This is a genomic window from Streptomyces sp. NPDC050610, assembly GCF_040654875.1.
In the GTDB taxonomy this organism is placed as follows: domain Bacteria; phylum Actinomycetota; class Actinomycetes; order Streptomycetales; family Streptomycetaceae; genus Streptomyces.
The window spans coordinates 1-113,056 of the sequence record NZ_JBFAIV010000025.1 but is presented as its reverse complement, the minus strand read 5'-3'; the positions used below and the strand labels follow the sequence as shown (position 1 = coordinate 113,056).

General features: G+C 72.3%; 104 protein-coding genes and 4 pseudogenes. 47 read left to right on the top strand and 61 right to left on the bottom strand.

The features are described 5' to 3' along the window. Positions 1–227: 227 nt before the first annotated feature. A complete protein-coding gene (locus tag AB0I22_RS27650) occupies positions 228–2,525 on the top strand; it encodes an NACHT domain-containing protein (RefSeq protein WP_363133627.1) in 2,298 nt (765 codons plus the stop codon). Between the two features lie 32 nt (positions 2,526–2,557). Then, entirely contained in the window at positions 2,558–2,899 is a 342-nt protein-coding gene (locus AB0I22_RS27645; protein ID WP_363133626.1) for a hypothetical protein, read from the top strand. Positions 2,900–2,979: 80 nt separating this feature from the next. Here AB0I22_RS27645 and AB0I22_RS27640 read toward each other — a convergent pair whose 3' ends face one another. Then, entirely contained in the window at positions 2,980–4,227 is a 1,248-nt protein-coding gene (locus AB0I22_RS27640) for an MFS transporter (RefSeq protein ID WP_363133625.1), read from the bottom strand. 169 nt (positions 4,228–4,396) lie between these two features. On the opposite strand from AB0I22_RS27640, the pseudogene AB0I22_RS27635 reads away from it, so the two are divergent. Next, a pseudogene (locus AB0I22_RS27635) lies at positions 4,397–4,588 on the top strand (transposase); the annotation flags it as partial. A gap of 42 nt (positions 4,589–4,630) precedes the next feature. On the opposite strand, the gene AB0I22_RS27630 reads toward AB0I22_RS27635, so the two are convergent. Next, on the bottom strand, positions 4,631–5,617 hold the full coding sequence (locus AB0I22_RS27630) for a helix-turn-helix domain-containing protein (protein ID WP_363133624.1): 987 nt from the start codon (positions 5,615–5,617) through the stop codon (positions 4,631–4,633). Between the two features lie 108 nt (positions 5,618–5,725). Here AB0I22_RS27630 and AB0I22_RS27625 point away from each other — a divergent pair, with 108 nt between their 5' ends. The 3 genes and pseudogenes from AB0I22_RS27625 to AB0I22_RS27615 all read left to right on the top strand — a co-directional run bounded on the left by AB0I22_RS27625 (position 5,726) and on the right by AB0I22_RS27615 (position 8,796). After that, entirely contained in the window at positions 5,726–6,664 is a 939-nt protein-coding gene (locus AB0I22_RS27625) for an alpha/beta hydrolase (RefSeq protein WP_363133623.1), read from the top strand. Positions 6,665–6,850: 186 nt separating this feature from the next. After that, a pseudogene (locus tag AB0I22_RS27620) lies at positions 6,851–7,785 on the top strand (IS5 family transposase). 30 nt (positions 7,786–7,815) lie between these two features. Further along, positions 7,816–8,796, top strand: coding sequence for a transposase (locus AB0I22_RS27615; protein WP_363133622.1), 981 nt, complete (start codon positions 7,816–7,818; stop codon positions 8,794–8,796). A 280-nt stretch (positions 8,797–9,076) separates the two neighbouring features. On the opposite strand, the gene AB0I22_RS27610 is transcribed toward AB0I22_RS27615, so the two are convergent. Continuing rightward, positions 9,077–9,745, bottom strand: coding sequence for a class I SAM-dependent methyltransferase (locus tag AB0I22_RS27610; RefSeq protein ID WP_363133621.1), 669 nt, complete (start codon positions 9,743–9,745; stop codon positions 9,077–9,079). 1,715 nt (positions 9,746–11,460) lie between these two features. Here AB0I22_RS27610 and AB0I22_RS27605 point away from each other — a divergent pair. From AB0I22_RS27605 to AB0I22_RS27570, 8 genes are all read left to right on the top strand, one after another. After that, positions 11,461–11,706: a helix-turn-helix domain-containing protein gene (locus AB0I22_RS27605; RefSeq protein ID WP_363133620.1), complete on the top strand. Its 246-nt coding sequence runs from the start codon at positions 11,461–11,463 to the stop codon at positions 11,704–11,706. 295 nt (positions 11,707–12,001) lie between these two features. Next, complete coding sequence (locus AB0I22_RS27600) at positions 12,002–12,601, top strand: hypothetical protein (RefSeq protein ID WP_363133619.1); 600 nt, start codon at positions 12,002–12,004, stop codon at positions 12,599–12,601. Between the two features lie 104 nt (positions 12,602–12,705). Further along, positions 12,706–13,065: a hypothetical protein gene (locus AB0I22_RS27595; protein WP_363133618.1), complete on the top strand. Its 360-nt coding sequence runs from the start codon at positions 12,706–12,708 to the stop codon at positions 13,063–13,065. A gap of 78 nt (positions 13,066–13,143) precedes the next feature. Further along, on the top strand, positions 13,144–13,968 hold the full coding sequence (locus AB0I22_RS27590; RefSeq protein ID WP_363133617.1) for a HipA family kinase: 825 nt from the start codon (positions 13,144–13,146) through the stop codon (positions 13,966–13,968). Next, positions 13,965–14,360: a DUF3037 domain-containing protein gene (locus tag AB0I22_RS27585; RefSeq protein WP_363133616.1), complete on the top strand. Its 396-nt coding sequence runs from the start codon at positions 13,965–13,967 to the stop codon at positions 14,358–14,360. Before AB0I22_RS27590 ends, AB0I22_RS27585 begins: the two co-directional genes overlap by 4 nt. A gap of 124 nt (positions 14,361–14,484) precedes the next feature. Next, positions 14,485–15,246 carry a 3-oxoacyl-ACP reductase FabG gene (gene fabG / locus AB0I22_RS27580; RefSeq protein ID WP_363133615.1) on the top strand — a complete coding sequence of 254 codons (762 nt, stop codon included), beginning with the start codon at positions 14,485–14,487 and terminating at the stop codon, positions 15,244–15,246. Between the two features lie 46 nt (positions 15,247–15,292). After that, the gene (locus AB0I22_RS27575; protein WP_363133614.1) at positions 15,293–16,078 is read left to right on the top strand and encodes an SDR family oxidoreductase; all 786 of its coding nucleotides are present in this window, start codon (positions 15,293–15,295) and stop codon (positions 16,076–16,078) included. A 133-nt stretch (positions 16,079–16,211) separates the two neighbouring features. Next, positions 16,212–16,883: a uracil-DNA glycosylase gene (locus AB0I22_RS27570; protein ID WP_363133651.1), complete on the top strand. Its 672-nt coding sequence runs from the start codon at positions 16,212–16,214 to the stop codon at positions 16,881–16,883. A 23-nt stretch (positions 16,884–16,906) separates the two neighbouring features. Here AB0I22_RS27570 and AB0I22_RS27565 read toward each other — a convergent pair whose 3' ends face one another. Continuing rightward, positions 16,907–17,314: a DUF3224 domain-containing protein gene (locus AB0I22_RS27565; protein ID WP_363133613.1), complete on the bottom strand. Its 408-nt coding sequence runs from the start codon at positions 17,312–17,314 to the stop codon at positions 16,907–16,909. A gap of 113 nt (positions 17,315–17,427) precedes the next feature. On the opposite strand from AB0I22_RS27565, the gene AB0I22_RS27560 reads away from it, so the two are divergent. After that, the gene (locus AB0I22_RS27560; RefSeq protein WP_363133612.1) at positions 17,428–18,399 is read left to right on the top strand and encodes a WYL domain-containing protein; all 972 of its coding nucleotides are present in this window, start codon (positions 17,428–17,430) and stop codon (positions 18,397–18,399) included. Positions 18,400–18,487: 88 nt separating this feature from the next. On the opposite strand, the gene AB0I22_RS27555 is transcribed toward AB0I22_RS27560, so the two are convergent. Together AB0I22_RS27555 and AB0I22_RS27550 are read right to left on the bottom strand one after the other, a co-directional pair. Beyond that, on the bottom strand, positions 18,488–19,891 hold the full coding sequence (locus tag AB0I22_RS27555) for a pyridoxal-dependent decarboxylase (protein ID WP_363133611.1): 1,404 nt from the start codon (positions 19,889–19,891) through the stop codon (positions 18,488–18,490). A gap of 119 nt (positions 19,892–20,010) precedes the next feature. Continuing rightward, complete coding sequence (locus AB0I22_RS27550) at positions 20,011–20,523, bottom strand: DinB family protein (protein ID WP_363133610.1); 513 nt, start codon at positions 20,521–20,523, stop codon at positions 20,011–20,013. 204 nt (positions 20,524–20,727) lie between these two features. On the opposite strand from AB0I22_RS27550, the gene AB0I22_RS27545 reads away from it, so the two are divergent. Continuing rightward, positions 20,728–21,633: a Gfo/Idh/MocA family oxidoreductase gene (locus AB0I22_RS27545; RefSeq protein WP_363133609.1), complete on the top strand. Its 906-nt coding sequence runs from the start codon at positions 20,728–20,730 to the stop codon at positions 21,631–21,633. On the opposite strand, the gene lnt is transcribed toward AB0I22_RS27545, so the two are convergent. Continuing rightward, entirely contained in the window at positions 21,605–23,143 is a 1,539-nt protein-coding gene (lnt, locus tag AB0I22_RS27540; RefSeq protein ID WP_363133608.1) for an apolipoprotein N-acyltransferase, read from the bottom strand. The two genes, AB0I22_RS27545 and lnt, sit on opposite strands and share 29 nt — an antisense overlap. 114 nt (positions 23,144–23,257) lie before the next feature. On the opposite strand from lnt, the gene AB0I22_RS27535 reads away from it, so the two are divergent. The 3 genes from AB0I22_RS27535 to AB0I22_RS27525 all read left to right on the top strand — a co-directional run bounded on the left by AB0I22_RS27535 (position 23,258) and on the right by AB0I22_RS27525 (position 26,228). After that, positions 23,258–23,482 carry a DUF6126 family protein gene (locus AB0I22_RS27535; RefSeq protein WP_363133607.1) on the top strand — a complete coding sequence of 75 codons (225 nt, stop codon included), beginning with the start codon at positions 23,258–23,260 and terminating at the stop codon, positions 23,480–23,482. Between the two features lie 450 nt (positions 23,483–23,932). Beyond that, entirely contained in the window at positions 23,933–24,844 is a 912-nt protein-coding gene (locus AB0I22_RS27530; protein ID WP_363133606.1) for a methyltransferase domain-containing protein, read from the top strand. 181 nt (positions 24,845–25,025) lie between these two features. Beyond that, positions 25,026–26,228, top strand: coding sequence for a hypothetical protein (locus AB0I22_RS27525; RefSeq protein ID WP_363133605.1), 1,203 nt, complete (start codon positions 25,026–25,028; stop codon positions 26,226–26,228). On the opposite strand, the gene AB0I22_RS27520 is transcribed toward AB0I22_RS27525, so the two are convergent. Genes AB0I22_RS27520 through AB0I22_RS27500 form a run of 5 tightly spaced genes read right to left on the bottom strand, consistent with a single transcriptional unit; the run spans position 26,132 to position 30,430 of the window. Then, a complete protein-coding gene (locus AB0I22_RS27520; protein ID WP_363133604.1) occupies positions 26,132–27,574 on the bottom strand; it encodes a cytochrome P450 in 1,443 nt (480 codons plus the stop codon). The genes AB0I22_RS27525 and AB0I22_RS27520 overlap by 97 nt on opposite strands. Next, a complete protein-coding gene (locus AB0I22_RS27515; RefSeq protein ID WP_363133603.1) occupies positions 27,571–28,194 on the bottom strand; it encodes an ATP/GTP-binding protein in 624 nt (207 codons plus the stop codon). Before AB0I22_RS27515 ends, AB0I22_RS27520 begins: the two co-directional genes overlap by 4 nt. Beyond that, positions 28,175–28,537: a DUF742 domain-containing protein gene (locus AB0I22_RS27510; protein ID WP_363133602.1), complete on the bottom strand. Its 363-nt coding sequence runs from the start codon at positions 28,535–28,537 to the stop codon at positions 28,175–28,177. The genes AB0I22_RS27515 and AB0I22_RS27510 overlap by 20 nt, the downstream gene beginning before the upstream one ends. Then, on the bottom strand, positions 28,534–28,941 hold the full coding sequence (locus AB0I22_RS27505; RefSeq protein WP_363133601.1) for a roadblock/LC7 domain-containing protein: 408 nt from the start codon (positions 28,939–28,941) through the stop codon (positions 28,534–28,536). The genes AB0I22_RS27510 and AB0I22_RS27505 overlap by 4 nt, the downstream gene beginning before the upstream one ends. 4 nt (positions 28,942–28,945) lie before the next feature. Continuing rightward, positions 28,946–30,430, bottom strand: coding sequence for an ATP-binding protein (locus AB0I22_RS27500; RefSeq protein WP_363133600.1), 1,485 nt, complete (start codon positions 30,428–30,430; stop codon positions 28,946–28,948). Between the two features lie 406 nt (positions 30,431–30,836). On the opposite strand from AB0I22_RS27500, the gene AB0I22_RS27495 reads away from it, so the two are divergent. Next, on the top strand, positions 30,837–33,521 hold the full coding sequence (locus AB0I22_RS27495; RefSeq protein ID WP_363133599.1) for an AAA family ATPase: 2,685 nt from the start codon (positions 30,837–30,839) through the stop codon (positions 33,519–33,521). Positions 33,522–33,679: 158 nt separating this feature from the next. Here the strand turns inward: AB0I22_RS27495 and AB0I22_RS27490 are convergent, their stop codons facing one another. Further along, on the bottom strand, positions 33,680–36,049 hold the full coding sequence (locus AB0I22_RS27490) for a phosphoketolase family protein (RefSeq protein ID WP_363133598.1): 2,370 nt from the start codon (positions 36,047–36,049) through the stop codon (positions 33,680–33,682). Between the two features lie 91 nt (positions 36,050–36,140). Beyond that, positions 36,141–37,169 (bottom strand): Ku protein, encoded by a 1,029-nt coding sequence (locus AB0I22_RS27485; protein ID WP_363133597.1) that lies wholly within the window; start codon positions 37,167–37,169, stop codon positions 36,141–36,143. A 41-nt stretch (positions 37,170–37,210) separates the two neighbouring features. Here AB0I22_RS27485 and ligD point away from each other — a divergent pair, with 41 nt between their 5' ends. Next, positions 37,211–38,113 carry a non-homologous end-joining DNA ligase gene (gene ligD / locus AB0I22_RS27480; RefSeq protein WP_363133596.1) on the top strand — a complete coding sequence of 301 codons (903 nt, stop codon included), beginning with the start codon at positions 37,211–37,213 and terminating at the stop codon, positions 38,111–38,113. 118 nt (positions 38,114–38,231) lie between these two features. After that, the gene (locus tag AB0I22_RS27475) at positions 38,232–39,206 is read left to right on the top strand and encodes an ATP-dependent DNA ligase (RefSeq protein WP_363133650.1); all 975 of its coding nucleotides are present in this window, start codon (positions 38,232–38,234) and stop codon (positions 39,204–39,206) included. Positions 39,207–39,308: 102 nt separating this feature from the next. On the opposite strand, the gene AB0I22_RS27470 is transcribed toward AB0I22_RS27475, so the two are convergent. The 4 genes from AB0I22_RS27470 to AB0I22_RS27455 all read right to left on the bottom strand — a co-directional run bounded on the left by AB0I22_RS27470 (position 39,309) and on the right by AB0I22_RS27455 (position 42,565). Beyond that, entirely contained in the window at positions 39,309–40,076 is a 768-nt protein-coding gene (locus AB0I22_RS27470) for a nucleotidyltransferase domain-containing protein (RefSeq protein ID WP_363133595.1), read from the bottom strand. Between the two features lie 97 nt (positions 40,077–40,173). Continuing rightward, positions 40,174–41,028, bottom strand: a complete 855-nt coding sequence (locus AB0I22_RS27465) for a maleylpyruvate isomerase family mycothiol-dependent enzyme (protein WP_363133594.1) — start codon at positions 41,026–41,028, stop codon at positions 40,174–40,176. Positions 41,029–41,147: 119 nt separating this feature from the next. Then, positions 41,148–42,170: a PHP domain-containing protein gene (locus AB0I22_RS27460; protein ID WP_363133593.1), complete on the bottom strand. Its 1,023-nt coding sequence runs from the start codon at positions 42,168–42,170 to the stop codon at positions 41,148–41,150. Between the two features lie 140 nt (positions 42,171–42,310). Beyond that, positions 42,311–42,565: a DUF2277 domain-containing protein gene (locus AB0I22_RS27455; protein WP_363133592.1), complete on the bottom strand. Its 255-nt coding sequence runs from the start codon at positions 42,563–42,565 to the stop codon at positions 42,311–42,313. 204 nt (positions 42,566–42,769) lie between these two features. On the opposite strand from AB0I22_RS27455, the gene AB0I22_RS27450 reads away from it, so the two are divergent. Next, positions 42,770–43,333, top strand: coding sequence for a hypothetical protein (locus tag AB0I22_RS27450; RefSeq protein WP_363133591.1), 564 nt, complete (start codon positions 42,770–42,772; stop codon positions 43,331–43,333). Positions 43,334–43,383: 50 nt separating this feature from the next. Here the strand turns inward: AB0I22_RS27450 and AB0I22_RS27445 are convergent, their stop codons facing one another. After that, positions 43,384–43,713: a hypothetical protein gene (locus AB0I22_RS27445; protein ID WP_363133590.1), complete on the bottom strand. Its 330-nt coding sequence runs from the start codon at positions 43,711–43,713 to the stop codon at positions 43,384–43,386. Between the two features lie 612 nt (positions 43,714–44,325). Here AB0I22_RS27445 and AB0I22_RS27440 point away from each other — a divergent pair. After that, on the top strand, positions 44,326–44,910 hold the full coding sequence (locus tag AB0I22_RS27440) for an RNA polymerase sigma factor (RefSeq protein ID WP_363133589.1): 585 nt from the start codon (positions 44,326–44,328) through the stop codon (positions 44,908–44,910). Between the two features lie 36 nt (positions 44,911–44,946). On the opposite strand, the gene AB0I22_RS27435 is transcribed toward AB0I22_RS27440, so the two are convergent. Together AB0I22_RS27435 and AB0I22_RS27430 are read right to left on the bottom strand one after the other, a co-directional pair. Beyond that, positions 44,947–46,782, bottom strand: a complete 1,836-nt coding sequence (locus AB0I22_RS27435) for an ABC transporter ATP-binding protein (RefSeq protein WP_363133588.1) — start codon at positions 46,780–46,782, stop codon at positions 44,947–44,949. Then, positions 46,779–48,650, bottom strand: a complete 1,872-nt coding sequence (locus AB0I22_RS27430; RefSeq protein WP_363133587.1) for an ABC transporter ATP-binding protein — start codon at positions 48,648–48,650, stop codon at positions 46,779–46,781. Before AB0I22_RS27430 ends, AB0I22_RS27435 begins: the two co-directional genes overlap by 4 nt. A gap of 291 nt (positions 48,651–48,941) precedes the next feature. On the opposite strand from AB0I22_RS27430, the gene AB0I22_RS27425 reads away from it, so the two are divergent. Further along, positions 48,942–49,547, top strand: a complete 606-nt coding sequence (locus AB0I22_RS27425) for a GH25 family lysozyme (protein WP_363133586.1) — start codon at positions 48,942–48,944, stop codon at positions 49,545–49,547. 206 nt (positions 49,548–49,753) lie between these two features. Here AB0I22_RS27425 and AB0I22_RS27420 read toward each other — a convergent pair whose 3' ends face one another. The 6 genes and pseudogenes from AB0I22_RS27420 to AB0I22_RS27395 all read right to left on the bottom strand — a co-directional run. Then, positions 49,754–50,626, bottom strand: coding sequence for an undecaprenyl-diphosphate phosphatase (locus tag AB0I22_RS27420; RefSeq protein WP_363133648.1), 873 nt, complete (start codon positions 50,624–50,626; stop codon positions 49,754–49,756). 404 nt (positions 50,627–51,030) lie between these two features. Continuing rightward, the gene (locus AB0I22_RS27415; protein WP_363133585.1) at positions 51,031–51,675 is read right to left on the bottom strand and encodes a TetR/AcrR family transcriptional regulator C-terminal ligand-binding domain-containing protein; all 645 of its coding nucleotides are present in this window, start codon (positions 51,673–51,675) and stop codon (positions 51,031–51,033) included. Positions 51,676–51,888: 213 nt separating this feature from the next. Continuing rightward, on the bottom strand, positions 51,889–52,851 hold the full coding sequence (locus AB0I22_RS27410) for a GNAT family N-acetyltransferase (protein WP_363133584.1): 963 nt from the start codon (positions 52,849–52,851) through the stop codon (positions 51,889–51,891). Between the two features lie 226 nt (positions 52,852–53,077). Continuing rightward, entirely contained in the window at positions 53,078–53,530 is a 453-nt protein-coding gene (locus AB0I22_RS27405) for a MarR family winged helix-turn-helix transcriptional regulator (protein ID WP_363133583.1), read from the bottom strand. A 269-nt stretch (positions 53,531–53,799) separates the two neighbouring features. Beyond that, entirely contained in the window at positions 53,800–54,528 is a 729-nt protein-coding gene (locus AB0I22_RS27400; RefSeq protein ID WP_363133582.1) for a TVP38/TMEM64 family protein, read from the bottom strand. A gap of 112 nt (positions 54,529–54,640) precedes the next feature. After that, a pseudogene (locus tag AB0I22_RS27395) lies at positions 54,641–54,784 on the bottom strand (IMP dehydrogenase); the annotation flags it as partial. A gap of 362 nt (positions 54,785–55,146) precedes the next feature. Between AB0I22_RS27395 and AB0I22_RS27390 the strand changes: the two are divergent. From AB0I22_RS27390 to AB0I22_RS27365, 6 genes are all read left to right on the top strand, one after another. Continuing rightward, on the top strand, positions 55,147–55,665 hold the full coding sequence (locus AB0I22_RS27390) for a DUF3515 domain-containing protein (protein WP_363133581.1): 519 nt from the start codon (positions 55,147–55,149) through the stop codon (positions 55,663–55,665). Positions 55,666–55,891: 226 nt separating this feature from the next. Next, complete coding sequence (locus AB0I22_RS27385; protein WP_363133580.1) at positions 55,892–56,257, top strand: hypothetical protein; 366 nt, start codon at positions 55,892–55,894, stop codon at positions 56,255–56,257. After that, positions 56,244–59,165 (top strand): protein kinase, encoded by a 2,922-nt coding sequence (locus tag AB0I22_RS27380; protein WP_363133579.1) that lies wholly within the window; start codon positions 56,244–56,246, stop codon positions 59,163–59,165. The genes AB0I22_RS27385 and AB0I22_RS27380 overlap by 14 nt, the downstream gene beginning before the upstream one ends. A 295-nt stretch (positions 59,166–59,460) precedes the next feature. Further along, positions 59,461–60,642, top strand: coding sequence for an elongation factor Tu (gene tuf, locus AB0I22_RS27375; RefSeq protein ID WP_363133578.1), 1,182 nt, complete (start codon positions 59,461–59,463; stop codon positions 60,640–60,642). A 232-nt stretch (positions 60,643–60,874) separates the two neighbouring features. Then, positions 60,875–61,717 carry a patatin-like phospholipase family protein gene (locus tag AB0I22_RS27370; protein ID WP_363133577.1) on the top strand — a complete coding sequence of 281 codons (843 nt, stop codon included), beginning with the start codon at positions 60,875–60,877 and terminating at the stop codon, positions 61,715–61,717. Positions 61,718–61,780: 63 nt separating this feature from the next. Further along, entirely contained in the window at positions 61,781–62,626 is an 846-nt protein-coding gene (locus tag AB0I22_RS27365) for a fused MFS/spermidine synthase (RefSeq protein ID WP_363133576.1), read from the top strand. A 117-nt stretch (positions 62,627–62,743) separates the two neighbouring features. Here the strand turns inward: AB0I22_RS27365 and AB0I22_RS27360 are convergent, their stop codons facing one another. Together AB0I22_RS27360 and AB0I22_RS27355 are read right to left on the bottom strand one after the other, a co-directional pair. Then, on the bottom strand, positions 62,744–64,066 hold the full coding sequence (locus tag AB0I22_RS27360; protein ID WP_363133575.1) for an MFS transporter: 1,323 nt from the start codon (positions 64,064–64,066) through the stop codon (positions 62,744–62,746). Positions 64,067–64,286: 220 nt separating this feature from the next. After that, complete coding sequence (locus AB0I22_RS27355) at positions 64,287–65,300, bottom strand: hypothetical protein (protein ID WP_363133574.1); 1,014 nt, start codon at positions 65,298–65,300, stop codon at positions 64,287–64,289. Positions 65,301–65,383: 83 nt separating this feature from the next. On the opposite strand from AB0I22_RS27355, the gene AB0I22_RS27350 reads away from it, so the two are divergent. From AB0I22_RS27350 to AB0I22_RS27325, 6 genes are all read left to right on the top strand, one after another. Further along, positions 65,384–65,836, top strand: a complete 453-nt coding sequence (locus tag AB0I22_RS27350) for a DUF4442 domain-containing protein (RefSeq protein ID WP_363133573.1) — start codon at positions 65,384–65,386, stop codon at positions 65,834–65,836. A 144-nt stretch (positions 65,837–65,980) separates the two neighbouring features. Then, complete coding sequence (locus tag AB0I22_RS27345; protein WP_363133572.1) at positions 65,981–66,664, top strand: DedA family protein; 684 nt, start codon at positions 65,981–65,983, stop codon at positions 66,662–66,664. 114 nt (positions 66,665–66,778) lie between these two features. Further along, positions 66,779–67,309 (top strand): gamma carbonic anhydrase family protein, encoded by a 531-nt coding sequence (locus tag AB0I22_RS27340; protein WP_363133571.1) that lies wholly within the window; start codon positions 66,779–66,781, stop codon positions 67,307–67,309. A 310-nt stretch (positions 67,310–67,619) separates the two neighbouring features. Further along, a complete protein-coding gene (locus AB0I22_RS27335; RefSeq protein WP_363133570.1) occupies positions 67,620–68,408 on the top strand; it encodes a GntR family transcriptional regulator in 789 nt (262 codons plus the stop codon). An 83-nt stretch (positions 68,409–68,491) separates the two neighbouring features. Continuing rightward, the gene (locus AB0I22_RS27330) at positions 68,492–69,259 is read left to right on the top strand and encodes a sulfite exporter TauE/SafE family protein (protein WP_363133569.1); all 768 of its coding nucleotides are present in this window, start codon (positions 68,492–68,494) and stop codon (positions 69,257–69,259) included. A 79-nt stretch (positions 69,260–69,338) separates the two neighbouring features. Then, complete coding sequence (locus tag AB0I22_RS27325) at positions 69,339–70,130, top strand: acyltransferase (protein ID WP_363133568.1); 792 nt, start codon at positions 69,339–69,341, stop codon at positions 70,128–70,130. A gap of 133 nt (positions 70,131–70,263) precedes the next feature. On the opposite strand, the gene AB0I22_RS27320 is transcribed toward AB0I22_RS27325, so the two are convergent. Next, positions 70,264–71,130: a DMT family transporter gene (locus AB0I22_RS27320; RefSeq protein ID WP_363133567.1), complete on the bottom strand. Its 867-nt coding sequence runs from the start codon at positions 71,128–71,130 to the stop codon at positions 70,264–70,266. 93 nt (positions 71,131–71,223) lie between these two features. On the opposite strand from AB0I22_RS27320, the gene AB0I22_RS27315 reads away from it, so the two are divergent. Then, positions 71,224–71,796 (top strand): XRE family transcriptional regulator, encoded by a 573-nt coding sequence (locus AB0I22_RS27315; RefSeq protein ID WP_363133566.1) that lies wholly within the window; start codon positions 71,224–71,226, stop codon positions 71,794–71,796. Between the two features lie 53 nt (positions 71,797–71,849). Then, on the top strand, positions 71,850–72,404 hold the full coding sequence (locus AB0I22_RS27310) for a YbaK/EbsC family protein (RefSeq protein WP_363133565.1): 555 nt from the start codon (positions 71,850–71,852) through the stop codon (positions 72,402–72,404). A 46-nt stretch (positions 72,405–72,450) separates the two neighbouring features. Here AB0I22_RS27310 and AB0I22_RS27305 read toward each other — a convergent pair whose 3' ends face one another. Both AB0I22_RS27305 and AB0I22_RS27300 read right to left on the bottom strand, forming a co-directional pair. Then, complete coding sequence (locus AB0I22_RS27305; protein WP_363133564.1) at positions 72,451–72,939, bottom strand: GNAT family N-acetyltransferase; 489 nt, start codon at positions 72,937–72,939, stop codon at positions 72,451–72,453. A 97-nt stretch (positions 72,940–73,036) separates the two neighbouring features. Further along, a complete protein-coding gene (locus AB0I22_RS27300) occupies positions 73,037–73,444 on the bottom strand; it encodes a CoA-binding protein (protein ID WP_363133647.1) in 408 nt (135 codons plus the stop codon). A gap of 114 nt (positions 73,445–73,558) precedes the next feature. Here AB0I22_RS27300 and AB0I22_RS27295 point away from each other — a divergent pair, with 114 nt between their 5' ends. Then, positions 73,559–74,185, top strand: a complete 627-nt coding sequence (locus AB0I22_RS27295; protein ID WP_363133563.1) for a YigZ family protein — start codon at positions 73,559–73,561, stop codon at positions 74,183–74,185. Positions 74,186–74,210: 25 nt separating this feature from the next. Here AB0I22_RS27295 and AB0I22_RS27290 read toward each other — a convergent pair whose 3' ends face one another. Further along, positions 74,211–75,134, bottom strand: coding sequence for a phosphatidylinositol-specific phospholipase C (locus tag AB0I22_RS27290; protein ID WP_363133562.1), 924 nt, complete (start codon positions 75,132–75,134; stop codon positions 74,211–74,213). Positions 75,135–75,411: 277 nt separating this feature from the next. Between AB0I22_RS27290 and AB0I22_RS27285 the strand changes: the two genes are divergently transcribed. Beyond that, positions 75,412–75,795 carry a S4 domain-containing protein gene (locus AB0I22_RS27285; protein WP_363133561.1) on the top strand — a complete coding sequence of 128 codons (384 nt, stop codon included), beginning with the start codon at positions 75,412–75,414 and terminating at the stop codon, positions 75,793–75,795. 202 nt (positions 75,796–75,997) lie between these two features. Here AB0I22_RS27285 and AB0I22_RS27280 read toward each other — a convergent pair whose 3' ends face one another. After that, on the bottom strand, positions 75,998–76,702 hold the full coding sequence (locus AB0I22_RS27280; protein WP_363133560.1) for a PepSY domain-containing protein: 705 nt from the start codon (positions 76,700–76,702) through the stop codon (positions 75,998–76,000). Between the two features lie 288 nt (positions 76,703–76,990). On the opposite strand from AB0I22_RS27280, the gene AB0I22_RS27275 reads away from it, so the two are divergent. Together AB0I22_RS27275 and AB0I22_RS27270 are read left to right on the top strand one after the other, a co-directional pair. Further along, complete coding sequence (locus AB0I22_RS27275) at positions 76,991–78,178, top strand: exonuclease SbcCD subunit D (protein WP_363133559.1); 1,188 nt, start codon at positions 76,991–76,993, stop codon at positions 78,176–78,178. Beyond that, on the top strand, positions 78,175–81,192 hold the full coding sequence (locus AB0I22_RS27270) for an SMC family ATPase (protein ID WP_363133558.1): 3,018 nt from the start codon (positions 78,175–78,177) through the stop codon (positions 81,190–81,192). The genes AB0I22_RS27275 and AB0I22_RS27270 overlap by 4 nt, the downstream gene beginning before the upstream one ends. 165 nt (positions 81,193–81,357) lie before the next feature. On the opposite strand, the gene AB0I22_RS27265 is transcribed toward AB0I22_RS27270, so the two are convergent. The 4 genes from AB0I22_RS27265 to AB0I22_RS27250 all read right to left on the bottom strand — a co-directional run bounded on the left by AB0I22_RS27265 (position 81,358) and on the right by AB0I22_RS27250 (position 87,329). Further along, complete coding sequence (locus AB0I22_RS27265) at positions 81,358–83,040, bottom strand: DUF885 domain-containing protein (RefSeq protein WP_363133557.1); 1,683 nt, start codon at positions 83,038–83,040, stop codon at positions 81,358–81,360. 189 nt (positions 83,041–83,229) lie between these two features. Continuing rightward, complete coding sequence (locus AB0I22_RS27260) at positions 83,230–84,672, bottom strand: GNAT family N-acetyltransferase (protein ID WP_363133556.1); 1,443 nt, start codon at positions 84,670–84,672, stop codon at positions 83,230–83,232. Between the two features lie 182 nt (positions 84,673–84,854). Then, entirely contained in the window at positions 84,855–86,231 is a 1,377-nt protein-coding gene (locus tag AB0I22_RS27255; protein WP_363133555.1) for an NAD(P)/FAD-dependent oxidoreductase, read from the bottom strand. A 165-nt stretch (positions 86,232–86,396) separates the two neighbouring features. Beyond that, positions 86,397–87,329 carry an alpha/beta fold hydrolase gene (locus tag AB0I22_RS27250; protein ID WP_363133554.1) on the bottom strand — a complete coding sequence of 311 codons (933 nt, stop codon included), beginning with the start codon at positions 87,327–87,329 and terminating at the stop codon, positions 86,397–86,399. A gap of 219 nt (positions 87,330–87,548) precedes the next feature. On the opposite strand from AB0I22_RS27250, the gene AB0I22_RS27245 reads away from it, so the two are divergent. Continuing rightward, a complete protein-coding gene (locus AB0I22_RS27245; protein WP_363133646.1) occupies positions 87,549–88,415 on the top strand; it encodes an RNA polymerase sigma-70 factor in 867 nt (288 codons plus the stop codon). 9 nt (positions 88,416–88,424) lie between these two features. On the opposite strand, the gene AB0I22_RS27240 is transcribed toward AB0I22_RS27245, so the two are convergent. From AB0I22_RS27240 to AB0I22_RS27225, 4 genes are all read right to left on the bottom strand, one after another. After that, complete coding sequence (locus tag AB0I22_RS27240) at positions 88,425–88,988, bottom strand: ribonuclease domain-containing protein (protein ID WP_363133553.1); 564 nt, start codon at positions 88,986–88,988, stop codon at positions 88,425–88,427. 41 nt (positions 88,989–89,029) lie between these two features. Continuing rightward, positions 89,030–89,569: a hypothetical protein gene (locus AB0I22_RS27235; RefSeq protein ID WP_363133552.1), complete on the bottom strand. Its 540-nt coding sequence runs from the start codon at positions 89,567–89,569 to the stop codon at positions 89,030–89,032. A gap of 44 nt (positions 89,570–89,613) precedes the next feature. Continuing rightward, positions 89,614–89,925, bottom strand: a complete 312-nt coding sequence (locus AB0I22_RS27230) for a hypothetical protein (protein WP_363133551.1) — start codon at positions 89,923–89,925, stop codon at positions 89,614–89,616. Between the two features lie 230 nt (positions 89,926–90,155). After that, entirely contained in the window at positions 90,156–90,902 is a 747-nt protein-coding gene (locus tag AB0I22_RS27225; protein WP_363133550.1) for an SDR family oxidoreductase, read from the bottom strand. A 264-nt stretch (positions 90,903–91,166) separates the two neighbouring features. Between AB0I22_RS27225 and AB0I22_RS27220 the strand changes: the two genes are divergently transcribed. Then, positions 91,167–91,907 (top strand): GntR family transcriptional regulator, encoded by a 741-nt coding sequence (locus tag AB0I22_RS27220; protein ID WP_363133549.1) that lies wholly within the window; start codon positions 91,167–91,169, stop codon positions 91,905–91,907. A gap of 213 nt (positions 91,908–92,120) precedes the next feature. On the opposite strand, the gene AB0I22_RS27215 is transcribed toward AB0I22_RS27220, so the two are convergent. The 3 genes and pseudogenes from AB0I22_RS27215 to AB0I22_RS27205 all read right to left on the bottom strand — a co-directional run. Further along, complete coding sequence (locus AB0I22_RS27215) at positions 92,121–93,278, bottom strand: ROK family transcriptional regulator (RefSeq protein ID WP_363133548.1); 1,158 nt, start codon at positions 93,276–93,278, stop codon at positions 92,121–92,123. A gap of 112 nt (positions 93,279–93,390) precedes the next feature. Next, positions 93,391–94,041, bottom strand: a complete 651-nt coding sequence (locus AB0I22_RS27210; protein WP_363133547.1) for a response regulator transcription factor — start codon at positions 94,039–94,041, stop codon at positions 93,391–93,393. Positions 94,042–94,176: 135 nt separating this feature from the next. Then, a pseudogene (locus tag AB0I22_RS27205) lies at positions 94,177–94,833 on the bottom strand (histidine kinase); the annotation flags it as partial. A 63-nt stretch (positions 94,834–94,896) separates the two neighbouring features. Between AB0I22_RS27205 and AB0I22_RS27200 the strand changes: the two are divergent. Further along, entirely contained in the window at positions 94,897–95,064 is a 168-nt protein-coding gene (locus AB0I22_RS27200; RefSeq protein WP_363133546.1) for a hypothetical protein, read from the top strand. 230 nt (positions 95,065–95,294) lie between these two features. Here the strand turns inward: AB0I22_RS27200 and AB0I22_RS27195 are convergent, their stop codons facing one another. The 16 genes from AB0I22_RS27195 to bioB all read right to left on the bottom strand — a co-directional run bounded on the left by AB0I22_RS27195 (position 95,295) and on the right by bioB (position 111,683). Then, positions 95,295–96,164 (bottom strand): carbohydrate-binding protein, encoded by an 870-nt coding sequence (locus AB0I22_RS27195; RefSeq protein ID WP_363133545.1) that lies wholly within the window; start codon positions 96,162–96,164, stop codon positions 95,295–95,297. Between the two features lie 40 nt (positions 96,165–96,204). Continuing rightward, the gene (locus AB0I22_RS27190; RefSeq protein ID WP_363133645.1) at positions 96,205–97,065 is read right to left on the bottom strand and encodes an AraC family transcriptional regulator; all 861 of its coding nucleotides are present in this window, start codon (positions 97,063–97,065) and stop codon (positions 96,205–96,207) included. Positions 97,066–97,141: 76 nt separating this feature from the next. Continuing rightward, a complete protein-coding gene (mug, locus tag AB0I22_RS27185) occupies positions 97,142–97,684 on the bottom strand; it encodes a G/U mismatch-specific DNA glycosylase (protein ID WP_363133544.1) in 543 nt (180 codons plus the stop codon). Between the two features lies 1 nt (position 97,685). Continuing rightward, entirely contained in the window at positions 97,686–99,119 is a 1,434-nt protein-coding gene (purB, locus tag AB0I22_RS27180) for an adenylosuccinate lyase (RefSeq protein WP_363133543.1), read from the bottom strand. Positions 99,120–99,178: 59 nt separating this feature from the next. After that, complete coding sequence (locus AB0I22_RS27175) at positions 99,179–99,970, bottom strand: SGNH/GDSL hydrolase family protein (RefSeq protein ID WP_363133542.1); 792 nt, start codon at positions 99,968–99,970, stop codon at positions 99,179–99,181. A 92-nt stretch (positions 99,971–100,062) separates the two neighbouring features. Further along, the gene (locus AB0I22_RS27170; RefSeq protein WP_363133541.1) at positions 100,063–101,499 is read right to left on the bottom strand and encodes a S41 family peptidase; all 1,437 of its coding nucleotides are present in this window, start codon (positions 101,497–101,499) and stop codon (positions 100,063–100,065) included. A gap of 204 nt (positions 101,500–101,703) precedes the next feature. After that, positions 101,704–102,684: an aminoglycoside phosphotransferase family protein gene (locus AB0I22_RS27165; protein ID WP_363133540.1), complete on the bottom strand. Its 981-nt coding sequence runs from the start codon at positions 102,682–102,684 to the stop codon at positions 101,704–101,706. After that, positions 102,681–103,154: a GNAT family N-acetyltransferase gene (locus tag AB0I22_RS27160; protein ID WP_363133539.1), complete on the bottom strand. Its 474-nt coding sequence runs from the start codon at positions 103,152–103,154 to the stop codon at positions 102,681–102,683. Before AB0I22_RS27160 ends, AB0I22_RS27165 begins: the two co-directional genes overlap by 4 nt. 94 nt (positions 103,155–103,248) lie before the next feature. Continuing rightward, positions 103,249–104,268, bottom strand: coding sequence for a hemolysin family protein (locus AB0I22_RS27155; RefSeq protein ID WP_363133538.1), 1,020 nt, complete (start codon positions 104,266–104,268; stop codon positions 103,249–103,251). Continuing rightward, positions 104,265–105,617 carry a hemolysin family protein gene (locus AB0I22_RS27150; protein ID WP_363133537.1) on the bottom strand — a complete coding sequence of 451 codons (1,353 nt, stop codon included), beginning with the start codon at positions 105,615–105,617 and terminating at the stop codon, positions 104,265–104,267. The genes AB0I22_RS27155 and AB0I22_RS27150 overlap by 4 nt, the downstream gene beginning before the upstream one ends. Positions 105,618–105,935: 318 nt before the next feature. After that, positions 105,936–106,361: a GNAT family N-acetyltransferase gene (locus AB0I22_RS27145; protein WP_363133536.1), complete on the bottom strand. Its 426-nt coding sequence runs from the start codon at positions 106,359–106,361 to the stop codon at positions 105,936–105,938. A gap of 158 nt (positions 106,362–106,519) precedes the next feature. Then, positions 106,520–107,395, bottom strand: a complete 876-nt coding sequence (locus AB0I22_RS27140) for a TIGR03621 family F420-dependent LLM class oxidoreductase (RefSeq protein ID WP_363133535.1) — start codon at positions 107,393–107,395, stop codon at positions 106,520–106,522. Positions 107,396–107,515: 120 nt separating this feature from the next. Next, positions 107,516–108,193: a methyltransferase domain-containing protein gene (locus AB0I22_RS27135; protein ID WP_363133534.1), complete on the bottom strand. Its 678-nt coding sequence runs from the start codon at positions 108,191–108,193 to the stop codon at positions 107,516–107,518. 186 nt (positions 108,194–108,379) lie between these two features. Beyond that, positions 108,380–109,093: a dethiobiotin synthase gene (gene bioD, locus AB0I22_RS27130; RefSeq protein ID WP_363133533.1), complete on the bottom strand. Its 714-nt coding sequence runs from the start codon at positions 109,091–109,093 to the stop codon at positions 108,380–108,382. A 45-nt stretch (positions 109,094–109,138) separates the two neighbouring features. Beyond that, the gene (locus tag AB0I22_RS27125; RefSeq protein ID WP_363133532.1) at positions 109,139–110,443 is read right to left on the bottom strand and encodes an adenosylmethionine--8-amino-7-oxononanoate transaminase; all 1,305 of its coding nucleotides are present in this window, start codon (positions 110,441–110,443) and stop codon (positions 109,139–109,141) included. Continuing rightward, on the bottom strand, positions 110,436–111,683 hold the full coding sequence (gene bioB, locus AB0I22_RS27120; protein WP_363133531.1) for a biotin synthase BioB: 1,248 nt from the start codon (positions 111,681–111,683) through the stop codon (positions 110,436–110,438). The genes AB0I22_RS27125 and bioB overlap by 8 nt, the downstream gene beginning before the upstream one ends. Positions 111,684–111,845: 162 nt before the next feature. Between bioB and AB0I22_RS27115 the strand changes: the two genes are divergently transcribed. Next, positions 111,846–113,056 (top strand): 8-amino-7-oxononanoate synthase (locus AB0I22_RS27115; protein ID WP_363133530.1); only part of this gene is annotated, 1,211 nt, incomplete at its 3' end.

The following is a 113,056-nucleotide window of genomic DNA, read 5'->3' as shown; positions in this document are numbered from 1 at the left end:
CAGGCCCCCGCTCGGCGAGAACGGCGGCATTGGCGCCGGACCTCACGGGGGCCTACTACTGTTCCGCCATGTACTTACCCCTGAAATCCAGTTGCTGCAGAACGAGCCCGGTGTGCGGTGCGGTGATTGCCACCGGGAACGGGTGAACTATGGCAAGGGAGGGGATCGGGGGGCGAGGGAATCGGCGTCGGTGGCGGTGGCTGGGTGTCTGCGCTGCGGTGCTGCTGGTGGCCAGCCTCGCCTACGCGGTGCGCCAGGTTTGGGACGCCGGGAAACTGGGCCCCGCCGACACGGCCGCGTTGCTCGGGTTGCCGATCGCGGTCGCCTCGCTGCTGGCCGGAGTTCTGGCGCTGCGCCGGACCCCGGCGGGCGACCTGGCGAACCGCTCACGAGACTGGGCGGCGACCCTGGCGGCACAGGTCAAGGAGTCTGAGCAGCAGCAGTGGGGACTGCTCCTCGGGAACGACACGCAGCGCATCAATCTCACCTTCACCGTCCGGGCAGCGCGGGCCCGTACCGCGACGGTGCCCGCGGACGCGGGGCGCCTGTTCGAGGGCACTCCGACCGTTCCGGACGTGGCGGCCTACTACCGGCAGACCCGTCCGCGCCGCCTGGTCGTCACCGGCGCCCCGGGTGCGGGCAAGACCGTCCTGGCCCTGGAGTTGATGCTGGCCCTGCTCGAAGAGCGCGGCGAGGACGATCCGGTGCCGGTGCGGGTGCCCCTGGCCGAGTGGGACACCCGCGCCCCCTTGCGTGAACTGCTCGTCGGCCGGCTCGTCGACGTGTACGACTGGCCCACGGCGATGGCCGACGCACTCGTCCGCTACCACCGGGTGCTCCCCGTGCTCGACGGCCTCGACGAGATGGACCCCACCCAGCCGGACGCCACTCCCTCCCCCGACGCCCCACGCGCCCTGGCCGCGCTAGAAGCCCTCAACGCCTACCAGGAAGGCCGCGACGCCGGGCCCCTCGTACTGACCTGCCGCACCGCCCACTACGACGCCCTGGCCCCGCGCACCCGGCTGCTGGACGCCGCGCGTGTCGACATCGACGCCGTCCCCGCCCTGGACGCGCACGCCTACCTGCTGAGCCGATCCGCCACCCCCGCACGCTGGGAACCCGTCCTGACGGCCCTGCACGACGCCCCGGCCGGCCCGCTGGCGACCACGCTGTCGACACCGTGGCGGCTGTGCCTGGCCGCCACCGTGTACGCCCGCGACGGTGACCCCGCCGAACTCCTGCGGCACACCACCCCCGAGGAACTCGACGAGCATCTGCTGGCCCGGTTCATCCCCGCCGCCAGCACCCTGTACCCCCATCGCCGCTACGACGCCGCCCTCGTCCACCGATGGCTCTCTCGTCTCGCGACCCACCTCGACGCCCCGCCGGGCCCGGCCGAGCCCCCCGATGCCCGCCCGGGCACCGACCTGATTCTCCATGAACTCTGGCCGCTGGCCGGACGGCGCCGCGTGCGCGTGGCCGACGGCCTGCTCACCACCACAGCGGCGCTCCTGCCGTGGATCTCCCCGCTGCTCCTGCTCCTGCTGCTGTTCAGCTCCATCGATCCGTCTCCCGCCGATGTCTCTGAATCCCCCTTCCTCTGGCTTCCTCTGACCTACCTGCTGCTCGTCATTTACACGGTTCTGGTGGTCGCCTTGGTGTTCGGCGTCTTCGCGGGTCTGGCAGCGGCACGTGCCCGGCAGCCCGTACCGAGACACCTCGAGTGGAGATTGCTGAGGACCCGCAGTGGCCTACGCCTGTTCTGGGCCGGGCTGGGACGGAGGCTGCTGATGGGGCTCCTGTGGGGGATCGGCAGCGGACTCGCCTTGAACGTTGTGGCTTTGGCGTCAGTGGGAGGCCCCCTCGACTCGGTCGTGACACTGGAGCCAGGCATTCTCGGCGTGGAAAAAGTCCCGGGCCCGCTGGTCCAACCGCTGATCGGCCTCGTACTCGGGTGTGTGGGCGGGATCGTGAGCGGCATCCTCGTCGGTCTCGTGGACGGAGCGTCCGGTGAACCCGCCGCGACGGCCTCACCCCGCACCGTCATGCGGAGGGTCCTCCCGCACGCCGTCGTGGCCGGGGTCGCGAGCGGCTTCTCGGCCGCACTCATCGGGGCTCTCGTCATGGGCATCACTGGCATAGGGAACAAGGGCATTGCCAAGCCCAGCCATTACGCGCGCGATGTTCTCCCCAGTTGGTGGCAAGACGACGTCGGCTCCTCTGGGATGATCGACAAGGTTGCGCTCGCTCAGGCCCCCTTCAGCCTGGCTCCCTTCAGCGGTGCGGCTATTGGACTGGCCGTCGGACTCGCCGTCACGCTGATCAGGGCCGCCCCCCTTCGCCGTTATGCGGCCTTTCTGATCTGCACCCGGGGGAAGCTGCCGTGGCGCCTGGGCGCGTTCCTCGACTGGTGCTGTGCCGCCGGGCTGATGCGCCAGTCAGGCACCGCCTACCAGTTCCGCCATCGCGAACTCCAGCAGTGGCTAACCGATCACCCGAACCACCGTGCCCCTCACGGAAGTTGATCTGAAGGAGGGGCCGTCGCGCAGCCGCCGCCGTGTCTGCCCTGCGCCCTGGTGGCCCCCGGCAGTGTCCGCATCTGCGGCGTCGCTGCGTCGCGCTGTGGGCGAAGAAGTACGCGGTCTGGGGAGTGCTCGGCGCGGCGTACGCCGCGCGCAGCCCGCGCGGCCCCCGGCCGACCGATCAACTCGTGCTGGACACCGAGGCCCCCGTCGCATACGGGAACCCGGCGGTGCGGTACGTACTGGCCAGTCAGCTTTTTCGGGAGTTGCGACGCGTCATGGTCGTGGACCTGGACGCCGAGCTGAGGGCCGTCGGAGTGCACTGCAGCCCTGAGAAGCCGGCCAGGGCGGGGAGACCAGCTCGGCGCACGACTTGACGCGAAGCCCTCGGAGTCCGGCCCGCTGGTTCTATCGAGCGGTTTCGGGAGGTGGCCCCGAAGTCCTGCGGCGGGCCCGGTCATGTCCGATGGTCCGCGGCGCGGTGTGCGACACCATCCGGTGCGGGAGCGTCGGCCGTGCGTTCGCCGACCCACCAGCCTGTCACCGCCAGCGTGCAGAGCAGGGTTCCGGCGCCCGCGAACGTTTTGGCGGGGGCCGTGTCCACCGCGAGCGGCAGGATCAGCATCCCGGCGGTGCCCGCCGTACGGATCGCGGTCTGGTCGACCGTCAGCAACCGCAGCCGCTCCGGGCCGGGGAAGCGGGACAGCCGGGTGCGCAGCGCCACCGCGCTGACGGGGATCACCAGCCCGGAGGCGGCATTGAGAGCCAGGACGGCGGGCAGGGAGGACGCCAAGCTGAGGGCGGCGAGTGTTATGCCGGCCGCGGCCCAGGCCGCGCAGTACGTGCCCAGCCACGGCCAGTGCTCCGGCAGACGGCCGACCAGAAAATTCCCGGCCAGCGCGCCGGCCGCCGTCGCGCCGAGTGCCAGGCCGTAGCCGGCTGCTGTCTGCCCCATCCGGGAGGCGAGCAGCGCGGGCAGCCCCACGGCGGAGACCGCCGCGACGAACATCCCACCCGCGTGCACTGCGATGGCGATGCCTACCTGCGGGTGGGCCCGCAGTACGGGACGGGCCCGTACGGCCTCTCGCCGCCCGGCCGAGCCGGCAGCACCTGGCACAGCAGAGGCCACGGCCCGTCGCCCCAACCAGCCCAGCGCCGCCGCCGACACGGCGAACGTGGCGCCGTCCAGGGCGAACAGCTCGATGTCGGAGACGACCAGCAGCAGCACACCGACGCTGCCGGGGCCGGCCACCGCGGCGAGCCGCGTCGTCAGGTCGAACAGAGCACTGACCTGCTGGACGTCCTTGGGTTCGACGAGCTCGGGGACCAGCGCGGTGAGGCTGGGGTCGAAGAGGGCGCCGAGGGTGCCGAGCAGCAGTACCTGGACGAGCAGCACGGCGAAGCCGGTTCGGTCCGGCGACCACAGCAGCGGCACCGCCACCGCCACCGCGCCGCGGGCGGCATCGAGGTGGGCCAGGCGCCGCCAGTCGGCGCAGCGCTCCATCAGCCGCCCGGCGCCGCCGAGCGCGATGTAGGGCGCCGACTCGACCACGGCCACCAGGCCCATCAACGAGGCCGAGCCGGTCGCCTCGTACACCACCCACATCACGGCCAGCCCGTACAGCCGGTCCCCGAGCGCCGACAGGGCCATCGACAGCCACAGCACCAGCACCGGCCGACGTCGCAACAGCCGCACGTACCCCATGCACAACCCCCGGCGGATCGCGGAGCCCACCGGCGACAGGCCCCGGGAGCAGGCACGCCACCCTAGAACCGGGCCTCCCTGGCAAACCCCCGAACCCGACCGGTTCCCACCCGATCCGGCGAAACCCCACCGGTGTCGCTGCGGCCGATGACGGCGCGTGCGACACCGGGCACGCCCCCGCCGAGGGTTCAGGGGCCTCCGCCCTCACCTTGCCTGCCCAGCCCAGGCGCCCAAACCCTCACGACCAGGCCCCGGGCGGCCACTTGGTTCGAAGAACAGACGGCCCGCCACCCACTACGACGTGGGGAAAACCGTAAAACGACCAGAGAGCATCAAGGAACGAAACCAACTCGGGCCTTAAATGCCAAGCTGAGGTGACGGCCCGACCAGCCCCGGCCTCCGCTCAGGGCCGGGGCCCGGCGCTCGACCGGAACGCGCGTCGGTAGGCGGAAGGGGTGGTGTCCAGGCTGATCCGCATGTGCTGCCGCAGGTTGGTGCCGGTGCCCAGGCCGCACTCGGCGGCGATGTCGTCCACCGGCAGGTCCGTCGACTCCAGCAGGTAGCGGGCGTGCTTCAGGCGGGCGGAGGTGAACCATTCGGCGGGGGACAGGCCGGTCTCCTGCCGGAACCGCCGGGTGAACGTCCGCACGCTCATGTGGCAGTGGGCCGCGAGGTCCTTGAGGGACAGCCGGTGGTCCAGGTGCTGGGTCATCAGCGCGCGCGCCCCGGCCGTCGACGTCCCCGCGTCCTCCGAGACGGGCTGGTCGATGTACTGGGCCTGCCCGCCCTCCCGCATGGGCGCGACGACGTTGTACCGGGCCGCTTGGTTCGCCACGGAGCTGCCGTGGTCCGCGCGGATCAGATGCAGGCACAGGTCGATGGCCGCCGCGCCGCCCGCGGAGGTCAGGACCCCGCGGTCGTCGACGTACAGCGGGTTGGTGTCGAGCGCGATGGCGGGGAAGAGCCGGGTGAAGTGGGCGGCGTAGCGCCAGTGCGTCGCGGCCCGGCGCCCCTCCAGCAGACCGGCGGCCGCGAGCGCGAACGCCCCGGTGCACAGGGACACCATGCGGGCGTGGTCGCGGGCCGCCCGCAGCGCCTCGGCGATGCGGGGGTCCAGGAACCCCTCGTCGAGCAGGCCCGGGGAGCGGGTGCCCGCGACGATCACGGTGTCGGCGTCCTCCAGCAGGGACAGATCGCCTTCGGGGGTGACGGCGTACCCGTGCGCCGTGGACACCGAGGAGCCGTCCGGGGTGGCCGTTCGCACCCGGTAGGCCGCCTGGTCCGTGACGGACGGGACGGTGGCCAGCATATGGGCCGGGATGCTGAGGTCGAAGGCGACCACGGGCGCGATGGCGAGCACCGTGACCTGGTGAGGGGCCGTGACGGTCATGGCCCGATAGTTTCACATCATGGCTCTCGGGCCACTTCTGTGGCGTCCGTGAACTGGAGAAACTGATGTTGCTTCCTCCGGAACACGCACGAAAGCGAGCAAACCGCCATGTCGTACCCCGCCGTCGACCCCGAGATCCAGAACCTCCTCGACACCGCCGACACCGGCGTCTTCCCCGTCTACGGCCTGGACGAGGTCCTCGCCGACCCCGCCCGGTACGCGGTGCTGCGCGACCTCCCCGACACCCCTGCCGACGACCGCGTCACGACCGAGAACCTGTTCATCCCCGGCCCCGGCGGCCAACTGCGGCTGCGCGTCTACCGCCCCGTCACCGACGAGATCCTCCCGGTCATCCTCTATATCCACGGCGGCGCCTACACCTACGGCTCCCCCGAGGCCGAGGAGGGCCGCTCCCTGCGCTACGCCGCCGAGGCCGAAGCCGTCGTCGTCTCCGTCGACTACCGCCTCGCCCCCGAACACCCCTTCCCCGCCCCCGCCGACGACGCCTACGCCGCCCTCGTCTGGATCGGCGAGCACGCCGCCGACATAGGCGGCGACCCCGAGCGCATCGCCGTCGCCGGCGGCAGCGCCGGCGGGAACCTCGCGACCTCCACCGTGCTGCGCGCCCGCGACCTGGCCGGGCCCGAGGTGATCTTCCAGTCGCTGACCTACCCCGGCGTCGACACCACCGCCACCAGCGACTCGATGCGCACCGCCGGCGACCTGCCCGTCCTCAACCGCCGCGCGATGGAACTGGCCCTGGAGTACTACACCGGCGGCGAGAACCTGGATCCGTACGCCTCCCCGCTGCACGCCGACGACCTCAGCGGCCTGCCGCCCACCTTCATCGCCGTCGCGGAGATCGACCCGCTGCGCGACGAGGGCCGCCAGTACGCCGAACGCCTCAGCGCCTCCGGCGTCACCACCGAATTCATCCAGGTCCCCGGCGCCGTACACGGCTTCGACCTGCTCTTCCCGCAGGCCAGGATCAGCGAACGGAACCTCGCCGACCAGGTCCGCGCCCTCCGCGACGCCCTGCACAAGTGACGGCCCCGGGCACGCCGGATCGCCCACCCCGCCGCAGCGGAGGGGCGACCCGGCGCACCGTCTGGGAGGGCGCGCGAACAGCTCTCCCCACGGTCTCGGGGTCACGCGAGCGCTTCCTTCATCTCGGCTAGGAGCTGTTTCTCGGATCTCCTGACATGTAAGAGGGGTTGGGGTCGGCTTGGTTGTGTGGGCCGAGGGGGTCTGACGAATGCGGAGTGGGAGCGGTTGGAGTCGTTCCTGCCTCGTGGTGGTGCGCGTGGAGGTCGGTGGAGTGATCATCGCCGGGTGGTCAACGGGGTGTTGTATCGGGTGCGGACGGGTGCGCAGCGGCGGGACTTGCCGGAGCGGTTCGGGCCGTGGGAGGCGGTCTGCAAACGGCATCGCCGCTGGTCAGCGGATGGAACATGGGCGATGCTCCTGTCATGGGTTCAGGCCGCCGAGGATGCCGCGGGAAGGATCGACTGGGACGTGTCGGTGGACTCGGCCACGGTGCGGGCGTATCAGCATGCCGCCGGCGCGCGGAAGACGCCACCGGCCACGGTTCCTCAAAAGGGGGCCGGGCGGGGGACGAACCAGGTCGATCCGGTCTCGCGGCAGCTGGCCGTCCGCCTGGAGGAGGCGGTGGTCCGATCGGCGAGTGTCCGGGACGTTCCCGGGGCGGATTCACCGCCAAGGTTCACTTCGCCGCCGACGGATGGTGCCGGCTCCTCGCCTTCGTCCTGACACCCGGGCACTACGGTGACGGCCCCCTGTTCCAGCGCGTTCTGGAACAGGGGGCCGTACCTCGTGCCGGAGTTGGACGCCTCCGCACCCGGCCCGATCATGTCCTGGCCGACGAGGCCTACACCTCCCGCGGCAATCGCCGCTACCTGCGACGACGCGGAATCCGGCCCACCATCCCCGAACGGCTCGACCAGCAACGGCATCGGCAGAACCAAGGCTCGCGAGGCGGTCGGCCCACCGGCTTCGACAGCGAGCGCTACAAGAAACGCAACACCGTCGAACGCGCCATCAACCGCCTCAAGAACTTCCGGGCCGTTGCCACCCGCTACGACAAACGCACCTACATCTACAGCGGCACCGTCACCCTCGCAGCCCTCGCGATCTGGCTCCGCACATGATCCGAGAAACAGCTCCTACCGGACGGACGCGTGTACTACCCGCTGCACGCGCAGCCGTACACGCCCGCCCACCACTTCGCACGTGGTCGAGCCGACCCCGGCTTCCGCACCAGACCACAGATCTCAGCAGCCCTCGCCGGCCAAGGCAAACAGGCGGGCTTCGCCTGCCGGGCTGTGGTCGCCGACTGCGCATACTCGGTCAGCGATGACTGGTATCTGGCGCTGCGCGAGGCCGGACTTCCCTATGTGGTGGCGCTCAAGCCGCACCGGGGCACCTGGGCCCACGCCGACGAGCCGCACACCCCGATCGACGCCGCCCGCGCTCTGACCGGGACCGACCCCGACCATCCAGGCGACTGGACGCCGGTCGAACGGCGCTTTCGCGACGGGCACACTGAGACCTGGTGGGCCGCCGACGCGCGCCTGGGCGGCTACGGCCCCGACAGCCCGTGCCGCCTGGTCGTGGCCACCACCGACCCGGGCCTCCTGCCGGGGAAGGCCACCTGGTACCTGGCCACCAACCTGCCCCATCCCGACGCCCCGCACGCCACCACCAGTACGCACCCGCCGGCCGACCTCGCCGAGGTCGTCCGGGTCTACGGGCTGCGGCCGTGGATCGAGCAGAGCTACAAGCAGATCAAGGACGAGCTCGGCTGGGCCGACTTCCAGGTCCGCTCGGCGAGGGGGCCATCCACCGGCACCAGACCCTGGTCAACTGTGCCTTCTCCTTCTGCTGGGACCAGTGGTTCGCCCCGCTCGGACCGCTGGACGTCACCGCGCCCGAGCCCCGCCCCGACGAAGGCGCAGAGAGGGGGCTCCACCACGCCCCACCAGCCCCAACCGCCCTGCTGGCCCAGGGCCTTACGAGCAGTCCGCGCCTGGCTCACCCCTGCGACCACCATGACCCGCTGGTGGCGGGCCTGGACCGACAAAGACCCGCCGTCCGAGCTTCAAGCCCTCCTCGACGCGGTCACCACCGGCAGACCCCTTGATCTCTACCACCGCGTTTAACGGACTACCGGTAGGGACGTGGCATGCAATGAGAGGCTTGGTGGATTGTGAAAGGGGTTACTGTCATATTCGCTATCTTCACTGCTCTGTTCGTGAGGTCGTTCGTGAGAGAGATCTACTCTCCGAAACGGAGTAGAGGTCGACGCGGAGCCGACTGCACACCTCCAGCGAGCCGTTCGCCAATGCGTCACTCCCTCCGACCTGTCATAGACGGTCCAGGAACAGGCATTCCCTTGGCCTGGCCGCTGAACTCTCACGCGCGCCCGCGGCCCGTCGCCCACTATTCGGGGGCGCGGGCGCGTACCAAGAGTGTGCCGACGTCCTGCGGGTCGGGTGCGGGGAGGATCTGGGCGTCGGTGTCGGTGAGGCCGTGGCGCTTGAGGAGGTCGGCCCACCATTCGGGCGAGTAGGCCCAGCGCACGACGACGAGTTTGCGGCCGGCGAGGCCGTTGCCGTACATCGGCTCGGGTCCGTAGTGCCCCTGGATCGGCTCGGCCTGGGAGAAGGCGAAGACGCCGCCGGGGTTCAGGCGTCGGGCGATCAGGGGGACGAGCTGGTCGGGGTCGGTGAACCAGCAGGCGCCCCAGATCGAGTAGATCGCGTCGTAGGACGCCGGGGCGGCGGCCAGATGCGCGCATGCCTCGGCTTCCACGAACGTCAGTCCGGGGGTGTCGTGCCACCATCGGCGGGCGCGGGCGATCTGCGTGGCGGAGAAGTCGAGGGCGGTCACTTCGGTGCCGCGGTGGGCGAGGTAGGCGGCCTCCTTGCCCTCGGCGGAGCCCAGCTCCAGCGCGGTGCTCGGGGTGCCCAGGAGTTCCGCGCCGGGGCCGTGGCCGTCGTACTGGGTCCACCCGAAGACGTCGGCGGCCGGGCGCGGCTGCTCGCCGTCTCCCCGGTGCGGGCGGTAGGTATCCCAGTACTCGGAGAGAGTGGTGGCGGCGCGGGGCATGACACTCCTCGGGGCGGGTGCGCCACACCGTACCCGCACGCCCCTCGCTGATACCGGCAGTTGACATCGCTTCACCCCGTGGGGGCCTGTGGCGTGTCGGGGCCCGGCAGCGGGGAGGTGCTGCCGGGCTCGGTGCGGGGCGGTCAGTGGCAGTTCGCGCCGGGGCGGCACGGGCTGCAGGCGGCGTAGTCCCGCTCCCACAGCTTCCAGTCCACCGCGAAGCCGTGGCGGCGATGACCTGGGCGGTGCGCTCCACGGAGCCGTCGTACTTGAAGGCGATCTCGGGGATGTGTTCCAGGAACCGGCCGTCGAAGTGCTCCGCGCACCACTCGCGGGTCTGCTCCGCACACGCGGAGGTGTTCCCCAGGATGGGTTCGTCCTGCGCGTCGTCTCGGAGTCTGCTCCTCACACGCGGAGATGTTGCGACCGCTGAGGTGGCCATGGGCGTGATGGAGGTGTCTGCTCGGGCGAGCACAAAGCTGTTCTATGAAGGAGCCAGCGTAGGAATTCCTACGCTGTTCTTCGGTCTGCAAGTATGGAGATTTTCCGGCAGCGTGCGCTTGGCGCTGCGCTTGCGCACGGAGACTTCCTTCGTAGTACCTGCGTGCGTAGGCGCATAGGTGCATCATGTAGCCAAGCCGCCATTTCTGATTCTGTGCCGATGGCGCGGGAAATTTGCAGAGCGTCGCCGATGCTGGCGAGCTGTCGATGTTGGTTCCGCTCAGCGGTCGCGCAGCTAAAGGAGAAGCGGATCGCGGTCGGTATTGCGGGGCCATTACAGCCGCCAACCCCGTGTGCTGGGAGTAGATTCGCTCACGGCAGAGAGGCAATAGCCTCGAAGGGCTGGAACCTGCTGCGGAGTCCATGTCAACGGACAACGTCCCCGAAAAACTTGACCATCGAGGGACACGAGGTGCGGGCCTTAAGTTGAGCTCCAGCCGACTGGGTGCCGCCATAGTCGAGATGGCCCTTCGATGCCGCTGGCTTTTACGAAGCCCTGACCTGAGGAGCACTCCTGTCCAAAGCCACCGTACGTTCCCTGCGGTTCACCGCCCCGGTTCTCTTCATCCTCGGAATCTTGGAAGCGTTGACCGGCTCGCGACGCTGGGATCAATGTGTCCTTGTCACTTCTCTGTGCCTCTGCGTCTGCGCAGCCGGCCTCTTTGTGGAGGACCAGGCGCAGCGCGACTATCGCCGTGATCGCAAGGCTCTCGCGCATGTCGCTGCCCACCCTGGTACCTCCACTCGGCAGGTTATTCGCGCCATCGGTGTCGGCGAGCGAGCGGTGGTCCGTAGCCTTCGCCACCTCACTGATGAAGGCTTCCTTGTTCTGGAATCGGACGGTGCGACACCAGCTCTTCGGTCGTACCGACTGGCGTCGTAGGCCCTCGGCCCTCGGCCCTGGGCCGGGCAGAGGATTCCGCGCGGCATCGCCCCTTATGTAACCGATGGTCCCCGGTTAGCCCAACTGGGGTTCATCCACACCATGGATGTAGTTCGCACCGGCTGCTTGGCGGTGGACCGGAAGCGAACTGTGCTCTTCTGGCCCGTACTCGGCACCTACCAGGCCGCAACGAACGGCATGGTGGCGGCTGAATCGTCATGCGTCTTCCCGGGCTCGGGAACGGCTGGCGACTGTCGTCAGCTGAGAGGGCGGGGAGCCTGTTCCTTTTCTCCAGGCGAGCTCCCTCGCGCACATCTCACAGAAAGCTCTCATGCCCACACAGTACGAACCCGCTTTTGTCGCCGCGTTCCTGACCGTCAAGGATGCCGCTGCGTATCTTGGTTCGTCGCCGCACACGCTCTACGTCTGGCGGCATCGGCGGCAGGGCCCGCCGAGTTTTCGGATGGGGCCGCGCGGCCGTGTCATGTACAGACGTGATTCCCTCGACAGCTGGGTTCACGAACAGGAGCAAGCCGACTCCCGTTCCAATGCGGCTCTCAACCCGTTGAATACTTGAGTGCGGTATCGATTCGGTCACACCCCCACCCCCAGCCCCTGACGCGCAACGTCATAGGGGGCGTCTGCATTGCCGAAAGAGAGAGGTTCTCCTGGCCGGCTACATCGAAGACCGCTGGATCAAGAAGAAAAAGGACCCGATAACGGGTAGAAGAGAGAGAACCGCTCGGTACGGCAAAGGGAAGCGGTACAAGGTCGCCGGTATACCGGGGGTCCGGGATCATTCTTTCGACACCCTTGAGGACGCTAAGGCGTGGTTTCGCCGGTCCGTTACGGACGACGAGCGCGGGGAGTTCGTGGATCCTCGCGACGGATCCCTCACGCTGGCTGACTACATCGCGACGTACTGGGCCCCGGGCGGCGGTGGAGTTCCGAAGACCCGGGACGGCCAGGAGCATCGTGCCCGGCTTCATATTGTCCCGCACCTGGGTGAACTGCCGCTCAGGAAGATTACTGCGGCAGAACTACGCGCGTATATGGCGAAGTTGGCCGACACCGTCTCGTCGGTCGACTACCGGCGCGGCATCCTGTCCGAGCTGTCGAGCATTCTGGAGGCGGCCGTCGATGACAAGCGGCCGGCCAGGAACCCGATGCGCGCGAAGTCCGTACGGTGGCCCACAGCGTCCAAGGAGCGGCGGGACGCATGGCCGTTGGAGACGGGGCTACGGGTTCGGGATGCGATCAGCCCGCGGCACCGGATAGCCGTCGTGGCCGGTCTGGGGTGTGGGCTCCGCCAAGGGGAAGTGTTTGGCTTGAGTCCCCAGGACATCGACTGGGCGAGGGGCGTGCTGCACGTTCGTCGCCAGGTGCAGACGTTCAAGGGGAAGTACTTCGCCTTGCCGAAGGGCACGAAAACGCGCACGGTCGACATGCCCCAGCGGTGGCCGAGGAGCTGAAGCGCCACGGCGAGGTGTTCCCGTCATTGGAGGTGGAGCTTCCATAGGAGGCACCGGGATCGGACCGGCCGACCCGGAAGGTCTCGCTCCTACTCGCCACACGCATGAGCAATGCCGCCTCCGCGAACACGTGGAACACCTATACGTGGAAGCCGGCGCTCGCCGCGGTGGGCAGCATTCCGCCGCTCCCCGAGGGGGCGAAACCGGGGCAGTGGGCCGCGGCACCGAAAGACGGGTTCCACGTGCTGCGGCACACCTATGCCTCGATCAGGCTGGAGGCGGGTGAGTCGGTGGTGACGCTGGCACGGTGGCTCGGGCGCTCTTCGCCCGCTGTCACGCTCGGTTACTATGCTCACTTCGTGCCGGAGGCCGGAAGCAAGGGGTGCGCCCCGATCGACGGACTGCTCGGGAATCAAGGGGGTCGGGATGCCAGTCGAAACTCCCCGGATTCTCCCCAGTGCTGATCTCGGCGATTCTCCGGTGTTCGGACACCTGAAGTCGACCGTCGATTATCGGGCCAGACAGTCATGGAGCCGGGGAAAGTGCTAGAAGAGGTCACTGCCACTCGCTATATCACGCCCTTGCGTGAGGGTGGCTCGCTGCCGGGGCTCGTCGAAGCCGACGACCTGGGTACGTACGTCATGAAGTTCACCGGCGCCGGGCAGGGCCGCAAGACCCTCGTCGCCGAGGTCATCTGCGGGCAGCTCGGCCGCAGGCTCGGGTTGCGGGTGCCGGAGCTGGTGCGGATGCGGCTCGATCCCGTCATCGGGCTGGGCGAGCCCGACGAAGAGGTGCAGGACCTGCTCAAGGCCAGTGGCGGGCTGAACCTCGGGATGGACTATCTGCCCGGGTCGCTCGGCTTCGATCCGCTCGCCTTCGAGGTCGGCGCGGCGGAGGCCGGGCGGGTGGTCTGGTTCGACGCGCTCATCAACAACGTCGACCGGTCCTGGCGCAACCCCAACCTCCTGGTCTGGCACGGCGCGCTGTGGCTGATCGACCACGGGGCCACCATGATCTGGCACCACAACTGGCCCGGCGCCCAGAAGTCGGCCGCCAAGCCGTACGACGCCTCCGACCACGTCCTGGCGCCCTTCGCGCCAGACATCGCCACTGCCGCCGCGGAACTGGCGCCCCTGGTCACCGAGGAACTGCTGACCGAGGTCGCCGCCGATGTGCCCGACGAGTGGCTCGTCGACGAACCGGGCTTCGACGGTCCGGACGCGCTGCGCCGCGCGTATGTCGAGGTGCTGCTGGAGCGGGCCCGTACGGTCACCGACGGGATCACGGTCGGCGCGCCCTCGAAGGACAAGCCCTCGCAGGCCCCCGAATGGCTGGCCGCCCGACTGCACCGGAAGGCCGTGAAGTGAGCGCCGCGAACCATGGCCGCGATGTCTTCGAGTACGCCCTGCTGCGCGTCGTGCCGAGCGTCGAGCGCGGCGAGATGATCAATGCCGGCGTGCTCGTCTACTGCCGGGCGAAGAGCGTCGTGGTCGCCCGTACGCACCTGGACGAGGCGCGGCTGCTCGCGCTGGCCCCCGCCGCGGACGTCGAGGGCGTACGGGTGGCGCTCGGCGCGGTCGAGGGCGTGTGCCTCGGCGGCGAGCGGGCCGGGCAGGCCGCGGGGGACGACGCGGGCCGGCGCTTCCGCTGGCTGATCGCGCCGCGCAGTACGGTCGTGCAGCCCGGTCCGGTGCACACCGGGCTGACCATGGATCCGGAGGCGGAGGCGGAGCGCCTGCTCGACCTGCTGGTGAGGTGAGCGGGGGAGGCGTTGACAGCCGGTGGCCCGGCTTCTAGCGTCAGCTCTGCTGAAGGTACTAAGCGGTTGCTCACCCACAGACGGACCGGGGCGGTGAGCCGCTTCCGAGGTGAGGAGATCCCGCATGTCCACCACTGAGCAGCGCGTAGCCGTCGTGACGGGCGCGGCCCGCGGCATCGGCGCGGCCACCGCCGTGCGGCTGGCCGCCGAGGGCCGCGCAGTCGCCGTGCTCGACCTCGACGAGGCCGCCTGCGCCGGCACCGTGGAGAAGATCACCGCGGCGGGCGGCAAGGCCCTCGCCATCGGCTGCGACGTCTCCGACCCGGCGCGGGTCGAGGCCGCCGTCGCGCGGGTGGCGGCCGAGCTCGGCGCCCCGACGATCCTCGTCAACAACGCGGGCGTGCTCCGCGACAACCTCCTCTTCAAGATGAGCGAAACCGACTGGGACACGGTCATGAACGTGCATCTGCGGGGCGCGTTCCTGATGTCGCGCGCCTGCCAGAAGCACATGGTGGACGCGGGCTTCGGCCGCATCGTCAACCTCTCCAGCTCCTCCGCGCTCGGCAACCGGGGCCAGGTCAACTACGCCGCAGCCAAGGCCGGCCTCCAGGGGTTCACCAAGACCCTCGCCAAGGAGCTCGGCAAGTTCGGCATCACCGCCAACTCGGTCGCCCCCGGCTTCATCGTCACCGACATGACCGCCGCCACCGCCGAGCGCGTCGGCATGGGCTTCGAGGAGTTCCAGGCCGCCGCCGCCACCCAGATCCCCGTCCAGCGGGTGGGCGTGCCCGACGACATCGCCAACGCGATCGCGTTCTTCGCGGGCGACGCGGCCGGGTTCGTATCGGGGCAGGTCATGTACGTGGCCGGCGGCCCGCTCAACTGACCTCGCCCGACTGATCCCGCTCAACCGACGAGGAACGGCACACGACATGAGTGCACAGGAACAGGGGCGCGCCGCGGACGCCGGGGGCCACGACTCCGGGCGGGTCGCCATCATCACGGGCGCGAGCCGGGGCATCGGATACGGCATCGCCGAGGCGCTCGTGGCGCGCGGCGACCGCGTCGTCATCACCGGGCGCGGCGAGGACGCCCTCAAGGAGGCCGTACAGCGGCTCGGCGAGGACCGCGCGATCGGCGTGCCGGGCAAGGCCGCCGACGAGGCGCACCGGGCGACGGTCGTCGAACGCGCCATGGAGACCTTCGGGCGCGTCGACTACCTCGTGAACAACGCGGGCACCAACCCGGTCTTCGGCCCCATCACGGAGCTCGACCTCGGCGTGGCCCGCAAGGTGTACGAGACCAATGTCCTCTCGGCGCTCGGCTTCGCCCAGCAGGCGTGGCAGGCGTGGCAGAAGGAGAACGGCGGCGCGATCGTCAACATCGCCTCCGTCGCCGGCGTCTCCGCCTCCCCGTTCATCGGGGCATACGGCATGAGCAAGGCCGCGATGGTCAACCTCACCCTCCAGCTCGCCCACGAGATGGCGCCGGCGGCACGGGTCAACTCGATCGCTCCGGCCATCGTGAAGACCAAGTTCGCCGCCGCCCTCTACGAGGACCGGGAGGCGGAGGCCGCCGCGGGCTACCCGATGGGGCGGCTCGGCGTCCCCGCGGACATCGGGGGCGCGGCCGCGTTCCTGCTCTCCGACGCGGCGGGCTGGATCACCGGCCAGAACCTCGTCGTCGACGGCGGGCTGTTCCTCAACGCCGGGGTGTAGCCGCGGCCGAAGGAGCCGGAGGGGGGAGCGGCGGGCACCGGTCCGCTGCTCCCACCGCGCGTTGTCAGTGGTCGCCGGTAGGTTCTGTGGTCGACAGCGGATCACCCACCGGAGGTTGTTGAACGTGACCGACATGCTGCCCGAGTCCTGGACGGGCGTCCTCGGCGACGAGCTGGAGAAGCCCTACTTCAAGGACCTGATGGGCTTCGTCGAGGAGGAGCGGGCGAAGGGCCCGGTCCACCCGCCGCGCGAGGAGGTCTTCGCGGCCCTCGACGCGACGCCGTACGACCAGGTGAAGGTGTTGATCCTCGGGCAGGACCCGTACCACGGCGCGGGCCAAGGGCACGGCCTGTGCTTCTCGGTGCGGCCGGGCGTCAAGACCCCGCCGTCGCTGCGGAACATCTACAAGGAGATGCACGCCGAGCTGGGCCACCCCGTCCCCGACAACGGCTACCTGATGCCGTGGGCGAAGCAGGGCGTCCTGCTGCTCAACGCGGTGCTGACGGTCCGCGGCGGCGAGGCCAACTCCCACAAGGGCAAGGGGTGGGAGAAGTTCACCGACGCGGTGATCCGCGCGGTGGCCGACCGACCCGACCCGGCGGTCTTCGTGCTGTGGGGCAACTACGCGCAGAAGAAGCTGCCGCTCATCGACGAGGAGCGGCACGCCGTGGTCAAGGGCGCGCACCCCTCTCCGCTGTCCGCCAAGAAGTTCTTCGGCTCCCACCCCTTCACCCAGATCGACGCTGCGGTCGGGGCCCAGGGCCACCGGCCCATAGACTGGCGGATCCCGGACCTCGCCGCCTGACGGAGCCCGTCGACCGATCCGGCTCAGCCGAGGTCGTAGTCGAGGGTGTAGGCGATCTCCTTCTCGCCGCGCCGGGCGGTGAACGCGCCCTTTCCGGCCAGCCCGGTCAGCGCGCCGCCGGACGCCCCGGCCAGCACCTCGAAGGCGCAGTGCACGGTGCCCTCCTCGTCGAAGTGCCCGCGCTGGGTGAGGACGAAGCTGCCCTCGCGGCCGTCGAGGGCGCCGTCGATCTGCTCGTAGCCGGCGAAGACGCCCGTCGTCCCGCTGGTGTAGACGATCGTGTACTCGCACGAGGTGCCGGCCGCCTCGATCGCGCCCGTGAAGCGGTTGGTCACCCGCGCGTGGGCGAGCCGGGCCGCGCCCTCGACCTGGCCGACCGGGCTCTCGTCCCAGTCGGCGTAGGTGAAGACACCGGTGGCGTGCGTGGTCATGACGGTTCCTTTCCAGCCGCCGCGCGGCCTGTCCGTGCGGCGGTGCGCCCAGCGTGTCCGCCGTACCTGACACCTGCTGTCAGGTACGGGGGAGGGCGGCGGACAATGCCGTCATGCGCGCCGACCGTCTGCTCTCCCTGCTCCTGCTGCTCCAGAACCGCGGCAGGATGACCGCGCCCGAGCTCGCCGCCGAGCTCGACGTCTCGGTCCGCACGGTCTACCGGGACGTCGAGGCGCTCAGTACGTCCGGTGTGCCCGTCTACGCGGACCGGGGGCCGGCCGGCGGCTACCGGCTGCTGGACGGCTACCGCACCCGGCTGACCGGGCTCACCGGCGACGAGGCCGACTCGCTCTTCCTCGCCGGAACGCCGGGCGCGGCGGCCGAGTTGGGCCTCGGCGCGGACCTCGCCACCGCGCAGCTCAAGCTGCGGGCCGCGCTGCCGCACGGGCTCGGAGAACGCTCGCGCCGCATCCAGGAGCGGTTCCACCTGGACGCGCCCGCGTGGTTCCGCGACGCCGATCCGGTGCCGCGGCTCGCGGAGGTCGCCGACGCGGTCTGGCGGCAGCGCGCCCTGCGCGTCCACTACCGGCGCTGGAGCGGCGAGGTGCACCGCGAACTCCAGCCCCTGGGCCTCGTCCTCAAGGGCGGCATCTGGTACCTGGCGGCGCGGACCGAGGACAGCGTCCGTACGTACCGGGTCTCCCGCATCCTCGCCGTCGACGTCCTCGACGCGTCCTTCGAGCGTCCGGCCGGCTTCGACCTGGCCGACTACTGGCAGCGGTCCGCACGACGGCTGGAGGACCTGCGCGTCCAGGGCGAGGCGCTGCTGAGACTGTCGCCACGGGGTCTGCGGCTGCTGCCCGCGCAGTTCGGCGCGGCGGGCGGGGCCGCCGCCGCGGCGGCGGGGGAGCCGGACGACGACGGCTGGGTGCGGGTGACGCTGCCCGTCGAGTCGCTGCCGGTCGCGGTCCACGACGTGCTGCGGCTGGGGGTGGAGGCCGAGGTGCTCGGCCCGCCGGAGCTGCGGGCCGCGCTCGCCGAGGCGGTGGGGGAGCTGGCGCGGCGGTACGGGCAGCCGACGTGACGCTGGGCGCCCCCGTTACGGTCGGCATGACCCGTACACGTACGAGGACGCCGTACGCCCGTACCGTCCAGATCCGTGGAGCGGCTGCTCAGACGGACGGCCCGCCCGGCAGCGTGCTCACGGCGTCCGTGAGGGCCTTGATCGTCAGCTCGGTGTCGTCCGCGGTCGTGCGCCAATTGCTGAACGCCGCCCGCAGCGCGGGCCGCCCGGCGTACACCGTCGGCGTCAGGAAGGCCGTGCCCGCCATCTCCCGGGCGAGGGCGGCGAGACGTTCGGCGGTGGGGTCCTCGGCCAGGGTGAAGCAGACGACGTTGAGACGGACCGGCGCGAGGAGACGCAGAGCGGGGTGGGCTTCCACGGCCTCGCCCATGGTGCGCGCGCAGGCCACGCATTGTTCAACGATCGCGCGATAGCCGTCCCTCCCATACGCGCGCAAGGTGAACCAGGCGGCCAACGCCCGCAGCCGACGGGAGTTCTCCGGGGTGAGGTGCACCGCCTCGGGCACGTCGCCCAGCGGGCCGAGATAGGCCGCGGCGTTCTGAAAGACCCGGGCCTGCAGATCGCGGCGACGGGTGAACTGCACGGCGCTGTCATAGGGCACGTTCAGCCACTTGTGCAGGTCCACGCAGAGGGAGTCGGCCTCGTCGATGCCGTCGACCAGATGCGCGTACGCGGGGGAGAGGGCGGCGAACGCGCCGAAGGCGGCGTCCACATGCAGCCAGAAGCCGTACTTCTCGCGCAGCGCGGCGATGGCACGCACGTCGTCGAAGTCGACGGTGTTGACCGTGCCCGCGTTGGCGACGACGACACAGGGGCCGTCGCTCTCCCGCAGGGCCCGCTCCAGGGCAGCCGGATCGACGGCCTCCCGGCCGGGGAGCGTGGCCACCGGGACCAGCGCCGAGCGGCCCAGGCCGAGCATCGACAAGCCCTTGGCCACGCTGGAGTGCGGGCTGCCCGAGAGCACCCGCACTGAGCCGAGCGCCGCGGCCCCCTCCTCGGCCGGCGAGACGCCGAGCCGCTCACCGAGCCACTCGCGGGCGACGGCCAGGCCCACGGTGTTGGACATGGTGGCGCCGCTGACGAAGTTCCCCTCATGCCCGTCGGACAGGCCGAAGAGATCACGCAGCCAGCCGACTGTCTCCCGCTCCAGACGCTCCCCCGTGGGGTCCAGCGACGACATCGGGTTCTGGTCGACGGTCGAGGTCAGCCAGTCCCCGGCGAGCGCCGCCGGGGTCACGCCGCCGGTGACGAAGCCGAGGTGGCGCGGCCCCGCCCCGGCCGACAGACCCGGCTCCCAGCGCTCCGCGAACCCCCGCAGCGCCGCGCTCAGCCCGTCCCCGCGTGTGGGCAGAGCGGCAGCGGCGGGGGCCGGACCGATGGTGGGTACGACCGGCCGCTCGTCCAGCCCGCCGAGGAAGGCCGCGGCGTACCGGCGCACGTCCTCCAGCAGGTCCGGCAGCCGTTCGAGGTCGGCGGCGAGTTGAGGGTGCACCAAGGCTCCGTTCGTCGGTTCGCGAGGGAGACGCTAATCCGGTGAAGGCCTTGTGGCCCGGTCCAATCTTCAAAAACTGGACTGGTCCGTCATGGGGAAGCAGGACCAGTACGCGCGATTCAGTCGCTGGTGACGCCGTCGATGGACTCACGGATGAGATCGGCGTGACCGTTGTGGCGCGCGTACTCCTCGATCATGTGGGTCATGATCCAGCGAAGGTTGAAGTCGTCGCCGCTGCGGTGGGCGCCACGGTTGAGATCGTCCAACGATCGGGACGCGGCCGCTTCCCGGGCCCGCTCGATCTCGTGCTGCCAGGTGGCGAAGGCATCCGCGAACGTGTCCTGCTCGGTGACGCGGAAGTCCCCGTCCAGGTCGTCGTCGCTGTAGTGGATCGGCGGGGCGTCCTCCCCGGCGAGCACCCGCCGGAACCAGCCGCGCTCGACGTCCGCCATGTGCCGTACGAGCCCCATCAGCGTGAGGTCCGAGGGCGGCACGGACGCCTCGCGCAGTCGCGCGTCGTCGAGCCCGGCGCACTTGGCGGCCAGGGTGGCCCGGTGCTGCTCCAGCCAGCCCTCCAGCATGGCGCGTTCGTCGGCGGTCGTGGACGGCGAGGGGATCTCGGAAATCGTCATGAGCGCCATCTTGACCGCTCGACCGGCGATGGGGCGAGGGAATATCGGCCGAGCCGGCCGTCGAGAACCGAGGCATCAGCCGAGCCATTATCGGGCCCCTCCGCGCAGCCGCGCGCCTACGCCGGAGTACCGGACCGGCGGCCGCCCGGACGCCCGTATGCTGCCGGGGCAAAGATCGGACAGAACGCGCACCAGGGAGCACTAGTGAAGGTCGGCTGCATCGGGCTCGGCGACATCGCGCAGAAGGCATACCTGCCGGTACTCACCTCCCAGCCGGGGGTGGAACCGCACCTGCAGACCCGGACCCCGGCCACCCTCCACCGCGTCGCCGAGACCTACCGCGTCCCCGCCGCGCACTGCCACACCGACCTCGACTCGCTGCTCTCCGCGGGGCTGGACGCGGCCTTCGTGCACGCCCCGACCGCCGCCCACCCGGAGATCGTCACCCGTCTCCTGGAGGCCGGGGTGCCGACCTACGTCGACAAGCCCCTCGCGTACGACCTGGCCACCAGCGAGCGGCTCGTCCGCCTCGCCGCGCGCCGCCGCGTCGGCCTCACCGTCGGCTTCAACCGCCGCTACGCGCCCGGCTACTCCCAGTGCGCGGAGCACCCGCGCGAACTGATCCTGATGCAGAAGAACCGCGTCGGCCTCGCCGAGGCGCCGCGCACCCTCGTCTTCGACGACTTCATCCACGTCGTCGACACCCTCCGCTTCCTCGCCCCCGGCCCCGTCGAGCACATCGACGTACGGGCCCGGATCCGCGACGGCCTCATGCACCACGTCGTGCTCCAGCTCTCCGGCGACGGCTTCACCGCGATCGGCACCATGAACCGGCTCAGCGGCTCGACCGAGGAGATCCTCGACGTCTCCGGGCAGGACGCCAGGCGCCAGGTGTTCAACATCGCCGACGTCGTCGACCACGAGGGCACGCTCGGCGTGCGCCGGCGCGGCGACTGGGTGCCGGTCGCCCGCCAGCGCGGCATCGAGCAGGCCGCCCTGGCCTTCCTCGACGCGGTACGGACCGGGGAGCCCTGGGACGCGGAGGACGCCCTGCGCACGCACGAGCTGTGCGAACGCATCGTCAACCTCGCGCTCGACCAGGCTTCCTGAAGGCCCGTACGCCGTCGGCCGCGCAGAACACCGCCAGCGCGGCCAGCGCCCCGTACACCGTCCAGTCGCCGGCCCGTACGTACACGCTGGTGCCGCGCGCCAGCGGCACGTCGTAGACGGCCGCCGCGCTGCGGGAGGTCGACAGCCGGCTGCCGACCGCTTCGCCGCGCGGCCCGGCCACCGCGCTGACCCCCGTCAGCGTCGCGTGCACCATCGGCCGCCAGGTCTCGGCGGCCCGCAGCGCGGCCAGCGAAGCGTGCTGCGCGGGGGCCCAACTGTGCTGAAAGGTCGAGGTCGACGACTGCGTGATGAGCAACTGCGCCCCCGCGCGCACCAGATGGCGACTCATGTCGGGGAAGGCCGACTCGAAGCAGACCAACGGACCCGCGCGGAGGCCGTCCGCGCTCCCGATCCGTATCACCACCGGGCGCTCGCCGCGCCTGCGGTCCTCGCCCGCCGCCTTGCCCACGGAGGTGGCCCAGCCCAGCACCGACCGCGCCGGAACGTACTCGCCGAACGGCACCAGCCGCATCTTGTCGTAGCGGTCACCGGTCGGCCCGTCCGGCCCGACCAGCACCGAACTCTTGTAGATCCCCGGCTTGTCCGCGCGCCGGGCGTCGACGTTGACCAGCAGCTGCGCGCCCACCCTCCGGGACAGCGCGGCGAGCCGCGCCCGCAGATCCGGCCGCTTCCCCAGGTCTTGGCCGATGCTGCTCTCGCCCCATACCACCAGGTCGACGCCGCGCCCCGCCAGCCGCCGGGTCAGCGCCTCCTCGCGGTCGAAGCGGCGCTGCCCGTCCGCGCCCCCGGAGACCACCCCCGGCTGGACGACCGCGATACGGACCGTGCCCGCCGGCGTGGGCAGCGGCGCCCACGCCCACACACCGCCGCCCGCCGCCGCGCACACCAGCAGCCCGGCGAGGGCGGTCGTACGGGCCCGGTCCAGCGCGATCAGCGCGGCGAAGCCCGTGTTCACCGCCACGACGAGAAACCCGACCAGCCACACACCGCCGACGGACGCGAGCCGCAGCGCGGGCGTGACCTGCCACTGACTCGCGCCCAGCAGACCCCACGGGCCGCCCAGGTACTGCCAGGAGCGGACGAGTTCGACCATCAGCCACCCGGACGGCACGAGGACCAGCGCCGCCGCCGTCGTGCCCGTACCGGGTGCGCCGCCCAGCAGCCGGCGCACCAGCCAGCCCCACGGCGCCCACAGCAGGCCCAGCAGGGCGGCCAGCACCAGGATGAAGACGTGCAGGCTCGGCAGCAGCCAATGGTGCACGGCCAGCAGGAAGCCGGCGCCGCCGAGCCACCCGTCCAGCGCCGCGCGACGGCCCGTGGGAGCGGACCGGATCAGCAGCAGCCACGGCACGAGGGAGATGTAGGCGAGCCACCACAGGGAGGGGGCCGGAAACGCCAGGGCGGGCAGCGCGCCCGCGAGGATCGCGGCCGCGCTCCGCCACCACGGTGAGGTGAGGCGCCGCCGCCACCCGCCGACCGACCCCGTCATGCCGTGCCTCCCTCGTGCTGGCCGATCACCAGTGTGCGGGAGAGAGACGATCAGGCACAGGGTGCTGCGGGCTCGACACGCAGCGCCGATTCGCGGTCGCCTACGGTGGACGCCGTGATCGACGACGCCCCCGCCCGTGAGTCCGTTCCGAGACCGGCGGAGGCTCCGGCAGCGGCCGAGGTTCCGACAGCGGTCGAGGCTCCGGCGAGCAACGGCGCCGGGACCGAGGAGTACAAGGAGCGCGGGGTCGCGCTCCGCGTCTTCGTCTACGTGGTGGCGGGGCACTTCTTCGCCGCGTTCATCTGGCTGCTGTTCTATCTGGGGGCGCACGCCGAGTAGGTGCGCCGTATGCCTCGGAGCGCGCGCCGCGAACAATGGCTCCCGTCATATGCATATCCACCAGGTTCATGTGCGAGATTCGGCCATTCCGGCTCTGGCTGGATTGAAGCTCGCTGGGTGGAAAAAACCCCGACAACGATGTGCAATATTCAGCGGTTTCGGTCTTGAAGAAAACCGAATATGCCGCATCACGGGCCAAATTGATCCCAAGTGAGCTTGAGTCGCCGTGCTGGAAAGGTGTGCGCTGGCGCACGACGCGGGTTATTCGCGAGACCGCTTGGGCAGGTACCGCGCAAAAGTGGACAGGAACGTTGGCCAAAGGTCACCGGAGAGGCGGCGCGACGGGCATACGTGACCGGATCTGAATCCGGCTACCGGAACATGTCCCACCCCGCGTCGAACCACCCGGATCATCTGTCCACCGGGAGCCGACGTCTCGGAGGGGACTCCATGGACAACAGCATTGTGGCCGAGGCTACCGCTGATCGTGGCACGGTGATCGGCGAGGCAAAGGTGCCCTCGTACTATTCGAGGAAGACCACCGACATTCTCCACAAATACGGCCCGGGTCCCCGCGTGCACTTCCACATGGGGCTCTTCGACACCGGTGCCGCCCCGAATACCACGGTGGCCCAACGCGTCCTCAGGGACCGTCTTCTCGTCTCTCAGGAAACCGCGATCGAGCACGCCGCCCGGACCTGGAACGTGGTCGGCGACCAGCCGGCCGCGCTCCTCGACATCGGCTGCGGCCTCGGCGGTGGCTCCCTCTACTGGGCACAGGAACACGGCTGCGCGGTCACCGCGATGACCGTGGCGGCCCAGCACGTTCCGCTGGTGGCGGAGTTCGCCGAGCAGGCCGGGGTGGGCAAGCTGGTCACCCCGGTCCTCGCGGACGTCCACCACCTGCGGGAGGAGCGGGCGTACGACGCGGCCGTCGCCTTCGAGAGCACCGGCTACATGGACCGGGAGCGGCTCTTCTCGGTCGTGGCCAGGGCGCTCGAACCCGGCGGCTGGTTCGGCATCCAGGAGCACTTCCTCTGCCGCCCGGAGTGGACCCGGTTCATCGACGGCTACTACAAGACCCGGCTGGGCACCCTGGCCGAGTACATAGCCGCCGCGAACGCCTCGGGGTTCGAGCTGGAACAGGACGAGGACGTCACCGACCGCGCGGCGGAGTTCTGGGTGCAGTCCATGGCCTGGACGACGGCCGAACTGGACCTGGCCAAGCGTACGGGCAAGCCGTCGCCGATCGCGGTCGAGCGGCTCACGGAGTCGGCCCTCACCCACGGGAAACTCTTCCGCATCTGGCGCGACCACGCGGTCGAGACCCGGCAGCTTCTCTTCCGTCTCCAGGACCGCTGACCCGCAGGGCCCCTCAGGAGGGCGCTGCCCTCCGGAGGGGCCCTGAATTCCGCCGAGGACGACCGCTCTCACGAAAAACGCCGCCCCCCGGGCTGAACCTGCCCACAGGACCAGCCCTGACCGCAAGACCGACCCTGCCCCCAGTCCCACTCGCCCAGGACCGCTGACAACAGGAGCCGAGATGCCCGTCTGCGCGCCTCTCACCGGCCGGCGACTGCCGCCGTTCTACTGCCCGATCGAATCCGCCGTCCATCCGCAGGCCGACCGGATCGAACGGCGCGCCATCGCCTGGCTGGACGCCAGCGGCATCTTCGCCAACGACGTCGACCGGGCCTGGAACCTCGCCGCCCACGCCACGGAATTCAGCTGCCGGGTGGCCCCGCACGGCGAGGAGGAACCCCTGTTCCTCTTCGCCATCTGGAACCACTGGATGTTCGCCCTCGACGACGTGCGGCTCGACACCGGTTCACCGGCCGCCCGCCACCTCGACATCGTCGACCTCGGCTTCCGCATGACGCGCTGCGTCGAGGCGCCGGGGTCCGGCATGCTCGGCGCGGGCCCGGTGGCCGCCGCCCTCGACGACCTCGTCGCCCGCACCCGGGCGCTGACCACCCCCGTGCAGTTCCAGCGGCTCACCGAGGGCATCCGGGACTTCCTGCTGGGCGTCGCCTGGCAGAACGGCAACAGCGCCCGCGGCATCATGCCGCCCCTCGCCGACTACCTGCCCGGCCGGATCTCGGACGTCGGCGGCCGGTTCGACGCGGCCTTCATCGAGATCGCCAACGGCATCGAGGTGCCGGCCGAGCAGCTGTACTCCGACGCCGTCCGGGCCGCGACCGAGGCCACCGGCCTGATCGTGGCCTGCGACAACGACCTCCTCTCCTACGCCAAGGAGGACAGCCGGCGCGCGGCCGGCCAGCAGCCCGGCCAGAACGTCGTCAACGTCCTCATGCACCACAACCGCTGCACCCTCGACCAGGCGGTCGCCGACGCCCTGACCGTCCGCGACCGCACCATGACCCTCTTCCTGGCCCTGCGCGACCAACTCCTCGGCGACGCGGGACCGGACTTGCGCCGCTATCTCGAAGGGCTGGGCCACTTCATAGCCGGGAACATACGGTGGTCCGACACCGCCCCGCGCTACGCCAGTCCGCGCAACCGCCATGAACTGCCCGTCCCCGGCGCGACCTTGAACGTCACCTGGCGGGACGGCCCCACCGACCCGAGCACCGAGCCTTTGCCCATACCGACCGTGGCCTGGTGGTGGGACCAGCTGCGCGTACCGCGTCAGAGCCCGCGCCACCACTGGACCAGCGCCCGCCACCAGGATTTGAGCAGCAGCGGCGCGCTGGCCGGCGGCTCCGGGGCCGCCGCGGGCGACTGACGGAGCGCCTCGGCCGCCGCGTCCTCCGCCTCGAACGACGCCTCCCAGGCGTCGCCCGGATCGGGCGCGGGAGGCTGCTGGGCCTGCCGGGTGAACCGCACCGGCAGCGCGTCCAGATGGCGGACCATCAGGGACGAGGTCCAGGTCAGCTCCGATTCCTCACAGGAGATGAGGAGATCGGGCAGCCGGGTCAGCAGCGTCTCGATGCCCGTGTCCGCGATGGCCCGGCCGATGTCCTGGCCGGGGCATTCGTGGGTGCCGCCGCTGAACGCCAGATGGGACCGGTTGCCGTGGACCGGAGCCATCGGGTCGGGGCGGATCACGGAGTCCGTGTTCGCCGCCGCGAGGCCGATCACCAGGGCGTCGCCCGCCTTGATCTGCTGGCCCGCGAGCTCGGTGTCCTGTGCCGCCCAGCGGCCGAGGATCGTCGTGAACGGCGGCTCGTCCCACAGCACTTGCTCCACCGCGTCGGGCCACGTCATATGGCCGCCCGCCAGGTGGGCGCGGAAGCGCGGGTCGGTGAGCACCATCTTCAGCGTGTTCGCGATCAGGTTCGCGGTGCTCTCGAACGCCGTGATGAGTACGAGCCGCAGGTGGTGCTCGACCTCCTCGTCGGTGAGTCCCGAGGGGTGTTCGAGCAGCCAGCTCGTGAGGTCGAGACCGGGGCTGCTGTGCTTGCGCGCCACCAGTTTGCTCAGCGTCTCCTGGAGGAACGCGTTGCTGGCGACCGCCGTCTCCGTGCCCTTGACCATGTCACGGGCGGCCTCGACCAGCCGCGGGCCGTAGTCGTCCGGCATGCCGAGCAGCTGCGTCATCACCAGCATCGGCAGCGGTTCCGCGAAGTGGTGCACCAGATCGCCGGCGCCCTCGGTACAGAAGGCGTCGACCAGCTCGTGGGAGAACCGGATGATGTGGCGGCGGATGCCGCGGCGGTCGAAGCGGTCGAGACTGTCGTTGACCGCCCCGCGCCACCGCTCGTGCACCTGCCCGTCGGCGAAGACGCAGATGGGCTGCCAGGCGGAGACGGGTGCCAGCGGGTGTTCCGCGGTGAGCTTGCCTTCGCGCAGGGCGCTCCAGTGCCGCGAGTCGCGGGAGAACCGGGTGGGCGTACGCACCACCTCCAGGTTCTCGCGGTAGCCGAGCACCAGCCAGGCCGGGATGTCGCCGTCCAGCAGTACGGGCGCGACCGGGCCGTGCCGCTCGCGCAGCCGCTCGTACAGCCCCATGGGATCGGTGTCGGCCTCGGGCCCGTACAGCCGCGTGATCCCGGCGCCGCCGCCGTGCGCCGGGCACTGCGGCGGCGCGAGGGGGGGCTGGGCGCGGGTGTGTTCGTCAGGGAAGGTCACTGTCGCTCCGGGGATACGGTCGTCATGGAGTGGAGGTATCGCATGAGCGCCATCAAGGTGTCGCGGCAGGAGCCGCGGTCGCGGGCGTCGCACTCGACCATGGGCACCTCGTCCGGCAGGTCCATGGCGGACCGCAGCTCACGCATCGGGTAGGAGGGCGCTCCGGGGAAGGTGTTGACGGCGACCACGAAGGGCACGCCGCGTTCCTCCAGGCGGCCGACCACGTCGTAACTGACCTCCAGCCGACGGGTGTCGACCAGTACCACGGCGCCCAGAGCGCCCTCGAACAGCCCGTTCCACAGGAACCAGAAGCGCTGCTGGCCGGGTGTGCCGAACAGATAGAGCACCAGCCGCTCGTTGATGCTGATCCGGCCGAAGTCCATCGCCACGGTGGTCTCGGTCTTCTCCTCGACCCCGGCGATGTCGTCCACCCCCACTCCGGCCTGCGTCATCGTCTCCTCGGTGGTCAGCGGGCGGATCTCGCTCACCGAACCGACGAGGGTCGTCTTTCCGACGCCGAAGCCACCGACGATCACCACCTTCACCGCCGTGGCGACCGAGGCGGGGAGGTAGTCCTCGCTCCTGGGGCCGGTGTACGCGTCAGAGATTCTGTAGTCCATGCATCACCGCCTCAAGAAGCTGGATATCGGGCAGCGCGGCGGCCGGTACGGGAGGCCGCGCCTCTACTTGCTCCCGTGCGACCAGCTCGTCCAGCAGTACGAGCAGGGTGCTGACGGGCAGGGTCAGATACGCGGAGACCTCGGCCACCGAGAGGGGGTAGTCGCACATCCGCAGAATCGCGGCCTGCTCGGGCTGTAACCCCGAGTCCGGCACGGAACGGGTCACGATCAGCGTCACCAGGTCGAGGGGGCCCTTGTACTGCACCGGACTGGCGTCGTCGGAGATGGTGAACAGTCGTTCGGGGTTGCCCGGATCCCAGGGGCGGCGTCCCGCCTCGCTCATGTCACCGGTCCGCTGACCCGCGGCGGGCTGGTGAGGTGCTCGCCGATACGGGCCACCAGATCGCGCATCTGCTGCCCCATCAGGCCGGTGTCCACGTCGTCGTCGGCCAGCACCGCGAGATACGCGCCCGGGCCGGCCGCCATCATGTAGAAGAAGCCGCCGCTGACCTCGATCACGACCAGTCTCATCTGCCCGTCACCGTGCGGGAATTCGGTGGCGACGGCCGTCGACAGGCTCTGCAGGCCGGCACAGGCGGCGGCGAGCCGGTCGGCGGCGTCGGTGTCCGGGCCGTGCTGGGCCATGCGCAGGCCGTCGGAGGACAGCACGATCACGTGGCGGGTCTGGGGCACACCTGTCGCCAGGTCCTTGAGCATCCAGTCCATGTTGAACCGCAGCTGCGTCACTTGGCTACTCTTCCTTGTCTGACATTGCGTCGCTGTTCGGCTGTCCCGAATCGGCCGCGGGCGTCAAGCCGTTGAAGCCGCTCATGAAGGAGTCGATCCACAGACCGGGCTCACGGGGCGGCTCGCTCTCGGCGGGCTTGCGCGGTGCGTTCACGGGCGCGCGGGACGAGCGGATGCGCGGGGTGTTGGGCATGCGGCGCCGTCGCTGCGGGAGTCCTTCTCCGTCGTACTCGGCGGCCGGGGGGTCTTCCATGGGCGGCGGCACCTGCGGAGGCGGCGAGCCCGGACGCCTCTTGATCTTGGGGGGCGGGAAGGTGGCGGCCCGGGCCACCTCGCCACCGGGCGCGTGGGTCGGCCGGATGATGTCCTGCGGGGCGACCAGGACGGCCCGGACGCCGCCGTAGGCGGAGGGGCGCAGCGAGATCAGGAAGTCGTGCGTCTTGGAGAGCCGGCTCACCACGGCCAGGCCGAGCCGCGGAGCCTCGCCGAGGTCGTCCAGGTCCAGCCCGCCGTGCATGGAGTTCAGCACCGCTTCGGCACGCCGCCGGGTCTCGTCGGTGAGACCCACGCCGGAGTCCTCGATCTCGATGGCCACGCCCGACTGGACCTGGATCGCGGTGAGGTGCACCCGGGTCTCCGGCGGGGAGTAGCGGGTGGCGTTGTCCAGCAGTTCGGCGACGGCGTGAATGAGCGGCTCCACCAGGGGCCCCTCGATCGCGACATCGGCGACCGAATGCAGGTCGACCCGGCGGTAGTCGAGAATGCGCGACATGGCGCCGCGCAGCACGTTGTACAGCGGGATCTGGTATTTCCACTGACGTCCGGGGCGCGAGCCGCCGAGTACGGCGATACTGTCGGCCAACCGTCCGACCAGCGCGTTTCCGTGGTCGAGATGGAGCAGGTCGCGGAAGAACTCCCGCTGGGCGCCGTGCCGGTCCTCCATCTCCCGGATGTCCGTCGCCTGCTGATGGACGATGGCCTGTACGCGCCGGGCGATGTTCACGAAGGCGCGCTGCGCGGAATCGCGCATGCCCTCCTCGGTGTGGACGGCCTCCACGACGGCGCGCAGCAACTGCCGGTGCGCCTTCGCATACTCCGGTTCCAACTGGACGACCGGGTGGACGTGGCGGAGCACGTCGTCGAGCGGGGTGCCCCGTCGGAGCAGGGTCACCGCGGCGGGCAGCATCTCCCGTGCCAGCCGGAGGATCTCGGCCTCCTGCTGGTCGAGCTGGCCCTGCAGGGCGGCCTCCCGTTCGGCGGACCGCGCGCGCAGCGCGTCGACGAGCCGTCCGCGGCGGACCGCCTCGGCCGCGACCAGCGCGACGGCGAGGGTGGCCATCGTGCCGCACCAGGCCACCGGCGTGCGCGCCTCGGCCGTGACCGCCGCCACGGCGACCACCGCGCAGACCGCGACCACGGCGGGGGGAAGCAGCCATATGAATGCGGAGGTGGGCCGCCTGGCATGAGATGACGAGCCAATACCAACCATCGAGATCCTTGAACTCTTGGAAAGGGAGGTGAAATGGGGTCGGAGCTGCGTATACGAATGGGCGCCGGCGTCTCTTACCTCTAGGAACAGCGGCAGCGCGGCAGTTGGCAGCGGTGTGCTGTGGCCACGGCAACCCACTTCGCGCCATGGAGCGTAGCTTGCCACGCCGGTCGGCGGGACGAAGATGTCATATTCGGAGTGACGCACTGATGAGTGAATTGGAAGGGGCTCATAATGCCCCGCGCTTTCGTGTGCGAATTCTTTTGCGAATTCACGGGACGCGTGTTCGTTCGACTGCGAAGGTCACCCGTGCCGGTGCTCCTGCCCGGAACCCCGCCCGCGCGGCCCCCGGCGCGACTAGGATCGCCGCACCAGGTACGCGGAGAGACCGTCGGGAGACACCGCCATGACGGGGCACCAGCACGAACAGCGGCACTCCGCCGCACTGTTCGAGCGCGAGAAGGAGATCGCCGCTGCCGAGCAGGCGGTGGACAGCTTCTGCGGACGCGCCGCCGAAGGGGACGCGCCCCTCGGCGGCCTGCTGCTGTACAGCGGTGCGGCGGGCCTGGGCAAGACGGCGCTGCTGGCCGAGGTGCGGCGCATCGCCATGGAGCGCGGCCACTGCACCGTACTCGCCGCGCGCGGCAGCGAATCGGTGCGGTCCGTGCCCTTCCACGTCGTGCGGCAACTGCTTCAGCCCGCCATCGCGCCGATGTCGACCGCCGAGCGCAGAGACCTCTTCGGGAGCTGGTACGACATCGCCGGGCCGGCGCTGGGCGTGGCGCCGCCGGGCGAGCGGCAGGCGGACCCGCAGGGCGTGCGCGACGGCATCGACTGGGTCATCACCCGACTCGCGCGCCGCGGCGAACCGCTGGTCCTCGTCATCGACGACGCGCACTGGGCCGACCCCGAATCCTTGGCCTGGCTCACCTCGTTCGCCGTGCGGCTGCCCGAACTCCCGCTCCTCGTCGTCCTCTCCTACCGCCCCGACGAACTGCCCGAGCACGACCCGGCCTTCGCCGACCTCGTCGGCGGGCGCGACGTCCGCCCCGCCGCGCTCCGCGAACTCACCCCGGCCGCCGTGGCCGAGCTCGTGCGCATGGCCCTCGGCGACGGCGCCGACGCCCCGTTCTGCCGCGAGGTCTGGGCCGTCACCGGCGGCAATCCGTACGAGGCCGTGGAGCTGATCGCCAAGGCCCGGGACCGCGCCATCGAGCCGGTCGAGGACTGTGCGGCCCTGCTGCGCGGGCTCGGCGCGGAGGCCCGCGGCAACGGCCTCGTCACCCGGCTGGCCGGGCTCGGCGCGGAGGTCACCCGCTTCGCCTGGGCCGCCGCCGTCCTCGGCACCGAGATCTCGCCCCGGCTCGCCGCCAACCTGGCCGCGGTGTCCCCGGCGACGGCCGCCGAGTGCGCGGACCGGCTGCGCGAGGCACGTATCCTCACCGGCTCCAGCGACCTGGAGTTCGTCCACCCGCTCATCGCCACCGCCATCTACCAGGCCATCCCGGCCGCCACCCGCACCGCCATGCACGGTCAGGCCGCGTGGGCGGTCACTCAGGCGGGCCACGGACCGGCCGCCGCCGCCCGGCACCTGCTGGAGGTCCACCCCGAGGACGATCCGCAGCTGGTGAGGCAACTGCGCGCCGCCGCCCGCGAACACCTCGCCGTCGGCGCCCCGCACGCGGCCCGCCGCTGCCTGGAGCGAGCCCTGGAGGAGCCGCCGCCGGACGAGGAGCGCGCTGCCCTCCTGTACGAATTCGGCTGCTCCGCCCTGCTCACCTCGCCGCACACCACCATCGGCCACCTGCGCGAGGCGCTCGCCCTGCCGGACCTCCCCGAGGAACTGCGCGTCGACGCCACGTACCGGCTCTCCCAGGCGTACGGGCACAACAGCCAGCTCCCCGAGGCGGCCGAGGTGGTGGCCGTCGAGGCCGCCCGTACGCCCACCGGCCCCGGCCTCATGCGCCTCCAGGTCGCGCACTACCTCTGGAGGAGCATGCAGGTCGAAGAGGTGGACAGCGTCAGCCGGGCACAGCGGGTCGCCGACATAGCCGACCGGCTCGACGGCCATGACGACGCCGAGCGGGCCCTGCTCGCGCTGCGCGCCTTCGACGGCATGCTCCGCGGCGAGAACGCGCTGCGCGTCACGGAGGTCAACGACCGTGCTCTCGTGGACGGCAGGCTCGCCCCGGGCATGGGCTGGACCAACACCGAGTGGGGCTTCGAGATCCCCAGCATCATCTGCCTGACCTTCGCCTACACCGACCGGCTCGACCACGCGGAGGAGCTGTCCGAGGAGGCCGTACGCGCCTTCGAGATCTCCGGCTGGAGCGGGGCCCACCTCGCGTTCGCCCACGACCTCGCGGGCCTCGTCCACCGCCGGCGCGGCCGGCTCGAAGTCGCTGAGACGTTTCTCCGCGAGGGCCTCCGGCTGGCCGGCCGCCTCGGGCCCGGCCTGCCCGTCCAGTGGGACGGCACCTGCCTGCTCATCGACACGCTGCTCGCCCGCGGCCATGTGGCCGAGGCCCAGGCCGTCGCGGAGGCCAACTCCTTCCGCGCGCCCTACTCACCGGCCATCGTCATGCCCGACGCCGCCTGCCTCGCCGGACGGCTGCTGCTGGCCCGCGGCCGCCGCGCGGAGGCCGTCGCCGAACTGGAAGCCGCCGGGCGCCAGCTGGCGGAGCGCGGCCGCAACAACACCCTGTGGGCGCCCTGGGCCCTCGACCTCGCGGAAGCGCTGGCCGAGGAGGACCCCGAGCGCGCCCGCGCGCTGTCGACCGAGGCCGTCCAGCAAGCGGCCCGGTTCGGCACCGACACCGCGATGGGCGAGGCGCTGCGCCGGGCCGCGGCGCTCGCCGAGGAGGGCAAGGCCCTGTCCATGCTGGAATGCGCCGTCGGCCATCTGAGCCTCTCTCCGAGCCGCTACGAATACGCCGCGGCCCTGGTGGATCACGGCGCGGCGCTGCGGCTGGACGGCCAGTGCGCCCGGGCCGCCGAACAGCTCGGCCAGGGGCTCGACCTCGCCGAACTCTGCGGGGCGGACGGAGTCGCGAAGAAGGCGCGGGAGGAACTGGCGGCTGTGGGGCTGTGAGGGGACGGGACGGCCGGGGCCCGAGGCCGCCGACCGCCCCGCCGGCCGGAAGACCCCGGCCCCGTACGCCCGTACCCGCACGTGCCGATCGCCGTAGGAGGAGACCGGCCACGGGGTATGGCCGGGCCCCGCCCCTCACCCGCGGTGCGGGAGCGTCCTCAGCCGGACCATCGCCAGTCGGCTACCTCCGGCAGGTCCGTGCCGTGCTCGCGGATCCAGTCGTGGTGCCGGCTCCGTACGTCCGCCATGGCCTGGCGCACCCCGGTGGCCCGTACGGCCAGGCCGGGCACCCGGTCGATGACGTCCATGACGAGCCGGTAGCGGTCCAGGTCGTTGCGGACGACCATGTCGAACGGCGTGGTCGTCGTGCCCATCTCCTTGTAGCCGCGCACATGCAGATTGGCGTGGCCGGGCCGCCGGTAGGCGAGGCGGTGGATCAGCCAGGGATAGCCGTGGTACGCGAAGATCACCGGCCGGTCCGGGGTGAAGAGGGCGTCGAAGTCGCGGTCGGTCATGCCGTGCGGATGATCCTCCCGCGGCATCAGCCGGGTCATGTCGACGACGTTGACGACGCGCACGGCCAGCTCGGGCAGGTGCTCGCGGAGCAGGCCGGCCGCGGCCAGCGTCTCCTGCGTCGGGACGTCGCCGGCGCAGGCGAGGACGACCTCGGGCCCCTCACCTGGGCGTTCGGTACCCGCCCACTCCCACACGCCCGCGCCGCGCGCGCAGTGCGCCCGGGCCTGCTCCAGGTCGAGCCAGTCGAACGTCGGCTGCTTCCCGGCGACCACGACGTTGACGGTGTCCCGCGTGCGCAGCACGTGATCGGCCACGCACAGCAGGGTGTTGGCGTCCGGCGGCAGATACGCGCGTACCGCGTGCGGGCTCTTGTTGAGGATGTGGTCGATGAAGCCCGGGTCCTGATGGGAGAAGCCGTTGTGGTCCTGACGCCAGACGTGCGAGGTCAGCAGGTAGTTGAAGCCCGGCACCGGGGCCCGCCAGGGGACCGCGCGGGCGCTGTCGATCCACTTCACGTGCTGGGCGGCCATGGAGGCGACGATGTGCGCGAACGCCTCGTACGAGGAGAACAGCCCGTGCCGGCCGGTGAGCACGTACCCCTCCAGCCACCCCTGGCACAGGTGCTCCGAGAGCACCTCCATCACCCGGCCGTGCGGCCCCAGATGCTCGTCCGTCGCGAGCGTCTCGGCCTGCCACGCCTTGTCCGTCACCGCGTACAGGTCCTGCAGCCGGTTGGAGGCGGTCTCGTCCGCGCCCATCACCCGGAAGTCCCGCCGGAGGGCGGTGTCGGCCATCACCTGGCGCAGCAGCCCGCCGAGCACCTTCGTCGGCTCGTGCGACTGGTCGCCGGGCTTGTCGAGCCGTACGGCGAAGTCCTTGAGGTCGGGCAGCGGCAGGTCCCGTACGAGCCGGCCGCCGTTGGCGTGCGGATTGGCGCCGAGCCTGCGGTCGCCCGAGGGCACGCAGGCCAGCACCTCCGGGCGCGGGCGGCCGTCGGGGTCGAACAGCTCGTCCGGCGCGTACCCGCGCAGCCAGCTCTCCAACTGCCGCCGGTGATCGGCGTTCTCCCGCACGCCGCCCAGCGGCACCTGATGCGCCCGCCAGGTGTTCTCGACGGGCTGCCCGTCCACTTCCGCCGGCCCGGTCCAGCCCTTCGGGGTGCGCAGCACGATCATGGGCCAGCGGGGCCGCCGCGTCTCGCCGTCCACCCGGGCCGCCCGCTGGTGTGCGGCGATACGGTCGAGTGCGAGGTCCATCGCGGCGGCCATGTCCTGGTGGACACGGGCCGGGTCGTCGCCTTCGACGTGCAGCGGCTCATGGCCGTAGCCGCGCAGCAGGGAGTCGAGCTCGTCCCGGGGCAGCCGCGCCAGCACGGTGGGGTTGGCGATCTTGTAGCCGTTGAGGTGCAGGATCGGCAGGACCGCGCCGTCGTGGACTGGGTCGAGGAACTTGTTCGCGTGCCAGGAAGCGGCGAGCGGCCCCGTCTCGGCCTCGCCGTCGCCGATCACACAGGCGGCCAGCAGCTGAGGGTTGTCGAGCGCCGCGCCATAGGCGTGCGCGAGGGAGTAGCCCAGCTCACCGCCCTCGTGGAAGGACCCGGGAACCTCGGGCGACGCATGGCTCGGCACCCCGCCGGGGAAGGAGAACTGCCGGAAGAGCCGGGTCATCCCGGCCTCGTCCCGGCCGAGATCCGGCTGCACATCGCCGTACGAACCGTCCAGCCAGGCCCCCGCCAGCACAGCGGGCCCGCCGTGTCCGGGCCCCCACACGCAGACCGCGTCGAGGTCGCGGGCCGTGATCACCCGGTTGAGGTGGGTGTAGACGAGGTTGAGGCCGGGGCAGGTGCCCCAGTGCCCCAGCAGCCGGGGCTTGATGTGCTCGGGCCGCAGCTCCTCGCGGAGCAGGGGGTTCCCGGTGAGATACAGCTGGCAGGCGGCCAGGTAGTTGAGGGCGCGCCAGTGTGCCAGCAGGTGGTCGAGTTCGTCCGCGTCGAGCGGCGTACGCGTCTCCATGAGCAGCCCTTCGTCGGGTACGGGCGACTATGGCCCGCCTCCCCGCAGCGCGCCCGGACATGCGCGGCCGGGCGGAGCGGTCGGCCACGCTTCAGGACGCGCGCCGGGACGACTTCTTGGCGGCGGTCTTCTTCGTGGCCTTGGCGGCGCCCTTCTTCGCCGTGCTCTTCTTGGCCTCGGTGGTTTTCGCTGTGCGCTTCGTCGTGCTCTTCGCCGTGCCGGTGCTCTTCGCGCTGTCCTTCGTGCCGCTGTCCTTCGCGGCGGGCTTCTTGGCGGACTTCCCGGCGGCTGCGGCGGACTTGGCGGTTTTACGGGCCGTCCGGCCGCCGGTCCCGCTCTTGCCGTCCCTATCTTCCCTGTCCGCCCGGTCGATCGACGCCTGGAGGGCGGACATGAGGTCGATGACATTGTCCGGCGCGGGGGTGGTGTCCGACGCGGCGGTGGGCGTCTTCTTGTCCAGCCGGGCGGTGACCAGCTCGTCCAGGGCGCGCTGGTATTCGTCCTCCAGATCGTCGAGGTCGAAGTCCTCCGAGAGGGTGTCCATGAGGCTCGTCGCCATCTTCAGCTCCTGTGGCCGCACGGTCACGGAGTCGGGCGGGGCGAGGCCGGCGCCGTCGCGGATCTCGTCGGGCCAGTACATGGTGTGCACCATCATGAGGTCGTCCTGGACGCGCAGCAGGGCCAGCGACTCCCTGGTCCGGATCGTGATCTTGCTGACGGCGACCCGGTCCGTCTTCTTCAGCGTCTCGCGCAGCAGCACGTACGGCTTGTTGGCGGCGCCGTTCTCGGGGGCCAGGTAGTAGGAGCGTGCCAGTTGCAGCGGCGTGATCCGGTCGGCGTCGACGAAGGCGAGCACGTCGATGAGGTTCTTGCTGGGCAGGGGGAGGTCGGCCAGGTCGTCCTTGGTCAGGATCGCGGTACGGCCCTCGTCGTCCTCGTAGCCCTTGGCGATGTGCTCGTAGCCGACCTCTTCGCCGCACACGGAGCACACGCTCCTGCGGCGGACGCGCCCGCCGTCCTTGTCGTGGACCTCGTGGAGCCTGACGCCGTGGTCCTCGGTGGCCGCATACAGCTTGACCGGCACGGATACCAGCCCGAAACCAATCGCCCCTTTCCACATGGTTCGCATAATTTTGTACCTCCATGGGGAATTTCCACACTATGCCCACATCGCCGGACCGGCAGGCCGTGGAGTTCGACGGCCACCGCCTCTCCCTGACCCACCTGGACCGCGTGGTGTTTCCCGCATCGGGACACACCAAGGCCCAGCTGCTGCACTACTACGCGACCATCGCCGACGCGATGGTGCCGCACACCGCCGACCGCCCCGCCTCCTTCATCCGCGCCCCGGAAGGCCCCGCGGGGCAGTCCTGGTACGCCAAGAACCCGCCCGGCGGCACCCCCGACTGGGTGCGCCTGGTGCCCGTACCCGGCAAGGACGGGCCCGTCGACCACATCACCGTCGACTCCACCGCCACGCTGGTGGCGATGGCGAACCTCGGCGCGTACGAATTCCACGTGCCGCAGTGGACCGGCGCGGCCGGACCGGACGGCCACGACCGCCTCGTACTCGACCTCGACCCCGGCCCCGGCACGGACCTGGTGGTGTGCTGCCGGGTCGCACTGCGGCTGCGGCAGCTCCTGGAAGACGACGGACTGACGGCCTGCCCCGTCGTCTCCGGCTCGAAGGGGATGCACCTGTACGCGCCCCTGCACCCGGCGGCGGGCCGGGCCGTGAGCGCGTACGCCAAGGAGCTGGCCACCCGAATGGAGGACGAGCACCCCCAGTTGGTCGTCGTGACGATGGCGCGCGAGGCGCGCGCCGGAAAGGTGCTCATCGACTGGTCGCAGAACACGACCGCCAAGACGACGGCCGCGCCGTACACGCTGCGGCTGCGCGAACGTCCGCACATCGCGACGCCGGTCGACTGGGACGAGGTCGAGAGCTGCCGGACCCCGCAGGACCTCGCCTTCACGCCGGAACAGGTCCTGGACCGGGTGGCCGACCGCGGCGACCTGCTGGCGCCGCTGACGGGGGAGGAGGCGCGGGGGCGGCTGCCGTGAGCTGTCCCCGAGACGCTGCGACGCCGTCGCGGACCCGCGCTGACCAGGACATACGCCGTCCGGGGGACAAGGCGGCCGGCCGCGTGTGAACCGCACCGGGCCGGGCGAGACCTCGGCCATGGCCAGCCTGCCCCCGCCCCTGCCCCGCATCGCCCCCATGCTCGCGACCGCGGGGCGCCTGCCGGTCCCGGGCCCGGCGGAGCGGTGGGCGGCGGAGACCAAGTACGACGGCCAGCGCGGCGTCGTGTATCTGCCGGGGGACGGTTCGGCGGAGCTGCGGGCCCGCTCCGGCGCCGACATCACCCGCGCGTACCCGGAGCTGAGCGCTCTGGGCGGCGCTCTCGGAGACATCCCCGCCGTACTGGACGGGGAGATCGTCGCGCTCGACGGCCGGGGCCGCCCGGACTTCGAGCGGCTGCAGCCCCGGATGGCGCTGTCCGGATCGCCCGCCAAGGCCGCCCGGCCGGCCCGGGACGTCCCGGTTCAGCTGATCCTCTTCGATGTCATGTTCCTCGACGGCCGCGACCTGACCAGGCTCCCGTACGCCGAGCGCCGCCGTCTGCTGGAGGGGCTGGACCTGCGGGGCCCGCACTGGTCGACGCCGGCCGCGGTCGTCGGCCACGCCGAACGGGCGCTGGACGCCACCCGCGAACAGGGGCTGGAGGGAGTAGTGCTCAAACGGACCGACTCCACGTACGAACCAGGGACCCGTTCGCGCGCGTGGATCAAGATCCGGCACGTCCGCACGGTCGACGCGATCGTCGGCGGGTGGGTGCCGGGCAAGGGCCGGCTGACCGGACTCCCGGGGGCGCTGCTCGTAGGGCAGCGCCAGGACGGCGGCGCGCTGCGCTACGTGGGCAGCGTGGGAACCGGGTGGAGCGAGCGCGAGCGCGCCGCCATCGCGGACCTGCTGGGGATCTCCGCGATCGGCTACTGCCCCTTCGACACCGTGCCGCCGGTGGCCGGCGCCCGATGGGTGCTGCCGCGCCTGGTCGGCGAGATCGGATACACGACCCGCACGCGCGCCGGCCTCCTGCGACACCCGTCATGGCACCGGCTCCGGCCCGATCTGGCGCCCGAGGACATCGGCTGACCGGCCGAAATCGTCAGTCCCGGCGTGGGATGTGACCTGTCGCGTACGGGCCGGGGGCGCGCGCGGTTTAACGGGCTGGGGCCGGAGCGTACGCGCGTACCGTCACGGCGACTCGACCGCGCTCCGCAGCAGTTCCCCTGTCTCGTCGATGGCGGCGGTGAGCGCCTTCGGCTCGGGGACCAGAGCGGCCAGGACCTGGTCGACGCCGCGCAGCCCCGCCCGGTCGAGCAGCGTCTTCTCGTTGGTGACCCACTCGCCCCGCGCCGCCAGCACCGCGTGCGCCGCCTGGCAGGCGGCGGTGGCGATGGCGCCCGCGCAGTCGGCGAGGCGGCCGTGCTCGGCGTGGGCGGAACGGGCGTAGGCGAGGGTGAGCCGGGCCGTGCCCCACCACTGCTCGAACGCCTGCTGCCGCAGCGGTGCGGGGTATTCGGGCCGGGGCAGCTCTCCGTGGAGCACCTTGTTGACGGCCAGTTCGGCGACGACCAAGTACGTCGGGATTCCGGCGAGATGGAACATGAGCCGCTCGATGCCGAACCGCCCTTCGCGGGCCTCGGCGAGCTGATGCTCGACATCGTCGAGGTCGCGGTAGTGCACGTCCACATGGCGTTCGCCGACCTTGAGCCAGGCGCCGCCGTTGAACACCCCGCCGCCCCACGCGCCGATCTCGGAGACCTCGCCGGGCCAGCCGAGCGCGCGCAGGCTCTCGGGGGAGAACTCTCCCCGGTAGTAGACGGCGAAGTCCCAGTCGCTGTCGGGCCGGTGGGTTCCGGTGGCCCGCGACCCTCCCAAGGCGACGGCCCGCACGGCGGGCAGGCCCGCGAGCTGTTCGGTGAGGCGGGCAGCGAAGGCTTCGTCGTCGTCCGGGTGCATGGGGGAGAGGATAGTCAGGGGCCGGACGGGGCCGGCGACCGGATTCGTCGTGCGGTCACATCGGTGCTGTCACGCAGGTGCTGTCACGTAGGCGTCGTCATATGGGCGGGACGAGGGTGAAGTAGTGGTCGAGGAGGCTCCGGTCGCCGGTCACATCGAGCGGGTCGGCGGGGATCCGCTGCCAGAGGAACAGCAGCAGGTCCGACGCCGTACCGGTCAACTCGAGGCTGCGGGAACCGACTTCCTTGCCTTCGGAGGTACGCACGTCCTGGGAGGTGCGCACGCCCTGGGAGGTACGTACGTCGTGGGAGAGCCGCACGTCCTCGCCCTCGAACCGCACGTTCCACAGGCCCGAACCGTCGGTCTGCCGCAGCAGGTACCGCTCGCCCGATCCGGCCGGGGCCTGCTTCCAGGCCCGCCGGGCCGGTGCCATGACGGTGAAGTTCTGGCCGATGGCGTCGGCGGCGAGCCCGGCGTCGACCGGCTGGGCCGTCCCGGACGCGCTCTCCGCGTCCCAGCGGTGGACGGCGGCCTCGATGGTCTGCATGCGCAGCCAGAACCCGGTGGTCTGCTCCGGGGCCCAGGTCCACACCTCCTCGCCCGGGTCGCGGCTGCTGAACAGGGACTCCAGCGTGGCCGCCCCTTCCGCGAACCAGTCGAGCAGACTCGTCGGCGGCGCGGCGCGGTTCGGCGCGTTCTCCGGCATCGGCCAGTCCTCGGCGCCGACGGGCACCTCGAACACGGCGAGGTCCGAGGTGTCCGGCAACTGCTTCAGCCGCTCGTCGATGACACAGATGATCAGCCGGTGCACCTGCCCCAGATGCAGGACGAGATCCGCCACCGACCAGCCAGGGCAGGCCCGGACCAGGGGCGAGGCGCCCGTACCGGCCGCCTTGCGGGCGGCGGCCTCGAACGCCAGGGTCTCGCGGTGGAAGAGGGCGACGCGGTCCATGTCCTCACTGTCCCACCCGCTCGCGGAAGCCGATACGGGCAGTGGCGCTGCGCGGAGGCCGGCGACCGAAGGCGGTCGAGAGGCGGTCGAGAGGCGGACGAGGGGCGGTCCGGCGGGGGTCATGGCGTCCGCCGGGTTCGGGTCCAGTCCAGGAGCTGACGGGCGGTCCACGTATTGATGACGCGCTCGGCGGGGATGCCGCACTCCTCGGCCCGGGCGCAGCCGAGGATCTGCCAGTCCAGCTGGCCCGGCGCGTGGGCGTCGGTGTCGATCGCGAACAGGACCCCGGCGTCCAGGGCCTGGCGGATCAGGCGCAGCGGCGGATCGAGGCGGTCCGGCCGGCTGTTGATCTCGACCACGGTGCCGAACCTCGCGCAGGCCGCGAACACCATCGCCGCGTCGAACCGCGACTCGGGTCGCCCCTTGCCGGTCACGAGCCGCCCGGTGCAGTGCCCCAGCACGTCCACCAGCGGGCTGGCGGCGGCTGCCACCAGCCGCCGCGTCATCGCCTCCTCCTCCATCCGGAGCTTGGAGTGCGCCGAGGCCACGACCAGGTCCAAGCGGTCCAGAAGATCCGATTCCTGGTCCAGGGAGCCGTCGGCGAGGATGTCGCACTCGATGCCCGTCAGCAGCCGAAAGCCTTTGCCGAGCCGCCGGTCGACCGCGTGCACGGTCTTGATCTGCTCGCGCAGCCGCTCGGCCGTCAGCCCGTTCGCGATCCGCAGCCTGGGGGAGTGATCGGTCAGCACGGCCCACTGGTGGCCCACCGATCTCGCCCCACGGGCCATCGCCTCGATGGGGCTGCCGCCGTCCGACCAGTCCGAGTGCAGATGGCAGTCGCCGCGCAGCGCCTTCCGGAGAGCGCCGCCGCCCTCCGCGAGCGGGGCCCCGGCCTCTTCCTCCAGCCGGGCCAGATACTCGGGCACGCCACCCGCGAGCGCCTCGGACACCACTCCCGCGGTCTTGGGGCCGATGCCCGTCAGTTCGGTCAGCGTCTTGGACGCGGCGCGCGCCGCCGGTTCCCCTGCCGGGAGTGCGGCGATGACGTCCGAAGCGGTGCGGAACGCCTGCACCCGGTAGGTGGGGGCCTGCCCGCGCTCCAGCAGGAAGGCGATCCGGTCCAGCGCCTTCACCGGTTCCATGGTTCGTTCACCCGCCTGCCGTCCCATCGGTGTGCCGGCCGCACGGCGCCGCGCCCCGGCGGCCCTGGTTCCCCGAAGTCATGACCATGATCCGACCGGGCGGCCCGCTCGGCAACAGATGTCCTGGCGGCGAAGGCGGGTCAGGCGGCCTTGCCGCCGCCACTCGTACTGCCGCCGCCCCGGCCCCCGCTCTGCCGGACCTCCAGCCCGTCCATCAGCTTCCGGGTCGCGTCGGCCACCGCGTCGACGGCCTCGTCGAAGACGGCCCGGTTGTGGGCGGCGGGCGCGCGGAACCCGGACACCTTGCGTACGTACTGCAACGCCGCCGCCCGGATGTCCTCGTCGCTGGCATCCGGGGTGACGGGCGGGCGGAGGGTCTTGATACTGCGGCACATACGTTCAGCGTAGGGGTAGGGCGCCGACCGGGCGCGCGGTGGCGGAGATGGCATGTCCGCGCCCCTATCCGTGTTACCGACGGGGTCGCGGAGGGCATCACCTGAGTGACGAGGCGTCAACACCGCGCACGGCCGGTCACCCGCGCGGTATGCCCGTCCCAATCCCCCCACGATCAGGAGCGGTACGTGATCCACGCTACGCCTGTGCCCGGAGACATCGGGCTCACCCAGATATCCGGCACCACCGGGAAGCTGATCCGCTTCGGCCAGTGGCTGAACGGCAATGGATTCGCCGACTACGAACACGCCTTCCTCGTCCTGCCCGACGAGCGGCTGCTGGAGGCCGAGCCCGGCGGCGCCAACGTCAAGCCCCTCTCCGCGTACGACGATTCGAACGTCGTGTACACCTGCCCCGACGGCATGACCGACGAACAGCGCGGAGCCGTGTGCGAGGCGAGCGGACGGTACATCGGGGTGGAGTACAGCTTCCTCGACTTCCTCGCCATCGCCACGCACCGCGTCCACCTGCCGGTGCCCGGACTGCGCCGCTACGTGGCCAGCACGAAACACATGATCTGCTCCCAGCTCGTCGACCAGTGTTACCAGGACGCCGGAGTGCACCTGTTCGCCGACCGGCGCTGGTCCGGCTATGTCACGCCGGGAGCGCTGCACACCCTCCTGGCCGGGTCCGGTGAGGGAGCGGCCGACGCCGCCCACGACGAGGCCGCCCGCGACGACAAGCGCCGCGGGGCCCGCCGGGCCGCGTAGGCCGGCGCCGGGCAGCGCAGGACGGAGCCGCGCAGCCGGGCGGCGGCTCGTCAGGCGGGGACGATGCTGATGCCGTCGTCCTCGATCTCGCCGTTGGTGTCGCACCACGCGGTGGAGACGCCGGACTTGTTGGCCTTGATGACGTTGCCCAGGTGCGTGTAGTACACCCCATTGCCGTGGCACTTGATGGAGATCCGCCACTTCGTGCCCATCGCGTCGCAGCTCGCGTAGGCGCCCTTGTGCCCGGCGCTCCCCGTGATCCGGGAGACCCCGCAGCTCAGCGCGCCGGCGGAAGAGGCGGGTGCGCTGAGGACGACGAGTCCGCCGGCTGCGACGACGAGGGCGGCGGCGGTGGCGGCGAGACGGCGACGGGTCTGCATGGAGCTCTCCCTGCGGTCGGGTGGCGCGCTCAAGTCGACGAGATCTTGGCATGGGCCCGCTCCGATCGCCTCGCGCCAACGCGCCAACTTTCACGGTGAGTAATCGGCCATCGCGTATCTCTCGCGTGTGTCCCGGTCGGCCCGTGACCGTCGCACACCGAAGCCGGCGTCACCGGCGGACCCGTCGCGACGGAGCGGCCCCCGGTCCAGGGGACTTCCGGCCAGAGCGGCACGCGCCCCTTCGAACGGATTGGCCAATCCCCCGCCACCTGCCATTCCGTGGTCATATGCCGAGGGGGGACGGGGGAATTCTCGCGTTCCGGCCCCAACGATCCCTGAAATCAGGTTCATTGGGGACGGGAGTCCCGCGCTCTCCCGCTGACGTCAACGTCTGTTCAAGGGCGCAGAGCGGCGGTGACATGGAACGAGGTGCCTCGTGACCGCGGACCGGGTCCGTTCCCTCTCGCTCTGTACGGTGGCGCGGTCGGCCGGCGACGGCATACGGAGGCCCGCGCTCCGGCGGTCGGCCGCCGGAGCGCCGCTGGTCGGGGGCCGTACGCCCGTAAGCCGCGCGGTCCATGAGGACGGTCCGCACGGCGCCGAGGGGCGGCCGTGACCGGTGGCGTCCAGCTGCCCGCGGGCGGCGGCGTGCCGTCGCGGCGACCGGGCCGCCGACTGGAGATCTCCTTCGAAGCGTTCCACGAGTTCCACGCCCGCAAGTGGCTGGAATACGCCCGCCTGCACACCGGTGACGTGCTCGTCGCGGAGAAACTCACCCAGGCCGTCTACCAGCAACTCGCCGACCACTGGGCGCACGTCCTCCTCCAGCCCTCCGTGGACGCCTACGCCTGGACGGTGTTCAAGGAGCACATCGCCGAGTGGTCCCTCAACAACGACCGGAGCACGGCCGCCGGGCAGGCCGCCGCTCTCGCCGCCGTCACCCGCGCGCTGCTGCGGAAGTACGGGCAGCAACTCGCCCTGCTGGAGGACCGGGTGAACGCGCACGGCGCGGTCTCCCGGATTCCCGAGCGGCAGTGCGACGTGGTGGTGCTGCGCTTCGTGATCGGCTATTCGGACGACCGGATCGGCGCGCTGCTGAACGTGGACGAGACTGTGGTCCGCGCTCATGTGCGGCACGCGAAACGCCGGCTCGTCGCGGAATTCGGCGTGGCGCAAGGGCCGTATGAGGAGGGCTGACCGTACCGGGGGAGGGGCGGCCGGGCCCTCGGCGGCTCACGCCGGAGGCCCGGAGCGCGACCCGTCCGTCGGCTCGCCGCGCCACGAGTGCCACAGAGCGGCGTACGCGCCGCCGTCCGCCACCAGTTCGTCATGCGTTCCCAGCTCGGTCAGCCGCCCTTCGTCCAGCACGGCCACGCGGTCCGCGTCATGGGCCGTGTGCAGCCGGTGCGCGATGCTGATCACGGTCCGGCCGTCGAGCACGGCCGCCAGCGCCCGTTCCGTATGGCGGGCCGCCGTCGGATCGAGCAGGGCGGTGGCCTCGTCGAGTACGAGCGTGTGCGGGTCGGCCAGGACGACGCGGGCCAGGGCCAGTTGCTGGGACCGCGCGCCGTCCGGCCGGTTCCCGTCGGCGCCCAAGTCCGTGTCCAGACCGTCCGGCAGCTCGGCCGCCCACTCCGCGCCGACGGCCGCGAGCGCCGCGTGCAGCTCCGCGTCGTCGGCGTGCGGCGCGGCGATCAGCAGATTGTCCCGTACCGAGCCGAGGAAGACGTGATGCTCCTGCGTGACGAGTACGACGTGCTCGCGCAGCAGGTCCGGGGCGAGCCCGGCGATCGGCACACCGCCGACCGTCACCGTCCCGGCGCCCGGCGCCTCTACGCCCGCCAGCAGCTTGCCCAGCGTCGACTTGCCCGCGCCGGACGGGCCGACCAGCGCCAGCCGCTCGCCGGGCCGCACGGTCAGGTCGACTCCGCGCAGGACGTCGGCGCCGCCGTCGTACGCGTAGCGCGCGCCGGTCACCTCGATCCGGTCGCCGGCGGGGGCGGGGGAGGCGTCCTGCGGCGGTCGCGGGGACCCGGCCAGGCCCTCGACCCTGGCGAAGGAGGCGCCGCTGCTCTGCAACTGCTCCACCCACAGCAGGACGGTGTCCAGCGGCGTGGACAACTGCCGCAAGTACAGCGCCGAGGCGACGACCGTGCCCAGATTCATCGCGCCGTGAGCGTGCAGCGCGCCGCCGAGCAACAGGACGGCGACGGGGGGAAGCGCGTACGAGACGTCCACGGAGGGGAGCAGCACCGTGCGCAGGGCCAGCGTCCGGGTCCGGGTGCGGCGGCACCGCTCGATGGCCTCCTGGCACGCGACCAGTCGGCGCTGCCGCAAGCCGAGGGCCTCGACCGTACGGGCGCCCGTGGCGGAGGCCGCGAGAACCTCCGCCAGCGCGGAGTTGGCCGCACCCTCGTCGAGATAGGCGGTGCGCGCCCGGCGCAGATACCAGCGGGTGGCGAACCGGATGCCGATCAGCGCGAGCACCCCGCACACGCCGAGGAGTGGTTCGAGGAAGAAGACCGCGCCGAGGATGAACAGCGCCTCGACCGCGGCGACGAACACCTCGGGCGCGGCATCGCGCAAGGCGGTGCCGACGCTCGTGACATCCGCCGTGCCGCGCGCCGCCAGGTCGCCCGTACCGGCGCGCTCCACGACGGAGGCGGGCAGCGCGAGGGCCCTGTCGACGAACTGCTCGCGTACGCGCGCCGAGGTCCGCTCGCCGAAGCGGTGCCCGATGCGGCGGGCGTACCGGGCCAGGACGAGCTGGACCAGGGCGAAGACCAGGATGACGAGCGCGTACCGGTCCACGGCCCCCACGCCCTCGCCCGCGCCGACCGCGTTGATGACGCGGCCGAGCAGCCACGGGCCGACGAGCCCGGCGGCCGCGGCCAGCGCGTTGAGGGCGAGCATGGCGGCGAAGGCCCGCCGGTCCAGGCCGATCAGCCGGAGCGCGGCGCGGCGCACCTGGGACGGCTCGGCGATGGGCAGGCGGCCGTCGGTTCCGTCCGCCGTGTCCGGCCCGGTCGCCGTCCCGGAGCCGGTCTTCGGGGCGGGGGCGGTCGTCATCGGGCGGCCTCCTGCGACCGGACGTCGGATGGTCCGTCGTCCGTGTCCGTGCGGCTGCCGCCGCCCGGAGCGGAACTCGCGTCCGTGCTGTCTATGCCGTCCGCGGACTCCGGGGAGCCTCCGCCTCGCGCCACCAGCGAGCGGTAGCCGGGGTTCCCGCGCAGCAGCTCCCCATGGCCGCCGACCGCGGCGACCCGGCCGTCCTCCAGGTAGTACACGGTGTCCGCCCGGTTCAGCAGGAGCGGGGACGTGCCGGTGACGACCGTGGTGCGGCCCGCGCGGAACGCGCGCAGCCCGTCGGCGACGGCCGCCTCGGTGTGCGCGTCGACCGCCGAGGTCGGCTCCACGGCCAGCAGTACCTCGGGATCGGCCAGCAGCACCCGGGCCAGCCGGACGCGCTGCCGCTGGCCGCCGGAGAGGTTGCGGCCCTGCGCGTCGATACGCGAGTCGAGGCCCTTCGGCAGGCCGAGGACGATGTCCTGCGCGGCGGCGGCGCGCAGGGCCCGGCCGACGGCCGTCCCGTCGAGCGCGTGGGGCCCGGCGCCCTCGGCGCGTACGCCGGGTTCGTCGAGGGGCGCGGGGTCCGCGCGGCCCGCGACGACCTCGCGCAGCGTTCCCGAGAACAGATAGGCCTCGTTGTCCGCCACCATGATCCGTTCGCGGACCTGCGCCAGGTCGACGTCCCCGAGGCGTACACCGCCCCAGGTCGCCGCCGACTCGGCGAACCGGCCGAGGCGGTCGACGACGGCCGCGGTCTCCGACGGCCGGGCGCTGACCAGCGCGGTCAGCTCGCCGGGCGCCACCTCGACGCCGGAGTCCGCGTCGCGCAGTACGGACGGCGAACCGGGGCCGTCCAACGCGGCGCCGCTGCCCGCGGGGTCGGGCTCCAGGTCCAGGAGGCGGATGACGCGCCGGGCGGCGACCAGTCCGCGGCTGAGGTCGTAGCCGCCCTCGATGAAGAACAGCACCGGCACCACCAGGACCGCGACATAGCCGTAGACCGCCACGAGCTCGCCCACACTGATCGTCCCCTGCGCGGCCATCCGGGCGGCGAGCCAGGTCACCGCGGCCAGGAACAGCGTCGGCAGCCCGAGGCCGAGGGCCTGGATCCAGCTCGTCACCGACCCGACCCGGTACCCCTCCGCCTGGAGCGCCCGTGAGCCCTGCCGGTAGCGCTCGGCGAAGACCTCCTTGCCGCCGAGGCCGTTGAGGACCCGCAGGCCCCCGGCGAGGTCCACGAAGCGGGCGGCGAGCGCGCCCTGGTGCTCCCGGTACGCGGTCTCCCTGTCCCGCAGCCGTTCCAGCAGCGGCCCGAGCACCACAGCGAGGAGCGGCACGCCGAGCAGCACCACGAGGGCGAGCAGCCAGGAGACGGACAGCAGCAACGCGGCGACGACGATGTACGCGAGGACCGCGCCGACGCCGGGGCCGGTGATGGTCAGGGTCTGGCTGATGGTCTGGACGTCGCCCATCCCGATGGTGACGATCTCGCCGGCGGTCACCCGGCGGGGCAGGGCCGCGCCCAGCCGCGTCGTCTGGTCCGCCACGACCCGCACGGTACGGAACGCGGCGTCCATCCGGATCCTGGTCATGGTGCGGTGCCGCATGATGGCCAGCCAGGCGTTCAGGACCCCCACGCCGAGCAGGGCCCCGGCCCAGCCGGCCAGCGCGGCGGTGCGGCCCGGCCGCAGCCCGTCGTCGATGGCGCGGGAGAGGACGTACGGCGGCAGCGTCAGGCAGACCATCCAGAGGCTGCCCAACAGCGCACCGGCGGCGACTCGGTGACGCTGACTGGCGACCAGCCACCAGAGATACCGGCCGGCGCTCCGGCGGTCAGGTGTACCCGGATTCATCACCGAATCTGTCATCTGCCGAACTTTAGTAAGCGCCGAACGCAAATGGCCACAAGAGATTGACGAAGGAGCTGTCAGGGAACAACAAGAAGAGCACGCGAGGGGCGCGCGGGCGCTTCGAGAGCGCCCACAAGAAGAGGAGCACGGCCGGGCCTTCGGGGCGCATCCGCCTTTATCCCGAGTACGTCTCGCGAAACCTTTGATGCTGTCCCTCGTACGAGGGACAGTGCTCTCGCTCCGGCACGGGGCCAACACCGATACTGCTATAGCGAGTTGTCGCTGTCCGCAACCCTGGAGGAGACCGGCATGCTTCACGGCATTGACGTCAGCAGTTACCAGAGCGAGAAATACCCGGTGGACGACATCGACTTCGCGTTCGTCAAGGTGACCGAGGGCACCTCGTACACGAACCCGAAGTGGGTGGCCCAGCGCGACCGGGCCCGCAAGGCGGGGCTCGTCGTCGGCTATTACCACTTCGGCAGCGCGGGCTCGATGACCGCGCAGGGAGATTATTTCCTCGGGAAAATCAAGCTGAGGGCCGGGGACATCCTGGCTTTCGACTGGGAGAGCACCAGTGTCACGTGCAAGGAAAAGGACGCCTGGCTCGCCCATGTAAAGCGCAAGGCCCCCGGGCACAAGGTCATTCTCTACTGCAACCGCGATTACTGGCTGCACCGGGACACCACCAGCCAGGCCGGCGACGGGCTGTGGATCGCGGACCCGGAACACGCCGCCGGACATCCCGCGGTCAAACACCCGTGGACCTTCCACCAGTACAGCTCCGCGGGAAACCTGGACCGGGACGTAGCGAATTTCGCCGACATGGACGCGCTGCGGTCCTGGGCCGGCGCGCCGAGCGCGGCGGCCGACGCCGACGAGGCGCCGCCTGAGGGCGAGCCGGTGTCCAGCTGACCCAGGAGGGCCCCGCCCGTTCGCCGCCCGCTGTCGGCAGGGCCCTCCTTCCGCGCCACTGAACGTGCCGTGGGATGCGGCATTGGGCGCGCCGTCGGGCTCTTGGGCGCGTTGTCGGGCGTGCCGTCGGCTGTACCTGGTCGTGCCGCGGAAGAGTCGCTGGACGCTCCGCTGAACGCTTCGCCGGACTTGCTGTCGAGCGCCGTTCAGCCCGCGTTCTCGCCCGCGTGCGGGCTCAGCGCGTCAAATCCGACCAGCGCGAACAGGAGCAGGCCGAGCAGAATCCGGTAGATCACGAAGGGCATGAAGCTCTTGGACGAGATGAACTTCATGAACCACGCGATCACCGCGTAGCCGACCGCGAAGGCGATGACCGTGGCGAAGGCCGTCGGCCCCCACGCCGTGTGACCGTCGCCCGCGTCCTTGAGTTCGAAGAGGCCGGAGGCCAGCACCGCGGGCACCGCCAGCAGAAAGGAGTACCGGGCGGCGGATTCGCGGGTGTAGCCCAGCAGCAGCCCGCCGCTGATCGTCGCGCCCGACCGGGACACCCCCGGAATCAGCGCCAGCGCCTGGCACGCCCCGTAGATCAGGCCGTCCTTGACGTCGAGGTCCGTCAGTTCCTTGCGCTGCGTCGCGGCCCGGTGCCGCCCGCCGCCCTCGTCCCGCGCGGCCCGCCGGTCGGCGAAGCCGAGCACGACGCCCATCACCACGAGCGTGGTGGCGATCAGCCGCAGATCGCGGAACGGGCCCTCGATGGCGTCCTTGAGCAGCAGGCCGAGCACGCCGATGGGGACCGAGCCGATGATGACGAGCCAGCCGATCCGCGCGTCGCTGTCGTCCCGCGCGCCCTTTCCGATGACCGACCGGAACCAGGCCGAGACGATCCGCGCGATGTCCTTGCGGAAATAGATCAGTACAGCGGCCTCGGTACCGAGCTGCGTGACGGCGGTAAAGGCCGCCCCCGGGTCATTCCAGTCCGCGAATGCGGCGGTGAGCCGCAGATGGGCGCTGGAGGAGATCGGCAGGAACTCGGTCAGCCCTTGGACGAGCCCGAGGACGAAGGATTCGAACCACGACATGAGGCTTGTGCCATCCAAATGATGATCATGGCCGGACCGGCCACGGCGCGATCGGGCGGACTTTCCGGTTACTGACCGGCGCGGTACGGCGGCCGCAGGCGATGATCCACCGGGCGGAAGTCAGCCTAGCGTCGTGAAGTGAACGTTTCGGTGAATTGCCGAAGTTCGCGTCGGAGGGCGGAGTCCGTGCCGAGGACGGGCCGCGGGGACAATGGGAAAACCATCGCGATTCGCAAGCGCAACCACCGCAGCGGCCCGTCGGCGGGTGCGCGGCCGACGGGACCTCATCCGCCGGGTACGGAAGTGGGCCTGGGCATGTGGGAGAGGTGCGCTTCCGCTCGTACCCGAGGAGGCAATATGCCGCCGACTCCGCCGACCACGCCGATGATGATGCTGCCGCGGCGTCAGTCCGACCCCTGCTCGCCCGTATCCGCGCCGGGGATCGAGAACGCCCCGGCGAGGGCCGCGTGGTACACGGCGTCGGCGGAGATCAGGGGCAGCCGCTGATCGAGCGGGCGGCGGGAGACGAGCAGCCGGTAGTAGAACGGCGCCGACATCGCCGCGATGGCCTCCTCCGCGTCGGTGTCCGGGGGGAGTTCGCCGCGTTCGACCGCGCGGTGGATGATCGCGGAAGCGACCCGCAGACGCTCGGAGATGGTGTCGCGCAGGGTGTCCCCGGCGGACGGGTCGCGGGACGCGGCGGAGACGATCCCTTGGAGGAACGCCTGATGGCGCGGGGCCGTGTAGAAGCCGCCGATGGCCTGGGCGAAAAGGCGCAGGTCCTGCTGGAGGCCGCCCGTATCGGGGATCGCGAGCTCGGTCGCCCCCGTCCGGATCAGCGCGTCGCACATGACGCCCTCGACAGTGCGCCAGCGCCGCCGGATCGTCGCCGGATGGACGCCGGAGCGCTGGGCGACGCCCTCCACGGAGAGCGCGGCGTAGCCGTTGTCCGCGAGCTCGTCCAAGGCGGCGCTCAGCACGGCCTCGCGGGTACGGGCCGTGCGCCCGCCGGGGCGGACCGAACCTGGGGAGTGTGATCTGTCGTTCATCGCCCTGCATTGCGTGACGCGGTCAGTCCGGATAGTCTCCCACGGAGCTTAATGCGCACTATCGCGCATTAATAGGGCGGCCCTTCCTTCGGGTTCCGTACCCGTTCCGCGCGCTCTCCTCATACGGGGGTTGAGGGGAGGCGCGGGGAACAGGTACGGGAGCCGTGGCCCGCCCGCCGCCCGAGGCCGGCTCAGAGGTCGAGCCGGACCGGCTCAGAGGTCGAGCCGGAAGGCGACCCGGTCCAGCGAAGGCCCGTCGTAGTCCGCGATCGGGGCGGAGGGGACGAAGCCGAGGGCGCTGTGGAAGGCGATGGAGCGGTCGTTCTGCGGCGAGGTGATCGCCTTGACGACCGTACGGCCGTCCGCCCTCGCCCTGTCGAAGAACCGCTCGTACAGGAAGCGGCCCAGACCGCTGCGGCGCCAGGCCGGGGCGACCCCGCTGAAGTGGATGTACGCCTCCCGCGGGTCGGACGGGGAGAGGAAGCCGACGACGAAGCCCGCCAGTTCGCCGTCGCGCTCGGCGATCAGGCTGGTGTCGTAGAAGTGGTTCACGAACACCCGGGTCAGATCGCGCGAGGCGGGGCGGCCCCACCACGCGTCGACCACCGAGACGACGGTGTCGAAGTCCCGCGGCACCGCGGCGCGCGTCGTGAAGGGCTCCAGCGTGCGGACCTCCGGAGCGCCGAGCTTCCTGCGGAACGCGACCCGGTCCTGGCCCGGCCCGTCGTAGTCGCTGTGCACCGGCAGGCCGTCCGCCTCGCGGTCCCCCGTCTCCAGCACGAACCCCATGGCCCGGTGGAAGGCGATGGATCCGGCGTTCCCCGGCGAGGTGACGGCGCGCACCTCGGTACGGCCGGCCGCCGCCGCGCGCTCGAAGAAGGCGGTGTAGAGCCGCCGGGCCACGCCCTGCTTGCGCAGCCGCGGGTCCACGCCGACGAAGTGGATGTACGCCTCGTGCGCGCGGTCGGTGGAGTGGAAGCCCACCAGGAACGCGCGGACCCCCGTCTCGTCCTCCAGCACCAGACTGGTGTCCGCGAAGTGCTGGAGGAACAGCCGGGGCAGCAGCAGCGAGAGCTCCCGCGCCTGTTCAGGCGTGCGGGAGTCGCCCCACCACCGCTGTACGCACCTCACGAGCGCGGGGTAGTCGGCTGTACGGGCCGGGCGTACGTCGTGCATGTCCTGCCTCCCAGTCGGTGTCGACGACATCGAAGCCGAACCTTAGTCCGAACCCGCGGCCGGGCTGCGGGAGCCTCCGGCACGCGCGGGCCGAGGCGCCGGCGGGGTGCCGGACGCACAGCGGCGGCTACGGCATTCCGGCCCGTACGGACACGGACCCGCGCTCATACGGGCGTGGCTCCCGTGCTTGTACGGACGCGGCTCCCGTGCTCCTACGGGCGCGGGGTCAGCCGGGTGCCGTGCTCGCGCGCGACGAGCCGTCGATCTTCGAGAGTATGCGGTGGAACTCCCTGCGCTCGGCCTCGTCGAGGACTTCGAAGATCGCGTGGAGCGCCTGGTCCTTGGAGTGGGAACCGCCGGTGATGAGCGCGCTGCCGCGGGGCGTCAGGTCCACGAGCACCGCCCGGCCGTCCGTGCGGTCCGTCACGCGGCTGATCAGACCGTCCAGTTCCAGGGTGTCGAGCGATTCCGTCACGCTGCGGGCGGTGATCCCGAGCGTCTGGGCGAGCGCCGTCACGCGGGTGGGGCCGCTGTCGGCCAAGATCGTCAGGATCCTGCCGCGCGCGGGCGTCAGACCGTGCCGGGCGAGGCGTGCGTGGGCTTGGCTCTTGGCCCAATCCGCCACGGACAGGAGCAGTTCGGCGAGTTGAGCCGGAGCTGGGGTGTGGGAGGGCTGCATCAAATGGCAGTCAGTGTAGGGGAGGTACCCGAGGGGTCAGCCGACCGAATTCCCGAGGGACGGGCCGGCTTCACCCTCCGCACCGGGCGCGCAGGCCGCCGCCAGGCTTCTCACGTGCCCAATCGCGGTGCCGAGCGGGATTCCTCGCGCACCGGGCGCACGAGCCAGGGTCGCACTTTCGGGTGTTCGGCGGGCTGGGGTCGAGCCTTTGACGTTCGGAGGGCCAGGGGCGTTCCTTCAGGCGTTCCGGCGTGCGGGCGTTCGCCGGGCTAAGGGCGCTCCTTCGGATGTTCGCCGGCCGATGCCCGTAGCCGGGCCCGCTTCCGCCAGGCGACGACCAGCGCGCCGAGTGCGCTGAGCGCGATGAAGCCCATCGAGGCGAGGAAGACGGGCGAGCCCGGATCCGCCGCGGTGCTGCCCGCGATCACGTACGCGGTCGTGTTCGGGATGCTGCCCAGCGCCGTCGCCAGCAGGAAGGGGAACCAGCCCATCCGGGAGACGGCCGCGCAGTAGTTCGCGGCGGCGAAAGGAACGCCGGGGAACAGTCGAAGCGCCAGCATCGACCGGAACCCGTGCCGGCTCAGCAGTCGGTCCGCCCCGGTTAGCCACCGCCCGCGCACCAGCGGCCGCAGCGCGCTCTGCCCCAGCACCCGGCCGAGGCCGAAGGCGATGCCCGAGCCCAGGACCGTGCCCGCCAGCGCCGATACGGTCCCGGCCTGCGCGCCGAACAGCGCGCCTGCCGCCAGATTGAGGAACGGGCGCGGTACGAACGCCGCGGTGCACAGCCCGTACGCCACACCGAACAGCACCACGGCCGCGCCGCCCGACAGCTGCGGCGGCCAGCCCTCGGCGAGCAGCCGCTGCGGCTGGGCGACCAGTACGGCCGTGGCGGCGCCGCCGAGCAGTACGAGGAGCAGGCCCAGCCGGGACCACGGGGAGAGGAGGACGCGAGCGCAGCGCGCGGCGAGGCCGGGGGAGTGCGCGGCGAGTTCGAGCATCGCTGGAGCCTAACCGACGGGGTGGCGGGGCGCCTGTCCTGTGCGCGGGGAGCGAGCGGCACACCGGGCGGCACACCGAGATGTCGCCGGGGCGCCGCCTCGCGCTCACCACGATCCCGTGGTAGGGCCAGAGGCCGGATCCGCAGACACAGGCCGCCGACACCCGGATGACCGCGTCGGTCGGGTGAACGATCTTCGGGTCTTCCCGCTGCTCCACCCGGACGTCGCCGGGCGCGTGCATCACGACACCGCGCACAGGGCTTGCTCCATTGCGTGCTGTGCCGGCCGCTACCACGGCCGGGGCCTCGGGCACCGCCCCGGCGACGCCGTCGCGTCCCGGACAGGGGAAGTGCCACGCCATCCAGGTAACCCGCTCCTCGGCCGGACAGCGAGTCGCGGTGCGGGGTGTAGCGGCGGTACGCCCCGCATGGGGCGGGGGACGTACGGCCGAAGGGCGGACAGCCGGCTGACGGCCGCGGTTCTGCTGCCCGGAACTACTATTCGGCAGGCCCTGCGCGTCGAGGGGCGAATCCCCGGCGCCCTGCCGCGCTGTGCTGACATGCGGATGGGGATGGGGACACGGGGGCGGGTACGGATGCAGCTACGGATACGGGTGCGGTGGAAATTCTCAACTGGGCGAATATGTCGGCCCGCCGGTTGCCGGCGCTTCTCGCCGCCGTGGTGCTGACCGCCGCACTCAGCGGCTGCTCAGCGGCCGATGGCAGCGCCGTCCCGGCTCCTACGCCCTCGGGGGAGCAGGCCGGTCCTTGCCGCGCGCTGCACAAGAAATTGCCCGCTACGGTGAACGGAATGAAGAGGCGGACCACGGCTCCGGTTTCGGATTTCACCGCCGCCTGGGGCGATCCCCCGATAGTGCTGCGCTGCGGAGTGAATCGGCCGCTGGTCGTCACGCCCGGCTACAAGCGCTACAACCCGAATGCGGACACGGTGGAAATCGGCGGTGTCGAATGGCTGCCCGAGCGGCAGCCGGACGGAAGTATTCGCTGTACGACTTCCAAGCGGCAGGCGTGGGTGGAAGTGACGTTGCCCAAGAAAACCGTCCTTGACGGAGATTTCGGCCTGTTCGCCGATCTGTCCGACGCGGTAAAGGAAACAGTCCCCTTTGGGATCATCTGACAGTCGCCGCCCTGTCGGTTCGGCCGGTCCTGTCGGCTCAGTCGGTCCACCCGGTCCTCGGTCCAGCCGGTGCCGGGCGCGGTGCGATCGGGGTGGTGCTGAGTCACGCCTGAGGCGTGTGGATCGCTGCTAATCTCCGACTGCACCTACTGTCCGGGGTTCACCACCGACAACGAGGACGGCGACCAGCAGGGATTGCCGGGGGAAGCTGTGGTGTTGCTGCACGATGACCGTGGAACTGCGCGTACATGTGAATGACGGCGGGCAACTGGAAGACTTGCGCGAGTGGATGGGCGGGCACCCGGGAGTCACGGTGCGGCCCGTGGCGCGGGCACCGGAGCGCAACAGCCAAGGAACGGTTTGGGATTTCCTGTCGGTGGTCTGCGCGACCGGCGGGCCGGTCGTGGCCGCGGTGCGGGCGCTTCAGCTGTGGATCGAGGCGCAGGTGACGGCGATCGAGGTCGAGGCCGGCGACCGGCGCATCAAGGTGACCAGCCGCAACGCGGGAACCGTGCTGCCGCAGGTGCTCGCCGCGGCCCAGGCCCTGCAGGCGGCGCCGGAGCCGCCGGAGGGCTCGGATGAACCCGCGTGACGACATCGACTTCGGTCGGTCGCGGGCGATTCTGCTGGGGAACTCGGAGTACACAGCCGGTTTTGAGGGGCGCAGGCCCATGCCGGCGGCCCTCAAGAGTCTCGCGGAAATGCGCGAGGTGCTGACCGGGCCGTGCGAATGGCCGCGGGAGCGCGTCAGCGAGCTCCCGAACGAACGGGACAGCGGCAAACTGCTGCGCACCATCACCACGCTGATCCGCGACGTCGATGACGTGCTGCTGTTCTACTACGTCGGCCATGGTCTGCCGCTCCCCGAGAACGGCCGGTACGACTTGGGGCTCGCTCTGACGGATACGAGCGATGAACCCTCGCAGCGGTTCCTGACCTCGCTCCGGCTCCGCGATCTGCGCCAGCAGATGGAACGCAACAGCGCGGCGCGCATCAAGATGCTGATTCTGGACTGCTGTTGCTCGGGAATCGCCACGAAGTACGCCGAATCCGCGGCCAACGTCACGGCCTTCGCGGACAGCAGCACCCCGTTGCGCGGTGCGGGCACCTATATCTGGACGGCTTGCGGACACTCGCAGGAGACGTTCTTCGAGGAGTCGAGCGGCGGGCTGACCTACTTCACGAAATACCTGGCCGAGGCCGTCCGCCAAGCGCGCGGTGAGCAGTCGCTCGGAGCGACCGTCGCCAATCTCCACGACGAGGTCAGACGCCGGCTGCGCGATACGGGCATTCCGAACGCGGGCATCCAGCCGTTACCGGACCTGCATTACAGCGGCCGGCCCGACCAATTCCTCTTCGTACGCGGCAGGGCCGTCGCTCCGCACGTTCCCGAATTCCGCTTCGAGCCGCTGAAGGACGGCGACCCCCGCGAAGCCGGTCCTTACGAACTCCGGGCGCGCCTCGGCGCCGGCGGCATCGGCAGGGTCTTTCTGGCCATCACGCCCGAAGGCCGGCCGATCGCCGTCAAGCTCCTGAAACCGGAACTGGGCCAGGACCCGATGTTCGCCCAGCGTTTCGCCCGGGAGATCGATGTCGCCCGGCGCGTACGCGGCCGTCACGTCGCGCACCTGCTCGACGCGGATCCGGACGCGCCCGAACCCTGGCTGGCGAGCGAATACGTCTGCGGACCGTCGCTGCTCGAACTCGTCGCGGAAACAGGCCCGCTGCCGAGCCGGGACGTCCTTTTGATCACCCTCGGGATCGCCCGGGCGCTTCAGGACATCCACGCGGCCGACGCCGTGCACCGCGATCTGAAACCCGCCAACGTCATGCTCGGCGAAACGGGGCCGCAGGTCATCGATTTCGGAATCGCCAAGTCCGTGGCGGCCACGCTGATGACCCGCACGAACATGCAACTGGGCACGCCCGCCTACAAATCCCCCGAGCAGGCGACGGGAAAGCAGCAGGTCACTTCAGCGTCGGACGTCTTCACGCTGGGCGCCACGATCTACTACCTCGCCACCGGCAAGGACGCCTTCGCGGCCGAGGACCCGCTCGGCACCATCAATCTCATCGCGCACGAGGAACCCGATCTGAGTGTTCTGGACGGCGACGTTCGCGGCCTGGTCCAGGCGTGCCTGGCCAAGACGCCCGACGCGCGGCCGACCCCTGCGCAGGTCGTCGAACTCTGCTCGGCCGTGACCGGACCCGTCACGCCTGGGGCTACTCCGCCCATCGCCAACGCCGCGCCGATGATCCAGGCACGGGCCGGAGCCCTGCGCGTTCTCACTTCGCCCGAGAGGGAAAAGGAGAGGGAGCCGGCGGCCGGCGGCGAGAGGAAGTTCTCGGCCACGTCCTCGGCCCCAACGCCGCCGGACGCGAAGACCGAGACGAAGACCGAGACGAAGACCGAGACGAAAACCGACGCGAAAACCGAGGCGAAGGCCGGAGCCGGGGCCAAGGCTCGGAGCGAGGCGAAAACCGAGGCGAAAACCGAGGCGAAAACCGAGGCGAGGAGCAAGGCGAAGACCGAGGCCAAGGCCCCGGCGCCCGCGCCCCGGACGCCCGTCAATCCGGCCATGCGCGGCCTGATCACGGCGGTCTCCCTGCTCTGCGTTGCGGTTCTGATATGGCTGCCGATCCACCTGTCCCAAAGCGACTCCGACAGCGGCAAGAACTCCGGGAACAGCTCCCACAGCTATGAGCCGTCGACCCCCGATTCGGACTCGGACACCGATACGCCCACATCCCCGGAGAGCACACCGGCGGATTCCACGACCGGACCGGCCGACGCGACCGACACGCCGAGCCCGACCGCCACCGCGACGAGCGCGATCCAGGCAGCGCGGGTCGGCGACTGTTTCGCCAACGACGGGACGTATCAGAAGCCGGTTCTGCGGGCGACCGGCTGCGGAAGTCGGACGTTCAAAGTCATACGGGTACTTGAGGACACCTCGGACACCGGCGAATGCCGCGGTACACCGGACTTCGACTACAGCGTGAGCAACCCCGGATACCACCGTGCGCTCTGCCTCAGCTACCAGTACGGAAGCGCCTATCACGCACGAGCCGGAGAGTGCCTCTACGGCCCCAACTCGGCCGGCAGCACGTGGGCGAAGACGTCCTGCCAGATCGGTAATTTCGCCGTGAAAGCACGTCTGGCCGGTACGGACGACACGTCGCGCTGCCACGGGTACGCGAATGTCGACGAGGGGCTCAAGGTCTCGACGCGATGGAGCCAACTCGATGTCGCGTTCTGCCTCTCGATGAACTACCCGGACGCGGCGGGGCGGGCCAAAACCGGGTCCTGCCTGTACATGTCCGGCTCCACGCAGCATCCGCACTTCCAGGCCGCTTCGTGCGGCAGCGCCAACGTGGTGGTCACCGGCCGCACCTCCGCGTATCGCGACGCGTCGTCCTGCGGTTCCTCCGGCTGGGCCACTTGGAAGTCGAGCGAATTCCCGAATCGCTCCTACACCATCTGCTACCGGAGGACGTGACCGCGCCCCTCCCGCCCCAACACCCGCGCGCGGAAAACCATTCGACGCGCCAGGGGCCGTGGGCGACCATTGGCTCATGGTCCGGTTCGCCTTCTCCGCGCTCACGTCCGCTGTCGCGGACGCGCTGAAGGCTGCCGTCGACTCGGTTGATGCGCCCACAGCGATCCCCACGGCTCACGGCACCCGACGCTGACCCTTCCCGGATAGTCCGGCGGACCCCGTAGGGGGAGGGTCGGTCGGTCATCGGGGTCCTCGTGTCTTCGCGCAGCTCTCACCGGAACCGAGGGAATCAGCCATGTCCAAGCAGGCATACGTACGCACCAAGCCGCACCTCAACATCGGCACCATGGGCCACGTCGACCACGGCAAGACCACGCTCACCGCCGCCATCACGAAAGTGCTCAGTACGCGCGGCACGGGCGCCTTCGTGCCCTTCGACCGCATCGACCGGGCCCCGGAAGAGGCCGCCCGCGGCATCACCATCAACATCGCGCACGTCGAGTACGAGACCGACACCCGGCACTACGCCCATGTCGACATGCCCGGCCACGCGGACTTCGTCAAGAACATGATCACCGGGGCGGCGCAGCTCGACGGGGCGATTCTCGTCGTCTCCGCGCTGGACGGGGTCATGCCGCAGACCGCCGAGCATGTGCTGCTCGCCCGCCGGATCGGGGTGGGGCACGTCGTCGTCGCGCTCAACAAGGCCGACGCGGGGGACGGTGAGCTGATCGACCTCGTGGAACTGGAGGTGCGCGAACTGCTGACCGCGCACGGCTACGACGGCGACCACGTCCCGGTCGTACGGGTCTCGGGGCTGCGCGCCCTCGAAGGCGACCCGCGCTGGACGGGTTCCATCGAGGCGCTGCTCGACGCCGTCGACACCTATGTGCCCACCCCCATGCGGTACACGGACGCGCCGTTCCTGCTGCCCGTGGAGAACGCCCTGACGATCACCGGCCGCGGCACGGTCGTGACCGGGGCCGTCGAGCGCGGCAAGGTGCGCGTCGGCGACCGGATCGAGCTGCTCGGCCCCGCGGGCGGGACGCGGCTCACGCACGTCACCGGCGTGGAGACCTTCGGCAAGCCGATGGAGTCCGCCGAGGCGGGGGACAGCGTCGCGCTGCTGCTGCGCGGCGTGCAGCAGGCCGACGTCCGCCGCGGCGACGTGGTCGCCGCGCCGGGCAGCATCGCCCCGCTGCGGCACTTCACCGCGCGCGTGTACGTGCTGACGGCGGCCGAGGGCGGCCGGCGCACGCCCCTCGCGACGGGCTACCGGCCGCAGTTCCACCTGCGCACCGCCGATGTCGTCGGCGAGGTCGACCTGGGCCTCCAAGGCGTCGCCCGGCCCGGTGAGACCGTCACCATGACGGTCACGCTCGGCCGGGACGTACCGCTCGAAATCGGCCTCGGCTTCGCCGTCCGCGAGGGCGGCCGCACCGTCGGCGCGGGCACGGTGACGGCCGTCGCCCCGTAGTCTGACCAGCGGCGCGGGGCCTCGCGACACAGGGGTGCGCAACCGTACCCCTGTGGCTCGGGGACACGTGAAGTGGCGAGCCCCGCTGCCGGGGGCCGTGCGCGGGCGCGCACGGCCCCCTACGCGCAGCGCGGTGTTCCTGTCGCGCGCCGGATGCGACACTGCGCGCCTACAGCCGTGCGGCACCCGGGGAACAGGGGCGGGCCGCGGGCGGAGCTGAGAGGCGGTCGCGATGGCGGACACGGCACTGGTACTCGGCGGAGGCGGCATCACTGGCATCGGCTGGGAGAGCGGCATGCTCGCGGGCCTCGCCGCCGCGGGCGTGGACCTGGCCACCGCCCACACGGTCATCGGCACCTCGGCCGGCTCCATAGTCGGCGCCCAGCTCTCCTGCGGCCTCCTCGACCTCGACGCGCTGTACGAGCGTCAGCTCACCGACCCCAAGGACGAGGTCGCCGTCCGCATCGGCACCGCCCTCTCCTCCCGCTACGTCTGGGGCGCCCTGCGCTCCCGCGACTCGCGGACGTTCGGCGCGCGCATGGGCCGGATGGCCCTCGCCGCCCGCACCGTCCCGGAGACCGACCGCCGCGCCATCGTCGAGCGGCGGCTCCTGTCCCACGAGTGGCCCGCCAAGTGCCTCGTCGTCACGGCCGTCGAGGCCGTCACGGGGGAGTTCACCGCCTTCGACGCGGCCTGCGGCGCCGGGATCGTCGACGCCGTCGCGGCCAGTTGCGCGGTGCCGGGCGTCTGGCCGCCGGTGACGATCGGCGGGAAGCGCTACATAGACGGCGGCGTACGGTCCGCCGCCAACGCCGACCTCGCCGACGGCTGCGGCCGGATCGTCGTCCTCGCCCCGCTCTCGGCGGGCGGCGGCCCCATCCCCACGGTCCGCGCCCAGGCCGCGGCCCTCACCGCAGCCGGCGCCCGCGTCGCCGTCCTCATGCCGGACCGCGCCTCCCGCGCGGCCTTCGGCCGCAACCCCCTCGACCCGGCCCGCCGCGCCGCCGCCGCCCGCGCGGGCCGCGCCCAGGCGGCGGCGCACGCCGAGGAGGTCGCGGGCGTGTGGGCGGGGTGATCGGCAGGGCCTGTCTCTCGCACGCCCGCGCCCCGGCGGACCGACGCCCGGCACAATGGGGGAGTGGACGAGCCGATACCCGTGACCCGCGCCGTGGACCACGGCACCGCCAAGCTGATGCCGGACGTGGACCGGCCGCGCGCCTGGCTGCTCGCGGTGGACGGCGCACCCCAGTCGTACGTCGACCTGGACGACCCCGCCCACCTTGAGTTCGAGTACGCGCGCAGGCTCGGCCATGTCCTGGACGCCGCCGACGAGCCGGGTCGCCCCCTCGACGTGCTGCACCTCGGCGGCGGCGCGCTCACCCTGCCCCGCTACGTCGCCGCCACCCGCCCCGGCTCCCGGCAGCGGGTGATCGAGGCGGACCGCGGACTGCTCGACCTGGTCACCGAGCACCTGCCGCTGCCGCCCGGTTCGGGCATCGAGGTGCGGGCGGCGGACGCCCGTACGGCGCTGGAAGAGGCCCCGGACGCCTCGGCGGACGCGATCATCGCCGACGTCTACGGCGGCTCGCGGGTCCCGGCGCACCTCACGTCCGTCGAGTACGCGCGTTCGGCGGCCCGCGTGCTGCGCCCGGGCGGCCGCTATCTGGCCAACCTCGCCGACAGCGCCCCGTTCGCCTTCCTCCGCTCCCAACTGGCCACTCTCGCGACGGCCTTCGAGGAGCTGTGCCTGATCGCGGAGCCCTCGGTGCTGCGCGGCCGGCGGTTCGGCAACGCCGTCGTCGTCGCCTCGCACACCGACATTCCGGTGGCGGGGCTGGCCCGTCGGGCCGCGGCGGATGCCTTCCCGGCGCGCGTCGAGTACGGGGACGCGCTGGCGCGGTTCGTCGCCGGGGCGGCGGCCGTGCACGACGACGGCGCGGTGCCGTCGCCGCGACCGCCGGACGGGGCGTTCAGCATCGGCTGAGGCCGTGAGGCCGTGAGGCCGTGAGGCCGTTAGGCCATGAGGCCAAGAGATCGGGAGGGAACGGGAGGGAACGGGTGAGCCGGCCGGCCCGTGCCGCGTACTCAGCGCCTCAGCGCCTCAGCGCAGGCACTCGCCCTCGCGCTCCCCGGTCCCCTTCCCCGGCGCCCGGTCCGCCTCCGCTCCCTCCGCAGCCCTCGGCGGGCCCACGGGCCTCCGTACGAGTCCGCGCACCCCCGGCACCGTGAGCACTCCCGCCGTCAGCAGCGCGATGAGCGCCGAGCACCCCCACAGCGCCGCCGACCGGCCGACGAGTTCCTCGACGGGGCCGGCCAGGGCGGTGGCCACGGGCAGCATCGCCACCGAGCCGAACCAGTCGTACGCCGAGACGCGCGAGAGCTTGTCCTCCGGGATCTCCTGGTGCAGCGCCGTCATCCAGGAGACGCCGAACACCTCCAGCGTGACGCCGACGACGAACATGACGGAGATGAGCGCCGGTACGGACACCGGGATGGCGAGGGCCGCCGACGGCAGGGCGAGCGGGAAGACGCACAGCACGCCCGCCAGCAGCAGTCGGCGCGGCCGCCACCGGGTCATCAGGAGACCGCCGCCGATCGTGCCGGCGCCGAACGCGGCCAGTGCCAGCCCCCAGGGCCGGGCCCCGCCCAGCTCGTCCCGGGCGACCAGCGGTCCGTACACCGACTCGGCCGCCCCCACCACGGCGTTGACCACCGCGAACTGCATGACGATGGTCCACAGCCACGGCCGTCCGGTGATCTCCCGCCACCCTTCGCGCAGATCGGACAGCAGGCCGCCGCCCGGCGCGCGGGCCGGTATGTGGCTGACGTCGAGGAAGGCGCGCAGGCTGCCCGCGACCGCGAAGGCGGCGGCGTCCACGGCGAGTACCCAGCCCGCCCCGAAGGCGGCGACGAGTGCTCCGCCGAGCGCGGCGCCGCCGATCTGGGCGCCGTTGGTGCCCATCCGGAAGAACGCGAACGCCCTGGCCGCCTGCCCGACGGTGACCGTCGACATCAGCATGCCCTCGGCCGCCGGGGCGAAGAACGCCTGGCCCGTGCCGCCGAGCGCGGCGAGCAGCGCCATCTGCCACAGCCGCGGCTCGCCCGCGAGCACGAGCACGGCGAAGGCCGCCTGGGAGAGGCAGTTCAGGGTGTTGGCCGCGACCATCACCCGGTGCCGCGGCAGCCGGTCGGCTATCGCCCCGCCGATGAGCAGGAAGAGGACGAGCGGGACCGTACGGGCCGCGGCGACCAGCCCCACGTCCGTACCGTCGCCGCCCGTCTGCAGCACCGCGAACGCCGCCGCGATCAGGGCGCCGGAGTTTCCGAGGCCCGAGACCACGGCGGCGGCGGTCAGCAGGGAGTAGTTGCGGCCGGCCCAGGCGGGGCGGCGGGCACTGCGGTCGGCGGCGGAGGGATCGGTCACCGGTCGGACTATCCCTGGGCGCGAGCCCGGATGCCAACTCGGATACGGTCCGGATGCGACCCCGTACGGTCAGGACATGATCCCGTACGGTCACGCCGGCGGCCCGTACGGTCGGAGCGCGCTGGCTCGAACGGTCAGGAGTCGGGCTCGTACGGGCAGGAGTCGGCCTCGTACGGGCAGGAGTCGGCCCGTACGGCCAGGGCCGCTGCCGGGTCCGCGGTCAGGACACCGGCAGCGGACGCAGCGTGCTCATGATCTTCTTGATGGTGGCGTCCGACAGCTCGTCCTGCACGCCGACGTCGGTGTAGAGCACCCAGGTCGCGAGGTCGCCCGCGGTGTCCTTGTAGGACACGGTGAACGCCTTGCCGTCCGTGGAGCACTTGTCGGTCTTCTTCACGCCGGTCGCCTTCGCCGACGACCAGAATCCGGTCAGCCCGTGATCGCTTTTGAACGGCTGCGACTTGGTGCCGGACAGCTTGCCCGTCTTCTTGGTGTCGTAGGCGTAGTAGACCCAGTTGAGCGCCTCGACCTCCGCCGCCTGGGCCGGGCTCTTGGCGCTCTGCGCGCCCTTCGTGCCGGCTCCGCCCTGGCGGGTGTTCTTGGCGCAGGCGTCCGGCTTGTAGAAGGCGGGCGCGGTCATCCCCACGCCACCCTGGCCCTTGTCGTCCTGGAACCCGGTGGTCAGGCCGGGGGAGGCCACGTGCCAGTCCGGCGGGACGTCGAACGCGTCGTGGCGCAGCGGGTTGGCGACCGGCTTCCAGCCCGCGATCACCGGCTTGACGTCGGTGCTGCCGCTGCGCGGATTGTCGGCCGGGTCCTCCTCGCTGTCGTCCTGCGAGGCCGATCCCGAGGCAGAAGGAGAGGCGGAGGCGGACGGGCCGGCGGTCGGGGAGGAATTCTGCCCGCCCTTCGCCTCGTCCTTCTTCTCGCCGTCGTCCCGGAACACGAACACCCCGGTGACCACGGCGGCGGCGACCACGGCGACGGCCGTGGCGATCGCGATGGCGGTGCGCTTGCGCTTGCCGTCCGGCGGCTGCGGAGGGCCGGGCGGCATGGGCGGGGCCCACTGCTGGTAGCCCGGCTGCGGGCCGCCGGGCCGCTGGTACGGATTCGGCTGCTGGTAACCCGGCTGCTGATACGGGTTGGGCTGCTGGTACCCCGGCTGCTGGTACGGGTTCTGGTTCGGGTCCTGCGGGTTCTGCTCGCCCCCGGGCGGCTGCTGTCCTGGCCACATGGCCGATAACGATAGATGGCGGGCGGGGGCGCTGCTACGGCCGTACCCTTCCGTGATGTACTACCGGCTGGTAACTTCACGGCATGTCTGAAAACCCGCCCTCGATCGGCGAGATGCTCACGGCCACCGTGCCCATGGCCCGTACCCTCAACCTCGAATTCGCCGAGACCACCCCCGAGCGCGCCGTGGTCCGCCTGCCCGACCAGGCGGAATTCCACAACCACGTCGCGGGCCCGCACGCGGGCGCCATGTTCACCCTCGGCGAGTCCGCGAGCGGCGCGATCGTCCTCGCGGCCTTCGGCGACCAGCTCTCACGGGCCGTGCCGCTCGCCGTACGGGCCGAGATCGGCTACCGCAAGCTCGCGATGGGACCGGTCACCGCCACGGCCGAAATAGGCCGCCCCGTCGCCGACGTGATCGCGGAACTCGACGCCGGACAGCGCCCCGAATTCCCGGTGAACGTCGCGATCACACGGGAGGACGGAGCCGTCACCGGCGAGATGACCATCGTGTGGACCCTTCGCCCCCATACGTGATCTCACCGGTCCCACGTGCGATCCCTCCCGTCCCGCGCTCAACCCGAGGCCGGCGGAGCGAGTCCCCTACTCCAGTAGGCTTCCCGGCGTACGCCCACGGGGGCGCGCCGGGCATGACGTGGGAAATTCTGGGAGGAACGGGCGTTGCATATCGACGGGCTGCTAGAGACGGTACCCGCGGTCGCGGTGTACCTGCTGGTCGGCGGGGTCATCGGACTGGAGAGCCTGGGCATCCCGCTGCCCGGCGAGATCGTGCTCGTCAGCGCCACGCTGATGGCCGCCACCCAGGACCACATCAACCCGTACGTGCTCGGCGCGTGCGCGGTCGCGGGCGCCATCATCGGCGACTCCATCGGGTATCTGATCGGCCGCAAGGGCGGCAAACCGCTGCTGGAGTGGCTCGGCCGCAAATTCCCCAAGCACTTCGGGCCCAAGCATGTGGCCACCGCCGAGCGGCAGTTCCAGAAGTGGGGCATGTGGGCCGTATTCATCGGCCGCTTCATCGCGCTGCTGCGGATCTTCGCCGGTCCGCTCGCGGGCGTGCTCAAGATGCCGTACTGGAAGTTCCTGATCGCCAACGTGCTCGGCGGCATCGTCTGGGCGGGCGGCACGGTCGCGGTCATCTACTCCTTGGGCAAGGTCGCCGAGAAGTGGCTGAGCAGCTTCGCCTGGGTGGGCCTGGTCCTCGCGCTCCTCTTCGGCCTCGGCTCCATGCTGGTGATGAAGAAGCGCCAGAAGAAGGCCGAGGATGCTGAGGAAGCTGCGGAAGCCGAGGCGGCGGCCGGGGCCAAGACCGCGCCGGAGAAGACCGCCACGGTCGTCGACTGACCCGACCCTCTTCACTCGTAGGCGACGCCCCGCGGTCCGCACCGGACCGCGGGGCGTCGCCTACGGTGCGTACGAGAGAGCACTCGACGACAACGTGTGAGCGAGGAGAAGGCGATGGCGGAGCGGGCACTGATCGCAGGGGTGGGCGGCGCGGAGCCGAGGATCGATCCGCAGGCGTTCACGGCGCCGACGTCCGTCGTGGTCGGCGATGTCACGATGGCCGCGGGCGCCGGAATCTGGTACCACACCGTACTGCGCGCCGACTGCGGGCCGATCGTCCTCGGAGCGGACAGCAACATCCAGGACAACTGCACCGTGCACGTGGACCCGGGCTTCCCGGTCACGGTCGGCGAGCGCGTCTCGGTGGGCCACAACGCGGTGCTGCACGGCTGCACCGTCGAGGACGAGGTGCTGATCGGCATGGGGGCCACGGTCCTCAACGGAGCGCACATCGGGGCGGGTTCGCTGATCGCGGCGCAGGCCCTGGTCCCGCAGGGGATGCGGGTGCCGCCCGGCTCGCTCGTCGCCGGAGTGCCCGCCAAGGTCAAGCGGCAGCTGACCGAGGAGGAGCGCGAGCACATCAGGGAGAACGCGGCGATGTACCTGGAGCTCGCCAAGGCGCACCGCGCGGCGCTCCACGAGTGAACCGCCCGGCGCGCGGGGACGGGGACCGTACGGCCATGCGCCCGGCCCCCGCTCGTACGGCCACGCGTCCCGCCTCGCTCGTACGGCGTCAGTCCGCCCCTGCTTCGTACGGCGTCCGCCCCGCCCCGCTCGTACGGCATCCGACCGCCTCCCGGCCGCTTCCCCCGGCGTAACCGCCGTCGCCCTGCGCAAACCCGCTGGTAGCGCGTTTGCGCAGGTCACCGCAGGTGGCGTAACACTGGCGTAATGGCGCTCGGCTAACGTCACCGGCCTGGCACGCACCACCGGCGGCAGGCGCGAGGGAGGACGCATGGGCGGGCGGACACCGTACGGAGCCGACGCGGACGGCTCACCCCGGCCGGGCTCGTCGCAGCCGCGGGCGCGGCGGGCCCGGCAGGTGGCGGACGTACTGCGCCAGCAGATCGCCGGCGGCGCCTTCGACGGCGGAGTCCTGCCCGACGAGCGCGCCCTGGGCGCGCAGTTCCACGCCTCGCGCAACGCGATCCGCGAGGCGCTGGGAATCCTGCGCGACGAGGGGTTGATCGCCCGCCGCCAGGGGGTCGGCACGACCGTCCTGATGCCCAAGTACGGGCACGGGCTGGACCGGCTGGCCGGGCTGGCCGAGACCCTGACGGGGTACGGGCCGCTCACCAACGAGGTGCGCGCCGCCCACCAGGTGGCGCGCCCGCCCGCGGCCATCGTGGAGCGGCTCGGACTCGCACCCGGAGCGGGGGCGGTGTACATCGAGCGCGTACGGCGCATGGGCGGGCTTCCGCTGTCGTTGGACGCGACCTACCTCGCCGCCGACATCGGACTGCCGCTGCTGGACCTGGACCTGGCCGGCCGCGACCTGTTCGCGCTGATCGAGGAGACGACGGGCCGCCGGCTGGGCCGCGCGGAGGTGGCGGTGCACGCCGTCACGGCCGGTCCGGACGTCGCCGCGCTGCTGGACGTTCCCGTGGGCGCGGCCGTGTTCGCCATCGACCGGCTCACGCACCTGGCCGACGGCCGGCCTGTCGACGCGGAGTCCCTGCACATCCGCGCCGACCGGCTCACGCTGCACGCCACCTTGCACCGGGGCGCTTCGACCCCCGGCTGACGAAAACCCGCACCCCTATGACAACGCCGTGCGTCCCGCACGCGCGTCCCGTCCGTATGCCCTGCTCACCCGGAGGCCGCACTGTGGCTGATCTGAACACCTGGACCCTCGTCCTGCTGGCCCTCTTCGGGCTCGCCGGCGGCATCGGCATCACCGCGCTCGGGCCGGGCGGCGTGCTGCCCACCATCGGCCTGTTCGCCCTGACCGGGCTTGCCCCGGCCGAGGTGGCGGGCACCGCCATCGTCACCCATATCGCCACCGGCGCCCTGGCCACCGCCGCCTATACCCGCTCCGGGCAGTTGCGCGAGCCCGCGACCCGCCGCACCGCGCTGATCCTGGCCGGCGCCGCCGTCGTCGGCACTCCGCTCGGCGTGCTGGTCAACACCCTGGTCTCCAAGGGGGCGTTCGGGCTGGTGCTCGGGGTGTTCGCGGCGCTGGTCGCCGTGCTCGTCTGGTACCGCGAACGCCGCGGCGGCCCCGGTGGGGACGCACACCACCCGGCGGCGCCGTGGATCGCCGTGCTGGGGTTCGCGGTGGCCGCGGCGAGCGGGATCGTGGGCATCGGCGGACCGATGCTGACCGTTCCGCTGCTGGTCGCCGTGGGCGTCCCGATGCTGGAATCACTGGCGGCGGCCCAGGTCCAGTCGGTGGTGATCGCGAGCGTCGGCACGCTGGGGTACGTGGCCCACGGCGCCGTCGACTGGCGGCTGGCCGCCCTGGTCGGCATCCCCGAGATCGCGGGCGTCCTCATCGGCTGGAAGATCGCGCGGGCGCTGCCCACCCGGACTCTGAAGTACGCCCTGGTCGCCGCGCTGCTGGCGGTGGCCCCCTATCTGGCGCTCCACGGGTGAGCGCGGACCGGACCGGGTGGGGTGAAGATCACAGTTCACGGGCCTGATCGCCCGCGACGCGGCCCATTACCGTGAGCGGGTGCCGAAGGACCGGAACACGTTCTCATTCAACGCGGCGGCCTCGCTCGGAGCCTGGCGGCGGCGGACCGTGTCGCGCGCCGTGCACCGCGGCTGGCGATGGGTGCAGCAGGCCGGAGCCGTCACCGCGGAGCGCCCCGGCCCGTACCGCTTCGGCGCCATCGGCCAGGGCACCCGGCTCGCGTTCCCCCTCGGCACGGTCTTCGGCGAGCCCTGGATCGAACTCGGCGACCACTGCGTCATCGGCGAACAGGTCACCCTCACCGCCGGAATGATGCCCGGCGTCGACCTCGGCCCCGACCCCGTACTGCGGCTCGGCGACGGCGTGGTGCTCGGCCGCGGCAGCCATGTGGTGGCCTCGCGGCCGGTGACGTTCGGGAACGACGTGTTCTGCGGCCCGTACACCTACGTCACCAGCGACAACCACTCCTACGACGACCCGGCGCAGCCCGTGGGGAAGCAGTGGCCGCGCTCCGCGCCCGTCGAGATAGGCTCCGGCAGCTGGCTCGGCGCGGGCGCGGTGATCCTGCCGGGCGCCAGGCTCGGCCGCAACGTGGTGGTCGCGGCGGGCGCGGTGGTGCGCGGCGAGGTGCCCGACCACGCGGTGGTCGCCGGAGCCCCGGCGCGGGTCGTACGGCGCTGGGACCCGGAGACGGGCTGGCAGCCGCCCCTGCGGACGCCGCCGCCCGTGCCGATCCCGGAGGGCGTCACCCCCGAACAGCTCCTGGCGCTGGCGGAGTCGGGGCTGGAGGCGGACGGCTCCGGGACGCCGGCCTGCCCGGCGGACCGCTGAGCAGCCCTACGGCCGTCCAGAGCGCTGACGGGACCCCCGGCAGGGGGTGTGACGGGCCCCGGCAGGGGCGTGAACGGCCTCAGCAGGGCCCTGACAGCGCTGTGGGGGCCCAGGAGCACTACCGCACGTTCGGTCACTTCGATGCCAGCAGCACCGTCCCCACCAGCGCGAGCCCCGCGCCCGCCGCCTGCACGACGCGCAGCCGCTCGTCGAGGAAGCCGCGCGCGGCGAGCGCCGTCACCACCGGGTAGAGCGAGGCGAGCACCGCCGCGACCGTCACCGGCCCGCTGTGCGCGGCCAGGTTGTACGTGCCGTTGGCCGCCACATCGGCGAGGCCGATGAACGCCAGCGCGGGCAGCGCGGCCCGCACCGCGCGCGTGCCGCCCTCCGGCAGGGCCGGGCTGCCGCGCCGCACGGACACGTACAGCGCGGTGCCGCCGACCGCCACATTGCACACCCGCTGCACGAACAGGGCGAGGAAGAGCCCGGTCAGCGTGTGGGACGACGCGGCGATCAGCGCCATCACCGAACCGAAGCCGAACGCCGCGATCAGCGTGAGCACCAGCGTCTGCCGTGCCACGGGCGCGCCGCCCAGCCGGGGGCCGCTGGCGAGCACGACGCCCGCCACGGCGACCGCGATGCCGGAGAACTGGAGCAGGCCGGGCCGCTCGCCGAGCATCAGCCCGACGCCGAGCGGCACCACGACGCCGCCCAGCGCCCCGACCGGCGAGACGACGCCCATCGGGCCGAGGGCCAGCGCCCGGTAGAAGCAGAGCATCGCGGCCGGCCCGACCACCCCGGCCGCGGCCGCGAACCACAACCGCGGTCCGGCCTCGGACCAGCCGCCGGTGGCGACGACGACCGCGCCGAGCACCGCCACGGCCAGGGCCTGCGAGACGACGACCACGGTGAGGGCGGGCATGCGGCGGGTGAGCAGGCCGCCGCCGAAGTCGGCGAGCCCCCAGAGGAAGCTGGTGGACAGGGCGAAGAGCACGGTCATGCGGAGCCTCGAAGTACAGTGTGTTGGACGGTGCGGTCCAGCCCACCGTAATGCAATCAGTTGGACAACGTAGTTGAATATATTGGACGGACCGTGACGGACCTCGACCAGCTCACCCAGTCGCTCGCCCGCAACCTCAAACGCTGGCGCGGCGAGCGTGGCCTCACCCTCGACGCCCTCGCGGCCCGCTCCGGCGTCAGCCGAGGCATGATCATCCAGATCGAGCAGGCCCGCACCAACCCCAGCGTCGGCACCACCGTGAAGCTCGCCGACGCCCTGGCCATCAGCATCACCACGCTCCTCGACCACGACCAGGACGCGCGGGTACGCGTCGTACCGGCGACGCAGGCCGTACGGATGTGGGCCACCGAAGCCGGCAGCCACAGCACGCTGCTCGTGGGCGCCGAATCGCACGGGCCGCTGGAGCTGTGGGGATGGCGGATCGAGCCCGGCGACGGCAGCGAGTCCGACCCGCACCCGCCCGGCTCCATCGAGCTGGTCCACGTGGCGGCCGGTGAACTCACCCTCGTCGTCGACGGAGCGGCGTACACCGTCCCCGCCGGAGCCTCCGCGTTCTTCGAGGCCGGCACCCCGCACGCCTATCGCAACGACGGCGCCGCACCCGTCGAGATGACGATGACGGTGTCCGTACCGCCCGTGCGCTGAGGTGGCCGGGACCGGCGGAAGCGGCCCGCGCGCGGGCTGTTAACTTGACGCTCATGAGTACGCCGATGGACGCATTCGACGAGGTCCGCCCCGCGACGGAGTGCCTCGACCTGCTGACCGCGCCGGTCGCCGAGGCCGTACGCGGCTGGCGCGGCACCGTCCCCGCCGAGCAGCTGCTGTACGTGGACACCGACCCCGAGAAGGCCGACACCGCGGTCTTCGTGGCGAGCTACGGCCCGTGGCTGCTGGAGCAGTCCGCGAACTGCGTCGTCATCGCCGCCAAGCGCGCGGGCGAGGCCACCCTCGCCGCCGCCCTCGTGCTCGGCCGCGCCCGCGCCGACGTCAACGGCGTCGTGCGCCGCCACCTCGGGGCCCGCAAGGCGTCGTTCGCCGCCATGGACACCGCGCTCGACGCCACCGGCATGGAGTACGGCGGCGTCACGCCGATCGGGCTGCCCGCCGACTGGCCGGTGCTGGTGGACGCGGCCGTCGCCGACAGCCCGCACGTCCTGATCGGCAGCGGCCGCCGCCGGGGCAAGCTGATCGTCCCCGGCCGGGCGCTCGCCGAACTCCCCGGCGCCACCGTGCTCGACGGGCTCGGCGTCTGAACCGGAGCCGGCGCCGCCGCTGCGGTCACCGGCCCGGCCGCTGCGGTCAGCGGCCCCGCTGGGAGATGTCGAGGGACAGCGCGATCGAATGCTCGTGGAAACCGAGGCTCCGGTAGAGGGGTTCGGCCTCCTCGCTGGCGTGCAGATCGACGCGGGACACCCCCTGCTCCGCGAACCAGTCGAGCAGCGCCCCGGTCGTCGCGCGCGCGTAACCACGCCCCCGGTACAGCGGATCGGTGCACACGTTGAAGACGAACCCGAAGAGCCCCGTCGGGCGGCGGGGCGCCGGGAGCCGCTCCTCGACGCTGCCCACGGCACACGCGGCGAGCCGCGCCCGCCCGTCCTCGGCCGCACCGTCCACGACGAACGCCCCGAGCCGGGGCCGGGGCACGGACAACTGCGCGCGGGCCATCTCGACCGCGTCCGCCTCCCACGCGCCCGGGGCGTCCTGGCCGCTCATGGCGCCGAGCATCAGACGGCGCAGTCGGACCAGTTCCGGCGCGTCGGAGGGGCGCGCCGCACGTATCTCGATCATGCGCCGACGCTAGCGCACGTCTCTCCGGACGTCGCGATGCCCGTGAAGGAGGCGGGACCGTACGCGCCATCCCGGCCGTCAGCGCCCCGAGCGACCCTCAGCCCAGCCGCGGAATCTCGATCGCCGGGCAGCGGTCCATGACCATCTCGACGCCCGCCGCGCGCGTACGCTCGTACGCCTCCTCGTCGACCACGCCCAGCTGGAACCAGACGGCCTTCGCGCCGATCGCCACGGCCTCGTCGGCGACCGCGCCCGCCAGGTCGCTGTTCACGAACACGTCCACCACGTCGACGGGGAAGCCGATTTCCGACAGGGACGCGTTGCCGCGCTCCCCGTGCACCGTCTCGGCCTTGGGATGTACGGGCACGACGCGCTTGCCGTAGCGCTGGAGCACCTCGGCCACGCGGAAGGCGGCGCGCCGCTCGTTGGTGGACAGGCCGACCACCGCCCAGGTGTCGCCCGCCGCGGTCAGGATCTTGCGAAGCGTCGCGTCGTCCGCGTACATGGCGTCGTCTGTGTACATGCCCGATCAACGAAAGGCCGCGACGGAGCATTCCCGCCGGCTCGGCCCGCTCGGCCCGTGCGGGGCGCCCGGCGGGGTTCGGCATAGGGTGACGGGATGCAGGAGCAGTACCGGACGGTGGCGCGCGAAGGCGTCCACGAGATCGAGATCAACAAGTCGCGCTTCCTCTGCGCGCTCGCGCCCGCCGCCACCGAGGAGGAGGCGCAGGGCTTCATCGAGCGCGTCCGCAAGGAGCACCCCACCGCCAGGCACCACTGCTTCGCGTACGTCATCGGGGCCGACGGCGGTGTCCAGAAGGCGAGCGACGACGGCGAACCCGGCGGCACCGCGGGCGTGCCGATGCTCCAGATGCTCGTACGGCGCGAGATCCGGTACGCGGTCGCCGTCGTCACCCGCTATTTCGGCGGCGTCAAGCTCGGCGCGGGCGGGCTCATCCGCGCGTACGGAGGGGTGGTCGGCGAGGCCCTCGACACCCTGGGCACCGTCACCCGGCAGCGGTTCCGGCTGGCGACGGTGGTCGTCGACCACCAGCGGGCCGGGAGGCTGGAGAACGACCTGCGCGCCACCGGGCGCACGGTGCGCGATGTCGGCTACGGCGCCGACGTACGCATCGAGATCGGCCTCCCGGAGGCCGACGTCGAACCCTTCCGCGCCTGGCTCGCCAACACCACCGCCGGGACAGCGGGCTTCGAACTCGGCGGCGAGACATATATGGACGCGTGAGGGCCGGGGAACCGGCCCCCGGTGGTCACCTCGGATTGTGTTCGATCGCCGCTTCTATCAGACCGGACGTGGCGGTCGGGAAGTCCAGGGGAACGATGCCGAGGCCGGTCCAGCCCTGGGCCTCGGAGCCGCCGAGGAACTTCAGGACCTGGGGGTTGAGGCGGTTCGCGTTCCACTGGGGCGGCATCAGGGCCGCGGTGCTGACGTAGTTCATGTAGAGCTTGCCGGGTTCGTGCGCGGCCTTGCGGAACTGGGCCTCGATCTTGGGGTACTTGGCGAAGGGCTCCGCCATGTAGTCGTCCTGGATGTCGAAGAGCTGTCCGTCCCCGTAGCGCACCCCGGGCAGGCCGCCGTTGTCGCCGAGCAGGACGACCTTCCCCCGGGCCTCGCCCAGTGTCGGGAGCGTGCCGTCCAGCCGGAACAGCGGCCGCCAGCCCTTGTCGTCCAGGTAGACGTCGAAGATCTTGCGGAAATCCGCGTCACCGACCTCCGAGTACTCCTGCTTGACCCGCATCAGGACGGTCTCCGAGGGATGCGCGCGCAGGAAGTCCTGGCAGGCGATGAGGACGTCGCCGAACATCAGCTGCTGGTAGAAGGCGGCGTGGTGGATGGCGAAGACGCCGTCCACGGCGCGGCAGCGGACGTCCAAGAACCGGATGCCCGCGTTCAGTTGCTCCGCGATGGTCAGGGTCTGGCATGCCACGTACGCGCCGCCGTGCCGCGCGCCCGAGTCGTGCGTGCCCGGCAGCGTGAGGCGCTGCACGGGCACGCTGTCCGCGATTCCGGACAGCCAGTCCTGGCCGGAGAGGGGGCGGGTACGGGCCGGGGTGCGCCCGGGCGCCCGGGGCGACAGGGGTGCGGCCGAGGCCGGGGTGCTCGCGTACCCCAGCACTCCGGCGGCCGACAGCGCCGCAGCGCCCCTCAGGAATCCGCGCCGGTCCACACTCATATGTCCGTCCCCTCGACGATCGGCTGACGGGCCGTCGAGTCACGGCCGTCGATCACTGGCCGTCGGATTATGGCCTGAACGCGCTGGTGGCGTTAAGAGGGCGAATCAAGCCGCCCAGGGTGGTCCATGTGATCTGGGTGGCTCGCGGGGGAGGAGATGCCTGCTCGTGCTCGCCCCCGCTTGCCTGCCTGCGCTCGCCCGTACGTGCTTGGGCTCGCCCGCGGTGCCCCGCCTTGTTCACGGCGGCGCTGTCGGACCCTGGCTATAGAGTCGTGGCATGGCTTCAGACGAGGGGACCGTGCGGGTCGACAGCTGGATCTGGTCCGTACGGCTCACGAAGACACGCGCGCTGGCCGCCGCCGCTTGCCGCGCCGGGCACGTCCGCGTCAACGGCGAGCGCGCCAAACCGGCCCAGCCGCTGCGGTCCGGGGACGAGGTGCGGCTGCGCCAGGCCGGGTTCGAGAAGATCGTCGTCGTCTCGCGCCTGGTGCGGAAGCGGGTCGGCGCGCCTGTCGCCGCCGAATGCTTCGTCGACAACAGCCCGCCCCCGCCGCCCCGCGAGGCGATCCTGCCGGTCGCCCAGCGCGACCGCGGCGCCGGCCGCCCGACCAAGCGCGAACGCCGGGAGATGGAGGCGCTCCGCAGCCGCGAGACGCCGTAGGCGCCGGGCCCGCCCGTACGGCCGTCGTGGTCGGCCCGTATCGGCCGGCACCAGTCCGGCCCCGGTACCGGCCCCGACCCTGGCTCGTACTGGTCGGCGTCCGTCCGGCCCGGCCGTATGGGCCGGTGCCCGTCCGCCCCCGGCCCGTGACGGCTGGAGCCCGCCCCTGGAATTCACCCAGCCGGGGCGCGGGCTCCCCGCGTCAGTCGCGGTCCACGTGCTCGCGCAGGACCTTCCCGTTGGTGACGTCCACGTCGAACGTCGTCTTGTTCCAGTTGCCGGTGTTCACCAGGTCCACGGACCAGATGACGGTGCCGTCGTCCCGGCCGTCGATCTCCACGGCGGTGGTCGTGCCCGGCTTGCGCTCGGTCGAGGTGCGTACCGCCTGCTGCGCGGTGACCTTCGCCTTCCCCAGCCGGTCGGCGAGCTTGCGCTTGTCGTCGCCGTCCTGGTCGGGCTCCGTCCGCGACCGGGTCACCTTGCCGGAGCCCGCGTCCACGTTCACCTCGTGAGCCGTGCCGTCGCGCGCCGCGACCTTGGACCGCCACTCCGATCCGTCGGCGGTCTTCTTCAGCTCGATCTCGGCGACCTTGCCGTTCGGCACGGCCGCCGCCGCGGTCCGTGCCGCCTTCTCGTAACCGACCTTGGCGGTCGGCAGCAGGGCCTTGCGTTCGGCCTGGTCCTCGGTGAGCCCGGAGGTTCCCGCCGACGCCGAACCGGAGGCCGGGGCGGACGACGGGGCCGAGCCGGAGGAGCCGGAAGAGGCGGGCGATCCGGAGGAGGCGGACGAGTCGGAGGAGGACGACGAGCCGCCCCCGCCGTCGTCCCCGCACCCGCTCACCAGGGCCGCCGAGACGACGACGCCGCACAGGACGCCCGCCGCACGGCCCCATCGGGTGCGGACCATGCCACGTTTGTGGACCATGCCGCGTTGCAGATTCACAGATCCGGGTTCAGCGCTCATAGCCGCAGCCTTTCCCCACAAAACAGGGCTCTCACCCCTATACGGCTAAATCACCCGAGCGGTACCGCTCATCCCCGGCCCTCGGCCGGTGGACCGGTCGAAAACTGAGGTCTGTGGTGGGCCAGGTGCGCACGGGCGTTAGCGTTGTTGACGGCCATGGTGCGATCCCGCGCGGGCCCGGACTGGTCACAGGGGCGGAGAAGGGGAGAACATGCAGGTCGGAGCGGTTTCTTGAGAATTCTGCACACGTCCGACTGGCATCTGGGACGTTCTTTCCACCGGGTGAGCATGCTGGAGGCCCAGCGCCGGTTCATCGACTGCCTCGTCGAGACCGTGCGAGAGCAGCGCGTCGACGCCGTGCTCGTCGCGGGCGACGTGTACGACCGGGCGGTGCCGCCGCTCGCGGCCGTCGAACTCTTCGACGACGCCCTGCACCGCCTCGCCGGACTCGGCGTCCCCACCGTCATGATCTCCGGCAACCACGACTCGGCGCGCCGCCTCGGCGTCGGCGCCGGGCTCATCGAGCGCGCCGGCATCCATCTGCGCACCGACCCGGCCGGCTGCGCGGACCCCGTCGTACTCACCGACGAGCACGGCGACATCGCCTGCTACGGCCTGCCCTACCTCGAACCCGCACTGGTCCGCGACGAACTGGCCGCACCGAAGGCCAACCACACGGCGGTCCTCGGCGCCGCCATGGAGCGGGTACGGGCCGACCTCGCCGCCCGCCCGCCCGGCACCCGCTCCCTCGTCCTCGCGCACGCCTTCGTCACCGGCGGCACGAGCAGCGACAGCGAGCGCGACATCACCGTCGGCGGCGTCGCCGCGGTCCCCGCCGAGATCTTCGCGGGCATCGACTACGTCGCCCTCGGCCACCTGCACGGCTGCCAGCGCATCACCGAACGGGTCCGCTACTCCGGCTCCCCCCTGGCGTACTCCTTCTCCGAGACCGGCCACCGCAAGTCGATGTGGCTCGTGGACCTCGGCCCGGGCGCGGACACCGGAGCCGAGCTGAGCGCCGAACGGATCGACTGCCCCGTCCCGCGTCCCCTGGCCCGTATCCGCGGTCCCCTCGACACGCTCCTCGACGATCCCGCCCTCGACCGGCACGAGGACGCTTACGTGGAGGCGACGCTCACCGACGCGCACCGCCCCCACGAGCCGATGGCCCGCCTCACGAAGCGCTTCCCGCACGTCCTGAGCCTGGTCTTCGAGCCCGACCGGGCCCCCGAGGACCCCCTCGCCTCGTACGCGCGGCGGCTGCGCGGCCGCAGCGACCAGCAGATCGCCGAGGACTTCGTGGCCCACGTCCGCGCCGGCCGCGGCCCCGACCCGGTGGAGCGCGGCGTGCTGACCGACGCGCTCGACGCCGTACGGACCGCCGAGACCGAGCACAGCGAGAACGGGGCGGCGCGATGAGGCTCCACCGGCTCACCCTCACCGCCTTCGGCCCGTTCGGCGCCGCCCAGCACATCGACTTCGACGAACTGTCCGCCGCCGGGCTCTTCCTGCTGCACGGACCGACCGGAGCGGGCAAGACCTCCGTCCTGGACGCGGTCTGCTACGCCCTGTACGGCGGCGTGCCCGGCGCCCGGCAAGGCCCGGGCCTGACGCTGCGCAGCGACCACGCGGAGCCCCTGACCCCGACCGAAGTCACGCTCGAACTCACCGCGGGCGGACGGCGGCTGGAGCTCACCCGGCGGCCCGAACAGCTCCGGCCCAAGAAGCGCGGCAGCGGCTTCACCAAGGAGAAGGCGTACTGCGCACTGCGCGAACGGGACGCCGAGAGCGGCGAATGGAAGGCCCTGAGCCGCTCCAACCAGGAGATCGGCGAGGAGATCACCCAGCTCCTCGGCATGAGCCGGGAGCAGTTCTGCCAGGTCGTCCTCCTCCCGCAGGGCGACTTCGCCCGCTTCCTGCACGCCGACGACACCACCCGCGGCAAGCTGCTGGGCCGGCTCTTCGACACCGGCCGGTTCGCCGCCGTAGAGGACCGGCTCGCCGAGCTGCGGCGCGCCGCGGAGGAGCGGGTGCGGGGCGGCGACGAGCGGCTGCTGGCCGCCGCCCACCGGATGGCGCAGGCCGCCGGCGACAGCACGGAACTGCTGGAGAACCCGCTGCCCGAACTCGCCCCCGGCGAACCCGGACTCGCCGCCGCCGTCCTCGAATGGGCGGCCCTGGCCCGTACGAGCGCACGCGAGCGCGAAGCCGTCGCGGCCGCCGCCGTCCTCGCCGCCGAGGACGCCCACCGCACCGCGCGAGAACACGCCGACGCCGCCCGCGAACTGGCCCGGCTCCAACAGCGGCACGCCCACGCCCGCGACCGCGCCGCCGAACTGGAGCGCCGCCGCGAGGAGCACGAGGAGACCCGGAGGCGGCTGGAGAGCGCCAGAGCCGCCGAATCCGTCGCCCCCGCCCTCGCCCTGCGCGACGACGCGGAGCGCGCCTGGCGCGCGGCCGGCGACGCCGAGCGCCGCGGCCGCGCCGGTCTGGACCCCGCCCACGCCGACGCGGGCGCCGACCGGCTCGCCGCGCTGGAGCGGCGGTTCCGCGAGGACCTGGGGTCGCTGACCGCCGCCCGCCGGGCCGAACAGCGCGCCGCCGCCGTCGCCGCCGAACGCGCCGACCTGGACCGCGAGGCACGGGCCGACGAGGACACCGCCGCCGACGCCGCCGAGTGGATCGCCGGCTGGGAGGCCGCCCGCCACGCCCACCAGCAGCGCATCGACGCCGCCCAGGAGGCCGCCGGCCACGCCGAGCAGCTCGGCGGCCGCATCGAACCCGCCCGCGAACAACTCGCCGCCGCCCAGCGCCGCGACGGCCTCGCCGACCAGGCGGACGCCGCCGCCGACCGCCTGCGGCAGGCCCGCGACGACGCGTCGGCCGCCCGCGAAAGCTGGCTCGACCTCAAGGAACGGCGGCTGCTGGGCATCGCCGCGGAACTCGCCGCCGAACTGACGCCGGGCGAGCCGTGCAAGGTATGCGGCGCGGCCGAGCACCCCGCTCCGGCCCGTGCCGAGGCCGGGCAGGTCGACCGCGCCGCCGAGGACGCGGCGCTGGCCGCCTCCCAGCGGGCGGACACCGCGCGCGACGAGGCGGACCGGCAGGCGCAGGCGCTGCGCGAGGCCCTGGCCGGCGCCGCGGCCGCCGCGGGCGGCGCCACCGTCGCCGAACTCACCGAGACCCTCGCCGAGCTGAAACGTGCCTACGAGGCGGCCCGCGCTGCCGGAGCGGACGTGCACGCCGCCCGCGAAGCCCTCGGCCGCGCGGAACGGGAGTACGAACGCCGGCGCGCCGAACAGCAGGAAGCGGAACGCCGCACCGCCGCCCGTACCTCCCGCAGAGAAGCCCTCGACCGCCAGCACGCCGAACTGGCCGAGGAAGTGGCGCACGCCCGCGGCGGCGCGGCCACCGTCGCCCGCCGCGCCGAACTGCTGGAGCGGCAGCTGGCCACGCTCGCCGCCGCCGCCGAGGCCGTACGCGCCGCCCAGGACGCGGCGGACCGCCTCAAGGAAGCCGACGCGCGCCTCGCGGACGCCGCCTACCGCGCGGGCTTCGACACCCCGCGGCACGCGGCACAGGCACGCCTCGCCAAGGACGAACACCGACGCCTGCAGCACCGCCTCGACCAGTGGCAGACCGAGGAGAGCGCGGTCGCCGCCGAACTCGCCGACGAACTGACCGCCGCCGCGGCCCAGCGCCCCGCCGCCGACGTGGCGGCCGCGCAGGCCGCCGCCGAAACCGCCACCCGCCGCCTCCGCGAAGCCTCCGCCGAGGACGCCGCGGCGCGCGCCCGCTGCGGGCAGCTCGACGAGCTGTCCCAGCGCGCCGTCGCCGACGCCCGCGCGCTCGCCCCGCTCCGCGAGGACCACGACCGGCTCGCCCGCCTCGCCGCGCTCGCCGCGGGCACCGCCGCGGACAACGAGCGGAAGATGCGCCTGGAGTCGTACGTGCTCGCCGCCCGCCTCGAACAGGTCGCGGCCGCCGCCACCGCCCGGCTGAGCCGCATGTCCTCGGGCCGCTACACCCTCGTCCACTCCGATGCGCGGACCGGCGGCCGCGGCCGCTCCGGCCTCGGCCTGCACGTCATCGACGCCTGGACCGGCCGTGAGCGCGACACCGCGACGCTCTCCGGCGGCGAGACGTTCTTCGCCTCCCTGGCCCTCGCCCTCGGCCTCGCCGACGTCGTCACCGACGAGGCGGGCGGCGCGCGCCTGGACACCCTCTTCATCGACGAGGGGTTCGGCAGCCTGGACGAGCAGACCCTCGACGAGGTCCTGGACGTGCTCGACTCCCTGCGCGAGCGGGACCGCGCCGTCGGCATCGTCAGCCACGTCGGCGACCTGCGGCAGCGCATCCCCGCCCAACTTCAGATCGTCAAGGACCGGGCGGGCTCGGCGGTCCGGCACCATGTGGCGGGCGCCACGGCCTGAGGGGCCTGAGCCACAGTCCCGGCTGGAGCGGGGGAGGCCCCACCCATGGTCCCCGGGATGCGCCCCGATCGCTGAGCGGATGAGGGGCCGTGCCGCGGCCCCGCCGGCTCGCCCGGCGCGGACAGGCGGCCGCCGAAGCCGCCCCGCCCGCGCCGGGCGCGCGGGTCACAGCGCCGACAGTTCCGCCACCAGGTCGTCCAGGCCCAGCGACCCCTGCGACAGCGCCGCCATGTGCCACGCCTTGGCGTCGAACGCGTCGCCGTGCGCCTGACGGGCCGCCTCCCGGCCCGTCAGCCACGCCCGTTCGCCGAGTTTGTAGCCGATGGCCTGCCCCGGCATGCCCAGGTAGCGCACCAGCTCGCTGTCGACGAAGTCCGCCGGACGCCCGCTGTGCATGCCGAAGAACTCCCGCGCCAGCTCGGGGGTCCACCGCTCGCCCGGGTGGAAGGGCGAGTGGTCGGGGATCTCCAGCTCCAGATGCATGCCGATGTCGACGATCACCCGCAGCGAGCGCATCATCTGCGCGTCGAGATAGCCCAGCCGCCGCTCGGCGTCGGTGAGGAAGCCCAGCTCGTCCATCAGCCGCTCCGCGTACAGCGCCCAGCCCTCGGCGTTGGCGCTGACCATGCCGATCGTGGCCTGGTAGCGGGAGAGCTGGTCCGCCACGTGCGTCCACTGCGCGAGCTGGAGGTGGTGGCCCGGCACGCCCTCGTGGTACCAGGTGGAGACCAGGTCGTACACGGGGAACCGGGTCTCGCCCATGGTCGGCAGCCAGGTGCGGCCCGGCCGGGAGAAGTCCAGCGACGGCTCCGTGTAGTAAGGGGCCGCCGCGCTGCCCGGCGGCGCGATCATCGACTCGACGCGCTTGACGCGGTCCGCCAGCTCGAAGTGCGTACCGTCCAGCGCCTCGATCGCCTCGTCCATCAGCGCCTGCAACCAGACGCGGGTCTCCTCGACGCCCTCGACCGCCTCGCCGTGCGTGTCCAGATGGCGCAGCGCTTCCCAGGGAGTGGCGCCGGGGAGGATCTTCTCGGCCTCGGCGCGCATCTCGGCGTGGATGCGGTGGTACTCCGACCACCCGTAGGCGTACGCCTCGTCGAGGTCGAGGTCCGTGCCGTTCCAGTAGCGGGACCAGAGCGCGTACCGCTCGCGGCCGACGGTCTCGGGGGACCCCTCGGCGGCGGGCTGGTACACCTCGCGCAGCCAGTCGCGGAGTTCGGCGACGGCGGCGGTCGCGTCGGCCGCGGCCTCGTCCAGCTCGCCGCGCAGCGCCTCGGGCCCCTGGGCCGCGAACTCCGCGAACCAGCCGCCGTCCGCGCCGATCCACTCGCCCAGCTGGCCGATGAACGTGGACACCTGCCGCGGACCGGCGTACAGCCCGCGGTCGAGACCCGCGGCGAGCGACGCCCGGTAGCCCTCCAGGGAGCCCCGGACCACGCGCAGCCGGGCCGCGATCGACGCCCACTCCTCGGGGGTCCCGGTCGGCATCAGCGTGAAGATCTGGCGCACGGAGTGGGCGGGGGAGTGCAGGTTGCTGACGGCGCGCAGCGACTCCTGGGCCTCGTGCACGGCCAGCTCGGCGGTGAGCCGCTCGCGCAGCAGCCGGGCGCAGCGCCGCTCGGCGTCGCTGTCCCCGCCGGGCCGCCGCTCGGCCTCGGCCAGCCGGTCGAGGGCCGTACGGGCGAGTGCGGCGAGCGCCTCCTGCCCGTCGGGGGAGTAGTCGGGCAGGAACCGGGCGCTCTCGGCGACCCCCAGGTAGGTCCCGGTGATCGGGTCGAGTTCGATGAGCGCGTCGACGTAGGCGTCGGCGACCTGGCGGGGCAGCGGGCTGTCAGTGGTCTTGAGCATGCGGCCCATCCTCGTACGGAACGGTCCGCCTCGTCACGGGCATTGCCCGTCACGCAGCTGATGCGCCCGTCACACCTGGACGCACCCGGTGCGCCCGCCCCGCTCGAAGGCACCTGAGGCGCCCGTCGCGCTCGAAAACCCCCGTCGCGTTCGCACGCCCGACACCGTCGGCCGGAGCCGTTCGCTCGCTCAGTGACCGGGGCCGGAGGGCTCACGCCGCACGGCGGGTACGGGCGCGGTCTCCGGGGCCGGCGGCGTGGGCCGGTTCGCCAGCCGCGCGGAGATGACCAAGGTGCCCTCCTCGATCTGATAGTCCAGCGGCAGCTCCAGACCGCGCATGGCCGCGACCATCCCCGTGTTGGCCGCCCGGGTGACGGCGTAGACGCTCTCGCACCCCGTGTCGCCCGCCAGCGCGACCAGCCGCGCCAGCAGCCGCGCACCGACGCCGCGGCGCTGCCAGGCGTCCTCGACGAGCAGCGCGACCTCGGTCTCGTCGCCGTCCCACAGCAGATGGCCCAGCGCCACCAGCCGCCCCGACGCGGTGTACGCGGCCAGGGTGCGGCCGTGCCGCGGGCTCAGCAGATGGTCCAGGTAGCGGTCGGCGTCGCCGGCCGGGCCGTGGTAGCGCATCGCCAGCGTCGCGGGCGTGCACCGCGCGTGCATCTCGCGCGCCGCGTCGATGTCCTCGGGGCCCGCCCGGCGCACGGTGATCTCGTTGCCCTCGGGCAGGGTGAGCACGTCCTGGCGGTGCGGCACCCGCGGCCCGAGCCGGGCGTCGAGCCCGACCAGGGCGTGCGCGCGGGCGAACTCGGCCGGCGTGAACGGCAGGTACGGGCGCTCCACGGTGATCGTCCCGCCGGACGGGTCGCGCAGCCGCATCACGGTCTCCTCCAGCACGCCCTCGGCGGGCGGCGCAGGGTCCGTACGCCGCTCGGGCAGCGAGCGGATCGTGCACCGGCCGAGCAGCTGGCGCAGCGCGAGCGGCAGCTCCGCCGCGTCCAGCGCGGTGCGCGTCGCGAGCGCCAGGACCCGCGTCGGGGCGTCCACCAGGTCGTGCGCGTCGGCCCGTTCCACCCAGGTGTCGCCGCCGCCACCGGCCGCTGCCGCCCTCGTCAACTCGGCGGGCAGCAGGGCGGCCGGGGCGCGCACCAGCAGCTCGTCGACGGTGCCGGCGGCCAGCGGGTGGGTCTGGAGGGTCAGGATGTCGACCCGGTGGTGGGCCAGCGCCCGGCACAGCGCCGCGAGGGTGCCGGGTTCGTCCCGTACGGTCGTACGCATCCGCCACAGGGCGAAGTCGCCCGCTCCGTCGGGCCCGGGGGCGGCGGAGGCGAGGGGGTCGGCGGCGTCGGCAGCCTCGGCGGCACCGGCGCCGCTGGTATCACCGGCATCACCCGCCTCATCCAGCGGCGGGGAATGGCCCCGGCGCCGGGAGAACCAGATGTGGAACCCGGCCGTGGCCAGCAGCGCCGCCGCCGAGGACGCCAGCAGCACCGGCCCCTCGGGGCCGTGGGCGATCAAGTTGGCGGCGCAGTCGGCGACCGCCACCGCCGTGAACAGGGCGGCCAGTTCGACAGCGTCGCGCCGCCAGTGGTGGCGGCGCCGGACATTCTTCGCCGATGTCGTATCACTCATGCCGCCACCCTGGCGGAGAGGTGTTGCGTGATCACGAACGTCCTGTGACCGATGGGTAAAGGATCACACTGATCCCTTAACCGCCCTTTATTCTCCCTTTTCGGCTGATCGCCCCTCAGCCGCGCGCCAAACGGCCCTTCAGCGGCTCTTCAGTCGCTCCTCAGCCGTTCCTCGACCGTTCTTCAGTCGCTCATCTCCGCCGAGCGGAGATCGGTGAGCGCGTCCTCCACGCCCCGGTGGAACGTCGGGTACGCGTAGATCATGTGCCGCAGCCGGTCGACCGGCACCTCCGCGTGCACCGCCACCGCGAGACCGTACAGCACCTCGCCGCCCATCGGCCCCGCCGACGTCGCCCCCACCAGCACCCCGCGGTCCACGTCCTCGACGACCTTCACCAGGCCTTCGTTGCCCGCCTTGTGAATCCAGCCGCGTGCCGTCGACGGCACGCGGGACAGGCCCGTACGCACGCGCAGCCCCTTCTCGCGCGCCTGACTCTCGGTCAGCCCCACCGCGCCGATCTCCGGATCGCAGAAGGTCACCCGCGGCAGCGCCCGGTAGTCCGCGGCGGGCCCCGGCTCGCCGAGCACCCCGCGGATCGCGATCGCCGCCTCGTACATCGCGACATGCGTGAACGCGCCGTGCCCCGTCACATCGCCCACGCCCCACAGCCCCGGCGCCGCCAGCAACTGGTCGTCGACCGTCAGCACCCGCGCCTTCGGATCGAGACCCACCGTCTCCAGCCCCAGCTCCGAGAGGTCCGCCCGCCGGCCGGTGGCGACCAGCAGCTGATCGCCGCTGACCTCCTCGCCGCCCTCCAGCACCACCGTGAACCGGTCACCGCTGTGCCGGACCTCCGTGGCGCGCGCCCCCGTCCGCACGGTCACCCCCGACGACTCCATCACCCCGGCCAGCAACTCCCCGGCCTCCGGCTCCTCGTTCGCGATCAGGCCGTCCATCGCCTCGACGATCGTGACCCGCGAGCCGAACCGGGCGAAGACCTGGGCCAGTTCGGCCCCGATCGCCCCGCCGCCGAGCACGATCAGCGTCCGGGGCGGCTCCTTGGCGGCGACAGCGTCCCGGTTCGTCCAGTACGGCACGTCCGCCAGCCCCGGCACCGGCGGGATCTGCGGCCGCGTCCCCGTCGCGATCACCACCCCGCGCCGCGCCTCGAACACCTCGCCGCCGGCCGCCACCTTCCCGGGCCCGGCCAGCTTGCCCCGCCCGCGCACCAGCCTGCCGCCCTTGTCCGTGAAGCGGTCGGCCGCCACCTGGTCGTTCCAGTCGGTCGTGGCCTCGTCGCGGATGCGCGCGGCCACCGGCCCCCAGTCGGGTGAGACCTGCGCCGACCCCGCCATACCCGGCACCCGGCCCGCCTCGGCCAGCAGATTCCCGGCCCGGATCATCATCTTGCTCGGCACGCACCCCCAGTACGGGCACTCGCCGCCGACCAGCTCCGCCTCCACGCCCACGACGCTCAGCCCGGCGTCGGCGAGCGTCCCCGCCACGTGCTCGCCGCCCGGCCCCATACCGATCACGACGACATCCACCTGCTCGGCCATTGCACCGCACCTCTCGCCCTCGGGACCCGCACTCGGGTTACGAACCCCACCTTGGTGCGTACGGGCGCGCCGGGCCAGCCGGACGACGCGCCGGGCCGCGCGGAGGCGGCCAGAGCCGACCCGTCCCGGCCACCCGGCTCCCGGTCGTCCGGCTCCCGCCCCCGCTCAGCCGCCGGACTCGACGCCGGCCGCCTCCGTCGCGGCCGCCTCGTGGCCAAGGGCCGAACGGCCTGCTCCGGAACGACCCGAAGCCGAGCGGCCGGGGGCCGGGCGGGTCGCGTCGAGTATGACGCGGGCGACCAGGGCCGGGTCGTCGTTCATCGGCACGTGCCCGCAGCCGGGCAGCCGCACGAGCCGGGCGTGCGGTATGGCCCGTTTGGCACGCAGGCCCTGGCGGGGCAGGAGCAGCCGGTCGCCGGCGCCCCATCCTATGGTGACCGGGACGTCCGGCACGTCGTCGCGGAAGAGGACGGAACGTCCGGCGGCGAGCGTCGCGTCGAAGCCGGCAGCCGTACGCAGCGCCCTGGTCTCGGCGACCACCGCGTCGGGCGAACGCCGCCCGGGCCGCGCGTATATCGGGCTGACCAGCGCCGCCCGGCCCACCGCCGTACGGGCCAGCCGGGCCACGACCGGATCGGGCAGCACCCGCGCGCCGCGCCGCATGCCGAGCAGCACCCCGAATGCGTACCGCCGCTCGGCCGGTGTCCAGAACCCGCCGGGGGAGAGCGCGGTGACGGACCGTACGAGCCGGAGCCGGCCCAGCTCCAGGGCGAGCAGCCCGCCGAGCGAATTGCCCACCACATGCGGGCGGTCCACGCCGAGCGCCGCGAAGAGCGCGCCGAGCGCGGGGGCCACGCCCGCCAGGTCGTACGGGACTCCGTCCGGCAGGGCCGGGGACGAGCCGAACCCCGGCAGGTCGACGGCTATGACATCGCGCTCGGCGGCGAGTATGCCGCTGACCGGGTGCCACGCCTGGAGGTGGTGACCTATGCCGTGCAGCAGGACGACGGGGTCCCCGCCGCCGCTTCGTTCGTACGCGACCTCGACCGTGCGCCGGCCGGTCGGCGTCTCGACGGGGTAGGAGATCGTCTCGGTCATGGGGCAGCTCCTCGGCCTCCGCGGTCGGCTTCCCGAGACAGGATGTCAGCAACGGTTACCGCTGGGTAGACCGCGGGCCGGCCTGCGGCGTCCGGCGCTCGATACCTGATCGCCGACGCCTGATCGCCGCTGCCCGCCGCCGGCCCCGGTGAGAGCGGGTTCACGTGGACAAGTCCCGGCGGCGTCGGGTGGGATGGAGCGGTGACCCCCAGCGACGCGATGCTCGACGCCTTCGAGGAACACCGGACCGTACTGACCGGCGTCGCCTACCGCATGCTCGGCCGCGTCGCCGACGCCGAGGACGTCGTCCAGGAGGCGTGGTTGCGCTGGTCCGCCGCCGACCGCGGCGAGGTCCGCGAGCCGCGCGCCTATCTCGTACGCATCACCACCCGGCTCGCCATCGACCGGCTGCGGCAGGTCCAGTCCCGGCGCGAGGCGTACGTCGGGCCCTGGCTGCCCGAACCGATCGCCACCGACTACGCGGCCACCGCCCCCGACACCGCCGAGCGGGCCGTGCTCGCCGACTCCGTTTCCCTCGCCGTGCTCATCGTCCTGGAGTCGCTCTCCCCGCTGGAGCGCGCGGTGTTCGTCCTGCGCGAGGCGTTCGGCTTTCCGCACGCGGAGATCGCCACCGCCCTCGACCGGACGGAGGCCGCGGTGCGCCAGCTCGCCGGACGGGCCCGCCGCCACGTTGAGGAGCGCAGGCCGCGCTACGACGTGGACCCCGCCCAGCAGCGCGATCTGACCGAGCGCTTCCTCGCTGCCGCAACCCACGGCGACCTCAAGGGACTCCTCGCGCTGCTCGCACCCGACGTCCGGCTCGTCAGCGACAGCGGCGGCAAGGCCAAGGCTCCGCTGCGGGTGATGCAGAGCGCCGACAAGGTCGGCCGCTTCCTCGCCGCCGTCGCCCAAGAACCCATCGCGGCGCCCGAGTACCGCTTCACCGAGATCAACGGCGCCCCGGCGCTGCTCATCCTGTCCGAAGGCCGCCCCGACTCGGTGGTCGCCGTCGGCGTGGCCGACGGCCGGATCGCGACCATCTACCTCGTCCGCAACCCCGACAAGCTCACCGGCCTGGACCGGTAGGGCCGCGGCTCAGCAGCCCTTCTGGATCTCGCGGTAGTCCCGGTAGTGGTTCGCGGTGTACCAGACCCGCTTGTTCTTGGCGTCCCGGACCAGGCGCAGGTCACCACGGCCGTCCTTCTTGCCGTAGTGCTTCCAGACCGTGCCGGCCTTGTACGACTCGTACGGGACGTCGAACTCCTGGTAGCTCCCTCCCTTGGGGAGCTGCCCGTCCTTGTTGCCGAACGTCCCGCCCGTATAGATGTCCCGGCCGGCCAGCGAACCGCCCTTCTTCGGCACGACGAGCCACTGGCCGGTCTGTCCGGTCTTCCAGTTGAGGGTCTGCCACGCCTTGCACGCGTCGCGCGCCACTTTGGGGGCGTTGGCCACGTTCTGGTACGGAGGCAGGATGGCGGCGGGCGCCGCTGGGGGAGTGGATGCCGCCAAGTTCGCGGGCGACGCCGGGGGAGCGGACGCGGCCGGGGCCGCGTAGGCCGCCGGGCTGAGCGCCATCAGGGCTGCCGCCGCCAGCGCCACCGCCGGCCCACGGGGCCGGGACGTACGGGCGGGCGTCGTCTTGCCGTGCACCTTCAGCATTCCGTTCTCCTCACCTGCGCACACCGCTCGGCGCGTCTTTGCTATCTGATGAACTTCACGCTCTCGAACATCAAGAAGTCCGAGTGCTGTCTCTTCCGCAAGAAGTGATTCGCGGTTCCCAGGCAGTCGTTCCGGTGGAAGATCTCCACGGTCTTGTTGGTGCCGTTGTAGGTGTATCCGTCTCCGGAAATGGTGACGCAGATATTACTCCGGGGGTTGTGCAGCGTCGCTACCGTGCCTGGCTCCGTGTATTGGAAACGTCCTGAGGTGGGGCGATTGACGAACTGGATGCTGTGAAAATCAACGCGCTTATTGCTGTGCGGTCCCATTTCGCCTACAGGAATCCCGGAGCAGCCATTCGTGCTGAAGATCTTCACTGAAGCGTTGGTTTTGTTCCAGGCGTGACCTGAACCATGCACATAAGTGTGGCAGAGATTTCCTGAGAAATCGTGAATGGTGCGGATGGGGCCGGGATTCGTGTACTCGAACGTTCCGACTGTGGCCTGGGCCGGCAGTACGTCGCCCAAAACGAGCAGGACTGAAACGGCCATCACCGCCAGCGCATTGCTTCGGTTCCCCATCCTGACCACCCCTCTCGTCCCCCTCCAACATCGGTGCCGACGGGTCAGCGGATGAACTCGACGCTTTCGAACTCCACATCCGCGGCATGCTGATTGCGCTTCAGGTGGCCGGTGGGTGTTCCTTCGCAGTCATTCCGCGAGAACAGGGCCACCGTCTTGTCTGTGCCGTTGTAGGCATGCCCGTTGCCGGCGATGGTGTGGCAGACGTTGCTGCGCGGATTCTCCAGCAGTGACTGTCCGCCCCCCGGCTTCGTGTACTGGAAGAAACCGACCGTCCCCGACGCGGGTGTGCCCATACTCAGGGTTACTGCTGCGGCGATACCCAGACCTGCCATGATGCGAGTGATGCGCTTCATTCGAATCTCCTGTAGTAGAGTGAATGGCGTTCGGCTCCCCTCTATTGAATTGGAAGGTGGGCGTGCCGGGCAAGGGTTCCCCGTGTCGCCTAAAGAGTGAATCGACGTTTTGGCTTGTCGCTCATCCTACTTATCGGGTGACGGTATTGCCGATAACGAATTGCGCACGCGAAACACCAGCCACAAAAGGCGTCAATGAATATCTCGCGTATCTCGCTTCCCTCGCCGCCTCACATTCCGCCCGCCACCCGCAGCACCGCACCCGTCGTGTACGACGCCTCCGGCGAGAGCAGCCAGGCGACCGCCCCCGCGACCTCCGCGGCCTCGCCCGGGCGGCCCGCCGGTACCCGGCCCTCGGTGCGCCACGGCCGCTCGGGGTCGCCCATCGTGGCGTGGATGTCGGTCACGATCATCCCCGGCTGCACCGAGTTGACCCGGACCCCCTCCGCCGCCAGCTCTTTGGCGAGCCCCAGCGTGAGGGTGTCGACCGCGGCCTTGCTCGCCGCGTAGTGCACGTAGTCGCCGGGGCTGCCGGTCGTGGCGCCGGCGGAGGAGATGTTCACGATCGCGCCGCCCTGCCCGCCGTGCCGCGTCGACAGCTCCAGGGCCGCCCGCCGCGCGCACATCATCGCGCCCATCACGTTGACGTCCACGACCCGGCGCATCTCCGCCACCGGCGTCTCGGTGAACCGGCCCAGCGGACCCGTGATCCCAGCGTTGTTGACCAGCCCGGTGATCGGCCCGAGGGCCTCCTTCACCGTGTCGAACAGCGCGTCCACCTCGGACTCGACGCCGGTGTCGACCTGAACGGCCACGCACGCCGCGCCCGCGGCCCGTACCGCCTCGGCCGTCCGCTCCGCGGCGTCGCGGTCGCGTACGTACCCGATGCCGATGCCGTGCCCGGCGCGTGCCAGCCGCACGGCCACCGCCGAGCCGATGCCGCGGCTGCCGCCCGTGACCACCGTGACCTGCTGCATCCCCGCGCTCCTCGCCGTCCGCCGCCCTCGGGGACGCGGAATGGCGCCCCGGTGGATCGCGACGCTATCCGAGGCGACGGAGCGTCATAACAGGAGGTCGCGCGCCAACATCACGTGAACGCTCTGAGGGACCACTTGTGTGCGGTGTGTGACGGAACGAGGATTGGTCTTGACCAAGGTGGCGTGCCGTCCTATTGTCCGAGTCATACTGCAACAACCTTTAATAAAGAAACGCGCATAAGTGCCGTCGGGGCGGAGGACAGGGTGGGGACCACGCAGCTCGAAACGGTGCCGGAGCCGAAGTACTGGCACCTGAAGACCGTACTCAGCAACGCGCTCGACTCGGAGTTCGCCGTGGGGGAGATCCTCCCCAACGAGCGCGACCTGGCAGCCCGGTTCGGCGTCGCCAGGGCCACCCTGCGCCAGGCCCTGGAGCAGCTCGAACTCGAAGGCAGGCTGCAACGTCGCCGCGGCGTCGGCACCACCGTCGCCCCGCCCCGCGTGGGCGTGGCCGTCGGCGAGGCCCCGCACGCCTGGCCGGGCTCCGGCGGCGACGCCTGGCAGCCCGTGGACAGCTCCCTGCGGCGGCCGCCCGCAGCCGTCGCCAAGCTTCTCGGCCTGCCCGCCGACGAAGAGGCGCACGCCGTCCGCCGCACCCGCGTGACGAACGGTCAGCCGGTCGCCGCCGAGGTGCTGTACGTGCCGGTGGCCACCGTCCCGGGGCTCACCGCGATCGACGCCCCCGCCGGACCGGCCCGCGCCCGCGCCGTGCTGCGCGAGCTCCAGCGGCTCGAACTCGCGGGCCAGGACCGGGCCGTGGAACTGGGCTCCGCCCCGGCGGACGACGCCAAGCAGCTCGACCGGCTGCCCGGTGCGCCCGTGCTCGTCGTCACCACCCGCTTCGTCGCGGACGGCCGTACCGCCGCCGTCGCCGTGGCCACCTACCGGGCCGACACCTGCCGGCTCACCTTCGACGACAACGGCATGGAACTCCTCGCGAGCTGAGACGCCCGCTGCCGTGCCCGACCGCGCGGCGCGTACCGGGCGGTGCTCGACGAGCTGACGGGTTCTCAACCGCCCGGCGGTCCCGCGTGGCTGAGCAGCGCGCCGTGACCATGCTCCGTGAGGCGAGCCGACGGGCCCACCGCCCGGCCGTACGGCGCACCGTGCGGGGCTCAACGAACTGACGGGCCCATCGCCCGCGGCACCCCGCCCCGCTCAGCGGCGCGCCGTGACCGTGCTCTCGACCGCGAAGAGCTGTTCCTCCACGTGGTCGAGGGCGAGGCGCAGCGCGCCCGTGGCCACCGCCGCCTCGCCCAGCGCCGACTGGACCACCTGCGGCGGCCGCAGGCAGTAGAGCGCCAGCTCCGACCGCAGCGGCTCCAGCACCCCGTCCAGCCCGGCGGCCCAGCCGCCCACCACCACGAGCTGGGGATCGAGCGCCAGCACCAGCGCCGCCACATCGTGCACGAGCCGCCGCATATAGCGGTCCTGGGCCGCCCGCGCGCCGGCGTCTCCCTCGCTCGCCATCGCGAACACCCGCGCCACCTGGGCGTCGTCGAGCGGGTGCAGCGGTTCCCCGGTCGTGGACAGCACCACCTCCGGGGTGGCCTCCCGGCCCAGCAGGTGCAGCGCGCCGATCTCACCGGCTGCGCCGCCGAAGCCGCGGTGCAGCCGGCCGCTGATCAGCGAGCCCGCTCCGGGGCTCAGTCCGGCGCGTACGAACACGATGTCGTCCGAACCGGTCGCGGCGCCCGACCAGTGCTCCGCCACGGCCGCCGCGTTGGCGTCGTTCTCCAGCAGCAGCGGACACGCGAACCAGCTCCGCAGCCGCTCACCGAGCGGCAGCCCCGTCCACTCGGGCAGCGCCGTGCACAGCCGCACGGTCCCGTCGGCCTCCACGATGCCAGGGCTGGCCACCCCGACCGCGCGCAGCGAATCGCGCGTCACGGACGAGCGGCGCAGTACGTCGTCGACCGCGTGTCCCACCCGCTCCAGCCGCTCGTCGGCCGGCGCGGTCACCCGGACGTCCAGCGAGACCGAGTCCAGGACCCGTCCGCTGAGGTCGGACAGGAGCGCCGAGGCCCGGTGCGGTCCGATCTCCACGCCCATCAGATGCCCGGCTTCGACGCGGAACCTGAAGCGCCGGGCCGGCCGGCCCTGGCGGCGCGCACCGCCCTCCTCGGCCGACGCCTCGGCCACCAGGCCGGTGTCGATCAGCCCCTCGACGACGCCTTCCACGGTCGGCCTGGACAGGCCCGTGGCCTGCACGAGGTCGGTGAGGGTCGGTGCGTCGGCCGCGCGCAGCGCGTGCAGCACGACCGCGGAGTTGATCCGCCGAAGCAGAGACGGGTCTCCACCGGTGAGCCGCCCCACGTACCGCCTCCTTCGTCTCCCCCGTCACGCACATGATCAACCATCTGTTCGACCGGCTGTACATGTGAGCCGGATGTTATCCGGATCGGGACGGCGCGGCGAGCCTCTGATGTCATCCGGGCGCCACGAATCCCGACTCGTAGGCGGCGATCACCGCCTGTGTGCGGTCCCGCGCCCCGAGCTTCGCCAGCACCGCGCTGACATGCGACTTCACCGTCTCGGTGCCCAGCACCAGGCTCTGCGCGATCTCCGAGTTGGACATCCCGCGCGCCATCAGCCGCAGTACGTCGGCCTCCCGGTCGGTGAGCGCCGCCCGTTCCATCGCCGCGCGGGCCCGCTCGTTGCCGTACGAGGCGGCGAGGGCCCGCAGCGCGGCCGGGAACAGCAGCGACTCGCCGGCAGCCACCAGTCGTACGGCGTGCACGATCTCGGAGGGGTGGGCGCGCTTGAGCAGAAAGCCGTCCGCGCCCGCGCGCAGTGCGTCGTAGACGTAGGCGTCGTTCTCGAACGTTGTCACGACCAGGATCTTCGGCGGCCGGTCGACCGAGCGCAGGACGAGCCGCGTCGCCTCGATGCCGTCCAGCAGCGGCATCCGCACGTCCATCGCCACCACGTCCGGCCGCAGCGACCGCACCAGCGGCAGCACCGCGGCCCCGTCGGCCGCCTCGCCCGTCACCTCGATGTCCGGCTGAGCCGCGAGGATCGCCCGCAGCCCGGCCCGTACGAGCGGTTCGTCGTCCACCAGCAGCACGGATATCGGCACACGATCACCTTAGGGGCCCTCGTCGAACTCCCGCCGCACACGGCCGGCTCATGGACGCCGCTCCGCCGGGCGGGAGGCCGCGCGGTCCGGACCCCGGGCGGGGGAGGGGAGTTCGGCGACGGGCCCGACGCCGTCGAGCGGCAGCCGCACGCGGACGCGCCAACCGCCCTCGTACGGGCCGGCGTCGGCGTGCCCGCCGAGCAGGGCGGCGCGCTCGCGGATGCCGCGCAGCCCGCTCCCGCAGCGACCGGACCCCGTGCCCGCCCCGTCCAGCGGGTTGCGCACGTCCAGTTCCAGTACGTCCCCGGCGACCGCGACCCGTACGGCCACCGGCACCGGGCCCGCGTGCCGCAGCACATTGGTCAGCGCCTCCTGCACGATGCGGTAGCCCTCCCGCGACACCGGCCCCGGCACCGCGTCGAGCGCGCCGTCGAACTCCGCGCTCACCTCGGCCCCGGATCCGCGCGCCGCCGACAGCAGCCGCTCCGCGTCGGTGAGCGTCGGGCGCCCGGCCGGGTGCGGCGCGTCCTCGCGCAGCACCGCGAGGACCCGCTCCAGGTCCTCCAGCGCGTGCCGTCCGGTGTCCTCGATCGCCGCCAGCGCCTGTTCCGTGAATCGCGCGGAATCCGCGGCGCGGGCCGCCCCCGCCTGCACCACCGCGACCGTCAGCGCGTGCCCGATCGAGTCGTGCAGCTCCCGCGCCAGCCGGTTGTGCTCCAGCAGCCGGTCCGTCCGCGCCTCCAGCGCGGCGATCCGCTCCGCCGCCGAGGGCCCCAGCAGCCACCGCGCGGCCCGGTCCTCTCGCTCGGCGTCCTGATCCCGGTCGTCTGCCTCGTCTCGCCGATCCTCGGCGAGGTGACCGGCGGCGTGGGCCACTACCTGCCGGACCGGGCGGGCCAGGCGGTGCTGCACACGGTCTCCTCCGACGGGCTCGGGGCGTGGCAGGGCCTGGCGGTACTGGCCGGGTGGGCGGCGCTGGCGGCCTTCGCGGGATGGCGCGCGGTGGAGCGGCGCGACGCGTGAGACCGCCGCGGGCCGCCGGCGCCCGTCCACACGGCCCGCCGCTCCGGCCGGCTGTCGGCATCGTTCGTACGGTCCTTCCGGCGCCCGTCGCCGGCACGGCCGTACGGACCGGGGCGCCCGCCGTCGGCCCCAGTCCGTACGTTCCATGCGGCGCCGTCCGCAGGGCACGCGACACCGGGCGGCGCTCCCTCGTCACACGGGGGGAGGCGGGGGCGCGCCGCCCGGCGCGGTCAGACCCGCTGCCAGAGCGCCGGCACCGCCGGCGGCTCCCACCCCGCGCGGGCCGTGTGGGGCTGGACGCACCGGTAGCTGGTGCCTCCATAGGTGACCTGGTCCCCGGCCTTGTAGGCGGTGCCCGCGGCCCAGGTGCCCGGCTCGCCCGGTCCGCTGGTCGGGTTGCCGGTGGGCTGACCGGTCGGCTGCGGCTGCTGCCGGACGTTGAGGACGAAGTCGTACGTGCCCTGCTTCGCCGAACCGTCCTGGCGGACGTTCATCAGCAGCGCCGGGTTGAAGATCGTGTCGGTCTGGTTGCGCGGCTCGCCCGGGAAGTACAGCTGTGTGGTGAGGATGCGCTGGTTGGGGGCCTGGACCTTGACGTGGATGTGCCGGGTGCGGCCCGGATACAGGCCCGGCACGATCGTCTCCAGCTTGAACGCGCCGCGCGAGTCGGTGAACTGGTGCCCGCGGAAGCGGAAGCCGGTGTTGTCGTAGGCGCCGTTCACGTCCGCCTGCCAGAAGTCGAGCAGGGCGTTGGCGATGGGCCGGCAGGCCAGTCCGAAGACGTAGCCGCTGACCGTGAGCCGGGTGCCCTGCGTGCCGGGCTCCAGCAGGGACGTGCGCAGCGGCGAGTTGGGCTTGAAGTAGGGGCCCTCGGTCTGCTGCGGCGTCGGGTCGTCGCCGTCGTCGCAGTACGGGGTGGGGACCAGGGGTTCCTGCGTGGTCTTCGCGTCGCGCGCCAGGGCCACTCCGCCGAGCACCATCGGTAACGGCACGGCCGCCAGGGCGACCTTGAGCAGCTTCTTGCGGCTGATGCCCGCCGACTGCTCCCGCTGTCCTTCCTGCCCGTCCTGCCCGTCCTGCCGTACGTGGTCGTCGTCCATCGGGCCCTCCTCGTTGGTCGTGGCCGTTCCGGCAACGAAGTTATGCGGGCAGCCCGGAGGGGTCGATGGACTCGATGCGGTGAACGTGGTGATTCCCGTGTGCCTCGCGGCGGAAGTCACCGGGGCTGACGCCGGTCTCCCGGCGGAAGAACCGGCAGAAATAGGCGGGGTCAGCGAACCCCGCCTGGCGCGCTACCTGACCGACCGTCAAGTCCGTGCTGGCGAGCAGCCGTTTGGCCTCCAGCGTGCGGGCCGCGCGGGTCAGCCGGCCCGGAGTCAGTCCGGTGCTCTGCTTGACGGCTTCGTTCAAATAGCCCACGGACACGCCCAGTTGGGCGGCGAGCGTGCCCACGGCCTGCTCGGCGGCGCCGGGCAGCGACAGCAGCCGGGTGAACTCCTGCGACACCATGGACGCCCGGCCCGTCTCCGTCTCCGGCAGCCGCTCCCCGGAGATCCGCACCGCGCGGGTGAGCAGGACGTGCAGATGGGCCTGGAGGACCGAGACGAACCCCTCCGCCCGCTGGCCGAACTCCCGCCGCATGTCCAGCACCAGCGCCGTCAGCCGGTCGGCCTCCTCGCCGTCGAGGCAGAGCCAGGGGCGCTCCCCGAGCCTGCGCAGCAGCTGCCGGTCCCTGCCGTGCCCGAGCAGGAAGTCGTCGGTGAACAGGATCACCCACCCGCGCAGCCCCGTCGCCCGCTCCCAGTAGTGCACCTGGCCGGGGGAGATGAGGCACAGGTGCGGGGGCACCAGCGGGAGCCGTACGAGGTCGACGACGTGGTGCCCGGTGCCCCCGGTCACGTACGCGATCTCGTAGAAGGTGTGCCGGTGGGGGAAGTCGGCCCGCGACATCGGTCCGATCGTGTCGAAGGACCCCACGGCGAACGGCAGCAATCCAGGCATGGGCACGTCAAGTCGATGCAGCGGCACCGGTCCGTCCGCCGCAGGCAGCGTCTCCTGCGTCCCTCGCGTCACCCCATCAGAGTACGACGGCGGAGCGCAGCCGTCCGTACTCCTCTGCCATCGCCTCCGGCGACCAATGGGCGTTGAGACCACTGGGGTTGGGCAGCGCCCAGATCCGGGTGGCGCCGATGGTCCGCTCCTGCGGACCGATCTTCGCGCGCTTGTCGTCGAAGGCGACGCGGTACGCGGTGACCCCGACGACCGCCAGCCACCGCGGGCGCAGCCGCTCGACCTTCGCCGCGAGGACCCGCCCGCCCTCGCGGTACTCCTCGGCGCTCAGCTCGTCGGCCCGCGCGCTCGCCCGCGCCACCACGTTGGTGATGCCGAGCCCGTACGACAGCAGCTCAGCCTCCTCGTCCGGGCGCAGCTGTCGCGGCGTGAAACCGGAGCGGTGCAGGACGGGCCAGAAGCGGTTGCCCGGACGGGCGAAGTGGTGGCCCGTGGCCGCCGACATCAGACCGGGGTTAATGCCGCAAAAGAGTACGCGCAGGCCGCTCGCGGCCACGTCCGGGACGAGGCGGTCGCGAGCGGCTTCGAGCTCTTCGGGGGTGAAGCGCATGTCAGAGGATGGAGCCCGGCGTGTACGCCGCCGCCTCGGGGTGCCGCCCGGCGATCTCCCCGATCCGCGACACCACCGTCGCCACCTGGTCGGCCGCGGCCCCGGTGAAGGACAGCTTGTCGGCCATCAGCCCGTCCAACTGCGCCCGGTCCAGCGGAATCCGCTCGTCCGCGGCCAGCTTGTCCAGCAGCTCGTTGCGCTCCGCGCCCTGCTCGCGCATGGCCAGCGCGGAGGCCACCGCGTGCTCCTTGATGACCTCGTGCGCGACCTCCCGGCCGACCCCGGCCCGTACGGCCCCCATCAGCACCTTCGTCGTGGCGAGGAACGGCAGGTAGCGGTCCAGCTCGCGGGCGACGACCGCCGGGAACGCGCCGAACTCGTCGAGAACGGTCAGGAACGTCTCCAGCAGCCCGTCGAGCGCGAAGAACGCGTCCGGCAGCGCGACGCGGCGCACCACCGAGCAGGACACGTCGCCCTCGTTCCACTGGTCGCCGGAGAGCTCGCCGGTCATCGAGGCGTAGCCGCGCAGGATCACCATCAGGCCGTTGACGCGCTCGCAGGAGCGGGTGTTCATCTTGTGCGGCATCGCGGACGAGCCCACCTGGCCCGGCTTGAAGCCCTCCGTGACCAGCTCGTGCCCGGCCATCAGCCGGACCGTCTTGGCCAGCGACGACGGCGCGGCGGCGAGCTGCACCAGCGCGGTCACCACGTCGTAGTCCAGCGAGCGCGGGTAGACCTGGCCGACCGAGGTGAAGGCGTGGGCGAAGCCGAGGTGCGCGGCGATCCGCCGCTCCAGCTCGGCGAGGTTCGCGGTGTCGCCGCCCAGCAGGTCCAGCATGTCCTGCGCCGTGCCCACCGGGCCCTTGATGCCGCGCAGCGGATAGCGCGCCAGCAGGTCCTCCACACGCCCGTACGCCACCAGCAGCTCGTCGGCGGCGGTCGCGAAACGCTTGCCGAGGGTCGTCGCCTGGGCCGCCACGTTGTGCGACCGGCCCGCCATCACCAGCTCGGCGTGCTCGCCCGCCAGCTTCCCGAGCCGCGCCAGGACCGCGACGCTCCGGTCCCGTACGAGCTCCAGGGAGAGCCGGATCTGCAGCTGCTCCACGTTCTCGGTCAGGTCGCGGGAGGTCATGCCCTTGTGCACGTGCTCGTGGCCGGCGAGGGCGTTGAACTCCTCGATACGGGCCTTCACGTCATGGCGGGTGACCTTCTCGCGCTCGGCGATCGAGGCCAGGTCCACCTGGTCGAGGACGCGCTCGTAGTCGTCGAGCGCGGCGTCCGGCACCTCGATCCCGAGGTCCTTCTGGGCGCGCAGCACGGCGAGCCACAGCCGCCGCTCCAGCGTCACCTTGTACTCGGGGGACCACAGGACGGCGAGCTCCGCGGAGGCGTAGCGGCCGGCCAGGACATTCGGGATGCGGGGCTTGGCAGTCACAAGACATTAGTCTACTGGCGGTTTACGCAGGCCAGCGCCCCGGCCCGAGTTGTACGTTGCTACGAGTCGACGCGCGTGGCCGGTGCCTCGTACGGCAGCAGCTCCGCGCGCTTGGCCGGCCGCCCGTCCCCCGACGAGCGGCCCGTGAGCCGCCTGCCGATCCACGGCACCAGATGCTCGCGCGCGAACCGCAGGTCCGAGCCCCGCCGCGCCGCCCACCCGGGCCGTACGCACGGGGGCAGCGCGGCGTTCCAGTCCGACTCCGCCTCGTGCCCCAGCGCCTGCCACACCGCCTCGGCCACCCGCCGGTGGCCCTCCGCGTTCAAGTGCAGCCGGTCGTCCGCCCACAGCCGGGTGTCGCCCAGCACCTCGGAGCCGTACAGGTCCACGACCAGCGCGCCATGCTCCTCGGCGAGCCCGTCGATGAAGGAGAACAGCTGATCCATCCGCGGCCGGAACCGCTCCAGCACCGGCCCGCGCCGCCCCGGACTGCGCATCAGCACCAGCTGCCCGCAGCTCGGCGCGAGGGTCTCGACCGCCTCCCGCAGCCGCGCGCACACCGCGTCCACGTCGCACCCCGGCCGCAGCACGTCGTTCAGGCCGCCGACCAGCGTCACCAGATCGGCCCCCATCGCGGCGGCGGGCCCGGCCTGCTCGTCGGCGATCTGGCCGATGAGCTTTCCGCGCACGGCGAGGTTCGCGTACCGGAAGCCGGGCGTACGGGCCGCCAGGCGGGCGGCCAGCAGGTCGGCCCAGCCGCGGTACGAGCCGTCCGGCAGGGCGTCCGACATGCCCTCGGTGAAGGAGTCGCCGACCGCGACGAAACTGGTGTAGGTGGCATTCATGTGCATGGCGCCGCGATCCTACTCCGCGCCGGCCGGGGGCGACCGGGGGCCGGGGCGGTACGGCGCACGCCGTGGCCATTCCACGCGGACGTGCCCTGTCAGCGCGGGGCGTGCCCCGTCAGCAGGGCGCGGGCACGGTCCAGGGCCGAGTCCGGGCCGTGGTCCAGCTCGGCGTCGGTGAACACGGGCGTACGGACGTCCGGCGGGATGCCGGTCACGTCGAAGCTGCGCCCGCTGCCCGGCGCGGTGGTGAACTGCTCGTTCGGCAGACTGAACCGCCAGCCGTTCGGCAGCACGCGGTCCAGCGTGTCGGAGAAGACGCCCTGGGTGTTCTCGCCGATGCGCGTGACATGCGGCGTGCGGCCCATCAGCGCCTGGGTGAACGTCTCGGCGGCGCTGACGGAGGTAATGCCCGTCAGCTCCGCCACCGGCCCGGTGAAGCGCGGCCCCTTGGCGGGACGCACCATGATCGGCTGCGGGCGGGTGAAGCGCGCCGGGTCGTCCGCGTCGTTGCGGGCCCGCTTGAAGTACGCCGGATACGGGCGGTCGGTCAGCCGCGAGGCGATGCGCAGAGCGAGCGCGTCGTCCCCGCCGCCGTTGAACCGCACATCGAGCACCAGCCCCCGCATCCGGTCCGGCCCCTTCGTGTTCGCGGCCGAGAACACCACGTCCAGCGCCCGGTCCAGCTCGGCCGCCCCCGCCGCGTACCCCGGCTCGTCGCCGTAACCGTCGAACCCGTCGACCCGCAGATAGCCGATGCGGTCCGGCAGCTCGGCGTACGCCACATGCCCGCGCGCCCAGGTCCGCACCGGCGGCAGCTCGCGGGCCAGAGCGGAGTCCACCCGCTCCTTGAAGTCCTTGAAGTCGGTCGGGGTGCCGGGGCGGCTGCCGTGGTAGCGGTGCTTCTCGTCCATGACGAGCGCGGTGTGCGCGTCCTGGAGCGGCTCGATCATGTCCCGCAAAATGGAGAACAACTGCTCCGGAGTGGTCCGGTCGGTGACCCGCGGCCGGTACCGGTCCCGCTGTGCTTCCCAGTCCACACCGTGCGCCGCGAAGAACGGATAGTTCTCCGCGTACGTCTGCCAGAACACGTCGAAGACGGCGCGCTGGTTCTTGGGCGCCTGTTCGCCGCAGCGGGACGGCAGCGCGTCCGCGCGCCGCAGTTCCACGTGGCCCACGCTGCCGTCGTAGCTCAGCCGGGCCCGGCCGGGCCCGTCGGGACGTACGGTCAGGACTTGCGCGTCCTCCCGCTCGAACCGCACCGAGCCGTCCGCGCCGGGTCCGCCGACGGCGGTGGCGGTCTCCGGGTCGGGCAAGCAGCTGACCGAGGTGGTCTGCCAGGTGCGCAGCCGTCCGTGGTCGATGCGGAGCGCGGCGCCGTAGCCGTCGGTGCGCCAGACGCCGTCCAGCCGCGTCCGCCCGGCGCCGTTCCGCGCGGCCGCCCCTGAAGCCGGTACGGCGGCCATGGCCGCGAGCGTCGCGGTGAGCGCGAGCACCGCCGTGCCCGCGCTCGCCCTGCTTCGGGAACGACGCATGAAATCAGCCTCCTGTGTGAGCGTCCGCCGGTTGCCGACCGCCGGTCGCCAGTTGTTGCGGGGCTCCGGTTCTCCGGCTGTCCCGTTCTCCGGCTCTCCGGCGAAACGCTATGGACGCTCGGCCGCCCTGGTAATCCGGCAGGCAGGAGGGGCGTACGGGGGCTGTCCCCATGGCTGGCGGCGCGGGGGCAGGGGGCGTCGGGATCAGCCGTCGGCAGGGGCCTCCGCCGCGGCCAGGAGTTCGGCCGTGTCCAGATAGGGCCGGGCCGATGCCTCCGCGCCGTGGTCGAGGAGATACAGACCGGTCGATACGCGCTCCAGGAACCCCCACTCCCAGACCGCCCCCGCGTCCACGCCCGTACGCTCCGCCAGCAGGGAGCAGTACGAACGGGCGAGCCGGACGGCGTCGCCGGCCAGCAACTCGGCGCACCAGCCGCGCAGCGCGACGCCCAGGTCGTAGGCGGGTTCGTCGAGGAAGCCGTCGGGGTCGACGAAGACGAAGCCGGTCTCCGCGCCGGGCCGGGGGACGGTGGCGCGGAGGGCGTTGCCCGGGTGCGGGTCGCCGTGGACGACGACGCACCGGCCGGGGTCGAAGGCGGCGGCCCGGCGCCCGGCGCAGTCCAGCGCCCGGTCGACGACGCGCTCCGAGCAGGGGCGGCCGAGGCCGTCCCACAGGCGCTCGACCATCGCGGCCAGCGCCCGGGCCTTCTCCGGCTCCGCGGCGGCGAGGGCGTCTTCGGCGGCGACGGCGTCTTCGGGCGGCGGTACGCGCCAGGCGCGCCGCAGCGTGGCGCACAGGATGCCGAGCTGCCGGGGTACGGGCAGGCCCAGCTGGTCGAGCGGCGCTCCGAGCGACTCCAGGAGGAGCGCGTGCCGCTGTGCGTCATGGGCCAGCAGACTGACGTATCCCTGCCCTTCGGCACGTTGAAGAGTCCGCAGTGTGTTCGGGAAGTCCGGGTCCGGGACGGCGAGTTTGAGCACGGCGGCACGGCCGTCCCCGGTCCGTACCCGCAGTACGTACGCGCTCGTCGCCCGGTCCAGAGGTGCGCCGGCTGTCAGCGACCACCGCCGTTCCAGCTCCGCGACGAGGTCCGGCAGGCCGGTGAGCCACTCCTGCCCGCGCCTCCCGAGCCGCCGGGCCTTCTCCCGTACGGCCGGCGGCACTTCGGGCACGGGGCGGTTCATGATGCGAGGCCGCGGGACACGAGCCGGCCTCGGTCCGTCAGGGTCTTGTGGAGGTGCACCTTCGCGTGCCCGCCGGGGATGCCCCCGTTGCGGCCGAACTCGGTGAAGCCGTGGCGTTCGTAGAAGCCGGGCGCCTGGAAGGTGAAGGACGAGACGATCGCCCGTTCGCAGCCGCGGCGCACCGCCTCCGCCTCTGCCGCCGCCAGGATCCTGCCGCCCCACCCGTCCGCGCGGAAGTCCTCGCGCACCCACACCAACTCGATCTCGAAGAAGCCGCCCCAGGTCCACCCGGTCAGACCGCCGGCCGGCTGCCCATCCGCATCTGTGATCTTCACCGACAGGCTCTCTGCCGCGTCCGCGCCCGCGGCGGCTTTGTTGTAGGCGATGAGCCCCTCGTTGAGGCGGTCGCTCAGTTCGGTGTCGAGGCCGCCGACGGACAGGGCCGGATGCGGGGCGTGTTCGGTCGTCATGACGCGGAGCATGCCACTCCGTATGGCCTCGGGGCACGCGAATTCAGACCGCGGCGGGGGACTGAGCTCCACGAACTCAGTCCCCCCGGCCGCGTCACGCGGCCGGCGGCTGCCCGACCAGTTCGCGCAGGACGTCCTCCATCGTGACGAGGCCGGCCAGCCGCCCCTCCTCGCCGATGACGGCGGCGATGTGCGTGCCCGTGCTGCTCATCGCCGTGATCACGTCGTCCAGCGGCGTCGCCGCCCGCACCCGCGCGATGGGGCGCACCCGGTCGACGGGCAGCGGCAGATCGCGCGGCTTGGCGTCGAGCGCGTCCTTCACGTGCAGATAGCCCAGGATCCGGCCGCCCGCGTCGACCACCGGGAACCGCGAGAAGCCCGACTCGGCCGACAGCCGCTCCAGCCCCTCGGGCGTCACCCCGATCCGCGCGGACACCACCCGTTCCACCGGCAGCACCACGTCCTTGACCGGGCGGCGGCCCAGCTCCAGCGCGTCCCGGAGCCGTTCGGTGGCGCGGTCGTCCAGCAGCCCGGCCTCGCTGGAGTCGGCGACCATACGGGCCAGCTCGTCGTCCGAGAAAGTGGCCGCCACCTCGCCCTTCGGCTCCACGCGCAACAGCTTGAGCAGCCCGTTCGCGAAGGCGTTGACCGCGAAGATCACCGGGCGCAGGGCGCGCGCCAGGCCCACCAGCGGCGGTCCGAGCAGCAGCGCGGTGCGTACTGGCTCCGCGAGCGCGATGTTCTTCGGCACCATCTCGCCGAAGAGCATGTGCAGATACGTCGCCACGGCCAGCGCGATGACGAAGGAGATCGGGTGCGTCAGCCCGTCCGGCACGCCGACGCCGTGGAAGACCGGCTCCAGCAGATGCGCGATGGCCGGCTCCGCGACCACACCGAGGATCAGCGTGCACAGCGTGATGCCGAGCTGCGCCGCCGCCATCAGCGCCGATACGTGCCGCAGCCCCCACAGGACGCTGCGGGCCCGCCGGTCGCCGTCCTCGGCGTGCGGCTCGATCTGGCTGCGCCGCACCGAGATCAGCGCGAACTCGGCCCCGACGAAGAAGGCGTTGACGACCAGGGTCGCCAGGCCGATCAGCAGTTGGACCGCGGTCACCGGCCGGCCCCCTTGTCGCTCTCGTCGTTCTCGTCGTCGGCGCCGGGCAGGGGCGCCGTCAGCCGTACGCGGGCCGCCCGGCGGCCCGTGGCGTCCATGACCTCGATCCGCCAGCCCGCCGCCTCGACGGTGTCGCCCGCTGCCGGGATGCGGCCCAGCTCGGTGGCGACCAGCCCGGCGAGGGTCTCGTACGGGCCGTCCGGCGCGCGCAGCCCGATCGCCTGGAGCTGGTCGGTACGGGCCGCGCCGTCCGCGTCGTACAGCTCGCGGCCTTCGGGGTCCGTGCCCGCCGGGGCAAGGTCGGGGGTCTCGGCGGGGTCGTGCTCGTCGCGGACCTCGCCCACGACCTCCTCGACGATGTCCTCCAGCGTGACGACGCCGGCCGTGCCGCCGTACTCGTCGATGACGACCGCCATGCTCCGCTTCCCGGAGATCCGGTCCAGCAGCCGGTCCACGGTCAGCGACTCCGGTACGAGCAGGGGCTCCCGCAGCAGCGAGGCCACCGGGTGGCGGGGCCGCCGCTCGGCGGGTATGGCCAGGACGTCCTTGATGTGCGCGACGCCCACGACCGTGTCCAGGCTGCCCCGGTACACCGGGAAGCGGGACAGGCCGGTGGCCCGGGTCGCGTCGGCGACGTCCTCGGCCGTGGCCTGGATGTCGAGCGCCGTGACCTGGACGCGGGGCGTCATGACGTTCTCCGCCGTGAGATCGGCGAGGTTCAGCGTCCGTACGAACAGCTCGGCGGTGTCCGCCTCCAGCGCGCCCTCCTTGGCGGAGTGGCGGGCGAGCGCGACGAGCTCCCGCGGGCCGCGCGCGGAGGCCAGCTCCTCGGCGGGCTCCAGGCCCATCCGGTGCAGCACGCGGTTCGCGGAGTTGTTGAGGTGCTTGATCAGCGGTCGGAAGACGGAGCTGAAGGCGCGCTGCGCCCCCGCGACCCGCCGGGCGACCGGCAGCGGCCGGGAGATCGCCCAGTTCTTCGGCACCAGCTCGCCGACCACCATCAGGATCACCGTGGAGAGCACGGTGCCCAGGACGAGCGCGGTGGAGGAGGCGGCGGAGGCCGGCAGCCCGGTCGCCTTCACCGGGCCGGTGAGCAGCGCGGAGATGGACGGCTTGGAGATCATGCCGATGATCAGGCCGGTGACGGTGATGCCGAGCTGCGCGCCGGAGAGCTGGAAGGTGAGACCGCGCACGGCCTTCAGCGCGCCTTCGGCCTTGCGGTCGCCGCGCTCGGCCGCCCGCTCCAGCTCGCTGCGCTCCACCGTGGTCAGGGAGAACTCGGCCGCCACGAAGACCGCGCACGCGAGGGTGAGCAGCAGGGCGACCACCAGGAGGATCACTTCGGTCATCGGTTCACCTCCGTCCCATGATCGGGCAAGGGCGGACGGAACGCGCGATGTCGACTACTGGGAGGCTCGCCCATGGGCGGACGCTCACACCTTTCACAAGAGGGTGACAGTGGGTGAATCATCCATGGTAAAGGAGGGGCAAAGCATGTGAGGGTCCCGAAGCGCCTCGGCGGTACTGTGCTCCGGCGGCTCCGGCGGCTCCGGCGGCTCCGGCGGCTCCGGCGGCTCCGGCGGCTCGGCGGCTCGGCGGCTCGGCGCCTTGGCGGTCTGGCGGCCCAGGGCCCGTGCCCGTACGGGGTCCGGCGCGCCTCGGCCTCCTCAGCCGCCCAGCGGCTTCGTCCAGCGCCGCCACTGCCGCTCACGCGCGTAACCCGCCGCACCCCAGGCGCGCTGCGCCACCGCGTTGTCCTCCAGGACCATCGCGTCGCCCCGCCGCCCGCCCAGGGCCACGAACCGCCGCTCGGCGGCCTCCAGCAGGGCGGTGGCGACGCCCCGCCTGCGGGCGTCGGGGTGCACGGCCAGCCGGTACAGCGAACACCGCCAGCCGTCGAAGCCCGCGATGACGGTGCCCGCCAGCTCCCCGCCGACCTCGGCCAGCAGCAGCGACTCGCTGTCGCGGGCCACCAGCCGGGCCACCCCGTCCCGGTCGTCGCTGATGCTCGTACCCTCGGCGGCCTCCTTCCAGAAGGCGAGCACGGCGTCGAGGTCGGCGGGGCCCGCGGCCCGTATGTGAAGATCGCTCATGCCGGTATCCCACCACCGGACGCGCCGCGCGGTCGAACATCTTTCCTCGCGGCCGCGGCGCACCGCGGCCAGACCCCGAGGCTCAGCGATCAGGCGCCCCGCCGGCTTCGCGACCAGGCGCCCCGTAGCTCCGCGGCAGGCGCCCCGCAGCTCCGCGGTCAGGTTCCCCGCAGCTCCTCGATCACGGGGCCGAAGGTCTCCAGCGCCGGGTCCAGCACCACGAAGTACGAGAAGCCGAACCGGTCCCGGTGGGCGCGCAACTGCTCCGCCATCTCCCGCACGGAACCGGTCAGCAGCGCCGGATGCGCCAGCACCTCGTCCTCCGACAGTTCGGGCACCTGCCGCATGGCCTCCCGCGCCCTGGCACGCCGGTCGGCGACGGTCTCCACCAGCTGGATCAGATAGTTCAGTTCGGCGGGCCCGGTTCGGCCGGCGGCGAAGCCCTGATAGGCCGTCACCCGCTCCTGAAGGGCGTCCGGGCTGATGAGCGACAGCTTGCCCGCCGCGTCCTCCCGGGCCCCGGTGAACGCGGCGATGTCCGCGTGGCGCGCGGTGAGCCGCAGCACCCGGCCGCCGTTGCCGCCGAGCAGCAGCGGCGGCCGCCGGGCGGTCCGCGGTACGTGCTCCGGGTCGCCCAGCAGCCGGTCCAGCTCGGCGACGGTGCGCTCCAGACGGTCCACCCGCTCGCGCCGCGTGCCGAAGGGGAGCCCGGCGCCGTCGTGCTCCGCCTTCACATAGCCCGTGCCGAGCCCCAGTTCCAGCCGCCCGTCCATGAGCAGGCCGGCCGTCGCGACCTCGCGGGCGAGCAGCGCCGGGTTCCAGAACCCCGCGTTGAGCACGAACGTGCCGAGCCTGGGCCGCTCGGTCGCCTCGGCGGCCGCCACCAGAGCCGGGAACGGCGCGGGCATGCCGAGATGGTCGGGCAGGAGCAGCACGTCATAGCCCAGCGCCTCGGCCTTGCGGCACTTCTCGCGCCACTCTGCGGCGGTGCCGACCGTGAGCATGCTGACGCCGAATCGAAACGGCCTTGCCATATGTCCCCCTGGATCGCGCCGGGCTGACGAATCACCGCGACGGGCCGTGTACGGACGTGCCCGCCGCCCTTCGTGCGACCGAACGGTAAGTGACTCAACAGCCCATCCGCCAGAGGGAGTTCAGGACGGGAGCGGCGGACGCCTGGCCTTCCCCAGCACGCAGGGCGAGGAGGGAACCCGCGTGCTGCCCTCCGGCACCCGCAGCCGGCGGTACGAGACGACCTCGAACCCCGCCGCCTCGATCGACGCCAGCACGTCCCGCGCCGTATGACAGCCGCCGAACAGCAGCGGCCACACCGTACGGTCCGCCGCGCGCTGCACCGCCGCCTGCACCCGCCCCGGCGCCAGTCCGTGCTCGAAGAACCGCAGCTCCCCGCCCGGCCGCAGCACCCGCATCAGCTCGGCGAGGGACCGGTCGACGTCCCGGACCGAACACAGCACCAGAGACGTGACCGCCGCGTCGAACGCCTCGCTCTTGACCGGCAGCGCCTCCGCCGCCCCCGGCACCACGTCCACCGGAACCCCGGCCCGTCGACCGGCCTGCAGCGCCGCCTGCCGCAGCCGGCGCTCCGGCTCGATCGCCACCACCTCGGAGACGGCCCCCGGATAGTGCGCGAAGTTCAGCCCGCTGCCCGCCCCGACCTCGATCACCCGCCCGGACACGCCCGCCAGCAGTTCCCGTCGCCGCGCGCCCACCCCCGCCCGCTCGTCGGCGATCGGGCCGACCTTCTCGTAGAAGCGCGCGAAGAGCGGGTGATGCACGGCATCACGCGGGATTTTCCTGGTACGCCCCGTCATGGCGATGGTCCTCCCCGTAGGTACAGCAGTACGAGGATTCTGCCCGCGCCACGCCGCTTCCAGCCGTCGACGGACCGCTCGGTGGGAGGGTTCGCGGGCGTGGGCGGGGGCCTTTCGCTCGTACGGTCGGCCCGGCCCGTAAGCGGTGGCACACGCGGGGCGGGCCCCAGTGCCGCGCCCGCCCCATCAGCCCTGCTCGGCCCCGAACCGCCCCGCGTCCCACGTCCCGCCCAGTTCCGGGGAGAGCCAACCTGCCGCCGCCTCCCGGAAGTCGGCAGGATGAAGGGCTGCCGCCCGCTCGGGGAGGGCTCCCAGCAGCGGGGCGCCGGCGGACTTCGGGAAGTCGGCCAGGTTGCAGCGGGCGGCCAGGTCCGGGGCGCCGGGCCAGCTGCCGATCACCACGCCTGGGCAGCGGAGGCCGCGCGACCGTAGCGCCTCGGCCGTCAGCGCGGTCGCGTTGAGCGCGCCGAGGCCGGCGGGGGCCACGATCAGGACCGGCGCGTCCAGCAGGCGTGCCGCGTCCGCCAGGGTGGCCCCCGACTCGTCGAACCGCACGAGCAGGCCGCCCGCGCCCTCCACCAGCACCAGGTCGTGCTCGGCGGCCAGCTTCCGGGCCGTCCGCCCGATCTCGTCGGGGTGTACGGGCGTGCGTCCCGCCCGGCGGGCGGCGGTCTCCGGGGCCAGCGGTTCGGGGAAGCGGGCGAGTTCCACCCCCGTCACCGGACCGGCCAGCCGCAGGACTTCCGCGACGTCCCCGGGCTCCTCCGCCGTCACGCCCGTCTGCGCGGGCTTGAGCACGGCCACTGAACGGCCCCGCGCCAGCGCCGCGGCGGCCACCGCCGCCGTCGCGACCGTCTTGCCGACCTCCGTGCCCGTCCCCGTGACGATCAGCACCGACATCTCTCAACTCCTTGTCGCCATCCGCCCCTTCGGGCGGCTTTCCGTTCAGGCGGCGCGGGCGGCGGCGCATACCGCGGCGCCGATGCGGGCCAGGTCCCGCTCACCGGTGATGTAAGGCGGCATGGTGTAGATCAGGTCCCGGAACGGGCGCAGCCACACCCCCTCGCGGGCCGCCGCCCGCGTGGCGGACGCCGTGTCCGCCTCGTGGTCGAGCTGGACCACGCCGATCGCCCCGAGCACCCGTACGTCGCGTACCCCCGGCAGCTCCGCCGCCGGGGCCAGGCCCGCGCGCAGCCCCGCCTCGATCCGCTCCACCGCCGACCGCCAGTCCTGCGCGAGCAGCAGGTCGATGGAGGCGCAGGCCACGGCCGCGGCCAGCGGGTTGGCCATGAACGTCGGCCCGTGGGCGAGCACCGGGACCTCGCCCCGCGAGATGCCGTCCGCGACGCGCGGCGTGCAGAGCGTGGCCGCCATCGTCAGATATCCGCCGGTCAGCGCCTTGCCGACGCAGAGCACATCGGGCGTTATGCCCGCGTGCTCCGCCGCGAACAGCCTGCCCGTACGGCCGAACCCGGTCGCGATCTCGTCCAGCACCAGCAGCACGCCGTGCCGGTCGCACGCCTCGCGCAGCACCCGCAGATACGCGGGGGAGTGGAAGCGCATACCGCCCGCCCCCTGCACCACCGGTTCGACGATCACCGCCGCCAACTCGTCGGCGTGGCGCGCGATCAGCCGCCGCAGCCGCTCCGCGTACCCGGCGTCCGGCTCGGCGTCGAACCCCGACGGCGGCGCGTCCGCGAAGACCTGCCGGGGCAGCGCCCCCTGCCACAGCCCGTGCATGCCGCCGTCCGGATCGCAGACGGACATCGGCTGCCAGGTGTCCCCGTGGTAGCCGCCGCGCCAGGTCAGCAGCCGCTGCTTGCGCGGTTCGCCGACCGAGCGCCAGTACTGGAGGCACATCTTCACGGCGACCTCGACCGACACCGATCCGGAGTCGGCGAGGAAGACGTGTTCGAGCCCGGCGGGGGTGATCTCCACGAGCCGGGCGGCGAGCCGCACGGCGGGCTCGTGCGTGAGCCCGCCGAACATCACATGGCTCATCCGCTCCAACTGGCCGTGCGCCGCCGCGTTGAGCGCGGGGTGGTTGTAGCCGTGGATCGCGGACCACCACGACGACATCCCGTCGATCAGCTCGTCCGCTCCCCATGCCGGTTCGGCCAGCCGCAGCCGCACCCCGGCCGCGGACTCGACGATCAGCGGCTCCTGGCGGCCCGGCATCGGACCGTACGGGTGCCAGACGTGCTGCCGGTCCAGGGCCAGCAGCCGATCGGGGGCGAGCGGCTCAGGCATTGGGCGGCAGATCCGTGCCCGCGCCCCGGCAGCGCACCGCGACCAGGTCCGTACGGGCGCCACGCGACGCGGCGGCCACCGGGGTGCCGCCCCCGACCGCCTCTCCGACCCCGCCGGCCGTCTCCCCGCCCCCGTCGGCCTTCTGCTCGTAGCCCTCCGCGTCACCGCGCGGGCCGTCCTCGCCGCAGTCGCCCCGCGACCCGCAGGCCGACCCGCCGACGGCGGCGAGGGCGTCCGCCCGGTGCGCGGGCAGCGTCGTGGTGTCCGCGCCCTCCACCTCGAACCCCGCGTCCGCGATCATCGCCAGGTCCGCGCTGCCCTCCTGGCCCTCGCTGGTCAGGTAGTCGCCCAGGAAGATCGAGTTGACCAGGTGCAGTGCCAGCGGCTGGAGGCTCCGCAGATGCACCTCGCGCCCGCCGGCCAGCCGCACCTCCGCGTCCGGGCAGACGAACCGCACCATGGCGAGCACCCGCAGCGCGTGCTGCGGCGTGAGGTTCCACTCCCCGGCGAGCGGCGTTCCCTCCATCGGGATGAGGAAGTTGACCGGAACGGAGTCGGGGTCCAGCTCGCGGAGCGCGAAGACCGCGTCCACCAGGTCCCCGTCGCTCTCGCCCATGCCCGCGATCAGCCCCGAGCAGGCCGACATGCCCGCCGCCTGCGCCTGCTGGACCGTCGAGACGCGGTCGGAGAAGTCATGCGTGGTGCAGATGTCGCCGTAGGCGGCCTCGGAGGTATTGAGGTTGTGGTTGTACGCGTCCGCGCCGGCGGCGCGCAGCCGTTCGGCCTGTCCCTGCGAGAGCAGCCCGAGGCACGCGCACACCTCGACGCCCTCGTGCCGCTCCTTGATGGTCTCGATCGTCCGCGAGACGCGGTCCACGTCGCGGTCGCTCGGCCCGCGCCCGCTGGCCACCAGGCAGACCCGCTTCGCGCCGCCCGCCACCCCGGCGGCCGCGGCCTCCGACGCCTCGTCGGGCTTCAGCCAGCTGTACTTGAGGATGTCGGCCCGGGAGCCGAGCCGCTGCGAGCAGTACGAGCAGTCCTCGGGGCAGAGCCCCGATTTGAGGTTGACGAGGTAGTTGAGCTTCACCCGCCGGCCGAACCAGTGGCGGCGCACCCGGCCTGCCGCGGCCACCACGTCGAGGAGTTCGTCGTCGGTGGTCGCCAGCACGGCGAGAGCGTCCTCGCGGGTCGGCAGCTCGCGCCGCAGCCCGTTGTCCACCAATGTGCGCAGAAGATCCATGCCGCCGATCCTCGTCCACGCCGGAACCTCGCACTATGGAGGATTGATACAAGAGCCGTCGAGCGAGGTGTGTGTATTGCCGCACCTTGACCCCGCATCACGAGGGCTACGTTCTATGCAAACCCCACAGAACGACGAGGGGCAGAACGAGAAGGACGGCCGATGCATCAGGACCCGTTCGAATGGATCGACGCGCAGCGCGTCCGGCGACGGCGGGCGGGGCTCGTACGGACCCTGCGGCCGCGCCGCGCCGACTGCCAGCTCCTCGATCTGGCCGGGAACGACTACCTCGGGCTGGCCAGACATCCCGAGGTCACCGCGGCCGCCGCGGCCGCCGCGCGGCGGTGGGGTGCGGGGGCGACCGGCTCCCGGCTCGTCACGGGCACCACCGAGCTGCACGCCCGGCTCGAAGACCGGCTGCGGGAGTTCTGCGGATTCGAGGCCGCGCTGGTCTTTTCCTGCGGCTACGCCGCCAACCTCGCCGCCGTCACCGCCCTCGCCCGCCCCGGTTCCCTCATCGTCTCCGACGCGGGCAACCACGCCTCGCTCATCGACGGCTGCCGGCTCTCCCGCGCGAGGACGGCGGTCGTCGCGCACGCGGACCCCGATGCCGTCCGCAGCGCGCTCGCGGCGCACGGCGGTCCGGCGCTGGCCGTCACCGACTCCGTCTTCTCCGTGGACGGCGACGCGGCGCCGCTGCCCGAACTCGCCGCGGTCTGCCGCGCGAGCGGCGCGGCGCTGCTCGTCGACGACGCCCACGGGCTGGGCGTGCTCGGCGAGGGCGGGCGCGGCGCCCCGTACGCGGCCGGGCTCGCGGGCGCCCGCGACGTGGTCGCCACCGTCACGCTGTCCAAGTCGCTGGGCAGCCAGGGGGGCGCGGTGCTGGGCCCGGCCAAGGTCATCGACCAACTGGTCAACGCCGCCCGCACGTTCATCTTCGACACCGGCCTCGCCCCGGCCGCCGCGGGCGCGGCGCTGGCCGGCCTGGAGGTGCTGGCCGGGGAGCCGGGGCGCGCGGAGCGGGCGCGTACGGTCGCGGGCGAGCTGCACGCGCGGCTGACGGCGGCGGGGCTCGCGGTGCCGAGGCCGTCGGCCGCGGTGGTGTCCGTACGGGCACCTTCGCCCGGGGCCGCGGTGCGGTGGGCGGCGGACTGCCGTGCCGCGGGGCTCGCCGTGGGGTGCTTCCGGCCGCCGTCGGTGCCCGACGGGGTGTCGAGGCTGCGGCTGACGGCGCGGGCGGATCTGACGGAACAGGAGTTGGAGCGCGCGGTCGCCACGATCGTGGCGCGAACGGCATCCCGGTGCTGCTCGCCGGACGCATCATCACCGGAGCGGGCGCGGCCCTCGTCATTCCCGCCACCCTGTCGCTGGGC

Coding starts and splice junctions, on each gene's coding strand:
- AB0I22_RS27640 (WP_363133625.1), bottom strand. CDS start 4,227: ATGGGGTACGTGCGGCTGTTGCGACGTCGGCCGGTGCTGGTGCTGTGG.
- AB0I22_RS27630 (WP_363133624.1), bottom strand. CDS start 5,617: ATGACCGTCACGGCCCCTCACCAGGTCACGGTGCTCGCCATCGCGCCC.
- AB0I22_RS27625 (WP_363133623.1), top strand. CDS start 5,726: ATGTCGTACCCCGCCGTCGACCCCGAGATCCAGAACCTCCTCGACACC.
- AB0I22_RS27610 (WP_363133621.1), bottom strand. CDS start 9,745: ATGCCCCGCGCCGCCACCACTCTCTCCGAGTACTGGGATACCTACCGC.
- AB0I22_RS27605 (WP_363133620.1), top strand. CDS start 11,461: ATGCCCACACAGTACGAACCCGCTTTTGTCGCCGCGTTCCTGACCGTC.
- AB0I22_RS27595 (WP_363133618.1), top strand. CDS start 12,706: ATGAGCAATGCCGCCTCCGCGAACACGTGGAACACCTATACGTGGAAG.
- fabG (WP_363133615.1), top strand. CDS start 14,485: ATGTCCACCACTGAGCAGCGCGTAGCCGTCGTGACGGGCGCGGCCCGC.
- AB0I22_RS27575 (WP_363133614.1), top strand. CDS start 15,293: ATGAGTGCACAGGAACAGGGGCGCGCCGCGGACGCCGGGGGCCACGAC.
- AB0I22_RS27570 (WP_363133651.1), top strand. CDS start 16,212: ATGCTGCCCGAGTCCTGGACGGGCGTCCTCGGCGACGAGCTGGAGAAG.
- AB0I22_RS27565 (WP_363133613.1), bottom strand. CDS start 17,314: ATGACCACGCACGCCACCGGTGTCTTCACCTACGCCGACTGGGACGAG.
- AB0I22_RS27560 (WP_363133612.1), top strand. CDS start 17,428: ATGCGCGCCGACCGTCTGCTCTCCCTGCTCCTGCTGCTCCAGAACCGC.
- AB0I22_RS27550 (WP_363133610.1), bottom strand. CDS start 20,523: ATGACGATTTCCGAGATCCCCTCGCCGTCCACGACCGCCGACGAACGC.
- lnt (WP_363133608.1), bottom strand. CDS start 23,143: ATGACGGGGTCGGTCGGCGGGTGGCGGCGGCGCCTCACCTCACCGTGG.
- AB0I22_RS27530 (WP_363133606.1), top strand. CDS start 23,933: ATGGACAACAGCATTGTGGCCGAGGCTACCGCTGATCGTGGCACGGTG.
- AB0I22_RS27525 (WP_363133605.1), top strand. CDS start 25,026: ATGCCCGTCTGCGCGCCTCTCACCGGCCGGCGACTGCCGCCGTTCTAC.
- AB0I22_RS27515 (WP_363133603.1), bottom strand. CDS start 28,194: ATGGACTACAGAATCTCTGACGCGTACACCGGCCCCAGGAGCGAGGAC.
- AB0I22_RS27510 (WP_363133602.1), bottom strand. CDS start 28,537: ATGAGCGAGGCGGGACGCCGCCCCTGGGATCCGGGCAACCCCGAACGA.
- AB0I22_RS27500 (WP_363133600.1), bottom strand. CDS start 30,430: ATGGTTGGTATTGGCTCGTCATCTCATGCCAGGCGGCCCACCTCCGCA.
- AB0I22_RS27495 (WP_363133599.1), top strand. CDS start 30,837: ATGACGGGGCACCAGCACGAACAGCGGCACTCCGCCGCACTGTTCGAG.
- AB0I22_RS27490 (WP_363133598.1), bottom strand. CDS start 36,049: ATGGAGACGCGTACGCCGCTCGACGCGGACGAACTCGACCACCTGCTG.
- AB0I22_RS27485 (WP_363133597.1), bottom strand. CDS start 37,169: ATGTGGAAAGGGGCGATTGGTTTCGGGCTGGTATCCGTGCCGGTCAAG.
- ligD (WP_363133596.1), top strand. CDS start 37,211: ATGCCCACATCGCCGGACCGGCAGGCCGTGGAGTTCGACGGCCACCGC.
- AB0I22_RS27475 (WP_363133650.1), top strand. CDS start 38,232: ATGGCCAGCCTGCCCCCGCCCCTGCCCCGCATCGCCCCCATGCTCGCG.
- AB0I22_RS27470 (WP_363133595.1), bottom strand. CDS start 40,076: ATGCACCCGGACGACGACGAAGCCTTCGCTGCCCGCCTCACCGAACAG.
- AB0I22_RS27465 (WP_363133594.1), bottom strand. CDS start 41,028: ATGGACCGCGTCGCCCTCTTCCACCGCGAGACCCTGGCGTTCGAGGCC.
- AB0I22_RS27460 (WP_363133593.1), bottom strand. CDS start 42,170: ATGGAACCGGTGAAGGCGCTGGACCGGATCGCCTTCCTGCTGGAGCGC.
- AB0I22_RS27455 (WP_363133592.1), bottom strand. CDS start 42,565: ATGTGCCGCAGTATCAAGACCCTCCGCCCGCCCGTCACCCCGGATGCC.
- AB0I22_RS27445 (WP_363133590.1), bottom strand. CDS start 43,713: ATGCAGACCCGTCGCCGTCTCGCCGCCACCGCCGCCGCCCTCGTCGTC.
- AB0I22_RS27435 (WP_363133588.1), bottom strand. CDS start 46,782: ATGACGACCGCCCCCGCCCCGAAGACCGGCTCCGGGACGGCGACCGGG.
- AB0I22_RS27430 (WP_363133587.1), bottom strand. CDS start 48,650: ATGACAGATTCGGTGATGAATCCGGGTACACCTGACCGCCGGAGCGCC.
- AB0I22_RS27425 (WP_363133586.1), top strand. CDS start 48,942: ATGCTTCACGGCATTGACGTCAGCAGTTACCAGAGCGAGAAATACCCG.
- AB0I22_RS27420 (WP_363133648.1), bottom strand. CDS start 50,626: ATGTCGTGGTTCGAATCCTTCGTCCTCGGGCTCGTCCAAGGGCTGACC.
- AB0I22_RS27415 (WP_363133585.1), bottom strand. CDS start 51,675: ATGAACGACAGATCACACTCCCCAGGTTCGGTCCGCCCCGGCGGGCGC.
- AB0I22_RS27410 (WP_363133584.1), bottom strand. CDS start 52,851: ATGCACGACGTACGCCCGGCCCGTACAGCCGACTACCCCGCGCTCGTG.
- AB0I22_RS27405 (WP_363133583.1), bottom strand. CDS start 53,530: ATGCAGCCCTCCCACACCCCAGCTCCGGCTCAACTCGCCGAACTGCTC.
- AB0I22_RS27400 (WP_363133582.1), bottom strand. CDS start 54,528: ATGCTCGAACTCGCCGCGCACTCCCCCGGCCTCGCCGCGCGCTGCGCT.
- AB0I22_RS27385 (WP_363133580.1), top strand. CDS start 55,892: ATGACCGTGGAACTGCGCGTACATGTGAATGACGGCGGGCAACTGGAA.
- AB0I22_RS27380 (WP_363133579.1), top strand. CDS start 56,244: ATGAACCCGCGTGACGACATCGACTTCGGTCGGTCGCGGGCGATTCTG.
- tuf (WP_363133578.1), top strand. CDS start 59,461: ATGTCCAAGCAGGCATACGTACGCACCAAGCCGCACCTCAACATCGGC.
- AB0I22_RS27370 (WP_363133577.1), top strand. CDS start 60,875: ATGGCGGACACGGCACTGGTACTCGGCGGAGGCGGCATCACTGGCATC.
- AB0I22_RS27355 (WP_363133574.1), bottom strand. CDS start 65,300: ATGTGGCCAGGACAGCAGCCGCCCGGGGGCGAGCAGAACCCGCAGGAC.
- AB0I22_RS27350 (WP_363133573.1), top strand. CDS start 65,384: ATGTCTGAAAACCCGCCCTCGATCGGCGAGATGCTCACGGCCACCGTG.
- AB0I22_RS27340 (WP_363133571.1), top strand. CDS start 66,779: ATGGCGGAGCGGGCACTGATCGCAGGGGTGGGCGGCGCGGAGCCGAGG.
- AB0I22_RS27335 (WP_363133570.1), top strand. CDS start 67,620: ATGGGCGGGCGGACACCGTACGGAGCCGACGCGGACGGCTCACCCCGG.
- AB0I22_RS27320 (WP_363133567.1), bottom strand. CDS start 71,130: ATGACCGTGCTCTTCGCCCTGTCCACCAGCTTCCTCTGGGGGCTCGCC.
- AB0I22_RS27310 (WP_363133565.1), top strand. CDS start 71,850: ATGAGTACGCCGATGGACGCATTCGACGAGGTCCGCCCCGCGACGGAG.
- AB0I22_RS27305 (WP_363133564.1), bottom strand. CDS start 72,939: ATGATCGAGATACGTGCGGCGCGCCCCTCCGACGCGCCGGAACTGGTC.
- AB0I22_RS27300 (WP_363133647.1), bottom strand. CDS start 73,444: ATGTACGCGGACGACGCGACGCTTCGCAAGATCCTGACCGCGGCGGGC.
- AB0I22_RS27295 (WP_363133563.1), top strand. CDS start 73,559: ATGCAGGAGCAGTACCGGACGGTGGCGCGCGAAGGCGTCCACGAGATC.
- AB0I22_RS27290 (WP_363133562.1), bottom strand. CDS start 75,134: ATGAGTGTGGACCGGCGCGGATTCCTGAGGGGCGCTGCGGCGCTGTCG.
- AB0I22_RS27285 (WP_363133561.1), top strand. CDS start 75,412: ATGGCTTCAGACGAGGGGACCGTGCGGGTCGACAGCTGGATCTGGTCC.
- AB0I22_RS27280 (WP_363133560.1), bottom strand. CDS start 76,702: ATGGTCCGCACCCGATGGGGCCGTGCGGCGGGCGTCCTGTGCGGCGTC.
- AB0I22_RS27270 (WP_363133558.1), top strand. CDS start 78,175: ATGAGGCTCCACCGGCTCACCCTCACCGCCTTCGGCCCGTTCGGCGCC.
- AB0I22_RS27265 (WP_363133557.1), bottom strand. CDS start 83,040: ATGCTCAAGACCACTGACAGCCCGCTGCCCCGCCAGGTCGCCGACGCC.
- AB0I22_RS27260 (WP_363133556.1), bottom strand. CDS start 84,672: ATGAGTGATACGACATCGGCGAAGAATGTCCGGCGCCGCCACCACTGG.
- AB0I22_RS27255 (WP_363133555.1), bottom strand. CDS start 86,231: ATGGCCGAGCAGGTGGATGTCGTCGTGATCGGTATGGGGCCGGGCGGC.
- AB0I22_RS27250 (WP_363133554.1), bottom strand. CDS start 87,329: ATGACCGAGACGATCTCCTACCCCGTCGAGACGCCGACCGGCCGGCGC.
- AB0I22_RS27245 (WP_363133646.1), top strand. CDS start 87,549: ATGCTCGACGCCTTCGAGGAACACCGGACCGTACTGACCGGCGTCGCC.
- AB0I22_RS27240 (WP_363133553.1), bottom strand. CDS start 88,988: ATGCTGAAGGTGCACGGCAAGACGACGCCCGCCCGTACGTCCCGGCCC.
- AB0I22_RS27235 (WP_363133552.1), bottom strand. CDS start 89,569: ATGGGGAACCGAAGCAATGCGCTGGCGGTGATGGCCGTTTCAGTCCTG.
- AB0I22_RS27230 (WP_363133551.1), bottom strand. CDS start 89,925: ATGAAGCGCATCACTCGCATCATGGCAGGTCTGGGTATCGCCGCAGCA.
- AB0I22_RS27225 (WP_363133550.1), bottom strand. CDS start 90,902: ATGCAGCAGGTCACGGTGGTCACGGGCGGCAGCCGCGGCATCGGCTCG.
- AB0I22_RS27195 (WP_363133545.1), bottom strand. CDS start 96,164: ATGGACGACGACCACGTACGGCAGGACGGGCAGGACGGGCAGGAAGGA.
- AB0I22_RS27190 (WP_363133645.1), bottom strand. CDS start 97,065: ATGCCTGGATTGCTGCCGTTCGCCGTGGGGTCCTTCGACACGATCGGA.
- mug (WP_363133544.1), bottom strand. CDS start 97,684: ATGCGCTTCACCCCCGAAGAGCTCGAAGCCGCTCGCGACCGCCTCGTC.
- AB0I22_RS27175 (WP_363133542.1), bottom strand. CDS start 99,970: ATGCACATGAATGCCACCTACACCAGTTTCGTCGCGGTCGGCGACTCC.
- AB0I22_RS27170 (WP_363133541.1), bottom strand. CDS start 101,499: ATGCGTCGTTCCCGAAGCAGGGCGAGCGCGGGCACGGCGGTGCTCGCG.
- AB0I22_RS27165 (WP_363133540.1), bottom strand. CDS start 102,684: ATGAACCGCCCCGTGCCCGAAGTGCCGCCGGCCGTACGGGAGAAGGCC.
- AB0I22_RS27160 (WP_363133539.1), bottom strand. CDS start 103,154: ATGACGACCGAACACGCCCCGCATCCGGCCCTGTCCGTCGGCGGCCTC.
- AB0I22_RS27150 (WP_363133537.1), bottom strand. CDS start 105,617: ATGACCGAAGTGATCCTCCTGGTGGTCGCCCTGCTGCTCACCCTCGCG.
- AB0I22_RS27145 (WP_363133536.1), bottom strand. CDS start 106,361: ATGAGCGATCTTCACATACGGGCCGCGGGCCCCGCCGACCTCGACGCC.
- AB0I22_RS27140 (WP_363133535.1), bottom strand. CDS start 107,395: ATGGCAAGGCCGTTTCGATTCGGCGTCAGCATGCTCACGGTCGGCACC.
- AB0I22_RS27135 (WP_363133534.1), bottom strand. CDS start 108,193: ATGACGGGGCGTACCAGGAAAATCCCGCGTGATGCCGTGCATCACCCG.
- bioD (WP_363133533.1), bottom strand. CDS start 109,093: ATGTCGGTGCTGATCGTCACGGGGACGGGCACGGAGGTCGGCAAGACG.
- AB0I22_RS27125 (WP_363133532.1), bottom strand. CDS start 110,443: ATGCCTGAGCCGCTCGCCCCCGATCGGCTGCTGGCCCTGGACCGGCAG.
- bioB (WP_363133531.1), bottom strand. CDS start 111,683: ATGGATCTTCTGCGCACATTGGTGGACAACGGGCTGCGGCGCGAGCTG.